Origin of the sequence: Fredinandcohnia onubensis (assembly GCF_002734215.1) — a bacterium.
GTDB lineage: Bacteria > Bacillota > Bacilli > Bacillales > Bacillaceae_L > Ferdinandcohnia > Ferdinandcohnia onubensis.
In genome coordinates, this window is the sequence record NZ_NSEB01000007.1 from 198,057 (window position 1) to 313,399 (window position 115,343).

The following is a 115,343-nucleotide window of genomic DNA, read 5'->3' on the forward strand; positions in this document are numbered from 1 at the left end:
CGATTAACCCTTTTGCGGTATAGCATTTATTGTTTTACGATGTGGTCATATACCGATTAACTCACTTGCGGTATACCATTTATCGTTTTACGACTCCATGCTATACCGATTAACCCTTTTGCGGTATACCATTTATTGTTTTACGACTCGATGATATACCGATTACATCATTTAATTATTTGCTATACTTGTAATCTGTTTTTTAATAGATCGAAAAAATTCTCAGAACCCTTTATTGGTTCTGCTGTTTTCCCTACCAACTTGTGCAATTGCAAACGAATGAGCGTAGCTTGCGTACTAGCGTTCATATCTCCTTCGTATAATCCTTTACCGAGATGAACTGCCACAGGCATATCTGGATAATACTCATCAGATTTAACTTGGGCAACATTGGGTGCAGTCGGTGAATGCTCTATTTCCCTTGAAAACCCGCCATCCGGACGTTTAAGCTTTTCCATATTATCCACTGTGATTTGAATGATTTCCTCAAGTTCCTGAATCGGTATATCAAGATTAATATAGGATAATAGGTCAATAGGATTTCGAATGTAGCACATATCCTTTGCTATTTCAGTTCGTAAACAACGAAGAATACTTTGATACATCTTTTCAACTCTCGGCATAGGTAAACCAAACTTATGATAGAAGGTGTGTAGTTTAAATGTCCCTGAGATGCGCACATACATACTACCTTCTCCCCAAAGCCCTGTTTCTGGATCTTGTATGCTCTCTAAATAATTTGCAGCGACTTGAATCATTTTTTCCTGCCTGTCTTTATCCATTTGCCCGATATACATGCAAGATGACGCTAATAAATCACAGCCACGCCAACTATTCACTAAACTAATGCTTTTCCATTTATTTAGATATGCTTCTTCAGAATACACATAAATTGGTGCTTTATTGAGGTCTACTGGTGACGGATAGAGTGGCTCTCCACCCAATCGCTGTAGAGAATTTAATGAATAATTGATGGCTCTGCTTACCATTACTTCATCATGCTTCATATTAGGATCTTCATCCAAGAAATAACCTGTTTCTGGGTCTTGTTTATCTTGGAAAAAAGAAACAAATTTTGCCCGTACTTCTACGGGCATTTTAGTAAATAATTCATTTCTTGATAAGATGTTTAAAGATTGGGCAGTTGATTCGATATCAGGCGTAAAGGAGCTATCAGAAACAGAACTTTTTGCATAATAAAAACCGCCTGTGACCGGATCATATTGTCCTGCCAGCCACTCAAAGAATCCATCGAATAAAGAATCTAATTTGTTAAAGGATTTGGTATAATACATTTCTGTAGCTCTCCTTCTATATTTAGTTTAAATTGACTACTCCTTCATTGAGCCAAGCATAGCTCCCTTTGTGAAGTATTTTTGTAGGAATGGGTAAACCATTAATACAGGTATTGTAGCGACAACAATTACTGCCATTTTGATTGTAATGTCTGGCGGTGGAATATTTGTAAATTCAGAGCTATCGTAGCTAAGCCCACTCGCAAGAACTACAATTTGTCTTAGTAAAACTTGAATTGGCCATTTTGCCGCATCATTGATATAAAGGATTGCATGCATATAAGTGTTCCAGTATGCAACAGCATAGAACAAGGAAACGGTTGCAAGAGCTGGCTTTGAAATTGGCATTACGATTCTAAATAGTACTCCAAAATCGTTACAGCCATCAATTTTAGCTGATTCAATTAATCCTTCCGGTAATCCCATGATGAAGCTTCGTAAAATAATCATGTTAAATACGTTGATTGTGACCGGTACAATTAATGCTGCATAACTATCAAGTAAACCTGTTTCTTTTACAATTAAGAATGTTGGTATCATTCCACCACTAAATAGCATTGTGAATACGAATAAGAACAAGATTTGTCTTCTACCAACCAGATCCCTACGTGATAATCCGTAAGCTGTTAATAATGAAATGAACATACTCCATAACGTTCCGATGAGGGTAACCCCAATTGAAACGAACAATGCTTTAAAAATTGTATTAGTTGAGAATATATACTTATACGCATCTAAACTAAAAACAGTTGGAAATAAGACAAAACGTTTATCTGCTAACTCTGCACTTGTTGTAAATGACGCTGCAATTACATGTATAAAGGGCAGGACCATTGTTAGTGCTATTACAACAAGTAGTAAATAATTTCCCCATCGAAAGATACGACTTCCGAGCTGTTTTTCTCCAACCATGCTCTCACTCCTTTTGTCTTAATAGATACCTTCTTCTCCGAATTTCTTAGCCATTCTGTTTGCAAAGACAACTAGAATTAAACCAACTAGACCTTTAAATAAACCGACTGCTGTACTATAGCTGTATTGTCCTTGCAATAATCCAGTTGTATATACATACGTATCAAAAATTTCTGCAACGTTTCGGTTTGATGCATTTAATAATAGGTATACATGTTCAAAACCAAGCTCTAGAACGTCACCGATTTTTAGGATAAGAAGAACAATAATAACTGGGCGAATTGCAGGTAAAGTAATATGCCAAATTTGACGTAGTTTACTTGCACCATCCATTTTTGCTGCTTCATATAAACCAGGATCTACTCCAGAAATTGCAGCTAAGTAAATGATCGTTCCCCAACCTGCACTTTGCCACACAACTTGTATGATATAAACTGGTCTGAACCAATCAGAGTTCATTAAGAAGTTAACCTTATCCAAACCTAAACTCACTAATAATTCGTTTATTAGCCCGCCATCCATTGTTAAAAGCACAAAGCTAATTGAAACAATAATTACCCAACTCATAAAGTGTGGAATATAGATGAGTGACTGTATCGTTCTTTTAAAGAAAAGATTTTTGACCTCGTTTAACATTAATGCCAAAATAATCGGAATTGGAAACGCTATAAAAATATGCAATCCAAAAAGTACAAGTGTATTTCTAAAAATCATCCAGAAGTCTGAATCTGTAAAGAGGCGTGTAAAGTGTTCAAATCCGACCCAGTCACTACCAAGGATCCCTTGATATGGTTTGTAATCTTGGAATGAAATCACGAGACCTAACATTGGAACGTACTTGTAAATAAGTAAGTACAACAAACCTGGAAGAATCATCAAATATAATAATTTATTTTTGAATATGCGCCTTTTTAATTCGGCCTTAAAACTTCTTTGCAAATCGGTACTAGAAACTTGCTTTGTTTTGTTTAATGCTAGTTCCGTTTGACTGTTTTGTTCAACAACTGTTTCTGACTTCACCCTCATCTTCCTTTCATCTTATAATCGTAATCTTGAATGCATTTGCTTTTAAAGGCTTGTCATGCAAATACATTAGAGATATTCATGTTACCGTTTTTGGAACAAACCTTATACTTGTATTTTCTAAATCTTTCTTCATATCGTAAATAATCAAAGTTTCATATACTCTGTGGATAGTGAGAGTATATGAGACTTTGAAGACTTATCTTAGATAATGATTATACTGTCCACTTCTCTTTTTCGTTAAAAATGATTGTTTATTTGCCGTTAAATATGGGATGAGCCATTGTAAAACCGCAAGTGTAAACAGAACGACTGGAATACTCTCTGCTTCAATGCCATTAACAAAAGTTAAGAATATGATTATTCCAAAACCCCTACCTAAATTAATAATCGTCTCCCTTAATACAACTGCTTCTGTTCTAAAGTTTGACTTTAATGGGAGCTGGCCAATCATGTTATAGTAATAGGCTTCATATGAATTTCCTTGCAATGGCTTGAATATGGAATAGATGGACATGAACAAAATCACCGTTAAGGCAGATAAATCAGTTAGCAAGAATATAGTCGAAAGTGTGAAACCAGCCGCAGAAATAACCAAATACTTCACAGTTCCTTCAGCATGGGCAAACCTTGAAATTAAATAGCTTGATATAATTGATAATGTTAGGAAAACAATGTTTAAGTAAGCTACTGTCTGTTCCTTTAGAAAGATCTCATATAACAAAATGGACGGAATGAACGATAATATTCCATGAGGAAAGCCTAAAACAAACCATCCAAGTAGCGATTTCTTAAACCCTGGTTCCCTTTTTACGATTAATGGTAGGTACTTCATGTAATAGGATGTATGATGATTTTCTTCTTTTTTAAGCTTCAAGCTTCCTATTGCAGCAATTGCAAACATCACAAATGCAGCACCGAAGACAATCATATAACCTTGGAATCCTGAATAGAGACCAATGATAAATCCTGCAATTGCCGGTCCTGAAAGATTCGTTCCATTCATTACAATGGTGTTTATTCCTAGAACCCGTAGGCGATTTTCGTCCGTAGAAACCTCATGAACAATTGTAAAATATCCCAACCAATATAAAGCCTGCGAAATGCCTTTCATGATTGCAAATAGAATATAGAAGGTCACGATTTGTTCTTGAGCCAATAAAATAAAGAGATAAAAGAATGCGGTGATAAAAATACCTAATCGATACGCAAGTAGTTTTCCTTTTCTTTTGGCAAATTTACCAATTGAGAATGTTGTAAGTGCCTGGGCAAGAATTGCTACTAAATTGAAAACTGCATTAATTAATAAACTATTGGTTAATCTCCATAAATAAATATTGAGAAAGATTAATGACATCGAATTTCCGAATTGGTATATGGCATGATTCACCAGGGAAATAACCGCTTGCTGATTTAATCTCCTCGCTTTTTCAATGCGGAACATATGTTACACTTCCCTAAAATACAGATTAATAGAATAGTAGGTAGTATCCGTTTACCCATTTATTCAGTTAGATGATGTAATAAAATAAAAGGCTGTATGGACAGCCTTTTATTTTAGCATTAAGAGTTCGATGAATTATTTAGACTTTTTATAAGACTCGTTAAATTCTTTAATTACATCGTTCCCGCCAGATTTCTTCCAATCTTCAATTGCTTTCTCAAAGCCTGCTTTATCAAGATCTCCTAAGATGTACTGATAAGTTGCATCTGTCATTTTTTGAGCAAGGAGTTCTCCTTTTTCCGCAAAAGTAGCAGAGTCAAGTGCATTTGTTGGATTATGAATTAAGTATTTCTCATTATCGATGATTAATTCTTCCGCTTTTTCCTTAGCTGGTAATGTGAATACCCCTTCATATCTTCCGTTAGTCTTAGGCTCACCAATTTCAATTGCTTGGTAAGGTTTTACTTCACGGTTTGTTAAATCTTGGTCCTCAGATGCTAAAGCTCTACCATCTTGTACTTCGTAGTGTTCACCTTCAACACCCCAGAAAATTAAGTTAGCAATTTCAGGAGTAGCTAATTTATCAAAGAAACCTAGAATTCCTTTTAATTCTTCTTCTGATTCAACAGCAGATTTAGGGAATAATACAACGTTACCGTAACCAGGGATTGCCCATACTCCAAATTCTCCATTTGGACCCTTAATGTTATTATGAACATCGTACTCAATGTCAGGATTTAGGGCTACTGCATCCTTGTGAAGACTTACAACGTCAGCCATTGAACCAATATACATTCCTGCAGTACCATTTTTAAAGAATGCTTGTTGATCTTCTTTACTTGTTACAGGGAAGTCTTGGTTAATATACCCATTGTCACGAAGGTCTTTAAAGAAGTCCATTGTTTGAACATATTCATCAAACATAAATTCTGGAAGAAGTTCTCCGTCCTTTTCGCCCCAATCATTTGGTGTCCCAAACCAAGATGAAACCGTTTTAAATGCTCCATATACTAAATCACTACGGTCAGTTAATCCAAATGTATCATCTTTTCCATTGCCATCTGGATCGTTTTCAGTAAATGCTTTAGCCATTTCATAAATATCCTCAGTTGTTTCAGGAGTTCCTAGACCTAAATTCTTAGCCCAGTCGCTTCTATAAATTAAACCTTGGCGAGATAATGGTCTTCCTTGATAGATTGAATAAATTTTTCCATCAACAGCTGTGTTAGCTAAAATTTGTTCATTTAGTTTACTTAAGTTTGGAAACTCGTCTAAGTATGGACCGATCTCCCAGAACTGACCATCCCGAATTGCTTCTTTAAATTGGACGAATGTAGTCTGATTTTTTAAGAATACTGCTTCTGGTAACGTTTCTGTTGCAAACGCTGTATTCAGTTTTTCCTCATAGCTAGTATCAGGAGTCCACTGAATGGTTAGATCCACGCCTGTTTTTTCCTCTAATAACTTTTCAACCTTATCAGATGGAACCTCAGGTGTGTGAAGGTTAGCCATAAGTGTAAAGCTAACTTTCTCTTTTGATTCTTTTGGCTTGTCAGAGTCTTTTGCATCTGAAGCGCTTTCATTTGAACAAGCAGCTAATCCGCCAACTCCTAACATCAATGCAAGGGACAAGCCTAAAAACTTCTTCTTACTTTGCTTCAAAGTAATACCCCCTATATATTTTTTTGGTACACCTTAAATTTATCTCCATGTTCGTATGATGTGAATAATCAATTTCTCACATATCCTTATAATATCAAGGTTTGCAAACACTTACATTGGTGATTATTAGAAAATGATTATCACATTTACAAAAGTTTCGAAACTTTCACAAAGTAGATAAAAAAAAGTGAAGGCATAATTTCAGCCTTCACCTTACTATTTTTGAAACTACTTATTTAACATTCTGGTAAGCTTCATTAAACTCTTTAATTACATTTTCCCCACCAGATTTTTTCCAATCTTCAATCGCTTTTTCAAATCCAGCCTCATCAAGATCACCGAGAATATATTGATATGTTGCATCAATCATTTTTTGATTCAGAAGTTCTCCTCTTTCTGCAAAAGTAGGTGAATCAAGTGGAATTGTTGGGTCATGAATTAAATAATTTTCATTATCTACAATTAGTTTTTCAGCCTTTTGTTTTGCAGGCAGAGTATGGACTCCTTCATATCTTCCATTTGTCTTTGGTTCACCAATTTCAAGTGATTGATATGGTTTTACTTCCCTTGTTGTTAATTCAGTATCCTCTGAGTTAAGTGCTCCACCATCCTGAACAGTATAGTGTTCTCCCTCAATTCCCCAGAATATCATGTTTGAGATTTCAGGTGTAACTAATTTATCAAAGAAACCAAGGATATCTTTTAATTCTTCTTCACTTTTAACTGCTGATTTCGGGAATAATACAACGTTTCCATAACCTGGGATTGCCCAGATACCGTATTCACCATTAGGACCTACAATTTTATTATGGACATCAAATTCAACATCTGGATTAAGTTGTTTTGCATCTTTATCAATACTAATTACGTCTGACATTGATCCAATGTACATACCAGCAGTTCCGTTTTTAAAGAATGCTTGCTGATCTTCTTTACTTGTTACCGGGAAGTCTTGATTAATATAACCGTTATCACGTAGCTTTTTCATGAAATCCATTGTTTGTTTATACTCATCAAACATAAACTCTGGAAGAAGTTGTCCATCCTTTTCACCCCAGTTGTTTGGAGTTCCAAACCAAGATGCTACAGTTTTAAATGCACCATATGATAAGTCAGCACGGTCAGTGATTCCAAATGTGTCATCTTTACCATTTCCGTCTGGATCATCTTCCGTAAATGCTCTTGCCATTTCATAAATATCATCTATTGTTTCTGGGGTTCCTAAGCCTAATTTTTCTGCCCAATCTTTTCTATAAATCAAACCTTGGCGAGATAATGATCTACCTTGGTATAACGAATAGATTTTTCCATCAACAGCAGTGTTCTCTAGAATTTGTTCATTTAACTTACTTAGGTTTGGAAACTCGTCTAAATATGGGCCAATTTCCCAAAACTGTCCATCACGGATTGCTTCCTTAAATTGAATGAATGTTGTTTGATTCTTTAGGAAAACAGCCTCTGGCAGAGTTTCAGTCGCAAATGCTGTATTTAACTTTTCTTCATAACTCGTATCTGGAGTCCATTGGATAGTCAAATCAACATCTGTCTTTTCCTCTAGGAGCTTTTCGATCCTATCAGATGGAACTTCTGGGGTGTAAAGGTTTGCCATAATCGTGAAACTAGTTTTACCATCTTTATTTGTGTTGTTAGAAGCACCAGAGCTTGAACATGCAGCCAGTCCACCTGCACCTAGCATTAATACTAAAGACAAACCTAAAAGTTTCTTTTTACTATTTTTCAAAACTATTTACCTCCTAACAGGAATGTTTATTACTCTCTCAATCTATTTGATTTAAAGGGTTCCGTAAATAATCACTATCTTAGTTACTCTTATTTTATAAGGCTCTATAAGCATCTACGAGATTGGATAGTAAGAAATTGATTACCTATTTATAGGAAAAAATATTATTCTAGTCAACATATTTTAACTCTTAAATTAATAAAAGTAGCCGCGAACAGCGACTACTTTCTCATTTAGTTAGATAAAGTTATTTTTCCATTTCTTTAAATGCTTCATCCGCTAATTTTGCAATTGTCATGTCATCCATTGGGGGATTATGAAGTCCCGCTCTTACATCTCGATAATAGCGTTGTAACGGATTAGATTTTTGAAGGCTCTTGGCTCCAACAATCCGCATTGCTTTATCTACAACGGAAATAGCGCTATTTGTAGCAATATATTTCGCAAGCCCGAGCTCTGGACCAAGCTGACTTCGATCAGCAGTCCTGTCCCATTTGTCAGCAATTGCATAAAGAATATGGCGGGCCTTTAAAAGCTCTGCTTCCATTTCTCCCACATTCCGTCTTACATTTGGAATCGTTTTAATCGGTCCATTTAGGCTGTTAGGTGAATATTCATTTGCAAATTTCACAGCATAATTTCTTGCGGCAATTGCAATTCCCATGTAGCATGCCGGTATATGAAGCAGCCAACCATTTGGAATTGCTTTTTGCTCAGGTGTTACCATTTCAACTAAATCATCTTCATCCAACTCAACATTTGTAAGGACAAGATCGTGACTCCCTGTACCTCTCATCGAAATTGTGTTCCAGGTTTCTTCGATTGCAACTCCAGACTTAGACCTTTCAACTAAAAACTCCCCAATTTGGTCCGTCCCTTCTATTGAGGCAATTACACCAAAATAATCGAGGACTGGTGACATTGTTGTAAAAGATTTTCTTCCTGACAGGACCCACTTATCCCCTTCTTTTCTAGCTGTTGTTTGAGGTTTACCTCCCCTCGTTGGGCTTCCTGTTTGAGGTTCAGTTGCCGCTCGATTATAAAGAGCACCTTGTAAAACCTCTTTTGCATAAAATGATCGCTTTTCTTCCGTCCAACGCTTTTTATCAAACAAATCCATAGTTGCGCCTAAATGCCATCCGATTGATAAAGCGGTTGAGCCATCTCCTACAGCAAGTCGTTCTTGAAGTAATACGAAGTCATATAAGGAAAGCCCTTCTTTCCCACCGTATTCCTTTGGAACGGAAAGGCTAGTATACCCTGTATTTCTTAGTTCCTCTATATTTAATAGAGGAAACTCACCTGTTTCATCATACTCTTCCGCTCTTTCGTTAAATTTATCAGCTAATTTACTTGCCAGCATATATATGCGTTCTTGTTTCTCTGTTTTAATAAATGAAATGGGCATTTTCACCTCTCCTTTTTCAAGCACCCTTAAGTTATTTACTTTTTATTATACTATTCCTATTGGAATAAATAAAAAAGGATGCCTTAATATGAGGATGTGATACTAAATGAGATAATGATTATTTCGGATTTAATAAAAAAACTAGATAAAACAGGACTTGTTTTACCTAGCTTTTATTATCGTTTTAGTCATTATCATTCTTATCGTCATCATCTTCGTGCTTTTTATGACGATGCATTGGAATATATCCGTGTTCTTTGATCTTCTGGTAATGTTCGTCTAACCAGTTCAGTTTTTTATCTGCTTTTTCTTTTGTAAGGACACCATAATCAACATATTTATTTATAATCTCTTTTTTTGTTTCAAGAAGATCAAGATACAGCTTATCAAGCTCTTGCTTTTGCTGATCCGTTAGTTCCACCTTTGGATTTTGGTCAACGTTCCTCATTTCAGCAGATGCTTGGATTTCACCTACTAACAAAAAGCTTAGAAATAAAGCTAAACCAGAAAAAATTATTCTTTTCATTATGATACTCCCTTTCTGCTTATGTACAAAACTCGTTAATAGTATCCATTATTATCCACTTTTCATACTAAATATTTTATGCATATCAAAAGGCAGCCAAATGGCTGCCTTATTTTAAGAAGCTTTTTGTTTTTCCTTAATTGACTGTGCTTTTGTTTTTTTCGCCTTTGTTCCAATGAGTACAACCGCAATTACGATTAGCGCTTCAAACGCATACCTGAACCATGGATTATCAAAGAAGTCTTGTAGAAAGGGCTCTCCTACAATCATTTTTGCTGCTGTATAGGAAAGGATGGCTGCACCGAATGTAACGATGATGGGGAAACGGTCAATTAATTTAATGAACAACGTACTTCCCCATACCATGATTGGGACCGATATGATTAGCCCAGTTATGACCAGAACAAAGCTACCATGAGCTGCACCCGCTACTCCTAGAACATTATCGAGTCCCATTAAAGCATCTGCTACAATAATCGTTCTTACTGCTGCTGCAAAAGATCCCTTGGCCTCTATATTATGTTCATCTTGATCATCAACTAGAAGCTTATACGCAATCCAAATGAGTAGAATTCCACCTACTAGATGTAACCCTGGTAACTCAAGGAGCCAAACAACAACTAATGTAGCTGCAGCACGAATGATGATTGCCCCAACAGTTCCCCAAATGATTGCTTTTTTTTGCTGTTCCTTTGGTAAATTTCTTGCGGCTAAACCGATAACAATCGCATTATCGCCTGCTAAGACGAGATCAATTACTATAATCGAAAGTAGAGCTGAAAAAAACTCTGCTGAAAAGAATTCCATAAGTAATTCACCTCGGGATTAGGTTTCCCTAATCTTTCATGAAATTGTTCTTTAAATAATGGTATCAGGACTGGAAAAATATATTATAATCATTACAACGATTCATCTTAACCACATATAGTATTAGTAGGATATATATTTTTCCTTGAGGAAATGGGGAGTATGAAATGAAGAAGTTGATTCCTTTTGGTTACTTCGCTTCAATTGTTTTGATTTTATCTGGAATTCTTTACTTTTTTGCTGCTAACTGGCCAGAATTTTCACGGTATGAAAAACTTTCACTTTCGGTTGCTGCAATGCTTTTGTTTTATTTGTTATCTGTTATTTCCACAAAGCTTCTTTCACAACAAGTATTTTTAGGGAAATGGATGTTAGTGGCAGGTGCAATCACCTTTGGTTTATCTATTGCATTAATCGGTCAAATTTATAATTCTCATGCAGACAGTTATGTCCTATTTCTTGTTTGGCTAATACCAGTTTTACTGCTTGCAATAAGCACAAATTATGCTCCTTTTTCCATTATGAGCTTTATCCTTTTTCATCTCGCATATTGGTTCTATATGAATCCCTCATCGTACTTCATTGTTCGCACAGACTTTCAAGAGTGGCTCATATATCTTGTAATTGCTGTACTTAATCTTATCCTCTTTATCCTTACCTTTACTCCGGTATTGGATAATAAGGCAATTCGCTATATGTCCTATACTATGACCCATATTATGTTAATCGGAATGAGTATTTTCGAACTGTATGAACCATATAGTGGCTGGACGAATGTCTTATATATTTTGTTTGCTGCCATTTGTTATTTTTATCTGGCAACGAAGAAAATTGATAAGTATCTTTCCATTATTCTATTCACAATGGTTAGTATTTACGTTTGTACAAAGATTATTGAAATCCCGTTTTTATTCGGAGATTCAATAGGATATCTTGGCTTGCAAATAGTTGGTTCAATTGCCTCGATCGCTCTAATTATCGGCGGAATCTTATTGGCTAGGCATTTATCTTCTAAGCATTCAGAAGCTCCAATAGGTCAAGCGATTAAAGGTACATTAATCGTGATTGTTACGCTCATTGGTTCTTTCATGTTTTCGATAAGCTTTGGAGGAGTTCTCTTCCTGTTATTCTCTAGCTTCTATGCTACAGTTGTTTTGAGCTTATTATTTATTACTACAGGTTTATTTGTGAAAAAGCTTGGGCCATATGTCCGAAACACGCTACTGTTTATCGGATTTTTCTCAGGTCTACTGGAAGCATTTTTCCTATCTACACCCATTACAATTTTCTTTTTAATCGTATCTATTGTCGTAACTGTGGTCATGAAAGATGGAATCATAAGATTCTTGAGTTACACAACAACCATTGGTTGTTTAGCGAACCTAATTTTAGATGAATTAGAAATGTGGGTTCATTTAGAATCCGTATTCATAGGTTTTGCACTAGTCAATGCCATCATTTATTATTTTGTTCGACAGCAAGTTGCATTAAAACGAATAAGTCTGTTTTACGCTTTACTTTTTTTCTACGTTCTTACCTTTTTAGATAATTTGCTTTGGCAGGAAATTACCTATAGCTTATTGTTTTTTATCATAACAACAATACTTGTTCTTTACTTCTCTCGAATAGTCGATTTATTTCTATTTAAAATGACGTTATTGTTCTGGATTGCTCTATTTGTTTCAACTTATTATGACCTTGTTTGGTCACTTGTACACAAATCACTATCACTGCTTTTGATCGGCCTAATTTTCTTCGTAATCACTCAATTCTTTGAACGAAGGACTGGAAAAAATGAATTAAAGAAAGAAAAGGTTTTTACGAAAAAGCAGTGGAGTCTTATTGGACTCATTCTTCTTTTGCAGTTGGCAATTGTGGGATACCAAATTGGGACTAGTGAATCATTATTAATTAACGGGAAAGAAATTACACTTGAGTTAGCACCTGTTGATCCACGTTCGATGCTTCAGGGTGACTATGTGATCTTGCGTTATGAAATTGCAGAAGTCAATGAATTAAAAAAAGTACAATCAGGAAATAAAGTGTATATTCTTGCGAAACAAGACCAACACGGTATCTATCAACGGGAGGAAATACTCACTTCTATTGATCCTCGTCACTATAAACTTGCTCAAGATGAGGTTCTTATTGCCGGTAAGTACAATGGTTACAATGGTATCATCATTGGTATAGAAAGTTATTTTGTTAAGGAAGGTACAGGATTAGACTTACAGCGTCATGCAAAGTACGCTAAAGTTAAAGTTTCGAAAAACGGAAATGCATTACTACATTCGATTGAGTAGGAGGCCACCTGGCCTCCTTTTTTCATGCAAAATTACGATACTATACAACTTATCATGATATAATTTATACGTATTATAAAGTGAAGGGGAGAATCGAGAAATGTTACAAAACCTATATGAATCTTTAGACAAAAAATATACTGAAATGGTTGATATTCGACGTTATTTACACCAACACCCAGAAGTTTCATTTAAAGAATATAAAACCGCTGAATACATCTCGAATTTTTATAAAAATTTGGGAATTGAAGTGCGTACAAATGTAGGCGGCAATGGTGTTGTAGCGAAAATCCATGGAAACAATCCAGGTCCAACTGTAGCTTTACGCGCTGATTTCGATGCCCTTCCAATTCAGGATGAAAAGGATGTACCTTATAAATCAACTGTCCCTGGTGTCATGCATGCTTGTGGACATGATGGACATACCGCTACATTGCTAGTTTTAGCAAAAACACTTCATGAAATGAAGGAACAACTCGCAGGAACAGTGGTCCTCATCCACCAGCATGCAGAAGAATTTGCTCCAGGTGGTGCTATTTCTATGATTGAAGATGGATGTCTTGAAGGTGTAGATGTCGTATTCGGTACTCATTTATGGGCAACAACACCAACTGGTTCGATTGAATACCGCGTTGGACCTATCATGGCTGCTGCAGATCGTTTTGAAGTTAAAATTCAAGGCTCAGGTGGCCACGGAGCACATCCGCATACAACGAAGGATGCCGTTGTTATTGGGTCTCAGTTAGTTATGAACTTACAACAAATTGTGAGCAGACGCGTTGATCCAGTCGAATCTGCAGTTGTGTCAATTGGTTCGTTCGTTGCAGAAAATCCGTTTAACGTAATTGCAGACTCCGTAAAACTTGGAGGAACAGTAAGAACATTTAGTGAAGATGTCAGAGACCAAATCGAGCATGAGATTGAGCGAATTGTAAAAGGAACATGTATTGCAGCTGATTCCACTTACTCCTATGCCTATCATCGCGGTTATCCTGCTGTTGTCAATCATAAAGAACAAACGGATTTCCTTGTTGAAGCTGCTGAAAATGTACCGGGAGTGACAAATGTTACGGAAGCTGCACCTCAAATGGGTGGCGAGGATTTTGCTTATTATTTACAGCATGTACCTGGAACTTTCTTCTTTACAGGTGCGAAGCCTGCTGATGTAACAGAAGCCTATCCACATCATCATCCAAAATTCGATATTGATGAAAAAGCAATGCTAATAGCTGCCAAAACATTAGGAACAGCAACAATAAATTATCTATCAGTTGAAAAATCAAAAGAAGCAACAGTATAAAAATAAAACGCAAGAATAAAAACGCAAGAATGTTTCACGGCATTCTTGCGTTTTTATTATTGTAGTATTCGAATACGATAACAATTTTTTGCTACTTCACCTAAGTGATCGAGTAAATTGTAATTAGCATATGCCCCAACAACAGCTCCAACACCTGGAAGTAATTGAAGCATTTTTACGAAATCAATATAGTCACGGTATTCTTGTTGGAAGACACGCCAATCCATTTCCACTAGGCTCTCTTTCTCTACTTCCCAATCCTCGATAATTCTAAATGTTTTTTTCTTATGTTCCTCACTAGAAAAAGCCAACTGGAACACATACAACAAGAAAAGACGTTCCTCATAATTTTTCGTATCAAACCCATGTATCGCTGCTACTTCAAATAAAAACTTCATCTTTATTGAAAGAAGCAAAGGAAAGTCGGCCAAGGCTAAAAATAATCCTCCCGCCCCTGTTCCAGCCCCTTCTGCAGCTGCAGTTCGTCTATAGATTGTTAATTTTTCTTCTATTAGCTTTTCTTTTACCTGTAATGTCATTTCATCTGGATAGTTTCCCTTTGTTGTGTATTCTGAACCTACTAATGTAGCTTGAACCATCTTCTTGATGCTTTCGGTAACGACCGTGTGTGCCTTTTCAGGAATCATTTCGTTCACTTTTGTTTGAGCTTTTTTTGAAACACGTTGGAGCATATTAGATTTTTTAATCAGCTTTTTTCGCCATTGAAATAATTCCTCTTCCACTTTTAACAGATATAAATCATCCATGCGCCTCTACCCCTCTTTTCATTTAATACTTACTACGATTTAAAATAGGGATAGGTTTCAAATGATTAACTATACATCCGGTCAAGCTTTTGTACCTTCCCCTTTGTATAAACAAATACAAAAAGATAGACGAACACTAGACCTACAACCAATAATAAGAATGTTGTCGAGATTTGAACTGTTAGTAAAAGGATTACTGTAAATAAAACACATTGAACAACTAGTAACTGGAATAGAAACTGCAAATAAGAGGCTAACTTCGATTCTTCACTTACCGGATATAATCGAACCCATATTTTCAAGCTATGGTGTCTCCATAACGTGATAAGCTGGTAGCCTGTTAAATACAAGAACAATATCATCACAAACGCTTTACCATATTGAAATGGGACGAAATAAATAATCAATCCGCCAATGATGGTTAGCCTCGTATACATTCCTAAGTAGTCGCTTGTCCTCAAAAAGGTACGCGTATATAAATAGCGGAATGTATTTTTCTTAGAGTATACAATTAGACCGGTAACCCAGTTAAACCATGGCCGTTTTTTCACCCGCTCCTTTAGTTTAGGAACATCTGTGAATAAATTAGCAATTCGATAAAAAGTAAGCATTCTCTTTGACTCTAACTCGATTAATGTATTCCATTTTAGGCCTTTTCCTTCAACTGCCTTTTGAAAATAAAGAAGCAGCCCGAGCATGAGTATTACGACACAACCGATAAAAATGATTGATGCACCAGAAAATAATAAATACATTAGCACGATATTTAAAATAAGCCTGATTACGGTGTCAGTATAATAAGTTGAATTTTCCTGATCATGCTGAGTTAACCATGTCAATAGCAGGTTCCATGCTTTACTTAAAAGAACAATTACAAAAATAGCTGCTAATGACGAAAAGGTTTTATCTGTAACAGCAAGATATAAAGGTGCTACAATTGCAAACACATTTAACAATAAGTAAATTTGAGAAAAAAAGCTATACCAAAATGCCTTTTGAAAATAAGCGGTTAACTTCGTTTCTATAGGCAATAAGAAAACAAGGTCAGGCTCTTTCACTAAGGTTTGAACTCGACTTCTTGTCAATATAACTCCTAAAACAAGTGCAATTAGTATCGCGTAAGGAAATTCCTTAGGAACATCCTGCAACCAATAATTATAGTAGTATGCTCCTCCCCCACCTAAAAAGAGGAGAGCGATTAGCAAATGGTCATTTAACATATACCGCATATAACGGCTTATTTCCTTAAAATGTTGGACCTGGCGCTTTTTCCATAGTTCTTTGATATCAATCATTTTCTTCTTCCTTTGTCAGGCTGATATAAATATCATCGAGTGATGCATTCTCCATTTTAAATTGTCTGCGGAGATCTTCTAAGGCTCCCGAAGCCTTTACCTTTCCGTTATGTAAAATAATAAAGGAATCGCAATACTTTTCGGCAGTCGCTAAAATATGCGTGGACATTAAGATGCCCGCTCCTTGATTTTTCTTTTTATTCATTAGTTCTAACAAGGATTGAATACCAAGTGGATCCAAACCTACAAAAGGTTCATCAATGATATAAACGTCCGGCTCAACTAAAAAGGCACACATAATCATGACTTTTTGCTTCATTCCTTTTGAAAAATGAGCTGGGAAAAACTTTACCTTTTTTTCCATTCGAAATTCTCTTAATAAAGGTTCAAGCCTAGCTTCAAACACTTTCTTTTCAAGTCCATAGGCCATTGCTGTTAACTCAAGATGTTCATAGAGTGTTAACTCATCATAAAGGATCGGTGTTTCTGGAATAAAACTAAACTTGGATCGATAGGCTTCCATGTCCTCTTGAATCGTTTTCCCTTGAATATGGATAGACCCTTTTTTAGGTTCCATTAGGCCAATAATATGTTTAATTGTCGTGCTTTTCCCCGCACCGTTTAATCCGATTAATCCTACAATTTCGTTTTGATTAACTTTGAAGGAAACATCCTTAAGTACAGGATTTTGAGTGTAACCACCGGTTAGATTTTTTATCTCTAGTAGTGCCATGTAAAGCTCCCTTCTTACCATACAAAGTTTTTGCATATTTTTTGATGTCTAGCTCCATGCGCCCTCGGCTCGAGGTCTTAAGCCAATAACTGCGCGCCTTACGCTTTTCCTTTTATCATATCAAAAATTGCCTTTTTTACATAGTTAAAAAGTTTGAATAGAACATTTAAAAACGGCCATACTAATTTTTGAAGAGGGCAAGAAAAAAGCCTTTGATGTTAATCATCTACCTGGAATGAGGTGTTTGTTAAAGACAATATCCTTGTTTTAGACGACAGCTTTTTATACCTGTTATAAGGGGATGGTTACTTTGGGAAATGTGAGAGAAAAGTAAGTTCGAAACAAATTACCACTAACAAAATAAACATTATTTTGTAAATGAGGTGTTTGTTAAAGGCTACCTAGTCGCTTTATAAGTTGTATTAACTTATAAACTTTAGACAAGGGGATGGTCCGCTTGAACTACGGAATTGACTCACTCCATTAGATAAAGACTTTCATTCCTAAAAAAAATGAGGTGTTTATCAAAGATACCGTTAACCTATAACAAAAGCCTTCTTCAAAAACAGGATGCATCCTTTGCGATCGCATCCTGTTTTCTTTTTTAAAAAATTTATTACAACATGAAAATTTTAACATCGAATGAACATGTGATAAAATACTAGTTATTAACTGAATTTTGAAAGGAATGGACGTAAATGAGTGATTGTATTTTTTGTAAAATCATCAATGGAGAAATTCCAAGTGCAAAAGTTTTTGAAAATGAACACGTGTATGCCTTCCTAGACATCAGCCAAGTATCAAAAGGACATACTCTTGTTATCCCAAAAGTACATAAAGAAAACGTATTTGAATTAACGCCAGAAATTGCCCAAAATATCTTTGAAGTTGTACCATCGATTGCAAATGCTATAAAAAAAGAATTCAATCCAATCGGTATGAACCTTTTGCAAAATAACGGTGAGCAAGCTGGACAATCTGTATTCCACTTCCACTTACACCTCATTCCTCGTTATGGAAAAGGCGATGGATTTGGCATCGTATGGAAGTCACATGAAAGTCAATACTCTGCCGATGATTTACAAAATATTGCCTCAAGCATTTCAAAATCAATCGAACAGAATTAACCCTAAAAAGGCAAGACTTACGGTCTTGTCTTTCTTTATGCCTTGAAAGCGCTATTTCGTGTTTTTTCTAAAAATTTCACTTTTTTTTTCATAAAAACATGATAAGATAACTTTATTCAACTAAAGCGACAAAATAGGAGGATTCAATCATGCAACGAGCTTACAATTTTAATGCCGGTCCCTCTGCTCTCCCAATTGAAGTTTTAAATCGAGCCCAAGCCGAACTTAATAATTTCAAAGGAACTGGCATGTCTGTAATGGAATTAAGTCATCGAAGTAAAGAATATGACCAAGTACATCAACAAGCTATTTCTGATTTACGTAGTCTCATGGGTATTCCAGATGACTACCAGGTATTATTTTTACAGGGTGGCGCTAGTTTACAATTCTCAATGATTCCTATGAACTTTCTAACTCCAGGTAAAAAAGGTGACTACATATTAACTGGTTCTTGGTCTCAAAAAGCACTTGATGAGGCAAATAAACTTGGAGAAACCAATATAGTCGCATCCAGTAAAGAAGACAAATACAACTACATCCCTGAAATAGGTGAGAACGCTCATTCAGAAAACTCTGCATATGTTCATATCACATCAAACAACACCATTTATGGGACACAATGGGAACAGTACCCAACCTACACCAGTGTGCCATTAATTGCAGATATGTCCAGTGATATTTTATGTAGAGAAATTAGTGTAGAACAATTTGGGATGATCTATGCTGGTGCTCAAAAAAATCTCGGTCCATCTGGGGTAACCGTTGCTATCATTAAAGATTCCTTATTAAAAGAAGGCAATAGTGATCTACCTACCATGCTGGATTACAAAACACATGTAAAATCTAATTCACTTTATAATACACCACCTACTTTTTCGATTTACATGCTTTCACTTGTGCTTGAATGGGTCAAGGAGCAAGGTGGCGTACCTGCGATTGAAGCGAAGAATAATGAAAAAGCAGCTCTTTTATATCATACAATTGATGAATCAGATGGTTTCTATAAAGCACATGCTAAAAAAGGCAGCCGCTCCACGATGAATGTGTCATACACACTTCCAAGCGAAGAGCTTACGAAAAAGTTTTTAGCACAAGCAAAGGAAAAGGGATTCGTAGGGTTAAATGGACATCGCTCGATTGGTGGTTGCCGTGCTTCTATATACAATGCGGTACCTTATGAGTCGGTTGAAGCCCTTGCCTCATTTATGAAGGCTTTTAAATTAGATAATTAATAAATCAAATACGCCTCGGCGTATTTGCGCCCAGATTTTAGGCCCACAGGAAGTAGGTCATAAAGACGTTGCCACAGGAAGTGGCGTATTTAGTCTTTGATCTTACTGCGCGAAAAACTATATTTGAAAATCTGTGGCATCCGCCGGAGGCATAACTTTATTCATGCGGTTATCGAATTTGCTCATGCATATATATATTTATTCTTAACCTCTAGAGGTATGGGATGTTTGCTGAATAAAGTTATTCAAAATGGTCTAATAGTCTGATATACTAATAGATAAGATTCTTGCAATAGGCAATGAGTGCACTATTGGAGAATCCAAAAATATAGCTTAGAAAAGCTGAGGAGAGATGAGAAATGAATACAAAAGTTTTAGTGTTTTTAGCATTATTAGTTGGAATGGGTGCTGTACTGCACACAGTTATGCCGGGAATTTACCTAGGAATGAAGCCTGACTTACTGTTAATCTTCATGTTTTTAGGAATTATGTTATTCCCTGAAAAGAAATACGTGTTGCTTGTGGCAATTGTCGGCGGTGTGATTTCAGCATTAACAACAACCTTCCCAGGTGGTCAAATTGCGAACCCTGTCGATAAATTAATATCAGCATTCGTATTCTATGGCATGTTTACTGTTGCAAGAAAGCAGACACAATCACTAGTAATGGTATGTGCTATTACTGCAGTAGGAATTTTAGTTTCTGGATTTGTTTTCTTAAACACTGCACTTATTATTGCTGGTCTACCTGGAACATTCATCGGACTGTACATTGGTGTAGTCATCCCAGCAACTGTAATGGGTACAATTGCAATGGCGATTATTTATCCAGTTGCACAACAAATCATTAGACGTACAAACTTTACAGTTAGTGCATAATCATGTATTTCTGGTGTCCGACTATTTGGCGGGCACCCTTTTTCTGTCCATTTTTTGTGAATTAGTTAAAATCGATAGAACTGAATGAAGACTGATAGAATGAAAATAAAATTGATAGAAATGAAATAACGTCGATAGAATCAAGTGATCCACTATTTCTACTCTTCATCTCCAACAAAAATCTATGAAATTAAGTGATATCTAGTCATTTTTCATCATATAGTAGAAGTAAAAAGTGGGACAAGGAGTGGAATTCTATGTTAACAGTACCTTGGTTTGTATATGTAGCGTTATTTGGAGTTCTTTTTAGTGCATATATGGTGATTAGGACATCTAGAGAGGAAAAGCAGATTGAAGACTCCTATATTGAGCAAGAAGGTAATGTATATATCGAACGTATGAATAGCGAAAAAGAGAAACGTTCTAAGCAAATGAATAAACCAGAGGCCATGTAAAAAGCGGCACATAAAAAGGACCGTTCAGTCAACGGTCCTTTCTCATTATTCTGCTGCTGGAGCTTTGAATAAGTCTTTAAAATCGTCATCCTTCACTTTCACATCTGCATTATCAATTGCTTTGTCTAAAGCAGTTTGAAGAGCAGTTTGGTCTGCTTGAAGTAAAGCTTTACGAATTTCATCCTTTTTCTCTTGATCCATCTTATCGAAACCTTCAGTTGTTCCGGTTACTTTAATGATGTGATAGCCAAATTGGGATTCAACAATATCACTTGTTTCGCCTTCTTTAAGGGTAAAGGCAACTTCTTCAAATTCAGGAACCATACGTCCTTTTCCAAACCAACCAAGATCCCCGCCATTTTGAGCAGAACCATCTTCAGAGTATTCCTTTGCTACATCTTCGAATTTTTCACCACTGTCAAGCTTAGCCTTCGCTTCTTCAATTTTCTTTTTAGCTTCTGCTTTTTGCTCTTCTGTTGCATCCTGTGGAACTTGAGCTAAGATATGGCTGGCTTTAACCACTTCGCCTTCTTTCACTTCAACTTCTTCCAATGCCGCTTTTTCTTTTAACATGTCAGACTTAAGAAGTTCACGAACGAATTCCTCACCATTTTGCTCAACAATTGCATCAAACTGAGCACCTAGAGCAGCTTGCATTTCTTCATATTTTGCATCTATTTCTTTATCTGTTACTTCATATTTCTCTGATAGTACTTTAGTATAAACTAAATCTTTAAGGATCACTGCGCCGGCTTGATCCTTCATGGCATTATATAATTCGTCTTTTGTTACATTTCCAGCTTTTGTTTCTACAAGTACTGCTGAATCGTCGGCATTATTACATGCACTTAGACCAAGAATACCTACAGCAGCCGTTAAAGCAATTATTGATTTTTTCATTACACACACTCCTACTATGTACATTTTTTATATACGGTTTGTCCAAGGGTACAAAAATTACTATAACATACTTTTAAAAAAGAAAGAAAACATTTTCGCAAGATTATTCAAAAATCTGGGACATTCGCACAGTCATATAGGCTTTATGCGAATAGGATATAGTGAACTGAATAACAAGGCTTTAGCCTTTCAAGTTCAAAAATTCAGTTGATTGTGAAAAAGAATTCCTAAAGGCGAGACACTTGCCCATTCGTTCACAAATGATTTCGCATAAAATACCGTACTAAGATATTGGAGGTGTTACTATGGGTCACGGATACGCTGGTGGATTCGCGCTAATCGTCGTGTTATTCATCCTTCTAATCATCGTTGGTGCTGCTTGGTTCTAAAAAAACCATACTCAAAAAGAAAAAGGATGGCCGGAAAATCGGTCATCCTTTTTCCATTTACGTAAACAGGACCTCTACATAGGAGGAAATAAGTAAAATGGTAATTAAAATATTAATTGTTCGATAAACTTTTGGCTGGCGGTCATCAGGAATTTCTTTTTGCTCACATAGCCGGTAAGTCATTTGATTAATGTAAAACAAAATAAAAGCAGCAAATGGAATATAAAATAAGAGCACCCCTCATCCCCCCATCTAAAATCAAATATGCCGTGGCATTTTTTCCCCTAGATTTTGTTCAATCATGAAAATCTAAGACTCCCAGAAGGCTCAACTTTATTCATTTCTTCAAAATCCCAAATGAATAAGTTTATTTATGAATTAAAATATCATAGCCATCCTCTACTTCTTCAACAGTACAAGATCTTGGTGCCTTAATAAACTGACCTAAATAGATAAAATCAGGAACACATAATCCAAAATTGATCGCTGCAATAATGGAAAAATAATGTATATAGACCGGAAATGCAACACACGCACCAAGCATAAGAGTAGTAATCAATAAAAATGGTGTACTCATTACAAAAATGATAAACGGTTTAGAAAGTGCATCTTTTGAACGAGTAGAAACAATTGGAATGATTCCGTACATCCATTTAAATGTTACTTTTAGTTTTTTACCAGTTACCCAATACGGTAAAACATGCAAGGCTGCATGTAATGGATAAATCAACAATAAAGCTAATAAAAAATAAATTGATCCATCTTCATTTAGTTTAATTGAAGAATACATAAGATTCATTGGCAAATAAAAAAGAATAAATGCAATGAACATTGATATCAAGGATACCAACACAATTCGATGGAATCCATAATCCTTTGAAAGATTAATGGTTTTCCAACAAGTCATACCTAATCACCATCCGCAATCATAAGAAGTAAATAATTGGAAGTTGTATCCAAATCGAAGTAAAAAAAATTTCTAAATTAGTTACTCTAAACTTACTAAACTACTTTACTTTGTTTCTAACAAAAATGCAATAGGTATCCAAAAGAACGATAAAATACATGTTTTTTCGACTTTTTTCGCGGTTTTTGGGCATATTATTTAAAAACAATTTCATTCAAAAAATAACTTGAGGTGTTAACTATGGAGTCAATTGAAGAACGTTTGGAGCGACTTGAATATTATCAGTCACTCATCTTACCGTTGTTAGGGGATAAGTTACCACCGTTTCAACAATTAATAATGGAAGCAAAATTAACAAAAAAAGACGTTGAAGATTTATTGGACCTTTGTGAAGAGATGAGCATTAAATATAAAAAACAAAAAGCGGAGGGATTTATATGTTTCACGCCGCTTTTAACTCAATTCGTTGGGATGCTTCATCCCCACTTAGATCCAAAAACAACAATAGACGTATTAGCTAAAGAAAGAAAATATACCCCTTTAATGTACGAGTTTAAAGGGATAATAAATAAAATAAACTAAATCGAGATTACAACTCTATTTTTTCCTCTACTCGTTTGTAAAGCTTTCCATCTACTTCAATAAAATCATCTTCAATGTTTCGGAATGATTTCTCGAAGATTTCCATATAATCGTCTCCATATATGTTACGGACAATGCTCATAACTTCAACGATTTCTGGGAACTTTCCGTAAAGCTTCTTAAGTGGAATTGCTCCTTCCAAAACTCCATTTTTACTAGGATTATAGCTTTCCACAATTTTTAAAAAGATTTCTTCCCCTTTGGGTGTCAACTCGATATACGTGTTACGCTTATCATTTTCCTTTTTTGAAAATTGTAAAAGTCCACGTTCCTCTAACTTTTTAGAAAAGTTAAATGCAGTTGAAACATGCATAACTCCAAACTTAGCAATCTCTGAAATTGAAGCACCTTTCAAATGATACGCTATCCAAATAATATGATGTTCATTAATATTTAAATCATAAGGCTTGATCCATTGTTGCCAATCCTTTTCAATAGATTTCCATAATGCCTTACTTAGCTGTGCGATTCTCTGACTAAAAAGGAGCGCTTCTTTGATGGAGGCCATTTTTTCTTCATGTTTCATAGATTCACCCACTTTTCTATTTTCTCTTATTACTATTATGCCAATAAAATAAAAATTAATAAAGATGTAAATTTACGAAATTTTTAAATTAGGTTAAAAAATTTTGATTCTATGGGGTTGTAACCGCTTTTTCTAATTTTTCTAAAGCGCTTTCTATTTCGGAAAGCTCTTTTTGAATATTTTTTTGATTACCTTCAATTTCCTGTTTCCAATGATTTAGTGAATACTTAATATCACTGGAAACCTCTGCTATTGTATTCACCGCCTGTTTCGTTGACATAGAAACCTGTTCTGTTAAGGATTTTCCATCGGAAACAACCTGTGACAGGGAATTAGAGATTTGCTTTTGATTATTTTTTAATGCCCTTCTAAATTCCTTGCCTGAAGTAGGTGAACTTAAAAGGACGGACACACCACCGATCACACTTCCAATTAATACTCCATATAATAGAGACTTTGTTGATGTCATCTTGATCACTCCAAATCAGAACTAGTATTTACAGAATTCTACAAAAACTGAAGAAATCCTTTTTCATTTTCATATTTTTTACAAAATTACAGTTGCTGTAATAAGTCCTTTTGTTGGATATACCAACGGTCAACAATACTATTGCGGACCAGTACAAAAACGATTTGTTTTCGTTCCTTCCCTTGATTTTCCCAGTATATTTCGACTTCAACTGGGATTTCCATACTTAATAGTCCTTTTAAATCGCTTAGCGGTAAATAAGACATGTTTGTTATTGAAAAAACAGTAATTTGATTTAAGGTTTTGTAAAGCTTCCTATTTTTTGAATTCGGTATAACGGTTTGTTTGATTATTTTTTGATCTGATTGGTTAATACCCGCTACAAATATTTCAATTAGGTGATACGGGTCCGCATTATCAATGTAATCGTCTAACCTTCCTCCCGCCTTTAACAACATGAGTTTATGTGCAAAATCCGGTTCTTTTGAACTATGGGTGGTACTCCCTAAGAAATGCACACAAAAATGGCCAGGAAAGCCGTTTTTTAATGCACCTGCACCATGTGGCATACCGTGCATAGAGGCGGCAATCATTTGATCTCCATATTTCACGATAATCGCCCTTCGCTTCCAGCTCCATTTCCCACTATAAATTTTCTTCATGATTTTAGTGTCCTCAATTGTAAGTGGTTGAACATCGGCATGTCTGCTTCCAGCCCTTCTTTGCACACGAAATTGAAGACCCGTTTCAACGTCAATAATTGTAAAGAAGGATTTTCTAGGAAGAATCTCATTAACGATTTCCCAAGGAACCATTTCAACTTTAAAGCTTAATGGGCTATCTTTCTCATCATATTCATTTGTAACCGCAATGGCTGTATCATGAAAGCTAAATAAAAAAAGAAAAAATAGAAGTATTGCTTTTGTCATTCTTCAGGACCTCTTTTTTTTACATAGCTTTCCATAAATGATGAATTTCTATTTATAAAAAAACTCGACTCATTAAAAATGTGAGTCGAGTTTTTTTGATTATTTATTTATGAAAAGTTGGTTTATAGAAACTTCGATTATCCAATGCAAAAACACGGTCTGAGAATTCGCCTGGTTTTACACGTTCTAATGCACGATCCAACATATTCATCTTTGCATCGAGGTTATCTATATAATGGAGAATTTCCGCTTCCTTAATCATCGGTGGCTTAGGGCTTCCCCATTCTGCTTTTCCATGGTGGCTTAAGATAATATGCTGCAATACCGTAACTTCTTCACCTTCAACACCAAGCTCTTTTGCCGCTTGTCCGATTTCATTTACCATAATTGAAATATGGCCTAATAAATTTCCTTCTACTGTATAAGTTGTTGAAATAGGGCCTGAAAGCTCGGTAACTTTGCCTAAATCATGCAAAATGATCCCTGCGTACAATAAGTCTGTATCAAGTGATGGATATAGATGAGCGATTGCTTTTGCTAAGTCAAGCATTGAGACAACATGATAGGCTAAGCCAGACACGAATTCATGGTGGTTTTTGGTTGCTGCTGGATATTCATAAAACGCAGCTTGATGCTTTTTCAGTAAATGTCTCGTAATTCTCTGGATATTCGAGTTGTTCATTTCAAAAATATATTGTGTGATCTTTGAAGCCATCTCATCCTGCGGTACGGGTGCAACTTCAAGAAAATCGGAAATAGTCACCCCATCTAAATCAGTTATAGGTCGGATATTTCTGATTTTCAACTGATTTCGTCCTCGGTAGCTATTAATTTCACCAGCAAGTCTTACGATTTGTTGAGCAGCATAGTTTGCCTCATCTTCAGGTGTTGCATCCCAAAGTTTCGCCTCAATTTCTCCACTTTTATCCTGAAAAACTAAAGTTAAGAATGGTTTTCCATTACTTGCAATGCCTTTAGTTGATGATTTAATAAATAAATATACGTCAACCTGTTGTCCCACCTCATAATGTACAATGCCCTTCACCATATTTTCTCCCCCTGCTTATCTATTTACTCTCACTTCTATTAAAATGAGGACTATGAAAATAACAAATTTCTTACAAAAATTATAGCATACTTTTATGGTTTTCTATGATACCCTCGTTACCTAGTATAATAGGTTTGACTTCACCAAATCCTTCCAAAACATGTTGATGACAAGTAAATAGGAGGACTTGATTTTCTCTTGATAGCTCTTTAATTAACGAGATGGCATTTGATAAACGGCCTGAATCAAAATTAACAAAGCTATCATCAATAATAAATGGAAATGATTGACTGGGATGCATCGTATTAGCAAGCGAAAATCTGAGCGCAATGTACAATTGCTCTGAAGTGGCCTGGCTAAGTTCATTCGGCTTATAGCGTACACCCTTATCATTCTCGACAATAAAACCATCTACTTCATTGTCAAGGTAAATTCTTTTGTATTTCCTATCTGTGAGAATAGAAAAATAATGCTCAGCCCTTTTCATTACCTTAGGTAAGCGGAGCGTTCGATAGTGGTCAACAGTTTTAGCTAGTATATCTTTTGCAACTGCTAGTGTTGCCCAGTTTTTTGCGTAGTTTTTTACTAACGAATTACTTGCCTCATAAGAATAAAGTAAATCTGCATAGGTTCCACCTTCTTCTAGTTCTTGTATTCGGTGGTTTATTGCTGACAGTTGACCTTGCCTTTCTTTTTCAATTGCCTGAAGTCGAGTGATTTCAGCTGACATCTCCTCAATTAGAACTTCATAATTTGTTTCTATATTACAAATCTTAACTAATTCTCCAAAGCGTTCGAGTTGCGCTAAAAGGAGATTCATTCGTTCTTTAAGTTCTCGTGCGGTTTCGTTTGCTTGTCCCTTTGCCCGAAACTCTTCTTCATTCGAAATTTTCGCGATATCCCAAAGAACTTGAATTTCCTTTTGAAGATGTTCGATTTCCATAGTAAGCTTTACAATCTGTTCTTCTGAATCCTTTATTTTCGCATCAATCTGTAAAAGCTGTTCATATTTCTTTTTTTCTTCTTGTAATAGGACCGCCATCTGGTCAACTTTGATGGAACTTTGGTCTTCTATGTTTATCTGTTTTGCAACTGTATAAACTTTAGATTGGAAGTTAGAAATCTCATTTTGAAGCTCTACTTTTGCTTTAGTAAGCTTTTGTTTATTTAATACTTTCTCCTTGATGGCTTCAAGAATTTGAAAAGCATCCAATAATCGTTCATTTGAAATTTGCATTGGAAGTCCATATGTTTTCTTGATGTTTGTAGCTTTTTCCTCCAAGGCGAACCCAGATTTCTCCCATTCCTCAAAGTCTTTAAATACCTTATCTAATGCACGTTCGTTTTGAAGATGTGATGCTTTTTCAATTTCAATCTGCTGCCTTGCATGCGTATCACGAATAAGAATTGCTGTTAGCTCTTCGTGATCTGAATAGTTGCTATGTGTTAGTTGCTCTTTAATAGCCTCCAGTTTTTTCAGTAGTCTTTCTCTATCTTCCTGGAATTCATGAATGAATGAGGAAGACATTTGGGAGGTTACTGTTTTCCCAACTGGCCACATGAGAACACCTAGGACAGTTAATATCCCACCAATTATCCATTCTTTTGTAACATAGAAATAAATCGAGATGATTAATAATATAAATCCAATTCCATAAAACAATCGAGTATACTTGTGTTTGTTTTCGGATTCCTTTGATGTCATTCTTTGTATTTTTTGATCGATTCTTTTTACCTCTTCCTCAATCAACAGCTTTTCACTTTCTAGGTTATCCCTCGAAGTATATTGCCTTTTCTTTTTTTCATAACGTTTTCGTTGATCCTCTGGGAGAACCTGTTGCTTTAAGTCACTTAACTTTTGTTCGCTATGCTCTAGCGCTTCTTTTACTTGCGTAAAGTTATTATCTAAGAAATGCTTCTTTTGCCTATGTCGTACAGTTTCAGAAACAATTTCAGAAAACATATCTTTTGCAGTAATTCCTAGATTTAATTTCAAAACATCTGTCTCTGTTAATGAAAAATTAATTCGATCTATTAGTTGATTTAATTCATCTTCTATCTCTTGAAGTTCTTTAGAAACGAGCTTGAATCTGTTTTCTTTTTCAGTAAATAGGCTTTTATTTTCAACCAATTCCAAAATCCGTTGTTCGTTTTCAATGTATTGTTTGGCAAATCGGATTTTATTTTTTTCCTTGTTCCATTCTAGAATTTGGCCATTTATGGCAGTTAATTGTGCCTGATACGGTTTTATCTGCGCATGCAGTTGTTCTAAGCGTTTCAGCCCATCCTCGGGGTAAGGCTCAAACGCTGGTAAACTTTGCAATCGATTTTGTAAGGTTTGGTATTCTTCTACGATTGGTTGAATTGATTGTAGTTTCTCTGATTCTTGAATTTTTTGCTTTATAGAATTTTTCTGGGAATCATAGGATACAAGTTCCTTTTCGATCTGTTGTTGTTCGTTCAGCAGAGATTCATATTCACTATTTTTTTCCTGCCACCTCGTAACTTTTGCATGTTCCTCCTTTATTCGGATAAGTTCCATATTAAGTGGTGGATTCTTTCCTTTTGGTTTATATAAACCGTCCATTTCCTTCACTAATTTATTTTGTAGTTCAAGTAAGGCGTCTGTTCCAACTGTCCCCGCAGAAAATAAAAATCTTCCTACATCCTCACTCTTTAAATTATGTACACCTTGTAGTCCATGAATATTAAAGGAATAAATATTTTGAAAAAGATTTTTATCCATTCCTTGGAAGAGCTCTGAAATAAATTCTTCTCCTTTGACAGTTCCATCTGGCATAAATACAGATACGTCTCCTGCAGCCTTTCCTGGCAATCTTTCAATCATAATTGCTCCATATTCGTCGGTTTGGAGAATGAGCTTTCCACCGTATTTGGTACCTGTTTTAGGGATATAACGTTGCTCATTTTGTTGTTTCGTAGGAAATCCAAATATAGCGCTATGTATAAACGACATAAGCGTTGATTTTCCGGCTTCATTTTGACCAAAAAAGACCTGAACATTTGGGGAAAAGTTTCCAAGTTCCAAGTTATCCAGTTTTCCATATCCATAGACCTGAACACCAATGATTTTCATACCGTCACCTCCTATTGGAAAAATAGAGTTCTCGTAAAATTAAGTTCTCCGCATCGTGAAGTATTTCCTGTAGTTCTTCACTTGTAAAAGTATCAATATGCCTTCGAAAACTTTGATTGTTCCGTAAAGGGAGTAGTGCTTGATCAAAGTCTTGATAGGTTTCCATGTTTTCCAATAAATCACCAATAAAATGAGAATCCTGTTTTAATTTTTGACGATTGATTTCTATTTGGAAGTTTTGTTTAAGTCCTACCACATAAACAAAATTCTTTTCTTCTATATCATCGTTTAGAAGAGATAAGAGATCTGCTTTTATAGCATTTTCTTGAAGTTGTGCATGCAGTGGTCCGGTTCCTATATATTCAATCGTTACAAATAAGCCTTGGGTTTCTTTACGGAGGGAATCAAGATGGGAAAGTGATCTGTCAACAAGTTGGTCAAAACTAGTAAGCTCAGAAATATCGATAGTCGTATTTTCCCAAATTAAATCCGATGTTGGAAAAAATGTATATTCTGTTTTAGCTTTTGAAAGCTTTACAAGATAACCACCCTTTTCACCTGTTTCCTTTTTATGTCTACCTTGAATATTGCCAGGATAAATAATAGGAGGGTCTTCAGCTAAAATCTCCCTTGTATGAATATGTCCAAGAGCCCAGTAGTCAAATCCTTTTTGCTGGAGATCTGATAGCAAAAACGGCGCATAACGGCTATGGGAACTCTCCCCTTCTTTACTTCCATGTAAGATGCCTATATGATACGTGGCACCGTCTTTCTTTTCATAGAATTTAGTTTTGTTTTCGAGCACAGCTTTTTGTGCATAGCTAAACCCATAAATATTCGCAACGGTTTCTCCATCTTTTATATAAGGAATGACCTCGACATTTTCATTTTGTAACACATGGACATTGCTTGGCCATTCAAAATGTGGCCAATTTCCACCAAGATGGTCATGGTTCCCATGGACGATAAAAGCTTCTATGTTATGATCTTGAAGTCGTTCCATTTCCTTACGAAATCGTGATTGTGCACGAAGGCTTCGGTCTTCTCCATCGAATAAATCACCGGCGATGATGATAAAATCAACCTTTTGCTCAACCGCAATATTAATTAATCTAGCTAAGGAGGTAAAAGTACTATCTTGTACACGTTTAAAAACTTTCGTTGGCAGATTGGTTAACCCTGAAAACGGGCTGTCCAAATGTAAATCCGCAATATGTAAAAAAGTAAGTGCATCCATTAAATAGCTCCTTTAGACTCATTTACCTATATTCTATCACCTACTTGATGCGAATGCACGTTCTTATTTATATGAATTTATCAGGTAATTAATAGGTTTTAAAACAAATTAAAAACCGAGGGGAATAACCCTCGGTTTAATTCTGGTAGCTTATTTATCATTCTTTGTAAGTTGTAATGCTTTTTTGATGTCTTTGAAGGAGGAAGATTTACCGTACATAAGAACTCCTCCGCGGTAGACTCTAGCTCCAAATATCGCTAATAAAGTAATTGTTAAAACAAGTAGCCCAATTGATAAGGCAATTTCCCAGGTTGGAAGTGTTAGCATGCCAACTCGAAGGAACATAATCATTGGTGCGAAAAATGGAATATAAGAAGTAATTGTAATCACGGATGATTCTGGTTTTGTTAGCCCAAACATTGCAATCATAAATGCAGCTACGATTAACAAGGTCATCGGTGTGATCATTTGTTGAACATCTTCAATTCGACTTACTAGAGAGCCTAAGAAGGCTGCAAGTGTTGCATATAAGAAGTAGCCCAAAATGAAGAAAACACCAGCATAAACAAAGGTTGATACTGGTAAATCGCCAAAACCAAACACTTCAAAAAATCCGCCTTCCATTCCACTCATGCTTTGCTTCAAAGAGCCATATCCAACTAATAAAATCACAGCAAATTGAGTTAGACTCAATAGTGCAATTCCAAGAATCTTACCGAACATTTGCTTAATCGGAGAAACACTTGAAATCAAAATTTCCATAACACGAGATGATTTTTCAGTAGCAACCTCCATCGCTATCATATTTGCATACATGATGACTGCAAAATAGATAACAAATAAAAGGACATAAACTAAACCACGTGCTTGATTAAGTTCTTCTTCCGATTTTGCATTTTCTTCAAGGGCCACTTTATCAAATTGGGCCGGTGCATACAATTGATTAATTTGATCTGGAGTTAATCCCGCTTTTGTGGTTGCAATTGTCACCTTCAACTGTTGAAGAGCCTGTTCAAGTTGCCCAGTGATTTCTGAATCAGTTATCGATTTTGCTTTATAAACTCCCTCTGGTAGACCCTCAGAAGTTTCAGTTAGGATAAGATAACCGGTTAATTCTTCGGCTGTAACCCGTCCTTGCGCATTCTCTTCTGACCCTTCCATTTTTTCAATGACGATATCACTAGACATTGCTGTTAAAGTCTGTTCATAGGCTTGATAAAGATCCTCTGACTCGCTTAGAACCGCTACATGGTTTGTTTCATCTTCATCAAATTTTTCGATGATGGTATGAATATTTGCCAGACCAAAGATAATGAGTGCAGTTATCAATGTCGTAATAATAAATGATTTTGTTTTTAATTTACTCACATATGTGTGAAAAAGGATAATCCAAAACTTATTCATAAGAAGCACCTACCTTTTCGATAAAAATATCATTCAAGGAAGGTTCCTCTAATACAAACTTTCGAACAAAGCCTTTTCCCGCTATAGAATCTAGTATTTTTTGTGAAATTTGTTCACTTTCAACCTGTAAATGGAGGCCCTCCGCAGTTTCCTTCGCTCTTGTTACACCTGCTAATGTTTTTAAATGACTAATATCAAAATCGGCATGCACAATTACATTTTTCTTTCCAAAAGAACGCTTAATTTCTTTTAGAGAACCATGTACAACTGGTTTACCATGATGCATAATGCATAAATGCTCACATAATTCCTCAACATGTTCCATCCGGTGACTTGAAAATACAATTGAGGTTCCTTCATTTTTCAAATCCACAACGGCTTCTTTTAGAAGCTCTACATTCACAGGGTCAAGGCCGCTGAATGGTTCATCAAGAATTAGTAGCTTCGGCTTATGAATAACAGATGCAATAAACTGTATTTTTTGCTGGTTCCCTTTTGATAATTCCTCAACTTTTTTCGTTGCATATTCGGGAACCTTAAATCGCTCTAACCAGTAATCAATTTGTTTTAAAATATCCTGTTTTTGCATACCACGTAGTCTCGCTAGGTACACAAGTTGCTCACGCACCTTCATTTTTGGGTAAAGTCCTCTTTCTTCTGGTAAGTACCCAATCATGTGGCTAGTATCATAATTAATCTTTTTTCCATCCCAACTAATTCGGCCATCACTGGCATCTAATAATCCGAGAATCATCCTGAATGTTGTTGTTTTTCCTGCCCCATTGGCGCCTAAAAAACCAAACATTTCACGCTCAGGAATTTCGATTGATAGGTTATCTACTGCTGTAAAGCTACCGAATCGTTTTGTCACATTTTCTAGCTGTAATGCCATTTCGACTCCTCCTTCTCCTGTTGTTTTTTACGAATGAGTTAGGAAAAAGTTTCAAAAATGATCATAACACATTTATTTATTGTTTTTATTGCGCTGAAACTTGCAATCAATTACACTTTAAATATCTGAATTTTAACTTTATTTATGGGGGACTCTGACATGAACTATGTGTTAACAGTATTTGATAAAACGGGAGAAAAGTTACTAGAAGAAACCTTCGAAGCTTCTACTGAAAAAGAGGCAAAGGAGACTGGCGAAAGAATTCTGAAGGAAAAAAACTTTTTAGAATCGACACATCGCTGCACAAGCTCCGCAGGAAAATTAGTGTTATTTCATCGTTAAGCAAGTACCAATTCTGGGTACTTGTTTTTATTTATTAAAAAAATCCCGTTGTGTTTCAACGGGATTTTCTTCATTATTCACCTTTAAAAATTGGCTTTCTTTTTTCTAAAAAGGCTTGAATGCCTTCACGGTGATCCTTTGTGTTTCTCATTGCATACTGTCCGTGTTTTTCTAATTCCAATATTTTTTCAAGCTCTGGTAAGTGCATTTGATTGTAGATAGACTTCGTTTGAATCATGGCAAGTACAGGTTTCTTTTTCCACTTTTTCACCTTATGGATGACCGCTGTTTGCAGTTCTTCCTCTGCAACCTCATCAATTAATCCAATATGTAGAGCTTCTCCTGGTGATAATGGCTTGCCTTCCCAAATTAAATGTTTTGCTCTTGCTTCGCCAAGTCTTTTTTCAAGGAAGAAATGTGCACCGCCATCAGGAATGAGGCCGATCCCGATAAAGTTCATAGCTAATCTTGATTGTCGATCGGCGATGATGTAATCAGCACCTAACGCAAAGCTTAATCCAAGCCCCGCAGCTGGTCCATTGATTGCACTGATTACTAGTTTTGGTAACAAGTAGAGCGTTTTCATTATTTCTGAAATAAGTTCCATCACAGGTGCAAAAGCACTTTCGTCAGTGGAACTTAACATTGTTTTAATATCTCCTCCAGCCGAAAAGCTGCGTCCACTACCAGACAATACAAGGATATCCACTTCATCGTTGGCAGCTACTTCTTTTAAACTATGTAAAATTTGGTTAAGCATTTCAATATCCATTGAATTCAGTGCTTCTGGGCGATTAAGAGTAAGGTAGGCTACTCGCTCATCCATATGAAGAAACACTTTTTCTACTTGTTCGATTGCCATTATAAAGCCCCCTTAGTGGTGTTTCTACTATTATATAATTATATTACTTTAAAAGAAACCGTTTTCAACAAATTAATAAGGTCATCCAAAGTTTGCTGGATGACCCTTTTGTGTGTTAGTTGTCTCCGATTTTATGCAGGCGCGAACCTCTTTACAACGTTTGCGAGTTCGACATCTCCTAGTTTTATCTAGGTGCGAACCTCTTTACTTTGTTTGCGAGTTCAATTTCTCCTAGTTTTATCCAGGCGCTGACCTCTTTACTGTGTTCGCGAGTTCGGCATCTCCTAGTTTTATCCACTCTTGAGCCTCTTTACCACGTTTGCGAGTTCGCCAACTCCTAGTTTTATCCAGGTGCGAACCTCTTTACTGTGTTCGCGAGTTCGCTATCTCCTAGTTTTATCCAATTTCGAGCCTCTTTATCACGTTTGCGGGTTCGACACCTCCTAATTTTATCCAGGCGGGAACCTCTTTACTGTGTTCGTGAGTTCACCATCTCCTAGTTTTATCCAATTTCGAGCCTCTTTGCCACGTTTGTGAGTTCGTCATCTCCTGGTTTTATCCAATTTCGAGCCTCTTTAGCACTTTTGCGGGTTCGGCATCTCCTATTTTTATCCACTCTTGAGCCTCTTTACCACGTTTGCGAGTTCGCCAACTCCTAATTTTATCCAGGTGCGAACCTCTTTACTGTGTTCGCGAGTTCTCTATCTCCTAGTTTTATCCAATTTCGAGCCTCTTTGCCACGTTTGCGAGTTCGGCATCTCCTAGTTTTATCCAACTTCGAGCCTCTTTACCACTTTTGCGAGTTCGGCATCTCCTAGTTTTATCCACTCTTGAGCCTCTTTACCACGTTTGCGAGTTCGCCAACTCCTAGTTTTATCCAGGTGCGAACCACTTTACTGTGTTCGCGGGTTCGCTATCCCCTAGTTTTATCCAGAGGCACCTCTTTACACTATTTGCTGTCGAGTTCCCCTACATGTTTACTTAACTTGTGATAGATGGTCTTTCAGTTGGTCTCGCAGGGCTCTTTTCAGGAACTTGCCTACTGATGTTTTCGGGATTTCGTCCATGAAGATGATGTCATCTGGCAACCACCATTTCGCAAACTGTGGCTTTAGAAACTCAAATAGCTCTTCCTTTGTGGTTTGGTCCTTTGCAGCATCTTTTAACACTACACATGCAACTGGCCGTTCTTGCCATCTTTCATGCGGTACTGCAATAACCGCTGCTTCAAACACTGCCTCATGGGCCATAAGTGCATTCTCAATATCAACAGAGGATATCCATTCTCCACCACTCTTGATTAAATCCTTTGTTCGATCAACAATCTTCACAATTCCTTCTTCATCTACTGTGACTACATCTCCGGTATGCAACCACCCATCTCGGAACGCTTCATTTGTTCGCTCATCCCTATAATACTCATCAGCAATCCAATTTCCTCTTAACAATAGCTCTCCCATTTCTTTTCCGTCATTGGCAACTTCTCCATTTGCCCCTACTACCTTCATTTCAACTAGGGGGACGATAGACCCTTGTTTTGAACGAATTTCTAATTTTTCTTCATCTGAAAGATCATTTTGATAGCTTTTTAGACGAGATAACACAACAAGTGGCGTTGTTTCTGTCATCCCATAAGCATGGATAAACGGGATTTTGTATTTTGATTCAAACGCTTGGATGAGTCCCTTTGGAGCAGCAGAACCACCACATAAAATACGAGTTAAACTGCTTGTATCGTAATTGCCTTGCTCTAGTTCATTAAGAAGCCCAAGCCAGATTGTTGGTACACCCGCAGTTATTGTTACCTTCACGGAATCTATTAATTCAGCTAATACCTTTGGAGTAAAATAGGGTCCTGGCATAACGAGAGTGGTTCCAAACCACACCGCCGCAAAAGGTAGTCCCCAGGCATTTACGTGGAACATCGGAACAACTGGCATCGCAATATCACTTTCCGTTAATCCTGAACTATCAGCTAGACCGAGTGCCATACTATGTAAGACAAGTCCTCGGTTTGAATAGATAACCCCTTTCGGATTGCCTGTTGTTGCAGATGTATAGCACATCCCTACCGGATCATTTTCATCAAGGTCTTTCTTAAATTGGAATGTAGGATTACCTTCATTTACAATTTTTTCATAATGATAAAGTAGTTCTAAGTTTGATTCAGGCAATTCATCCTTATCAGTCATAATGATGAACGCTTCAACTGTTTTTAATTGATCCTTAACCTTTTCTAATAACGGTAGTAGATCTTCATCAAAAAGCAGTACCTTATCTTCAGCATGATTGATGATGTAGACTATATGCGCGGGTGAAAGGCGGATATTGATGGTATGAAGAACTGCACCAATACCAGGTATCGCAAAATAAGCTTCTAGATGACGATGATGATTCCATGCAAGTGTTCCAATACGGTCACCTTTACTGACCCCGATATTGTCAAGGGCACTTGATAATCTCCTTGTTCGTTCACCTATCTCTTTATAAGTATGAGTTACAATACCAGCTGAAGTTCTCGAAACAACGGTTTTCTTTGGAAAATACCTCTCTGCACGCTCGAGCATTGATGATACTAGCAATGGTACATTCATCATAATCCATTCCCCCACTTCAAACTAATTTAAAAAATCAAGTTACTCTTGTAAACTTATAGCCCCATATTTTTTGCGATTATCGATTTCATAATTTCATTTGTCCCTGCATAAATCGCTGATACTGGTGTGTCACGATACCGTCTCGCAATCTCGTATTCCTCCATATATCCGTATCCACCGTGTAGGTGCATACATTCAGCTGCGACTTTTTTTGCCAAATCGGTTAACCACCACTTTGCCATGGAAACCTTTGTCACCACATCCTTTCCTGCGATATGTTTCTCAATCAAATCATCTAAAAAGGTTCTGCCTATTTCAACTTCAGTTGCCATCTCTGCAAGTCTAAATTGAATATGTTGGAATTTACTAATCGACCTCCCAAAAGCCTCGCGCTCTTTAACATATTTCAATGTTAGCTTTAGCATTGTCTCAGCTGCAATTTGAGCGGATATTGCAACAATTAGTCGTTCTTGCTGGAGCTGCTGCATTAAGTAATAAAAGCCCTTCCCCTCGATTCCAATAAGATTTTCAGCAGGAACAATTGCATCTTCAAAAATCAGTTCTGCCGTATCTTGTGCGTGGAGTCCAACCTTATCGAGTTTCCTTCCCCGAGTAAATCCAGGGGTATCTTTTTCAATTGCTAACAAACTAATTCCTTTATGTTTTTCTTTCGGATCTGTTTTACAAACAACAACGACTAGATCCGCATGAATGCCGTTTGTTATAAATGTTTTCTGACCGTTTACAATGTATTGATCGCCCTTCTTTACAGCAGTCGTTTTAATTCCTGCCAAATCCGAACCAGCACCTGGCTCTGTCATCGCTATTGCTGTAATCATTTCACCTGATATACATGTTGGCAGCCATTTTTGTTTTTGTTCCTCTGTGCCATATTCATTTAAATAAGGGACCACGATATCACTATGAAGACCTATTCCTATCATGCTTGCGCCAACTCGTTCAAGCTCTTCGTTAATGACGACAGTATAGCCAAAATCAGCATTAAGGCCTCCATATTCTTCATCAACCCATGGACATAAAAAGCCATTCTCTCCCATTTTTGTCCAAAAAGAACGAGGGATTATCCCGTTTTTTTCCCAATCTTTATAAAAGGGATATGCTTCCTTTTCAAGAAACCTTTGAAAGGCATCTCGAAATATATGATGCTCTTCTTGTAAATAACGTGCGGTCATTATTATCCCTCCTAGTAATAAGGGTTTGTTTTTATCAATGTATGTTCCATGATGGGTAAATATAATGTGGTATTTTTGTGGAAGTCTAGTCTAATAGAAACAAGTTAGAAAGCGTTTACATTTTAATGAAAAGGAGTCTGTTAACTTTATGAGTTCCAGTACTTGAATAATTCCTCATTTTACAGAAAAATCCTCCTTTTTGAAAAAAAAGACCTAATCCCCACATATTAAGTTTTAAGTATAAAAAAAGACCTAATCCCCACATATTAAGTTTTAAGTATAAAAAAATACCTATAGATAAAACACAATTTTTCAAGTGTCCTATCTATTGGTACCATATTAAAAGTTAATATTTATTTTATATATTCCTATAAAGAATTAGTAATAGAGTTTTGACTAGCACCTGCCGAATTTGAAATATGGCGGATTAACCCCTCTACAAGAGAGGGTACCTCTTCAAAAGCACTCTTCATATGAAGGCGTTCCGTTCGCTTGTGGGCATCTTTGCCGAATGGGCCGATATTCAATACGGGTGCCTGGAGTTGTTTCATTTCCTCAAATGGGATGCTGTAGTTCCCACCCCAAACCGGTGTATTGGAGATGAAAGAAGTCCAGCCTTCACCTTCTTCCTTGTAGTTCACGTAACTAAGATCGCTTATGCCATTGAAATAGTGAACTTGCTTTACTGGTAATGCAAACTTCTCCATGCTATGTGACTTGACATAGTCTACACATTCAATGATAAAATCACAATCAGACGAATTTACAGCAGGATAATATGGAGGTGCATATAGTAAAACCATCGCCGGTGAAAGCTCTTGACACTCAATCATAAGTGAATCAACAATTTGGAAGGATTTATCACGATCACTCCACTCGTTATTCCCGAGAATCTCGGTCTTAACTGATTCAACAAAGTCTTGGCCAAGTTTCCGAATAGCGTATTCTAGTAGTTCCTCATAGCGGTAAACACGAATTTCTCCTACAGGCTTCACACCCTGAGTTGAACAGATTTTTTGATAATCTTCGTTACAAGACTTTGCAGCATCTCTTGCAATTCCTTCAAAAATATCCATAATTTCTGCTGCATTTCGTTTCATTAAAAATACGTTGTACAACGCGACTGCACGGAATGGCGTCTGGGTTGAGTACTCCATTTTCAAATCCTTTTGCTGCAGCGTCACAGGTAGTGGAGTCTTCTCCCCCATCACCGTTTCCTGAAGTTTGGCGTTCCACTCCATTTCCTTTGTCATGAACGAAGCAATATAGTTTGCCGTAATACCACTAAGTGGTTCACCTACATGGGTTTCACGTCCGTATAAAAACACAGACGGCATAATTTTACCGATAGATCCTGAGTAAATATAATAATTAGGGTCACCTGGTTGCTGACTAAATACCGGCTCACCGTTTAAGAAAAGCTTATAATTGAGGTCATGTTGTTCACGCATTTCTACTAACTTCGACACAGCTGCTCGCATTCCCGAAGAATTAACCTCTTCATCTGGGACAGTTAATAGAACAAGATTAATTGGCCATTTTTCTGTAGTAGCCTTTTCAATTACCCCCATATGCATGACAAGTCCCATTTTCATATCCATCGTGCCTCGTCCAAATAAATACTCACCAGAAAGAAGATCCTTTTGTACATCCTCAGGCAAACTGTCGATTCGGCTATGAAGTAATTGTGTTAATTCCTCTGGACGAAAGGCAAATTCCTCTATATCACCGTATTCCTCCGTAAAAACTGTATCAAAATGGCTAATAAGTACAATTGTTTCCTCTGCTTCAGGGTGTTTGTATAAAGCGGTTACAAATTTTCTGCCAAGATCGGCATCATGAAGACCAAGATGAGATGGATTCTCTTGAAAATACGGCAGACTTTTCAGTTTTTCTGAAACTTTAGCGGGGAAATTCCTTTCTCCCGCTGTGAGTGTCCTACTATCCCAACTAACGACCTCGCATAATAATTGGCGAAGCCCTTCTTTTGATGCCCATTGATATTCTGTCATTTCCTTTTAACCCCTTTTTAATTATTGTATTTGCATTTGTATTTGTATACAATAAACATGTAAAAAAATGACTTTTTGTTTTAAAAATGTGCAAGAAGCTCCAGTATGTTTCTTTTTAACTAGAGCGTCTTGGCCGTGTGATGTTATTCTTCTTTAGCAGTAAGACCAAGTCGATTGGATATATTTTTTATATGATTAGCCATACATGTTGCTGCTTCTTCTGGGTCTTTTCTTTCTAGAGCGGTTATAATTTGAAAATGTTCTTCAATGGCCTCAGTCGCACTCATTCGTATTGTATTTGTTAAAATTATATACCTCTGCATTTGAATGCGAAGAGAATTAATAAATTCCTTTAATTTATGATTATTTGTGAACTCGGCGAGATAGCTGTGAAATTGGGTATCCAAATTTATAAATTGGCTAAAATTCTTTTCGACGATACTTTCCCGCTGTTGAACACATATCTCTTTTAAAAATTCTAACTGCTCAGCATCAATCGTTATGCAGGCAAGTTTAGCTGCTAAAGGTTCCAGCGATGCTCTCAAAATCTGATAGTCTTGTGCTTCTTCTATTGAAATTGCTCGAACTCTAGTCTGTTTGTTTAATCCCATCTCAACCAGACCTTCATATACTAGCCTTTTTAGAGCTGTACGAATAGGAGTCCGGCTTATCCCCAGTTTTTCTCCTAAATGTTCTTCTGTTAAATATTCCAAAGGTTTTATTTCATTATTGATAATGGCATTTTTAATCACATCATATGCTTGATCAGATAATGAACCAGCAGATTTCAGTTTTTGCATCATAATCCCCTTTTTCATTTAAAACGTTCCTTTTACCATACTTCATCTTATTAATATTTCTCTACTGTTCTGTTTTTCATAATGCTATCCAGAAATAGCTCTAATCTGTCTAAAGCTTCTTGTAGCATTTCCATAGAGGCTGCATAAGAAATTCTGATAAATCCCTCACCAAACTTGGTAAATCCATTACCCGGAACAACAGCAACTTTTGCTTCTTGTAATAGCTTTAACGAAAAATTTTCTGAAGTCATATTTGTGCTTTTTATTGAAGGAAAAACATAAAAAGCACCTTCTGGTTTTATAACATCAAGTCCCATCTTCATTAAACGGTCACAAACATAATCTCTTCTTTTCCTGTATTCTACAGCCATTTCGTTTGCGTCATTTATTCCATTTGTGAGTGCTTCAATTGCTGCATACTGGCTAATTGTGCTTGCACAAACTGAATTATAAAGATGAATTTTTAGCATTTCTTCAGATAAATAAGCTGGTGCAAAGGTAAAACCAATTCTCCACCCTGTCATCGAATGAGACTTTGCAAGACCATTAATGACAATTGTCTTTTCTCTCATTCCAGGGATAGCAGCGATAGAATAATGCTTTTTGTCGAAAGTCAGCTCACTGTAAATTTCATCTGAAACTATGAAAATATCCTTTTCCATTAGAAGACTAGCAATTTCATTCAAATTTTGTTCATCTAACACGCTTCCTAATGGATTAGATGGAGAGCAAAGAACCAAACAGCGTGTTTTTTCCGTAAGTTTGCTTTTAATCAATTCAGCATTAAGCTTAAATTGATCCTGCGTCACATCAATATATACTGGAACAGCGCCGCATAATTTGATGAGCGGTTCGTAACCTGGATAAATAGGAACTGGAAGAAGGACTTCGTCTCCCTCTCTCAAAATAGTACGAAAGGCTGTATCAATTGCCTCAGTCGCCCCGTTCGTTACAATGATTTCCGTTTCTGCATCGTATTGTAGGCCGTATTTATGATTCACAAAGTTACTTGCAGCTTGTCTAAGGTCGATTAACCCTGCGTTATGAGTATATGCTGTTAAATTCTGTCTTATTGCTGAAATCCCTGCTTCTTTTATATGCTCAGGAGTGCTAAAATCAGGCTGTCCAAGAGTTAGGTTAATAGAATTAGGATAGTCGGCAACCATATTAGAAAATTTTCTTATACTGGGAACCTGAATATCCGTAACCCTTTTATTCAATAAAATATCCATCGTTATCCCCCTTTTTACTGTTACACGTGAATAGCAATAATCCTTAAGTAGGTAGGAGTTGCACTCACTTCATGTTGACCCTTTTCAAAATCTCCAGTCAGATTTCACTAGCCTCAATTACCTTCATGAAATTTTCCTTCGTTTTCCCTACCTTTCAGGGTAAACTACCGCGATGATTTCCATTTCTTCATCATTCGGATTTTCCATTCCATGACCATGGCCAGCTTCCATCATGCACGCATCGCCTGCTTTAACAGCAATGCGTTCTTGGTTATTCCTTATGAAAAAGCCCTTCCCTTTCGTCACATAGTATACCTCGGCCTCACCATGATGTTCATGGAACCCAATTATTGTTTGTGGTTTCAAAACAACCTTGGCAAAAAGAGAAACATTACCCATCGTTTCATCTGAACCAAAGATTTCATATAACTCAATGGTGCCTTCTCCTCCACGTGGATTTTCAATAATCTTTTTTTTCTCTGTTTTTCTAATCAATTGATTCACCTTCTATCTGAACAGTGCTGGCATAAATGTTGAAATAGCTGGAACGAATATAATCAACAATACAAAAATAATTAAAATTCCAATTACATGCAATACATATGGGAATGTATGCTCAATTCCCATTTTACGGTCAGTGATACTACATCCGGCAATTAAGGACAGACCAACTGGCGGTGTCACATTTGCTAACGCAAAGTTCATGCACAATACCATTCCGAAGTGAATTGGGTCGATGCCATACTGCATCGCAATCGGCATAAAAATCGGACTCAACAATATAATTAATGAGGTTACTTCAGTAAGCGTACCTAAAATGAACAGAATTAATGAAACAACCAATAAGAATTGAAGTGGAGTATGGGCATACTGCAAGAAGAATTCTGAAATCATTGCAGGGATTTGATTTGTTGTTAACACATATGTAAATGCATTCGCAACGGAAATAATAATTAATATTGTTGCTGATGTCGAAGCTGAACTGACCATGATTTGCTTAAACTTTTTATACGTTAATTCTTTATAAAACAAGGACAAAATAAAGCCATATACTACCGCAACAACGGCTGCTTCGGTTGCTGTGACAAGTCCACTAAATATCCCAGCAAGAATAAATACCGGAGTCATTAGCGGGAAGAACGCTTCCTTACAAATGTTTAAAAACTCTTTTCCACTAATTTTTTCTTGGTGGATGACCCCGAAGTTTTTACGTTTAGACATAAAGGCAACGTAAATACATAAAAGAATAACAAGTATAATACCAGGTAAAAATCCGGCAAGAAATAAATCCCCAATGGAAATATTAGCTGTTATGCCAAGGATAACCATTGTTATACTTGGAGGAATAATTAATCCTAAGACACCAGAAGGACCAACGATACTTGCAATAAAGCCTCTGCTGTAGTTTTGTTCTTTCATACGAGGCACAATAACAGATCCTACCGCATATGTTGTCGCAACAGTTGAACCTGACACGGCACCAAATAAGGCACTAGTAACAACTGCCGTCATACCAAGTCCCCCTGGCAACTTACCAACTAGAGCATTTGCTAATCCCATCAAACGTTTCGTTAAACCACCTTTACCCATGATGTTTCCTGCTAGGATAAATAATGGGAGGGCAAGATAGGAGAAGTTGTTAACACCAGCAAACATTCGCTGCACCATCATTTCTAATGACACATCGGTTAATACCAGCATACCAATCGTTACAATACCCATCGTAAACGCAATTGGCATACCTAGAAAAAGGAAGAAAAAGAAAAGTGCTAAAATCGTAATGATCATCATAATTCAACAATTCCTCCTTTTTTAGAAGAATCAAACATATTAAGTATGATGAAATAGATGGAAAAGATCGAACTAATCGGTATCATGATATAAAATAGGCCCATAGGTATCGTCAATGTGGAAGATGTCGAGCCCCATGCTAATATAGAAAGTCGGAATCCATAGACCATCAATACACCGAAAAAGAGGATCATAGTGGAGTGAATAAATATACCAACCTTCTTGCTAATAATTTTTGGCATCATATCAACTAAGAAGTCGACAGATAAATGTATCTTTTCATACATGGCTAAGCTACATCCTAAAAATGTTAGCCAAATAACCATCAGTCTTGCCAATTCTTCTGTTCCAGGTAATGAAATTCCAACATATCTTGAGATAACCTGGATAAAAACAATAGCTGTTAAGCCCGTAATCATAATCATACAAAGCGTAGACAACAACTTAACAAGTATATTGGTTAATTTAGTAATCATAGAATGGCTCCTTTAGTTAATACTTTTTCCTATGGAAAATAATTCTCCCTGTTCAGATCTTTATGACCCAAACAGAGAGAAGGTTAATCCTTAATATCCAGAAGCTGCTCTGTAAATGTCCATTAACTCAGTACCAAATACTTCTTTTTCCCATTTGTCATAGACTGGTAGCATCGCTTCACGGAATGCTTTCTTATCAACATTATCATTGACCTTCATTCCACGTTCTTTGAGTGTGTCAATGTATTCTTGTTCTTTAGAATCATTTACAGTTCGAACTTCCTTAGAAATTCTATCTGCTTCTGCTAGAATAATTTCTTGATCTTCTGCTGAGATTTTTTCCCAAACATCAGTATCAACAACCATCATTACTGTATTGTAGAAGTGACCAGAAAGTGATAGATATTCTTGAACTTCGTCAAACTTAGCAGCTACGATATTAGAAAGTGGGTTTTCTTGTGCATCAACTGTACCTTGCTGCAATGCACCATATAGTTCGCTGAATGCCATAACAGTCGGAAGTGCCCCAACTTCTTCAAAAGTGTCTACACGAAGTTCTGTTTCAGCCACACGAATTGACATACCTTTCATGTCTTCTGGATTAACAATTGGCTTCTGGTTATTTGTGATGTGTCTAAAGCCCCACTCAAGATAACCAATTTTTGTCATACCTTCTTCTTTCATCACATTTCCTAGGTATTCTCCAAATTCACCATCATATGCAGCACGCGCATGTTCAGCATCTGCCCACATGTATGGTAAATCCTCAATCGCCATTGTCTTATTTAGGTTTTGCATAGAACCAATCATGATTGCACCTGATCCCATGGTTCCTAATTTTATTTGCTCTAACATTTCTACTTCGGAACCTAACTGGCTGTTCGGGAAAACTTTAAACGCGACTCGTCCCTCTGTTTGTTCCTCGACATTCTCAGCCATTTCTTTAATTAATTCAGCAGCAGGAGTACCTTCAGACAATGCATGTCCAAGTTGTATTGTCGTAGGTTCAGCACCACCACCTTCACCATTCGATTTTTCAGCATTACTGCTACAGCCAACAAGAATAAAAGCAAATAATACCGATAAGCATAAAAATGATATAATTTTGTTCACTAATTTGACCTCCTTCTAATATTTTTTATATTTCATAGTTTTCCAACACATCAATTTGCCTTTACATTGTTTAGATACCAATTAGACAATATTTCATTGCCATTACTGAATGTAACTGCTTTCATTCCGTGATGGTCAACTATAGAAAACAACAAGGATTACATTTTTTCTTATTATTCAAAATATTTTTAATGGAAAATTTTATAAAAAAAAAACAATGTGCCAAGGAACAAACATGTGAAGCAAGTATTTATACAAAGTCTACTAAATTACCAATATCAATATACGGTACACTGTATACAGTATACCGTATACACTAAGTGTTAAACTTAGTTATAAATATACGTTATATAAAAAATGACGTCAATACAATTATATAAACAATTAAAATATTCTATATTCTCCTAATATTCGCCCCAGTCCCCTAATTGGCAACACGTTATCTTTATAAAAAAAAAGAATTCCCGTTTACATTAAGCTAAAACTTTGCTAATTTTTTCAATTGCCCAATCTAATTCCTCTTTACTAATTACTAATGGAGGAGCAAAACGAATAACTGTTTCATGAGTTTCTTTACATAAAATGCCTTCTTCTTTTAATGCTTCGCAATATAAGCGTGCAGGCTCTGTAAGTTCTACACCGATAAACAAACCGCGACCGCGAACCTCTTTAATGATTGGGTTATTAATTTCATTTAACTTCCCCATGAAATACTTACCAAGTTCAAGAGAACGATCTGCTAGTCTTTCGTCAATTAGTACATTCATAGAAGCAACTGATACAGCACATGCCATTGGGTTTCCACCGAATGTTGAACCGTGTGATCCAGGATTAAATACGCCAAGTATGTCTTTGCTAGCAACTACACAAGAAATCGGGAATACCCCGCCACCTAGTGCTTTTCCTAAGATAAACATATCAGGATTGACATCTTCCCAGTCACATGCAAACATTTTACCCGAGCGAGCTAATCCGGCTTGAATTTCGTCGGCAATAAAGAGAACATTGTTTTCTTTACATAATTCTGATGCATTCTTTAAGAATCCTTCAGGTGGAATCACAATTCCAGCTTCACCTTGGATAGGCTCAACTAGGAAAGCTGCTGTATTTTTCGTAATAGCATTTTTCAAAGCCTCTATGTCACCAAAAGGGATTAGTTTAATACCTGGTAGCATTGGACCAAATCCTCGTTGGTATTCTGCTTCAGAGGAAAGTGACACAGCCGTCATAGTTCGACCATGAAAATTACCCACACACGCAATAATCTCAGCCTGATTTTCAGCTACACCTTTTACATCATATGCCCAGCGACGTGCAGCTTTAATCGCCGTTTCAACAGCTTCAGCCCCTGTATTCATAGGTAGAGCCATTTCTTTCTTTGTTAAATTACAAATCATTTCATACCATGGGCCAAGCTGGTCATTATGAAATGCACGAGAGGTTAATGTCACACGATCAGCCTGATCTTTTAACGCCTGAATGATTTTTGGGTGGCGGTGCCCCTGATTAACTGCAGAATAAGCACTTAACATATCCATATATTTATTGCCTTCAGGATCTTCCACCCAAACTCCTTCAGCTTTTGAAATTACAACCGGAAGAGGGATATAATTGTGTGCACCAAATTTTTCAGATTGCTCTATTAATGTTTGTGATTTTATTGTTTGAGTCATCATAATATTCTCTCCCTACGAGATCTTGAGTTTAATAGAAAGTATTTGGTTAAGTACGATTTCTTAGTACATTTCAGAGGTTGTTTTTGCTTGCATATGCAACTGAATGTAGTCAGGGCCTCCTGCTTTTGAGTCTGTTCCTGACATGTTGAATCCACCAAAAGGCTGGTAGCCAACAATTGCACCCGTACAACCACGGTTAAAGTAAAGGTTACCTACATGGAAATCTTCACGTGCTTTTTGGATGTTGACACGGTTGTTTGTAATCACCGCACCTGTTAAGCCGTATTCCGTGTCATTCGCAATTTCAATGGCATGATCGAAATCCTTTGCTTTTGTGAAGCCGACTACTGGTCCAAAGATTTCTTCCTTCATGATACGTGCATCTGGGGTAAGGTCAGCGAATACCGTCGGCTTAATGAAGAATCCTTTGGAGCTGTCTCCTTCTCCACCTGTCATTAGCTTTCCTTCTTTTTTGCCAATTTCAATATAGCTCATGATTTTATCAAATGCATTTTGGTCAATCACTGTTGCCATGTAATTACGATAATCTGCTGGATCCCCTTGTGTTAATTCATTTGTTAACTCAATAACGCGGCTTAGCACTTCGTCATATACATCTTCGACAATAACTGCACGGGAACATGCTGAACATTTTTGTCCAGAGAAACCAAACGCTGAAGACACAATAGATTGAGCTGCTAATTCAAGATCGGCCTCTTTATCTATAACGATTGTGTCTTTACCGCCCATTTCAGCGATTACACGTTTAATCCAGATTTGGCCGTCATTCAATTTAGATGCGCGTTCATTGATACGTAGTCCAACGTCACGAGAACCTGTGAATGAAATGAAACGAGTATCTTTATGATCAACTAAATAATCCCCAACTTCAGAACCGTTTCCTGGAACAAAATTAAGAACACCTGCAGGAAGACCTGCTTCTTCCATCACTTCAACAAATTTCGCTGCCACAATAGGAGTTGTTGATGCTGGTTTTAATAGAACAGTATTGCCAGCAACAATTGCAGCTACAGTTGTTCCAGCCATGATGGCAAGCGGGAAGTTCCAAGGTGAAATGATAACACCAACACCTAATGGAATATAGTCATAACGATTAAATTCATTAGGACGGCTGTTTACTTTAACACCATCTTTGATTCTTAGCATTTCCCTACCGTAAAATTCAAGAAAGTCAATAGCTTCAGCTGTATCAGCATCTGCTTCTCTCCATGGCTTTCCTGCTTCTTTCGTAAGTAAAGCAGAAAACTCATGTTTACGGCGGCGAATGATTGCAGCAGCTTTAAATAATACGTCCGCACGCGTTTCCGCTGATACCTTTTTCCATATTTTAAAAGCTTCTACAGCCGCTTGCATAGCCTTTTCAGCTAACTCACGGTTTGCTTTTGATACGCGTCCAACGACTTCTTCTTTATTAGCTGGATTAATTGATATAATTTTATCGTCAGTAGAAATTCGCTCTCCCCCGATTAATAAATCATAATCTTGGCCTAAGTAACTTTCTACTGTTTGTAATCCCTTTTTGTATGCGTCTTGATTAGCCATGATTGAAAAATCTGTAAATGCTTCATGTTTATATGGTTGTACCATCTTTTCATCCCCCATTTGTTTTTTTGGTCAATATACACTAATGCAAGAAGTGTGCCAACTTCACAAACGCCAATAAGACAACGTTATTAAAATTTTTAGAGCAAATTTTTTTTGCTACGCTAATTTTTTTTGCTCCTAACAGCTAATTTTTTTTGCGTATTTACTTCGATTTACACAGATATTATAGCTGAGTTGATCTCGCAAACTTGACATGGAAAACAGCAATAAAACTCAGTGAATCCAAAACTCAATAAAAAAATACCATTGAGAAGAGGTTTACACGTTACCCGAGGATCCATTTCAATTTGAACGAAAAAAAAGAGGCATAGTTTCCTATACCCCTTTTGCTACTCCAAACAAATCGTTTAAAATATCGATTTTTTTGTTCGTGTATTCAATAAAATGATCATTGTAGGATTTCGGATCCTTCGGGTTTGCAAACTGAGTAATCTTCCCAGTCACAGGATCAATAAATTTGCTGGCTGCTCCACAGCCTAGGCCAATGATTGTTTGCATTTCTTCCATAATCATAATATTGTAGATACTCTCCTGCCCTGGTAGTGAATAGCCAACATTCTCTAAGTTTCCAAGTATGTTCTTCATTCGATATAAATAATATGGGACATACCCGTGTTCTTTTGTCCAAGTTGAAGCATTATTCATCATCTCTGTAATTTCTTCACGGCCGGCAACCTTATATTTTTTCTTATTTCGTGTCATTTCAGATGCACGCTTAAAGGATAAAGTATGAACGGTTAACGACTCAGGCATAAGCTTTTCTGTTTCTGAAAGGGTATAATTGAACTCTTCTACCCCTTCACCCGGAAGGCCAATGATTAAGTCCATGTTAATATTGTTCATCCCCATATTTCGTGCAAGATGAAATTTTTCAACGGTTTCTTCAACCGTGTGATGACGGCCAATCGCTTTTAGTGTTTCCTGTATATAGGACTGCGGATTAATACTGATACGGTCAATATTCCACTTTTTTAGGACGTCAAGTTTTTCCGGAGTAATCGTGTCCGGCCTTCCCGCTTCAACTGTAATTTCACGAATGTTTTTCACATCTGGGAAGGACTGGTACATTTCTTCATACAGCATGTCCATCTCTTCTGCCGTGATACTTGTTGGAGTTCCGCCACCATAATATACAGTTGTAATGTTAATATGATTTTCCTTTAACCAACGCCCCATCTCACGCATCTCATAATGAAGTCCACCAAGGAAGGAATTGACTGATCCTTGTCTTCCATTGATAGCATAGGCAGGGAATGTACAATAGGCACATTTTGTTGGGCAGAAAGGAATCCCAATATAAATACTTACTTCGTTTTGTAGTTGATATAAATCAGGAACCATTGTGAGTTGACGGTCGACAATTTGCCTCATTAGTTTAAGTTTTTCATCGGTAATTAAGTAATCTTCTTTTAACTTTTTGTGTGCTACCTCATGAGGTTTTCCCTCTCGAATCTTTTTGTGTAACAGTTTTGTTGGGCGTACACCAGTAAGCATTCCCCATGGCTGAGTAATCCCTGTAAAGTCTTGCATGACCATTACATACACATGTGAGACTGCATTTTTTATCTTTTTAAATAGTTCTTTGTTATTCTCAAATGGAGGAAATTCCTTACGATAGCTTCCCTTAAATTCGTTGCCGGATTTGATGTCAATCAGTATGGCATGTGTTGTTATGACAGGACTATTATATTCATATTGGAAGTCTACTAATAGCTCAGGATTTTCTAGCTCTGTGATTGAGAGTTCACTTTCTTCATAAAAAAGATTCGAGATGAGCTGTAAAGGTCGCATAAACCGGTCATCCTCGAGCCCTTTAAATAAAATTCGCATAATTTGTATCACCTTTTCATTTTATCAAATACGTCTTGGCGTATTTGCGCCCGATTTTTTGGCCCACAGGAAGTGGGTCATAAAGACGTTGCCACAGGACGTGGCGTATTTTAGTCTTTAATCTTACTGCTCGAAAAATTTCCATTGAAAAATCGTGGCATCCGCCGGAGGCTCTTAATTTTATTCTGCAGAAGACGTTGACTTATGCTGAATAAAATTAAGTTAACTTACTCAAGTTTACAGAATGAAGGTTTTTTAATCAATATGAGAATTTTGGGTAGTTCTATGTATCTGTATTTCTCCCCATTAAAAATACCCCCACAAACCGTGGAGGCAAGCCCAACTTTATTTTTCAATCTTAATTTGTTTTAAAAAGTCAATTCTTTGCTGCTTACGGAAATGCTCTTTAATCATATAGGAGACGCCATTCATATTATTGGACCGAGTCACCCAGTCAGCAGCAAATTTCACTTCCTTCGGTGCATTCCACATTGCAACCCCTAAGCCAGCAGATTCAATGATTTCAATATCATCTAGTGAATCACCAATAACAACTGTTTCATGCAAAGGAATATCTAAGTGATTAGCTAAAGTTTTTAATCCATTAAGTTTAGAAACACCAAAAGGAGTAATTTCTAGCTTATGCGGTTCTGTTAGATCCACTTGAATGTCATTGAAATGCTCATTCACTGTTTCTCTAATTGTTTTCAGTTCATTTTCACTTTGTGCATAGACCTCAATTTTAGGTGGTGCAACAGGATTGTCTGTTAAATAATCCCCAAGCGAATCGACGAACTGCATTGGATAAAAGAGTGGATCACCAGAACCAAACATTGCTTTTGCAATTAAATTGCCAGGGAATCTCACGCGATTGCCAATTGAAAACTTTTCATGTTGGAGGCGAATGCTACACTTAAAGTTTTCTAATACCTGGACAATATTAAATGTTTTCTCCTCTGAAATACGTTTTACATAAATAGGTTCATCCAGGTTATCACTTATGAATCCTCCATTATGCGTAATTAGCAATGAGTTCAGCTTTAGTGCTTTTGCGATTTTTTTCGTCGATGGGAAGTGACGTCTTGTTATGAGAGTCACATAAACTTCCTTTGCTCGGACAAAATCGATGGCTTCCTTAGTTCCACTTTGAAGCCGACCGTTTGGACGTAGTAATGTGCCATCCACATTTATTGCTAGTAACCTATACATATAGCAGGTCCTCCTTCTCAGTTGGGCGTCCCCTATACATATGGTTATGAAAAAATGAAACTGATTAGAACAAAAGACTATTATAGAAAAATAGCCGACAATTTGTGTTACTTAAAGTTTCATATATATGAGCAAAAAAAAGAACCCTCACCAAATTCGCGTGGGTTCCTAAAAAGTCTTATTGTTGGTCCATACTTCCGTATAGTTCTTCAAGTGGTTTAAGCATGATTTGATTTAATTCGCCGATGACAACGCTCATTCGCTGCTCAGCTTCCATAAGTTTTGCAATTGTATCATGTTGTTGAACAAGTGCAACTTGTCTTTGAGCCTGTTCTACTTCTTCTTGTGAAATATCTTCACCCATCATTTGTTTTTGTTGAAGGGATAATTGAATGTTCCGGAAGCTTTCAAATAATTTCTTTGCACCTTCGTCATTATTCACTTGATCATATAATTGCTTTAGTTGTTTAAACTCATCACTCTCACGAATCGCCTTCTCAACACCATAAGCAACATCATATAAATTTACACCCATTTTACCTACCTCCTTTATCCAGATTTATTACGAGCAAAATGGTTCTTTTCCACTATAACAAACATTTCCATATAATTCACCCTCATCTAGAAATTAGGGAGATTATTTTAAGATATTCTATACAGGGCGTTTTGCTTATGTTTATTGTAGAAACTGTGCAATAACCCCTTGAAAAATTCCGATGATTCCACCTAGTAGCGCTCCTAAATAGGTAATCATTTTGAATTCCCGTTTAGAAATACCTAATACCATTTCCTCTAAGCGCTCTACAGAAAATGTCCCAACCTGATCCTTTACAATTTCCTCAATCTTAAGGCTCTTCATCAATTTCTCAATACGATTGGCCACAAATTCGCCGGCCATCTCAATTCCTTTAGGAACTATCTGCTCAAGGATTCTGTCTTTGTAAGGTAGTAATACCACATTTGCGGGTGTTTCAAGATACTTCTTAACAGGGAAGATGTTGAGAGTTTGTTCCTTTAAGAATGAAAGAATTTTTTCCGAACCTACCTGCTCGACAACTCTGTTAACCTCCCAGGCTTTCACCTTATTCCATTCTTTTTCAATTAAAGATTGTAAAAGCTCCTTTGTTCCCGGGTTTGATAGAAATTTAACAATTTCAGGTTGAATCTTATCTATTAAGCTTGTGTTTCCTAAAAACATTTGCACCATATTTCCAAGCATTCCACGGGTCGCTAGAAACTCGTCGATCATTCTTTTTAGACGATGTTTCCCTTCCTCACTTTCGAAATACTCGATACCTTTTTCGGTTATATATTCCGCAACGGCTGGAAACCTCTTTTCAATAGTTGAAAGTAGCTCCTCTGGAATGACATCTCCTATTTCCTTTTGGCCCATTTCATATATAAGACTTTTAAATTTGGTTTCAATAAAGTTGGTTAGTTGCTCCTCTGCACGTTCATCAAGATTATGTATCCCAACTTGTCCAGCAATCTCGACAAAATTTTTCTCAGTATCCAGCAGTTTAGAAACCTCTTCCTTCGCCCAGCCTTCGATGTTTGCGACAAAGCTTTCATCCTGTAATTTTTTCTTTAGGCTTTCAGGTGTTAAAAGATGCTCTACCACGGTTCTTCCCATCTGCCTTGCTAGCTCTTCCCTCCGTTTCGGGATTAATCCAGGAGTAAATGGAAGGCGTTTTCCGCCAATATAGATGGCTTTATATGGCCGAAATAACATCTTGATGGCCAATGAATTCGTAACTCCTCCAATAATGGCTCCAATCACCATCATTAATACAATCATTAAAAAAACGTTCATACAGATCACCCTTTGTTAATACAAGTTAATTTTTTTTCACAGTTTTTATTGTCTTTTCATACGATACGATATCAGGCATTTGCCCATATATTTAAGCAAAATTGTTTTTCTGGATTGAATCATCACCTTATTAATTATAGTGTTTAAACGTCAAGTTACGCAAATGGGGTTATCATGATGACGGAAAAAATTCTTATCGAGGTGATTCCTGTTTCTGACGAGCAGGATTCCTTTTTACAAATAAAAATGAGTGACATCATTATTAAGAAGTTTGGCTTACAAAAGGAACAGACAATTGAATTATACTGTAACAGGAATAGTCTTATGGTAAAAATCGTATCTATTAATGAGAGCGAGCCTGTCATTCAATGTCCAACTTTCATATTAAAGGAATTACAGCTTCCTTCTGAGAATTTTTCAATAACTCTATTCAAGAAAGCAAATAACCAACTAGAAATGGGTCCAGTTATCGGTCTATTAACGGAAGCAACTGAAAAAGACAACCAGGTATTATTTGGTTCAATCGGAGAGTTTTGCGAGGAACTGTCACTCTACGCAAGCGAAATCGGAGTACTTTTCTATGTATTCTCTTTAAATACATTTTATGACCAAAAAGGGTACATCTTTATCGATGGCATATGGAAAAAATCGGCTGTTCCATACCCTCATGTGGTTCACAATCGGATTCACTCACGCAAGCGAGAGCAACACTCGAGTTTTATCGATTTTACAAATGAGCTGCAAATGAACAATATCCCATATTTTAATGATCATTTTCTAAATAAATGGGAAGTGCACGAAATGCTATATGAAAATGAGCATCTCCATTCTTATTTACCGGATACCATGCTTTTAACAAATAAAGATGTTCTCTTTGAAATGATTGAAAAATATCAATGTGTTTTTGTAAAACCGGTCCATGGGAGCCAGGGGAGAAATATTTTTCGGATTCAAAAAACGGATGAAGAAACGTATTTTTTAGATTATACAACGTTCTCAGGTGACATTGAGACGGTCCATCAAAGCTTCCCATCCCTCTTTCAATCCTTACTCTCAAGGCTAAAACAGCATACTTTCATCGTTCAACAATGTATTCCGCTTCTTTCTTATAAAGAAAAGCCATTGGATTTTCGCGTGCTCTGTCAAAAACAATCTAGTGAAAAATGGCAGCTAACCTCGATTGTTGCCCGTGTATCTTCAAAGGATGAATTTGTTTCCAATCTGGCAAGAGGTGGAGAAATTCAAAAGGTTCATAACGTTCTTCTAGAAAACTTTGAGATGAAAGAGATTCCGCATATTAAGAGATTAATAAAGGACTTAGCACTTGAAGTTGCTGAAATTATTGATGGAACAACGGACGGAATATTTGCCGAATTAGGGATTGACCTAGCTCTCGATGAAACTGGAAAGCCAACCATTATAGAGGTTAATACGAAGCCATCTAAAAATCAGGAACAGGATAAATTATCGACCAAAATTCGCCCAAGCGCAAAAGCGCTACTGCAGCATTGTGTCTTCCTTTCCAACCTAACATGATCAATCAAAAATAGTATAAAAGAAAGGGGAGAATCTTGTGATTTCACTGGGATTTGTTACGCTTTATCCGAACCAGGAAAAAGGTTATGCAACGGAACTTGCTAAACGTGCACCTGATTTAGGGATTCAACTTTTCCGATTCACACCAACCTCCATTGAACCAGCCTCTGAAATGATCCAAGGAGAAAAATACAATGAGATTTCACATACCTGGGAAAAAAGCTTATTTGAAATTCCAACATATTTATATGACCGCTGTTTTTACTCAGAAGATGAAGTCTCTAAGAAAAGTCAGCCGATTATGAACTGGTTAAAAAAGAGGCCGGGCAACCTATTTCTAGGGCAAGGGCTTCCAAGTAAGTGGGAGATTTATAAAATTTTAAGTCAAGATGAGAAATTATCACCTTATATCCCTTCTACTGAACAAGCACTCTCCTCACCTACTATCCTTCGAACCCTAATGAAAAAACATCAACTCATTCTAAAACCAGAAAAAGGTTCGATGGGAAAAGGCATTATTGGTCTCTTTCTTCACCAGGATTATGTTGAGGCGATCTCTAAAGATGCTAATCAACTAAAAAAGCAGCAGTTTACAACAAGAAGGGATTTAAAAAAGTGGCTTGATATGATCATTTCGAACCAGCCCTATTTATCTCAAACCTATTTACCTCTCCATGATGCAGACAACCGCCCTTTCGATATTCGAATTCTACTGCAAAAAAATGGGCATGGGGCATGGATTGAGCAAGGTCGTGGAATCCGCCTTGGATTGCCTGAACATCTCATTTCAAATTTAGGTGGCGGTGGTGAAACTCATTCCTTTGAGAGTTGGACAGAAAAAATGTCTTTCAATCAAAGGCAATTACTTTCGGATAATATTCATACAATTATTAATAGGTTACCAGCAGTTCTTGAAAAACATTTTGATCCATTATTCGAACTTGGAGTTGATTTAGGTCTTACAAAGGACGGTGCCATCTGGATTTTAGATACAAATTCAAAACCGGGTAGAAAGGTAGTTATAGAAACGAGTCCGGAACAAGAAGAAACCCTTTATACAACATTATTACAATATTGCAAACATCTACATTCTACTTAGAAAAGCACAAGGCGCCCGCTAATCGGCGACAAGCATAAGACGAGCGCTGACAGAAGGTGTCTTTTACCTTCAGAAGCGATTGGCTTATGACCTCGAGCCGATGGCGCCTGAAGCTAGACACTTTTAAAAAGGAGCTGTAAAAAATGCGAACACCGCTACCACTAAAAATTACGGAACAAGTAAATGGAACCGTGAGTATTCCTAAAACATTCAAACTAAAAACACCCATCAAGCGTATCTTTTTTGGAACGTCCTCTTGTGAATGTAAAGTCGTTCAAACTGACCAACAAGAAATTAAAATGTCCCAGGATATTTTTACAAACTTAAAAATCCCTTATACAAGTACAACACAAGTGATCATCCATGAGGATCATCTCTATATTGGACCTTTGGTCGGGATTTTCACAGCTGGTTTTAGTGAGTCGATGATTCGCCCAATTGGGGAACGAACACTGTTTTTTGCGAAGCTTTTGGCCCAAGAAAAAGCTGTTGGAGCATACGTTTTTATTTTTGGTGCGAAACATATTGATTGGGATAAGGGTACCATTCATGGACTATTTCATAGCCATAATGGCTGGGAAACGATTGAAATCCCGTTTCCTAATGTTGTCTATGACCGTCTTCCAAACCGTCGTACCGAAAAACATAAAACATTAAGTGAAATTAAACAGCGTTTACATCATGAATACTTAATTCCATGGTTTAATCCTGGATTTTTTGATAAATGGGAAATTCATCAGTTATTAGAGGGTGACCACCGCGTTGCTACGTATTTACCGGAAACCCATAAAAGCCCGACCTTTTCGCTTATTGAACGAATGCTTTCGAAGTATCAACATGTATACATTAAACCAGCAAACGGAAGCCTTGGTTTAGGAATCTATCAAATTCTGTTTGATCGGGAAACAGATGAATATTATTGTCGATTTCGTGATGCGGACGGAAAAAATCGTCTCCAACGTTTTTCTTCCATTGAGGCATTTGTCAACACTCATTTCCGTAATAGACGATTGGAGCATTATATTGTCCAACAAGGTATTCATTTAATTCGAAGTGATCATAAAACGATTGATTTTCGTATTCATACGAATAAAGATGAAAAAGGAAAATGGCAGGTTAGCGTGATGGCTGGAAAAATTGCAGGTCGTGGAAGTGTTACAACGCATTTAAATAATGGTGGTGTGGTCCGAACACTTACTGAAATTTTTCCTGATGTTGAAGAATGCAAAAAAGTCACTGATTCACTAAGCCAGGCAGCCCTTATATTAAGTGAAGTTATTGATTCTCGACAAGCAGGGCATATCGGGGAACTTGGTTTTGATTTAGGTATCGATAAAAATGGAAGTGTATGGCTTTTCGAAGCGAATTCAAAGCCAGGTCGCTCGATTTTTTCTCATCCAAAGCTAAGGAAATACGATAAACTCTCAAGTAGACTACCACTACAATACGCCGTTTACTTAACAGAAACGACGATTAAAGCCCCTGAGGAAGTGTTCAAATGAGCACTATTTACTATCACATTGAAAAACAGGATTGGTATCAATGTGAGGAGGAAAATGGACTTTTAATTGGAAAGGAAAATACAATCATTTCTTATGTCGGGAGCAGGCAGGAGCATTCGCTCCCTTTTTCTGTTACTAAAAGTGGAAAGCGTGTTGGGCCATTAATTGGGATTCTCACCGGCTCTTCAAAAGACAATAGCTTCATTGGAAATCTCAAAGATTTAAAAAGGATTCTTTCGTCCTTACAGGCCGAAGGTGCCTTAGGAATCGTTATGACACCAAATTCCTTTCAGGAACATTCAGTTGAATGCTTTACCTTTTACGAGCCCATACAAAAATGGATCAAAATCAGGACACCCCTTCCAGACGTTGTATATAATCGTGTTCCTTATCGTCGCATGGAAAAATCGAAGCATTTCATTGATACAGTTTCTTTTTTTAGAACAAACGGGATTCCCTTTTTTAACCCGTCCTTTTTTTCAAAATGGACTGTTTATCAAATTTTACGTAAAAATAAATTTGTATCATCCTTTCTTCCGGACACCACACTTCTCAAACAAAAAAGCGACCTTGAACAAATGATAACAAAACATCAGGATCTCTATATTAAAAGTTCAACTGGTCATAAAGGCATTGGCCTTTACCGGATAAAAAAATGGAAGAATCTTTTTATTGTAGAAACACCAAATGAAAAACAAAGCTATTCATCCCTTACCTCATTTTGGGAGAAAAATGAACAATCTTTTATACAAGAGGATTTTCTATTGCAAAAGGCCATTCAGGCTGACACATATAAAGGCAAGCGGTATGACCTACGTCTATTATGTCATTATGACGAAAGTGGGTATATCATAAGCGGTATTGGAGTCCGAGTTGCAGGCGAGAACGAGGTAACCACACATGTTCCAAATGGTGGGTCAATTATTCCCTATGAATCGGTAAGTAGCCGGTTTAATGAAGCCATTTTACATCAACTTGTTTTTGAGATTGGAAAAGAGCTTGTGGAGCAAACCGACGAATTTATCGGAGAATTCTCAATTGACCTTGGACGTTCTGTGGATAACGAAATTTATTTATACGAAATCAATTCAAAACCGATGGTATTTGATGAGACTTATATTCGAGAGAAAGGACTTGAAAATTTAACCAAACTCCTTATAATGAAAGGGACAAAAGTGTAAGCGCCTTAAACTGCTTATATGAATCGTTCAAATACTAACTAAGGAGAGCTTATTGATGATCTCACATTTTCAATGGAAACCTCTATATAATAGCAGTAAAATTCCTGGTTGGAGCTTTTCCTTCTATTATCAAGGAACGAAATATAATGGAAACTATAATAAGGATGGAAGCATCGATTGGCATGGCAATCATCCTGATTTAAAAGTTATAAATGATATAACCAAACAAATTCATGAATTAATGCTTTTTCATGTTTACGATAATTAACAGGATATTCTATTCGCCTCCTTCACAAACTAAGGCTACAATTGCGTGTTCAAAAAGGAGGATGAAAAGGACCACGTCGACAAAAACGCCACGTCCTGTGGCATTGTCTACACTAGCACGTCCTGTGCGTCGAAAGTTCGAGGCGGTGCAGTTTTGAGTAGCGGAACGTATGTATTTAATACGTGAACAACGGAAAAACAAGCCAACGAGCTTCCACAGGATGTGGTGACTTCGACGTTCGACACAGGACGTGTCGGTAGTTAGTCGAAGTTCCTACTGCGATGTGTCATTTTCACCTGACTTTTTGAACATCTGCTATAAAGGAGGTTTTTTTATGGCTAAAAAAGGTAAAGAGCGCGAAGACCTTCAATATGAAGGTAAAGATGAGGTATTCATGGATGTCGATCGCTTCATTAACGAAGGGATGGCTGGTGGAAGTGTCTATCGCTTTCATGGTCAAACAAATATAGAAGAAGCACGCGACTTTGTTGAGGAAGAACCACCAACAGAAATTGAATAGCAGTTAGCCACACCTTCTCCTTCTGTTATAATAGAAGGAGATTTTTTATGTTGCGATATAAGGAGTATTTAAAATGATTGAAAATCTAAAGAATCACTATAAGGATGCGTTTGTAACGTCTGAATCGCCATATCATACAGAGAAATATATGTGGTTTCTAACAGATTCTGGCCCTTTGTTTGGGATAAAAAAGGAGCAACTTTCGTCAAAAGAGGCTTCCCTTCTATCTTCCCTTTTTACACCATACGGCACTCATGAAAATGATATGACGGATACTCAGGCATTCTGGTATAACCTTTTGTTTTTGCAACAAGGAAACCTCCTCCCAGGTCAACTGTCTTTTACACAATGCCGGTTTATTCAATTTCATGCCGACCAACCGATTACCGACAAACTTGAATTCCAGGAAGCCATTCAAGCACTTTTACCACGGGATACGATCTTTTTATGGGAAAATGACTCGAATGGAGTTCTAATTGAAACAAGAAACGAGGAAATGATTGAGGATGTTATTTATGATGAAATTACCGTTACATTAACCAGTGATTTCTATACGGATATGAATTTATTCATCGGACAAACCCATCCCCTTTCTGACAATCTCGGCTCACTTTTTCAAAACGAAAGAGAATGGTTTCGTAAAGGGATGCATTTTTTACATAAACAGAAAGTCTATCGCCTTCACGATATTTTGCCTTTTTTACTGTTAGAAGGATTGGATAGAAGTTTTCGAAACCAACTTAAGAATATAATACCCGAGGAACTTCAAGGTGACCATGAATTACTTGAAACAATCAAGGTTTTCTTTGAAAGTGATTTAAACGTATCCAATGCAGCTAAACGTTTATATATGCATCGGAATAGCTTACAGTATCGTATTGAGAAATTCATCGAAAAGTCGGGAGTCGATATAAAACATTTTCATGGCGCTGTTACGACTTATTTAGCCATTCTAGAATTAGAGCACTATTCAGATTTGTAGACATGCACGAAAACCCTTTCAAAGTTTTGTGCAATTTACACATTTACGATTTTGACCTCTCTAAAGTAAACTTTAATTATCGAAAACGGTTACACTAGGAGGAGAAACAATGGCTGAATTAGTATTAGACCATATTTACAAAGTATATGACAATAAAGTAACAGCAGTAGAAGATTTTAACCTTCATATTCAAGATAAAGAATTCATCGTATTCGTAGGTCCATCTGGTTGTGGTAAATCTACAACACTACGTATGATTGCAGGACTAGAAGAAATTTCCCAAGGTGATTTCTTTATTGATGATAAACGTGTGAATGATGTTGCTCCTAAAGATCGTGACATCGCGATGGTATTCCAAAACTATGCATTATATCCACATATGAGTGTATATGATAACATGGCTTTCGGATTAAAGCTTCGTAAATTCCCTAAAGACGAAATTGATCGTCGTGTGAAAGATGCCGCAAAAATTCTTGGCCTAGAAGAATACTTGACTCGTAAGCCAAAAGCTTTATCAGGTGGTCAACGTCAGCGTGTTGCATTAGGACGTGCGATTGTTCGTGACGCAAAGGTATTCTTAATGGACGAACCATTATCAAACCTTGATGCAAAGCTTCGTGTACAGATGCGTGCTGAAATTTCTAAACTTCACCAACGTCTGCAAACAACTACTATTTACGTAACGCATGACCAAACTGAAGCGATGACAATGGCTACTCGTCTTGTCGTTATGAAAGATGGTATAATTCAACAAGTTGGAGCACCAAAAGATGTTTATGATAACCCTGAAAACGTATTCGTTGCTGGTTTCATTGGATCCCCTGCGATGAACTTCTTCCCAGGTACTTTAAAGGATGGTACATTTACAATCGGTAATGTAAATATTGCTGTTCCAGAGGGTAAAATGAAAGTTCTTCGTGAGCAAGGCTATGTAAATAAAGATATCATTCTTGGAGTTCGTCCTGAGGACATCCATGATGAGCCTGTATTCATTGAGTCTTCTCAAGGTTCTAAAATCAATGCGCTTATTGAAGTATCTGAACTAACAGGTGCTGAAACAATGCTTTATTCACAGCTTGATAATACTGACTTCGTTGCACGTGTAGATTCTCGTACACAAGCAAAACCAGGCGAAACAATCGAACTTGCATTTGACATGAACAAATGCCACTTCTTCGATGCTGAAACTGAAAAAAGAATTCGATAATTATGAAATAGGTAAGTCGCCCACTTGGGCGACTTTTTTTACTTTGATCTCGATTTTCTATTCTTTAATAAGGAGCGTTTCTTGATTATGACAGTTCGGACAATAAAATAGATGAGCACATTCATTGTTTTGAAAGGTTGTTTGGATGCCGTCTATTTTTTTCATGTCATCAATTGGCATATATGCACTATAATCATCAAAATAATCGATAATACGTCCTGAATCGTCTAAGGAATTCCCACATTGTGCACATGAGAAGCTAGCATTGTTAAAGCCATTACATAATGGACAAATTGGCATGGTCTTCTCTCCTATATTCTTAATTACTTACCGATAGTTTTTGATGAAACAATACTGTTATGCTTTCTTTTTCACAGGAATTAATTGGTAGATAAATTTTCGAATATAATCTTCTCTTCGTCACATAATACTTAGTACAAACACAGCAACAACAACTCACCAAGCAACACCGAAACAACCTTTAAACAGTTTTTACTCGGGTTAGCCTAGAGGCTAAGGAAACCCTTATATCTGGTGCAATTCCGGAGTAACCCACCAAATAAAAATCAGTTTAAGGAGATGAAGGAAAAATGGCAAACAACAATAGCAACAACAGTAACCAATTATTAGTACCAGGTGCAGAACAAGCTATCGACCAAATGAAGTATGAAATTGCTCAAGAATTTGGTGTTAACTTAGGTGCTGACACTACATCTCGCGCAAACGGATCAGTTGGTGGAGAAATTACAAAACGTTTAGTATCATTCGCTCAACAATCTATGAGTGGTCGTCAAGGTTAATAAAAAATTAAATATTTTGGCTTAAGAGGCACCCTTTAAGGGTGTCTCTTGTTTTTAAGAGGATAAAAATGACGCATCGAATTTCTGCGTTGACTTGCTTCTCCGTTCCTCACGTATTAACTGCATACGCTCCGGTACTCAAAGCTGCGTTGCCTTGAACTTTCGAGGCACAGGAAGTGCTAGTGTCGACAATGCCACAGGACGTGGCGTTTTTGTCGACGCGGTCCTTTCCCTTATAATATTACCTACATCTAATGTTCCAACTTTTGACTTGATTTATTAGATATTGTTGTTGGGATACTAAGCTAGAAGATATTATTTTTAGGAGGAATTTGCATTGAAGGATAAAGTACAAAACAATACTGATGAATTAGCTGCAAGACATTATCAACCAGAAGATTATGGTAAGAATGATCAATTATCACAAGGTTTAGCTACAACTCATGAACAGGTGAGTGATTCTTATATGGAAGGCGAGATTACAGCCCCTTTCAACAGCACGAATGAAAAAAAGGCTGAATCATCTAATGAAGGCTACCAGGATTACTATTCATAAGACTAGAAATTCCTATTAGGAGAGATCCGCATTGAGTGAAGTAAATCAAATTATTCGGGATATAACAACAAAGGCAAAAGATACGTTGACAACTACATCCCAAATGGTAAAAGAAAAAATAAACACTGTTTTGAATCGGCCAATGTCAACGATAGATGAACTTGCTGGGTATATTTCGACCCACCCAGACACGAGTTTCGATGTCAAAGAATTTCTTGGATTCCAATATCATTTTTATCATCTAAAGATTGCAGATACTACCTTTTATCTAGAGACAAAAGGCGATCATGGTGACTACATTCTGGACCTTACCGTGACATCACCCGAAGGAACACTTTTTGAATATCACTCGTTTGAGAAGAAATATGGTGTTGATGACAAAGTCCCCATACCCCAGACCGTGGCTAGCATTATCCAATAAAGTACAAAGGGGGCGGTCCTACAGGTTTCCACTTTCATGAAAACCAAGAGAACCGTCCCCTGAATATTTTAATCTTCGATATCTAATATAGGTTGGTTTACTTCCACGAAAACCTTTCTAATGCGGCGGTTTTCAACCTCGGTTACTTTTATTGTGAGATGCATGTAGTCAAACGTATCTCCGACAACTGGAATTTTTTCAAATGATTCAAAAATCCAACCACCTACTGAATAGTGTGAGCTCTCAGGCTCTTTAATCCCAATGATATCAGCAAAATCATCAAGTGGCATATCTGCGTTTATTTCATAAGTATTTTCATCTATTTGTGTAATATATTTAATCTTTTCATCATGTTCATCCCAAATTTCTCCCACAATTTCCTCTAGAATGTCCTCTAGAGTGATCAAACCTGAAGTTCCACCAAATTCATCCACAACAATTGCTAGATGCGTTTTACTTTTTTGAAGTTCAGGGAGTAGAGTTGAGATTTTCATTGATTCAACTACAAAGAATGGTTTACGAATAATTGAACGGACATTTATGTTCTTTTGTTGAACGAGAAGGCTTAAGAATTCACGTTCTGATAAAATCCCAATTATATTATCAATGTTGTCCTCATAAACCGGTACACGTGAAAAGCGTTCCTCTAAAAACATATCTCGAATATTTTCAATCGAATCATTGACCTCAACCGCAACCATGTCAATGCGTGGTGTTAAAATTTCTCCCACTAAAATATCATTAAAGTCGAGTGATCGATGTACTAATTCTTTCTCTTTATTGTCAATAACTCCTTCTTCCTCACTTAAATCAACCATTACTTTGATTTCTTCTTCTGTAAAAGACGGAGTATCATTACTACTTTTGATGAGCTTAGCTGCCAGTGCTTTTAATAGTCCAAATAGATATGTAATTGGTGTCAAAATCTTCATTAATGTAAATAAAATACCGGAGACTCTTAATGAGAAGCTTTCCGCATTTTCTTTTGCAAATGATTTTGGAAGAACCTCCCCAAATATTAAAATAAGTAATGTCATCACAAAGGTACTGATAATAAGTCCCGTATTCCCACCAAAAAGATCTGTTGCTACTTTTGAGGCTATTGATGCAGCAGCAATATTTACGATATTATTTCCAACTAATATTGTTGAAAGGGCGTTATCAAAGTTCTCCGTAATAAAAAACGCTTTCTTACTTCCACGTCGCTTTTCATCCACATAATTCTTCAGTCTTATTCGGTTGACACTTGAATAAGCTGTTTCACTTGCTGAGAAAAACGCTGATAACATGATAAGAATGAGTAACAAAATAATGGTACTCAGTGGCAAATCGTCCACGTAATTTTCACACTCCTAATTGTAATTACCTTTGTATTTGTTTAAGATAAAACAAGGATACTTGTTAAATGATAATACAAATTCTTCCGGTATTTTTATAATAGCAAACATTCTTTTATATGGGAATCATTATCTATGACTTGTGATTCAAATCACACCATATTGTTTTTAGTATTGATATAGTACTTATAAAGAAAATTAGCGGCGGGTGATTAGTATGGACTTCAAACTTAATACAGTATATGAAGAGATTGGTGGCGCAGAAGCCATTCATAATTTAGTCAATGCATTTTATCCAAAGGTATATGCAGATCCAGATTTAGCTCCTTTATTCGAAGGGGATATTGAGGAGATAAAACGAAAGCAATATATGTTCTTAACTCAGTTTCTAGGTGGACCCACATTATATAGTAATGAATTCGGACCTCCAGCCATGCGACATCGTCATATGCCTTTTGAAGTTACACCAACTCGTGCAAAAGCTTGGCTACGTTGCATGAAAGAGGCATTTGAAGAAACAGAACTTACTGGTGAGGTAGCTGAGGCCTTCTATGCTAGACTTCAACAAGTAGCAGGAATTATGGTAAATACTCCAGACTAAATAGAAAAGTGTAAGGCGCGCAGCTTTCGGCGAAAAGCATTAGACAAGCCCAACCTTCCGAAGCGATTGGTTTATACCAGAGAGACGATTGCGCCAGAACTAGACAAAAAAATCCACGATAATCGTGGATTTTTTTATGATTCGATCAATATTGCACCGATAAAGAATACTAAAACAAGTGCTGCAGCAATATTAAATGTAATTGATAATTCTTCCACATTGACTCCCCCATTATCTTTGGATGATTTTATAGTATCATCTAATGTGGAAAAATCAGGCTTACTTTATGGCGGATTTTTGTCAAAGGAATGAACATTTTCTGACTCCTTTTCTTAGCCTGCGATCGAATTTTTACCTTGCTGCAGTTGATACATTTGGTAGTACTTCCCTCTGCTTTGCATCAGTTCGTCATGGTTTCCTTGCTCGACGATTTGTCCTCGGTCAAGAACGAGTATTTGATCCGCATTTTTTATCGTCGACAATCGATGAGCAATAATGAAGGTTGTTCGTCCCTTCTTTAATACCTCTAACGCATCTTGGATAATTGCCTCTGTTTCTGTATCAATACTGGCCGTTGCTTCATCAAGAATGAGAATTGCAGGATCGAACGCAAGTGCTCGCGCGAAGGAAATAAGCTGCCTTTGTCCTGATGACAATGTACTTCCTTTCTCAATCACCGGCTCATCATATCCTTTAGGCAAGCTTTTCAGCAGTTGGTCTGCCCCAACATCCTTCAATGCCTTTTCAACCTTTTCTCTTGATATTGAAGAATCATCTAGACTCACATTTGTTGCAATCGTTCCAGTAAAGAGATAAGGATCCTGCAACACAATTCCCATGTGCTTACGCAGTTGCTGTTTCGGAAAATCATTTATATTTTTCCCGTCAATCAATATTTGTCCTTCCTTTATATCATAAAAGCGGAACAGTAAATTCATGATCGAGCTCTTTCCAGAACCCGTATGACCTACAAGTGCTACAGTCTCTCCTTGCTTTGCTTCAAAGGAAATATCTTTTAAAACATATTCCCCTTCTTTGTAACCAAAGTTAACATGATTAAACTCAACATTTCCATTGTAGCGAGGTATCTTCTCCTCATTCACATCGACACCTTCTAAGTCAAGAAGCGTAAAGACTCGTTCACCTGCTACCAATGATTGTTCTAAAATCGCCAATTGGTTAACCATTCCGGTAATTGGCTGAAAGAGTCGGTTCAAATAATCAACAAAAGCATATAAGACACCTAAAGAAATAACGCTGTTTGCAGACAAGGACGCTCCTCCAAAATACCAGATTAATGCTACGAATGAGATATTTCGGAGAACCCCAACAAGGTTGAAAGATGTTAAAGCGTTTAAACTTAATAGCTTATTTTGATAAGAAAAATGTTTCTCATTAAGTTCTTCAAATTCCTTACGGGATTCTTCCTGCCTCTTAAAGGCCTGGATAATGCTCATCCCTTGAATAGACTCGTTGATCATTCCATTGATTTCACTTAACAGTGAGCGAATCTTATGATTGTACTTTGAAGCATATTTTCGGTAGACCTTAATCCAAATAACTAAGATTGGAACAAGGATTAAGCAGATTAGAGCAAGCTTTACCTCTAATAAAAATAACGCGATAAATATCCCAGTGGTGTAAATAATACTTGAGAAAAAGTTAGCTAAAACTGTTACATACAGTTCTCGGATTGCCTCCGTATCATTCGTGATTCTTGAAACCACTTTACCAGCTGGCAAATTATCAAAATACTGTATCGGTAACCGCTGAATTTGCGCAAATACATCCTGCCGCATCTTTTGAATAATACGGTTTGAGGATGTCTGCAATAAATAGCGTTGCCCGAAGTGAAAAATGGATGCAACTACTAAGAGACCAAAATAGGCCACAATTAATTTAATGAGCTTTGGTATCTCAGGTCGATAAAAGGCGAGCAACTCATCAACGGATAATTTTGATGCAGGGTATACGAGTGTTTCACCATTTCTTTTAATTTCAAGATTCCCATTTTTTACTGTTCGTTCCCCATCAAATTCGATTGCCCTATCTACAAAATAATAAGAACGGCCAACCTGTAAAATACGTGATTCGTCACCCTTATCCTCACCCTCTGAAAAATTATCAGAACGTTTATACCAAGTGTTGTTGTATTCTACAGCATCCATACTTTCGGTCGTTACATACCATTTATTCTCGATTCCTAAAATATGGTCATCAATCATGGTCTTTGCAATGAATGGACCCGTTAATTCAGCTGCTACTGCGAGCGACAGCATTAATAGCGCTGAAATAATCATTTTCTTATAAAGGAGTGCATAAGATACGAGACGTTTTCCTACGTTCATGCTGTCACCCCACTTCCTGTTAGTTCTTCTACCTGTTGTCGGTCAAATTGTTCTTTGTACCAACCGTTCACGGCTAATAGCTGTGAGTGTGTTCCCTCTTCAATGATCCGACCATCCTCTAACACAACAATCCAATCCGCGTGCTCTACGGCTGATAATCGGTGAGTCGTAATAATAGTTGTTTTTCCTGCACGCTCTTTTCGAATATTCTCGATGATTTTTGTTTCTGTTTTCGCATCAACTGCTGATAATGAATCATCTAAAATAAGAATTTCTGGATTAATGAGTAGGGCACGTGCTATTGAAATTCTTTGCTTTTGCCCACCTGATAACGCAACCCCTTTTTCACCTACAAGAGTCTGTAAACCGTCGGGTAGCATTGTTAAATCTTTGCTAAAGGCTGCAAGTTCGATTGCCTTTTCAAGCTCATCATTTGTTGCATCCTTATTGCCAAATAGGATATTCTCACGAACTGATCGTGAAAATAAAATATGGTCCTGTGGTACATAACCAATCCAACCGTGAAGTTTCTCCATTGGAATGCGGTCAATTGGTGTTCCGGATATCATAAGTTCTCCCTCGCCAACAGGATACTCACGAAGCAATTGCTTTACAAGTGTTGTCTTCCCGCTTCCTGTTTTACCTACAACCCCTAATGTCCCTCCCTTATTTATAGTTAGAGTAACATCTTCAAGGTTTTTCACTGTGGATGTAGGGTATTGAAAAGTCACTTGATGAAAATCGATCTGTTCAGGCAACTCGATTTCTATTGTTTTTTTGTGATTGGCAACATCTGGCTGATAGGCTAGTGTTTCATTCACACGGTCGAGTGATGCATTTCCACGCTGCATGATGTTGATGAGTTCACCGATTGCTAACATCGGCCAAATCATCATTCCAAGATATACGTTGAAAGAAACAAGTTCCCCAAGGGTAATTACATTGTGAAACACGAGATTGGCCCCATATCCAAGGCCAATTAAATAACTCAATCCCACTAATATCTTCATTGTTGGATCAAACAAGGCATCAATTTTCGCTACCTTAATATTTTTTTGAAAAACATCCTCGGTCAGTTTACTAAATCGTTGTTCATCCTCTTTTTCTTGAACATAGGCACGAATTACACGAATTCCAGCAATCGATTCGAGTACTTGGTCATTCAAGGCTCCAAACGAGTCCTGAGCTTCCATAAACCGTTGATGAATTTTCTTTCCGTAAATATTCATAATGATCGCCATAATCGGAAGTGGAATCAGTGCAGCAAATGTTAGCTTCCAGCTTATTAAAAATCCCATCGTAAGAAGGATTGTCAGCATAAAAATACTGGAATCGACTAAAGTTAAAATCCCAAACCCAGCTGTTTGAGAAACAGATTTTAAGTCATTTGTCGCACGAGCCATCAAGTCACCTGTTCGATTTTTCTCATAAAAACTAGGCTTCATGATTAGCAAATGCCTCATAAATCGCCCTCTCAAGATTCTTTCGACGAGATAGGCACCGCCAAATAATTGATACATCCAAATATAGGTGATTCCATAAATAACAAGAGCTAAAGCTACTAAAAATAATAGATATTGGACTATTTTTTCGGAGGTTAGTGTTCCGATATGAATTTCATCAATTGCAACGCCTATAATTTTTGGAGGTATGATTTCTAAAATACCTACAATTGTTAGCAATATAATTGCAACAGTGTATCTTTTCCAATATTGTTTGAAAAACCATCTTAATTTTCCTAAAACTGAAAACATAGGTGTCCTCTCCCTTCACGTTCCACTGTGCTAGCCGCTTTCTGGATCTCCGACATATTTAATTGCAATAATCACATTCATTTCAACTTCCTCCCTTAATATTTTTATAGTAAACAACCTTGTGGTTGTTGTACCCAAAAAGGCGCAAAAAGGGCATACCGGCGCAAGCGCGATATGCCCTAAAAAGCACATAAAAACACACGTCCGCATAGCGTGACCTGTGTATCCTTTGTGTAAAACTTAATTTTGATAATCGTGGATTATCGAACTATATTTACAATAGGAAGGGTCACGAATTGTATAAAGTTAATTAGATAAATCTTTAGCTTTTTCATTTCGTTACCCTCCCTTCCATTTTATAGTAGTCTTAATACTTTGTTAGATTACCACCGTGGACATGTTATTGTCAATCACTAGTTTTTCGACAAGTTTCTCAATTTAAAATTATCCCAAATATCGATGATAAAGGCTTTTAGCTTCTGATACATCCTTTGTTCCATGAATGAGAACACGTCCATCTTTGAAAATGACCATTCGGTTTTGCCCATTTTGAAATGATAGTAAGTATGGGTTTCTTTCGACTTTGCCTCCTTGGGCGGATAAAAGTTCGGCAAGAGAATGTAAATCTCTTTCGATTTTTTCACTAGGTCGTATTTGAACAGAATCCCTTCCACATAAAACAGCTGATTTTGTTTGATTTTCATAGGATAAAAAAGGATAGGTTGGATTTGTTCCACAGGAAAGACAGTTTTCCTTTTTCACACGATCAACCTTAATTGCGGTATGTTGATTTTTCCATAAATCAAATGAAACTAATTTACTCCGTAACGCATCGTAATCTTCAACCAATATTTTGAGAGCTTCGGTTACCTGATAGGCTACCACCATCTGTACAGCTGGACTTATGATCCCCACCGTATCACATGTTAGTCCTCCCATCGGTACAGTTTCTAAGAGGCAATGTAGACAAGGTGTTTGACCAGGTAGGATTGCATAACTAATTCCATAGCTCCCTACGCATGCCCCGTAGATCCAAGGAATCTTATATTTTTGTGAAGCATCATTTAAGAGCATTCTTATGTCAAAATTGTCGGTAGCATCGATTATTAAATCAACATGATCAATGAGATTTTCAATCTCTTGAATAGAAACATCCATGACATGAGCCCGAATATCGACCTCTGAATTTATTTTTTCTAAGCGTTGTTTTGCTGCAACTGCTTTTGGTAAACGATCGGCTGCATCTTCTTCACTATATAATTGCTGTCTTTGTAAATTTGTCCACTCCACATAGTCCCGGTCCACGATTGTTAACTTTCCAATTCCTGCACGAACCAGTCCCTCAGCGCTGCCCGTACCAAGTGCACCAGCACCTACAATTAATACATGCTTACTTCTAATCTTCTTTTGTCCTTCCAATCCAATTGGAGTAAATAACTCTTGACGAGAATAGCGTTCAGTCACCCACCATCATTCCTTCCTTCAAACTCCTGTAAATCCCAAAATATATTTTTATCTTTAGCTTGAAATTATCGTAACACATCTAGTTCCTTTCCATGAAGTAACGGGACTTCTATATTAAAAATAATGGACTGGAGAGATAATAGCCAAGACTTAACATAATCACGAAATAAAGAATAAAAATCAAATCATACTTAGAAAGAGTCAGTTCATAGTAAAAGGTACGATTTTTTTGGTTCGAAAAGCGCTTTGCCTCCATTGCAACTGCAATCCGATGTGCACGCCTAATACTTTGTGATAATAGCGGAATCGAATATGCTTTTAGTTTAAAAAAGATAGAGCGAATCCCTTGTTGGTGTTCAATCCCACGAACGCGCAATGCATTTTGAATCGTTTGGAACTCCTCTATCATAATGGGAATCAATCGTAATCCAGCCATAAAGCTATATGCATATTTAGGTGGCAACTTTAGTTGTTGCATCAACGAATAAAAAAGAAAAACAGGCCGTGTAGTTAAAGCGAACGTTAAGCCCAAGCCCGCAAAAATAATTCCTCTAAAACCAACAACTAGTCCTTTATAAATGCTTTCCTCTGATATTGTAATGAGTCCCCACTTAAAAAGTACCGTCTCGCCTTTACCAAATAGAATCATAGATGATGAGGTTGAAAGAAAAATAAGCAAAAATGGCAAAGTAAATAGAATGATTCGTTTAAATGAATGTCCTGTGAATCCAAAAAATAAGATAAATACGACCAATGAGGTATGAATAAGTAGATGAAGAGTATCGATAAATAATACTGCAATACATAAACTGACTAGTACTAACAGCTTTATACTTGGATTTATTCGATGTAGCCATGTATCTTTACTTAAAATGTCCATGAGTAAATTCCTTTCCCTGATTACACTTGCACGAGGCTAAGATTTACTTTTGCCTGATTTAACAATTGATCTTTTATTAATCTTCCATACTCAATGGTCCAACTTCTAGTCGCAAAATACTCTTCAATTTTTTCATCATGAGTAACCATAATGATCGTCTTGTTCTTTTGTCTATAATTTTCTAGTAAAGTAAGAAGTGCAAACGTATTTTTCGAGTCAAGTCCAAATGTAGGCTCATCTAGTAAAAGTATTTGCTGACCTCTTACAATCGAGGCTGCTACACTTAATCTTCTTTTTTGCCCCATAGATAACTGGTAAGGATGCTTGTTTTGATGCTCTATGAGGTGAAAGATTCGAAGTAGTTCCTCAACGGTCTCAGATATTTCTCGTTCATTTCGTTTATCAATTCTTAACGAATACGCAATTTCTTCATAAACAGAGTTTGTTACAAATTGAAGCTCAGGGTTTTGAAATACAAAGGTCATGAGTTGATCGAGCTTTTTTGAAGTTGTAACTACTTCTCCAAATAATGAATAGTGACCTTTCGTTTGAATGAATTGCATTAGGGAGTGAAGCAAGGTACTCTTCCCAGCACCATTTCTCCCCTTGACCACAATCCACTCTCCCTCATGAACTTGAACATCGTTAACATATACTTTTTCCTTTTTTTGTCTATATCCCTTAAATTCCTCAAGTCGAATAGATGGGTGATTAAAACCTTCTGTATTTACATATTCCATCCGCTTAAAGTCTTGAACAAAGTGATCCCAGACCCCTGGATACCAAATACCTTGCTCTTTGATGAGCGTTTTATAGCTAGAAAAAATTTCAGCTTTTGAACCATCAGCAATGATTTCTCCAGATTCATTGAAAAGGATAATTCGATCAACAATTGGAAGGACGTGGTCCAGTTTGTGCTCTACGATGACTACTGTTTTATCCTCCACAACATTACTTATTACCTCCCAAATTTCCTTTGTCCCAATTGGATCAAGCATGGATGAAGGCTCATCTAAGAATAATACATCCGGCTCTAATGCCAATACAGATGCTATGGCTAAACGTTGTTTCATGCCTCCAGACAAAGTTTGGATGTTTGAGTGGATATCTTCTAAATCTAATCCAACTTGCTCTAAAAGACTTTTTATCCTTTCGTCCATTTGATCCCTAGGAATTTGTAGATTTTCTAAGACAAATGCAAGTTCTTCATCAACATAAGGCATGCAAAACTGTGAATCCGGATCCTGAAAAACATAGCCCCATTCTTCGGGAATCTGTAACTTATTTACCTTCATTGGTAATTCTATTGAGTTTGGAATAATCCCGCTTAATACTTGAAGGATTGTCGATTTCCCACATCCTGAAGGTCCGAGAATTAATATCTTCTCGCCTTTTTTAATATGGCAAGATAAGTCCTTAAAAAGCAAGGACTTATCTCCAGGAAATGTTAAACGAAGGTTCTCTACAAAGGCAATTGATTCCATATTCGACCCCTTTTATTTTTGATCTAGTGCATCAAAATCACTGCTGGATAGTGGGCGTACAAGTTTTGTTACTCCTGTCATCTCCAACGCACTTACTAGATAGTAAGCAAATACACCGGCAAACAAGATGGAACCTACGAATCTAGCAACTAAGAATAAAATGAGATTCCAGGCAGCTAAGTCACCTATTTCTCCATATGCAAAATCCATTATTATTGACCCTAGACAAGAAGCTATAGCTGCCAAGACGACCACAGCAAGATTATATTTTTTATATCGAAAAAGCATAAACACTGCTTCAGCAAACAGCCCCTGTACAACACCGTACAGCAGAACGGTTAGGCCCCATGGAGACCCTAAAATAAATTCACCTGAGGCAGCTGCAATTTCTGCCAGTAAGGCAACACCAGGTTTACGAATCACAAGGTACGCAACAGTCGCTGCTATAAACCACATTCCATAGATTAACTGATCGGCATGTAGCCCAATTGGCTTTACAACATAATATAAAGAACCCCAAACAATATAAACAATTCCGAATGCAATGGCGATTACGATCGTAACCAAAATATCAGTTAGTTTTAATCCTCTGCTCATTGATACCTCTCCTCTTCTCCTTCGTTCATACAGACAGTTTTGGTTGAACAGGCCAGTTCTCTAATTTGTACGCCATTTCCCAAAAGGAGTACTCATATTGACTACTAATTATAAAATGTTCCTTCATGCGGTCTCGATCCTCTTGCGTAGCTTTTTTTGCTAATTCATTTACTCTATCAATCTGTTCTTCAACAAGTTCTTTAAACCAATCCCCGCCATACGCCGCAATCCACTCCTGGTAAATCGGTTCTTCCGGTTTGCAATCTTTAAGTCTTTCACCAATTTCATAATATAACCAATAACAAGGTAATAAAGCAGCAATTATATCACCCAAATGACCAGAATAAGCGGCTCTATACAAGTGAGATGTATATGCATATGCTATCGGCGCGGGTTTAAAGTTTTTTCTTTCTTCCTCCGTAATCTCAAGTCTCTCCGAAAAACTTTTATGCAGCGCTAGTTCAGCCTCGTAAGTTCCTTGAGCATGAATAGCAAGCCGGTTTGTCGTATGTAAGTCCTCTGCCTTTGCTGCGCCTAAAGACTGTACTTTTGCAAAATGAGTTAAGTAATAGGCATCCTGCATAACATAGTAGCGGAAACATTTAATTAGTAAGGTACCGTCTCCAATTCCTTTGACAAATGGATGATCAAAGCTTGCCTCCCAAATATGGTTTACCTCTTGACGTATTTCTTCTGAAAATAACATGTTCATTTCTCCTCCCTTTACTGTTATTTGCAAAATAAAAAACCACCTTCTTTAACAACGTAAAGAAAGTGGTTTGGATTTAGACATATAAAAATAAAGAGACCCGTCTACCCACTTCCCTACGCTGGTATCAACCAGATCAGGTTCTAAGGGTCTCAAGGTTATGATTAATCAATCCTCAATCTCAGCCTTACCGTAAACGATTTAAAGGTATAAACCCATCGATACATTTACTTTTTTAAAGGCACCCCTAGTGGAATTACAATTATTTATGCAATTTTACTTAGTTCCAATAATAACATGTTGGAAATAATTATCAAGGCTTTTTTAAGGTTCACCAGTTACTCTACATAAACTGCTGTTCCATATGCAATAATTTCAGATGCATTTTGCATAACAGCTGAGGTTTGTAGTCGCATCCCAATTACCGCATTTGCTCCTTTTGCGTTTGCATCTTCCACCATTCGACCAATTGCTTTTTGGCGAGCTTCTTCCAGCATTTCAGTATAGTCGGAGATTTCTCCCCCAACGATTGTTTTTAATCCTGCCATTATGTCTTTTCCAATATGCTTCGACTGAACCGTCCCCCCTTTTACAAATCCTTTTAGTTCTTTTACTTCTTTACCAGGTACAAAATCAGTAGTCACGATAATCATTTTCGTCATCCTCCTTTTTCTCACGTTTTCGTTCCCATACTAATAGGGCAAATAATAGAATAATGGCAACCATGTAAAAGGCATAGAATGTTAGTGCCTTTGAAATATCAATGAACAAAAATACAATTCCTACGATTTGTCCAACAATGGCTATCATCAATACAATATATTTTGCAATATCCCTCATCATTCCCTACCTGCTTTACGTCGATAAATTTTTCTAGCAAAAATGAGATAAAAAATAAGTGGTAGTGGCGTTTGGATTAATCCCCATATCCCCCAAAACCAATAATTATGGCCCCTCTTTCTTGCATCTAAAAATAGCCACAAACCTTGAATAAGTACGATAATCACAATTACTAATAAAAGCAGGGTATTATTCGTATTCATGGACAATCACCCGTTTTCGATAACGAAAGAAGCTATATACTGGCAAGCTAATAGTTGCAATGCCTTGAATGATGATAAATACTAGCGGTAGCTGGAAGAATGCGGATATTAGACATGTCATCAAGAATAAAGCAACCAATATAAATGCGGTTAAATCTCTTCTAAAATTCTTCTTTTGTTTTTTTTGTGTGGTTGCTACCATTTGTTCAAATACTTGCAGGTCCGGAGTGAAAACCGAGTAATGATGATCTATTTTAGTAAGAGCTTCATTAATATCTTGAATCGTTTCTATATCCTCTTCATGTTGTTGTTTGTTGTTTAGTAGGACTAGCTTGTTTTTCTTCATGAGGTCTCAGCTCCTTTCTTACTGTATGAATTCCATTATGTATTCTTGATTTAACAGTACCAATGGCGATATGAAGCATATCAGCGATTTCTTCATACGAATACCCATAATAATGTTTGAGAACAATTGGAATCCGTATTTCATCAGAAAGCCTTCCTAGTGCATTAAGAACATCGTTCCAATCCTCAGATTGGTTCTCGAATTGCCACTTCATTTTGCGTAATGCTTGCTCCTGTTGCTGATAATTTTGTTCGCGTTTCTTTTTACGGATATCGTCTATGTATAAGTTCGTCGCAATTGTTATGAGCCATGAGGAGAATTTTGCTTTACCGTTATACATTTTGATTTTTTCCATACTTTTCATCATTGCCTCTTGTGCGATATCTTCAGCAATATCAGGTTTCATTGTAACTTTTATTAAATACTTAACTAAAAAAGGATAATGCTCTTTAAAAAGCATTGCAAACGCGAGTGAGTCACCACGCTTTGCACTGCGAATTAGTTCCTTTTCATCCATGCATTGAATTCTCCCCCGAGAAGATTTGGTTATTTTTATATTTCGCTAATAGTACGTATGAAGTCATAAAAAAGTTCACTTTCAGTTTTAAAAAGTTTTAATATGTTCATTTTCTACAGTTTAACCCATCCTATCGAAAATTACATTCACTCATTTTACCTCAATAATGGAGTTTTTCTCTGATCTTGTCAGAATCCTGCTATCATTCGGACTCGAGCTTGGCGTTTCTCCTCCGGACTTGTCAGAATCACACCCTCATTCGGACTATACCTTGGAGATTTCCTTTGGCCTTGTCACAATCACACCTTCATTCGGACTCGAGCTTGGAGTTTCTCCTTTGGACTTGTCACAATCACACCCTCATTTGGACTATACCTTGGAGTTTCTCCTCTGGCTTTGTCAGAATCACACCCTCATTCAGACTCATGATTGGAGATTTCCTTTGGACTTGTCAGAATCACACCCTCATTCGGACTCATGCTTGAAGTTTCTCCTCTGGCTATGTCGGAATCACTCCCTCATTCGGACTCTACCTTGGTGTTTCTCCTCTGGCCTTGTCACCATCACACCCTCATTCGGACTCTACCTTGGCGCTTCTCCTCCGCCCTTGTTCGAATCACACCCTCATTCGGACTCAGTCCTGCTGTTTTTTACTATCCTAGACGCAATAGCACTTTGAACAAAATTCAGCAAAAAGAAAAGCAGCTCTTTTAAGTAGGCTGCTTTTCAATTCATATTATTCTTTTTCTGTTGACTCTGCTTTTCTCGTTTGGACTAATTCATCCGTTAACTGGTCGATGCTGTTTTTCACATTACCTTTACCAGATAGGTTTTCGATAATTTCTTTTACATCAATACCTGACGATGCTTTTAACGATTCTTGAAGAGTTGACATCAAGTTAGTAGCATAACCGGTTACCTTATTGGCTCCGCTATTCTCCCCATTACTACCAGTATCCACAACTGTAATTTTGTCGATATTTGATAATGGTGCTGCCACTTCTTTCGCATATTGAGGAAGCATTTTAATAACCATATCGAGGATAGCCGCTTTCCCATATTGCTCGAATGCTTCTGCAATTTTTTGTTTTGCTTCCGCTTCTGCAAGACCTTTCAAACGGATAATATCGGCTTCAGATTCCCCTTGTGCACGCTGTGCTTCTGCTTTGGCAAGACCATCAATACGGATTTTTTCTGCTTCCGCTTTTGCCATTGCTTCAATTCGATATTTATTTGCATCTGCTTCAGCTAACTGCTTCGCTTTCTCAGCTTCTGCCGCTTGAACAACTGAGTAACGGTCAGCATCTGCTTTCTTCTTAACCTCTGAATCGTATTGCTTTTCACGACGTAAGATCTCTTTTTCTTCGAGTTCAATTTGCTTCTGTCTTTCAATGATTTGGATTTGCATTTGCTGTTCAGTTACCTCTTGTTTCGCTCTCGCTTCTTCTAGGTGGTATGCCTGGTCAGCACGTGCTTTTGCAATATCCTGCTCTCTACGGAATTCTGCAGTTTTTAACTGATTGATTTTTTCTGCTTCCGCAACCTCTGTAGCTCGCTCTAGCTCAGACTTCTGCGCTTCTTTCTCGGCTTCTGCACGTTTAATACGTGTTTCTTTTTCAGCCTCAGCTGTTGCAATATCTGCATCACGCTTTACTTGAGCAATTCTTGGCTTACCTAATGAATCAAGGTATCCATTTTTATCTCGAACATCCTTGATTGTGAACGATACAATCATTAGACCCATTTTTGCTAAATCCTGTGATGCGACACGCTGTACCTCTTGTGAGAACTTATCACGATTTTTATAGATTTCTTCAACGGTCATTGAACCGAGGATTGAACGAAGATGACCTTCTAATACTTCTCTCGCTTCATTTTCTCTATCTTCTTTTCGTTTACCTAAAAATTGTTCTGCTGCTGTTGCAATTTCAGAAATGGAGCCTCCGATTTTAATAATTGCTGTACCATCCGCCATTACCGGCACACCTTGCTCTGTGTAAACTTCAGGTGTTTGAACATCTAGTTTACTAGATAAGAGACTTAGTGGCTCAGCCTGTTGGAAGACTGGAAGTACGAATGTACCACCACCGCGGACAATTTTAATGCGATTTCCTGATTCGTCTACATGAACATTTTTCCCACCTAAATAGCTACCCGTTACGATAAGAGCTTCATCGGGACCCGCCGTTCTGTACTTTGTAACAAATACCCCAATAAGTGCAAGAAGCAAAAATGCGACTACCCCAATTACAATCCATATTCCTGTTGTCATTGTTGATTTCCCCCTTTAATCATCTTATTTTCGTAAGGTAAGACGTAAGCTACGCCTTCCTTTACATCTATAATAAGAACCTTTTCATCATATGGAATTGGTTCATTATTAAAGCTCTTTGCAGATTTAGCGATTGTTCCACCGATTCCTTCAATGACAACCTCACCGAAGCCATCGATCGGGATTGAAGTAATGATTTTTCCAATTCTCCCCTTCAAATCCTCCTCCCTGTATACCATCGATTCCTCAGCAGAAGACAACGGGATTAATACAAAAACATTTAATAGTGTGACTAAAATAAGTGCTAATACGAGTGAAATAACAAAAATTAATAAACTATGAAAGGAAAGCGTTTTTTCAAAAATGTATCCAGATGCGCTTAAAAAGGTGAGAAATGAGAAAATAAGTGTTGGGCTTAAAAAACTATCTGGAAAGATTCCCTCTAAAAAATCGCCAAATAGGATAAAAAGAAGGGTACCAATTCCACTAATGAGTAAGCCCACCAAATAGATCGTTTCAATGTCATATCCGAATAATTCCAATAGCTTCACCTCCAAATCCAAGTAATTGTTTTGAAATTTTCTTTACATTCTCATTTACGGTAAATACTTGAAAAAGGTTTCATTTTTTTGAAATTTTTTCAAAAAAAAAGAAAGATCCCATTATCTGGGACCTTCCTCTTAGTTATCGTCATTCTTATTATTCTTTTTTTCTTCCTTTTTACGTTTTTTCTCTTCTTCTTTCCTCTTTTTCTGTTCCTCTTTCCAGCTATCTTTATCTTTTTTCTTATCTTCCGCTTTCCACTCATTCTCCTTTTTCTTAACAGGAGCCTGATAGGTAGGGAGATTGAATGAAGTAGGTGGAACATTACTTAATGACTGTTGCATCATTTCTTTAAAAATTGTTGCAGCCGTTGAACTCGTAGTTGTCAAATAATGTTTTTCATCTGTCTTGTCATATCCAAGCCAGACTGCACCGACAAGTTCAGGCGTATATCCGACCATCCAAATATCCTTTGCCCCATTGATACCATCAATAGCTACTTGAGTTGAGCCAGTCTTACCAGCTACTTCTCTTCCCTCTATTTTCGCATCTCTGCCTGACCCGTTTTCAACAGCACCCTTCAGCAAGAATGTCATTCTTTTTGCAACCTCAGGTGTTGTAATTTGTTCAGGCTCTTCATTCCACTCGGCAATGACCTCACCGTTTGTATCAATAATTTTTGAAATTGCATGTGCCTTCGTCTTTTTTCCTTCGTTTGGAAAGGTTGTATAAGCTTCAGCCATGTGAATAGGGGCAACCCCCTTATCAAGACCTCCAAGAGCAAGACTCAAGTTATGGTCATTTTCCGTGATTGGAAGACCGAATTCATTTACAGCATCAATCCCGCTTTTAAGTCCAATTTCATTTAAGAGCCAAACTGCTGGAACATTATCGGAATTCCTCACTGCATCATATATAGTGACACTGCCTTTAAACCTTCCACTAACATTGGATGGTTGGTAGCCATTGAAGCTCATTGGTTTATCAGGTAGGACATCATAAATGCTGTAGCCACGTTCCAATGCTGGCGTGTATACAGAAAGTGGTTTGATTGTTGAACCCGGCTGCCTTTTTAATTGAGTCGCATGATTGAAACCACGAAATACATGCTCACCACGTCCTCCAACTAAGGCGTTTATTCCACCAGTCTTTGGGTCTACTAAAATAGCACCACTTTGTAGCAATTGGTCTTCTGGACTCGCAGGAAAAAGGCTGTCATTTTTGTATACATTTTCTACAGATTCCTGCATGTGAGGATCAAGTTCTGTATAAATTTCCAAGCCTCCAGACATCACCTCATTTTGGGTGAGTCCATATTTTTCAATTGCTTCTTCAATAATATAATCGACGTAATATGGATATTTCCCTTCATATGGATCAAGTTGGCGCCCTTTGAACACGATTTCTTGGGCCTTGGCTTCCTTCACTTGGTTAGAAGTTAAATATCCCTGTTCCTCCATCGCTGCTAATACAAGATCCCTCCGGCTAAGCGATTTTCCCTCGTTAATTAATGGGTTCATCGTAGAAGGTGCTTTAATAATCCCGGCAAGAATGGCTCCTTCACTAACTGTTAGTTCATTAACCTCTTTACCAAAATAGGTTCTTGAAGCATTTTTTATGCCCCATGCCCCTTCACCAAAATAGATTTGATTCAGATACATTTCAATAATTTTTTCCTTTGAAAATGTACGCTCTATTTTTTGAGCAAGGAAGAATTCATCAATTTTTCGTTTCAGGGTTTGCTCATGAGTTAAAAAGACGTTCTTTGTTAATTGCTGGGTAATCGTACTTCCGCCCTCGACAATGTCACCCGCTTTTAAATTTCGGAAAAGCGCACGAAAAATACCGATATAATCCACCCCTGGATGTTTGTAAAATCGGCGGTCTTCAATAGCAACTAAAGCATTGATAACATGTGGCGGGATTTTTTCATAGCTTACACCTTCGATTTTAGGTCCAGGTACCTTACTGGCGATTTCTCCATTTTTATCATAGATAATAGTTGGTTCCGGCAATGGATTGTTCAAAGCACTAACATCCCGAGAATTGATATACATGTTGAGCCCAATAGCAATAAATAAAATAAAAACCAGCCCAATTAACAGGATGATTTTTACTTTTCCTACTTCGGACAATGTCTTCATGAAGTTTTTTCCCATTATTCGAATGCCCTCCAAATGTGCTAGTAAAAATAATATCGCAAAAATAGCGCTACATATATTTATTCGAACAAGAAAAATTTTTATGTTCATAGGAAAGAAATTTTTTTAAAAAAATTTGATTAGTGGAGGGTTATTTGTCGAATTAGCTTTTTAAAAATTCTTTAATTTGATTGGTGAGTTCGGTTCTATCGTAGGAGCGGTATAGGTTACTTGCAAGTCGTATTGGGTCACCGAAGAAAAAACGCTCGTATAGGGTTTGTCGTGACCCGAATGCACTAATACTAAGATCCCATGCGAGTCTAAATAGTTTTACTCGATCATACGCATTAGCGTTTGCAGCTTGTAAATATTGGTCAAGATCAGCCCTCTTATCAGAAGCAAAGTCTCTTTCAGTTGGAATTGAAACTAAGCCACTCGCACCTAATAGTTGCAAAATCTCAGTAAAACGCGGGTATAAACGAGGGTATAAATTAATCGCACTGTATAGAGGGTTGATAGCAGGTGACATTGTACCCCATTTATCAATTTTCGCTTGAAGTTCAGATGTTAATAATAATGCTTTTAAAGACTCTAGCCCAACTATAATTTCACTGATTTTCTCTTGTACATGCTGATATTCACCAATGTTAATGGTGTCCACCAAAGCTTGGGCTACTCCGAGCAGACATTCCGTTTTTACAACCTGTCTAGAAATAACTTGATGTAGGACTAGTGGAAAGAAGCTTGATTCTGTATACATTTTATTGGCACAATCAATACTTTCATTCATAAAGACCCGTTCCCAAGGAACAAGAACATTATTGAAAACAAGGATCGTATCCACTTCTTCAAATCGCGAGCTAAGAGGATGATCAAAAGTTGATTCTTTATATGCAAATGATTCTCTGCAGAGAAAGGTTAATCCTTTTGTGTTACTTGGAATTGAAAAGGCAAAAGTATACTCTTTATTAAATAGATTCCCACCTGATGGAAAGACGATTAACTCATCTGTAATACCACCCTGTGTAGCTAGCAATCTTGCACCATGAATAATAATGCCATCTGTACTTTTTTCAATAACCTTGGCCGCTGTGATATTATCGTCGTCATCCATATGGAAAAGAGAACGGTTTGTTTGTGGATTTATAAAGGTGTGGGTAAATGAATAATCATTTTCACTTGCTTCCTCATAAAACCTACGGAGATTTTTCACAAACTCCGGATTATTAGAAGAAAATAAATCAGCAGCAGCATTAACAGCCATTAAGCACGTATTCATGTAATCAGGGGATCGCCCCATCATTCCAAGTGTACTTTTTGCCCAAGCTTGTATCATAAGGCGTCTTTTTTCTAAATCTTCTTTTGTTTTTGGCTCTAAATAGGAAGTTCCTATTTGATTACCAGTTTTAGAAGACGTAAAAGTCATGATGTTTTGAATTGATGAATTACATTGAAGGTCATAGAGATTCGCTTGACTCTGAATGACTCCACGGAAAGCAGGATGCTCTGAAATATTTCCCTTCACCTTCTCCCCGTCAATCCATATATCGGAATGCAGTTTATTAATTCTATTAATATATTCTTCACCGGAAATTATCCCAATTTCTAACACCTCCACAGGCTACTAACCTAAAATATGCTCCGCTTTAACATCACGTGAGACCATTTTTCATTAACAACCTGTGGAAAAATTTTAACTTTCGACAAAGTTGAACACCTAGTTGAAAACTTTAATGTTGGCAGGGACAAATTGTTGTTATCTAACAAATTCCAAGATGTCTGTATACATCCTAGAGTGATAGTACATCCCAAATTTAAGTCCACGTTCAATGATTCTTTTTTGATCTCCTTCATAGCCCTGAGCTACTACTTCATATATTTCGTTAGCATGTTGCACATCAAGTACCTCATGATCCGTAAAATGAACGAGTGACTTATTTTCGCTCCCATAGATGTTTTTCGCAAATTGGCCCACTAATGGCGAAACACGGGCAACGATTTCTTCAATTACACCAAGTGCGGCAAGCCCTTCTAAATAGTGATAGTGAAGGCAAAGATCCGTTAATGCACGGTTGTATGCAAGAACGGGAATGCATGGTTCGCTTTCGTTCATTTCTTCTTCCGATACACCAATACCTTTTAAAAACTGTTTGTAAGTCTCGCTATGAACATATTTTTCGTTCATTTTCCCATGCTCTTCAAATAAGTTTTCCACAAGTGGCATTCTCATTCGAAAGTCTGACATATTCGTTAAAATCGCTGACAAAAAACGTGGAAAGTAAAGAACGACGTGATAAATTTGAAGTGCAATTTCCTTTTGTTGTTCATCTGAAAATTCCCCTTTAGCCAAAGCCACAAATAATGGATGTTGTTCAATTTTCTCAACTTGAAACATACTATCTGTCACATTCTTTAACTCTACAAATTTCTCCATTCTTACATCCTCCTAAATAAGTGTTATTTCATGAAAATTCATCGAAAGGTTTGCAGGAATATCCCCGTACGCAAATGTTGTTGATGAAAGTTGTATATTAAACGGGTTACTTCGATACTGCTCTGCCTCTTTGGAAGATACTCCAAAAAACAAATAGGTGTATCGGTACTTATAGGTCTTTTGAATATAGGAGATACATTCCTTTCGATAGCTCACTGGTTTATCCCTAGCTGCAAAAAATGCCATATAGCCATGACGAAATTCCTCACCTTTATTAGGTAATAGTGGGCAACCGACTGTCCGACAAATCATATTTACTAGTTTAAACATGAAAGGAAGATTCCTAGAAAGTCGGAGCTTTCTAGCATCTGTTTGATTTACAAGCTTACAGATTGCCAAGTCGTCCTTCTTATCTCTAACAACTAAAAACACACCATTTTCTTTTAAAAATATCCTCTTATCACAAAGTGCAAAGTCTTGAAGCCTAGCTAAGCTCTTGTAAATCTGCCATGCCTCTTCCCCTTCGATTTCGATTACATCAACATGATTTTTCCGATATTTTAAGAACATTGGTACACCAATATGAAACGTTCTTCCAATTTCAATTCCACCAGGAAGGAGCCCATTCCCTTTTGTCATGGATGCTTTGTTTGAATTTGTATCAAGAACGGTGGAATACATCCATTTGACTGTACCTTCATTTTGATAAAGTGATACTAATTGTTGTGTCAAGCGATAGAATGCAAAGGTCCGATGGAAGTCAGGATGAATCCTTAAGTCATTTAAGTAATACACATGTTTACATGATCCCTCAATTACCCGCTTTTGCTGACTGACTGCAACACAGCCAATTAATTCACTTCCTTTAAACAATCCAAAATGCCTTGTCCTTCCAAATTCCTCTGACAGTTCAAAAAAATTCGGAGACCGATCAACATAAAAGAGATCGCTACCTGTACTTGTTTCATTAGATAACTGAAGCAGTTGTGATCCATGTGATTCATCAAGTTCCTTAAATGAATAGGTCATACAAATTGACCCACTGTTATTTTTTGATATAACATCGAACGTTCTAACCCTTCACAGCGTGTTGACAGCTCCTCATCCCAAATAAACCGATCTATAAAAAAATCCGGTAAGTTACTCGTACTAAGCATATTTCGGAACATCAATACAGCTTTTTCTGATTTTGATTGAATCATACTGTTACAAATCGCTGCTTTTCCTTTTTCATCTGCCCAATCAAATACATTTGACAAATAAAAAGCATCAATCGAATTTTCCTTCTCTAATAGCTCTTGGATACTCATTGGATAAATGAACAGTTTATCAATATTTCTTTTTACTTCTTCATAACCTTCTGGAGTTAAATAGAATGGAACCCCCTCGACCTGGTCATACAAATAAGTAGAAAATAAGATTTGGCTTAAAAAGTAATTATTGTGAATCGGCTTATTTTTCACTTCCTTCTCAAATTGACTTAAAAAGTAATTCCCAAAATCATTTTCACTGGCATTCTTAAACATAAAGCTAGGAAAAAATTGGAGGTGTGTCGTTTTGCTTAACAAGATTTTTACAGCTGTTCTCCATTGGGCAGTTGTTAAATATTCTTCATAAAATTTCTGTTGCTCAGCAAGACTTTTAGCAGAAAACAACTGATTCCAAACAGTCTCGTCATATACATTCCGGCATATGTTTTCCCCTAAAAATCTATAAAAACGCTCATTTACACCGCAATGATTAATTCCCTTTACTATTTCACTACGATGCATCTTCCAAAATTGTCTCGCAAAATCAGGCAACTTTTCAGCTACCTCTTCATACATTTCAATCCGATTTTCACTATCCATTTCCCCGATAAAAGCAAGAAAATCATTTAGAGAAAACTGCTGAATCGCTGCCTTTTTCAACTCAATCAAAGCACATTGCGCGGGATTTACATCAACACAGAGAACTTGGTTTATCGTGTCAGTCAGAATGGAAAATGCCGTACATCCTCCCGAACCAACTACGAGCACTTTCTTTGGCCCTACTACTCTTGAAATCTCTCTTTCTACCAAACTGTCCTCTCTTATCTGTGAAAAATAAATGTCAGACATTGCTCACACCCCCTCCTTCGAATAAATCCAAGACTTCTTTTTTTCCTTCTTTCCAATTCAGCATTCTTTTTCTTCCACTTTCCAGCTGACGATTGAATGTATCTCGTGCACTTGGATCATCAGGTATTGTGGAGTATAGGACGACATTTATTCCTTGTGAAAGGTCCACTTTTCTTGAACTAAGCCAATTCTCTATTTCTGGATAAGTTGATTTATATTGATAGAGTGGATCCTTTGATTTTGAAGTTAGTCGTTCAAGATCTAGCCCATCTATATGTGTAAGCTTTTTTGAGAAAACCTGAACCTTCTCCTTTACTTCCTCAGGAACCACTGTTACTTGGTATTTTGGGTAAGCGCAATCATCAAACAACGCTTTAAAGTGCAGCAAAACCTCTGGATTCTCAATTTCTGCAAGTAGGTGTATTTTTCTACCTACATTCTTTTCCATCAACTCTTGAATATAAGACATGAAAAGGTCTAAAAAACAACTCATTCGCGAAAACAAAGGACCAAAGTATACGAACTTCTCGTCTCCTAGGTCAAAGGTTTGAACGAGTTGGAAGGCAAAAAGCTTTTGATTTCGTCTTACGCATATTACCTGGTCGTATATCTCAAATCTTGAAAAAAGGTACGCCTCCCTCACCTTGCTTACTCGCCTTGAAAACGAAAGCATTTCTTCTTTGTGTTTTACAAGTAATTGATTTGTCTCAATAATCTCTAATGATTGAGTCACTCATTCCACCAACCAATTCCTATAGTGTAAAATTACACCATTCATTCTTTAGTGTAATTTTACACTATAGCAGATAAATTTCAAGTATATTTCCTTAATTTTCAATAGATAATAAAAGAGCCTAATTAATACATAGATACCTGATGTACAGTTGTATTTCGTGTTTTCAGGAAACACACTTTGTAAACTTAATATTACATTTATGTAAACTTTGTAAAATTTTTATTGTAATTTCGACAAATTTAGATAAAAATATTCTTTGTGTGTTTTTATATTTCATTATTGGAGGAACAACATTATGTTCGCAAATAAGAAAAAAGACGTTTTTTTCGAAGCACTTACATCTATCTCTGCAAATTTGAAAGAAGCAGCAGATTATTTCGTACAGTTTAAAATTAAAAATGTAAGTGACTTGAAAGAGTTTTCGAGTGAAATGAAGAACTATGAAAGAAAAGGCGATGATGTTATTCATGGCTTAATCACTCAACTTAATAAATCCTTTATTACCCCCATTGAGCGAGAAGATATTCTACAATTGGCGATGAAAATGGATGATGTACTAGACGGGATGGAGCAATGCGCAGCACGCTTTGAGATGTATTCATTGACCGATACCGACGAATACATGACTACATATGCTGACCTAATCCATAAAAGTACTGTTGAAATCTTCCATGCCATCGAACTTCTTTCAAATAAAAAACTGTTAGATATGCGTACACATGCGATTAAAATCAATGATTACGAATCACAATGTGACGAAATCCTAAGGGTTTCAATCAAACAGCTTTTCCAAACTGAAAAAGATCCAATAAAGATTATCCAACTTAAGGAAATTTATGAGATTCTTGAAGGCATTTCAGACTACTGTGAGGATGTTGCGGATACGCTTGAAACCATCATTATGAGAAATGCGTAAGGGAGAATCTTATTAATGGATACGTTACTATTATTAACGGTATTAATTGTTTTTTTTGCATTAGCATTTGACTTCATTAACGGTTTTCATGATACGGCAAATGCAATAGCGACAAGTGTTTCAACAAAGGCACTTAAGCCGAGAGTTGCTATTGTCCTTGCAGCCTCCATGAACTTTATTGGTGCTATTACATTTACGGGTGTTGCCAAAACAATCACCAAAGATATTGTTGATCCTTTTGCGATAGAAAATGGATCAGTTGTTATCTTAGCAGCCCTACTTTCGGCAATTGCATGGAACTTGATAACATGGTACTACGGGATCCCCAGTAGTTCCTCTCATGCTTTAATCGGGTCCATTGCGGGAGCAGCCATTTCTGCTGCAGGCTTTGGGATTTTAAATTACAGTGGTTTTATAAAAATCTTAGAAGCACTCATTCTTTCTCCTTTTATTGCATTAGCAGTTGGATTTCTTATGATGAGCCTGTTTAAAGTCATTTTTAAAAACACAAATCTATATAAGACAAACAAAGGTTTTAGGACCTTTCAAATTTTCACAGCTGCCCTTCAATCTTTTACCCATGGAACAAATGACGCTCAAAAAGCGATGGGTATTATCACGATGGCATTGATTGCTGGTGGATTTACAACCTCTACCGATATACCGCTATGGGTGAGAATTTCCGCAGCAACTGCAATGGGGATCGGTACATCAATAGGTGGCTGGAAAATCATTAAAACCGTCGGCGGTAAAATTATGAAAATCCGTCCAATAAATGGCGCGGCGGCTGACCTATCTTCTGCTCTAATCATTTTTGGAGCGACTTATATTCATTTGCCGGTTAGTACAACACATGTTATTTCATCCGCAATCATGGGTGTAGGTTCCGCTCAACGTGTAAAAGGCGTAAAATGGGGTGTTGCCCGTAAAATCGTCCTCACTTGGGTGATTACACTTCCAATCTCAGCATTGTTAGCAGCACTCATTTATCAAATCATTAACCTATTTTTCTAAAAGGTGGCAAAAGCTGCCTTTTTTTATTGTTATGATAAATATTTTAGTTTATAATATATTTAAGTTAACTTAAATATTTATAAATATTAACTTTAAAGGATGATTAAACATGGATACGAAAGCCTATATGAAAGAAACCTTTAATCTACTCGATGAAGTTAATTCCCTATTAATTCAGGAATTCGAATCGATTTTTCACTATGACATTACTACAAAACAATCAGTCGTTTTACATCATGTCTATCAAGCCAAAATAATTACAGTAAATGAATTAGCACAACTTATGAATATCTCAGCAAGTGCTGTCAGTCAATTACTCAACAAATTAGAAAGTGAACTATATATTAAAAGAGAAATAAACCCGAAGAATAGGCGTGAAATTCTCATATCACTTGGTTCAAAAGGGATCGAATTATATGAGGAAAGTGATAAAATTGACCAAAGAATAATGGAAAAATATTACTCAAAACTTACTGCAGAAGAAATGATACAATTCCAAACTATTGTGCGAAAACTTCATACGATTATTACTACTTCAAATAATGAGTAGGAATGAAGGAGGGATTTTTATGGTGCACTCACTCAAGAAGAACGGATCAATTTATATTTTTATTATCTTGGCACTATTGATCATTAGCTCAAATTATACAGTGATGGTCATTCAGCCATTTGAGCCTGTCACAGATACATTGATTCTCGCATCCTTGTTTGATTTAACAATCGTGTTACCTCTTTTCTTCTATTTATTTGTGGTTCGAAATCGTTTTTCTATGATTACTCTTCTTCCTGTTGTGATCGGCGGCTTTTGGTTTGCATACTTCATTGTTCCCCATCATGATATCGCTATTTTTAATTACTTGAAATACGGAATATTTCTAATCGAAGGCCTCTTTATTGCAATTGAATTATTTCTTGCCGTCTTGTTAATCCGTAAAATTCCAACTCTCATCCAGAACTACAAACAACAAAAAGAAAACTCTTTTTATTATCCTGCAACGATACGTGGAGCCTTAAATCAAACATTTGGAAAGAAAAAACTTCTTGATATCCTTGTGTTCGACTTCACCATTTTCTATTATGCATTCTTCGTCTGGAAGAGAAAGTGGGAAAGTAAAGCAGACAATCATGTTTTTACCATTCATACAAAATCAGGTTATTTTGGATTGTTTATCATGTTGGTACATGCGATGATCATTGAGGTAATCGGGGTTCACTTTTTAATTGCCCACTTCTGGAGTCCAATTGCAGCATGGATTTTCACAATTTTTGATTTATATGCGTTGCTTTGGATTATCGCAGACTACCAAGCAGTGCGTCTTTCACCAATTGTAATCAATGATGGTAAGCTTTTTGCACAGGTTGGAATAAGACGTGAAATAGAAGTTGATGTTGACAATATCAAAACAATTCAAGCTACAATTACTGATAAAAAAGCAAGATCAAAGGAGAAAGATAGTTTTTTAATCACTCTTCCTGATTTCTTTGAAGAAGATCCACAATTTGAAATTGGATTAATCACACCAGTTGTTGCTTATCTGCCGTTCGGAAAGAAAAAAAAGATCACCAAACTTTATGTAACAGTAGATGAAAAAGAAGCTTTTTTACAGGAATTAAATAGCTTTGTTAAAGAAAATCATTCTGAAATCGAACATTAATCAAATAAGTGTATTTTGCTCGGCAATTTGCCGAGTTTTTTCATTTTAAGCGAGAATTGAAGGCTAGTCTATTCTACTAACTTTTTAATATACATATAGTAAGGCTGGCCTTAAGGATGTGAAATTTTTGAAATCGTTTATTCATGGAAAAAAGACATTTTATCGAGGTTTAATTTTTATTGTTGTGTATCTTAATACTTTGTTAACTTTTGCTATTATATATATTTTTTTAGATTTACTAGACCTAGGTGCAGTACATGACCATTATGCATCAGATTCGCACCAAGAACAGTCACTAGATATTGTGACTCGGTCGCTATATTTTAGTGCGATTACTCTCTTATCGGTTGGGTATGGGGATGTAACTCCATTTGGTATCTCAAGGGCTGTAGCTATTATTGAAGCGTTAATCGGTTATTTGTTACCTGTGGTCATCGTGATTCAGTTTCTCCCTCCTTTTCGAAATACAGAAGGTGATAATTATCCGTATGATTAGAAATGAGCTAGTCCATCAATGGGCTAGCTCCTCATTTTAAAAAGGTTGTTCATCTTGCGCCATTTCAACAAGATGGCCGGCTCTTTCCACTTTAGTCTTTAAGTATTTTTGGTTAAACTCTGACACATCTCCCCAAATTGGCATCCGTTCTGAAACATTCATTCCTGAATTTTTAAGGGCATCGATTTTTTTGGGGTTATTTGTTATTAAGGAAACAGGTTTTGTCCGTAACGCCTTCAAGACACGAATCGCATCGTCGTAATTTCTAGCATCATCCTTAAATCCTAGTTGGATATTTGCTTCAACTGTATCTAAGCCATTCTCTTGAAGGATATAGGCCATCGCTTTACTAAATAAGCCTATTCCTCGACCCTCATGATTCGCTAAATAAAATAAAGCACCTGCCCCATGCTCGACAATGATTCTCATCGATTGTTTTAGTTGATATCCGCAATCACAACGTTTGCTTCCAAAAATATCACCCGTATGACAAATACTATGCATCCGAATTAATGCCTCGTCTGCATTTTCAAAATCTCCATATACTAAAACACTTGATTGCTGTTTTTCAGCAAGATTTGTAGAGGAAAGCTTTTCAATGATTCGATTTGCATCCAACGTTACCTCATCACAAAGTAGCCAGCAATACCACTGAAAAATGACGGTCTCTCCATCTAAATTTACTGGGAGTTTAATGGGTCCAACTAAGTAAATTGCTTTATCTCCTCTTTCAATGAGTTTAATTTTTTCTTGTAAAATGGAAATAATTTCTTTAGAAATCACGAATAATCCCCCTTGCTCAATTGGTTACAAGTAGTTTTTGATTAATATCATTTATTTATCCACCCTAACTTTTGAATGCTTTGGTCTTGCTTTTTAAAGATAAAAAATGATATAGTTACCTAGGTAACTAATTATAGAGAAATATGCATTGAGGTGTTTTTATGCAAACTGGCCATACTCTATTTCACGCAGTTCATCAGCTATCACGTCAGCTTACAAAACATGTGAATGAAACGTTAGAACCTTTCGGACTATTTAGCGCACAATGGTCCGTTTTATTTGTTTTAAAAACAAAAGGAACGTCAACACAATCTGAGCTATGTGACTATTTAACTGTTGAAGCCCCGCCAATGACTCGTAATATACAAAAGCTAGTTAAACTCGGGTATGTCAAACAGGTTCAAGGATCTGACAAGCGTACCAAGCAAATTGAATTGACCGAAAAAGCATTAGCTGAATATCCAAAATGGGAACAAGCTATGATTGAAATGAATGAAAAGCTCGTAGATAATTTCCCAAAAGAATTTCAGGAACAGCTTTATCAACTTTTAAACAATTGGTTCCACCAGATTACGAATTAACACCAGGAGGTAAAATATGGGGAAACAAAAACTTTGGACGAAGGATTTTATTAATCTTTCGGTTAGTAACTTTTTTGTCTTTTTGACTTTTTATTATTTATTAGTTTCATTACCGGTTTACACATTGAGTGATTTGGGTGGGAATGAATTAGAAGCAGGGCTCATGGTTACCGTATTTTTATTCTCTGCAATCATCGTCCGTCCATTTGCAGGACAATGGCTAAATACTATAGGTAGAAAGAAGGTCCTTGCCCTTTCATTACTTATATTTATGATTTCATCGTTAATCTATTTTTTCACTCCGTCCATCTACTCTGTTTTATTATTACGTTTATTCCATGGAATTGGATTCGGAATGGCAACAACTGCTGCGGGCGGAATTGTTGCAGATATTATCCCAGATACTCGAAAAGGCGAGGGCATGGGATATTTTATTATGTCAAACAACTTAGCGATGGTTATCGGTCCATTCTTAGGGTTAACCCTCTTAAATAAATCAGGGATGAATAGCGTGTTTATTGTTGGAGCTATTTGTTCGATCCTTGCGTTAGTTACAGGTTATTTTGTAAAGGTTCCTGAAAGAGTACCAGAAAAAGGATCCCAAGAAAAAACATTGAAAACTAAATTGTCTTTAGGAGATCTCTTTGAGGTACCTGCTATAAAAATTTCAATTGTCGGTGGATTATTAGGGATTGTATACTCTTCTCTCTTGTCCTTCGTTTCCGTGTATGCAAAAGAAATTGGGTTATTCGAGGTTTCAAGTTTCTTTTTCGTTGTATATGCAGTTGTACTTCTAGTGTCTAGACCTTTCACCGGAAGATGGTTTGATCAATACGGAGCAAATAAGATCGTCTATCCATCAATTGTGGTGTTTGCAATCGGAATGCTGTTCCTCGGAATTTCATCAACGTCCTTTATGTTCCTATTCGCAGCTGCCTTAATTGGTTTAGGCTGGGGAACATTATTCCCAAGCTTCCAAACTATTGCTATTCAAGCTGCTGCCCCTACACGTAGAGGAACTGCAACCGCAACATTCTTATCCATTTATGACACCGGAATCGGCTTAGGTTCATCAATAGTCGGCCTTCTTAGTGCACAAATCGGCCTTGGAACGTTTTATTTCTTTAGTGCTTTTTATGTGTTGTTTGGGATAGCACTCTATTATTTTCTTCATGATCGGAAAGAGAAATATGCTTTACGAACAGAGCAAACTTATAATCAAACATCAGGATCACTCTAAATCAATTTAGGATAGAAATGATTTCTTTTTTCTATCCTTTTTGTTTATAAAGCGATTATACTATTCAAAATAAGCAGATGATTAGATTGGTATGATGTAAATGGTTATAATTATGATTGAATACTATTATACATAAGGAGTGATTGAACAATGTTTGATGTTGTTATTGTAGGCGCTGGCCCTGCAGGCGCAAGTGCAGCTTTATTTACAGCTAAGGCTGGTAAGAAAACATTACTTTTGGATAGCGATAAAGGTATGACCAAGCGTGCTTGGGTTGAAAACCATTATGGCGTTATGGAAATTGAAGGCCCTGAACTAGTTGAAATTGGCCAAAAACAAGCTGCGAAATTTGGTGCTGAGGTTGTTCAACAGGCAGTTACTTCTGTTGAAAAAACTGAAAACGGTTTTAAGGTTGTAACTGATAACGGTGATTACGAAGGAAAATACGTGGTTTTTGCAACTGGAGCGTTAACGGACTTAGCTGCTGCTGCTGGAGTTGCTACCAAAGAAGGCACTGAGCCTCGTATTAAAACAGTTCTTGATGTTGATGCATCTGGTAAAACAAATGTTGAGGGTATCTGGGCTGCTGGAACGTGTGCAGGTGTAAGTGTTCATACGATTATTACAGCTGGTGACGGTGCAAAAGTTGCAATTAATATCATTAGTGAAATTAATGGTGAGCGTTATGTTGACCATGACGTGTTGAAAAAATAAAATATCTTAAAAAAGCCAGGTGAACAAATTTTCACCTGGTTTTCAAATGATGATTTTAATGCCAAGATAAGCTGATATTGTACATATTATGGTCGATGCCAATATGTAGAAATATGCTTGCTTTGATTGTCTAGTAACGAATAATTGAATAGCTTCATAACCAAATGTAGAAAATGTCGTAAATGCCCCACAAAAGCCGACTCCAAATATTAACCAACGCCATTCTGGTATCGTATGGGTTAGTTTAAGGCCAGTTAGAATACCTAATAGAAATGATCCAGAGATGTTTATGAACAAGGTTGGATATGGAAATAAGGATCCGCTCTTTTTTCCAATCCATATTCCCGCAAGGTATCTACATGCAGCACCAGCTGCTCCTCCAATTCCAACGAGTACTATCATGATTTTTCACCTATTTTTCTTAGATTCGCCAATCGATAGCCAACAAATGATAACAAAATTCCGAAAAAAAGACTCGTCGCTACATATAAGATGGCTAGGGTCATTTTCCCTTCATCCATTAATTGAACAACTTCTACTGAAAAAGTGGAGAATGTTGTGAACGATCCGATAAAGCCTGTACCGAATAACAGTGATATCTTTGGATTAACTTTTTTCTGGTTAGTAATAAAGGGTAATAACCATCCTAAGCATAGACATCCAATTAAGTTAACAGATAGAGTTCCAATCGGAAAACCAGTAGTTGTAGGCACCAACCCTCCAAGCAGATAACGAGAACAAGCCCCAAGAAATCCACCAACCATTACAAAAAGTATTTCCATCCTATCACGGCCCTTGTTTTGATAAAATTATTATATCATTTTATTAGGAGGTGGGGTGAGACCTGGAATGGCTGTCTCGGTACATCACTTTCCTTTTTTCAGGAAGTTTCCCTCCTCTAGCTCCTTTTAAGAATATCAAATAACCTTATTTAGCTTGAAAAACAAGGTAAATTAATTTTGAAACTATTTTTATGTACAACCGTAATATATAAAAGGATAAAATCAGAAAGAGGAATGCAAATGGAATCTAAACAAATACTTGAAAATGAATTAAAAAAGATAGAAGCATGGGAAAAAGACCAAAGTGGTTTATGGTTTTGGGAACGAATTGGTCGACTTCCATTTAAACTCCTTGATAAGCTTACACCAAAATTCATCCATGAGAAAATTGGTATTCTTCTTGATGAAATTGGAAGCTACTTACAAAACGGTGGTAAATATCTCATCCAGGAAAAAGCCATTTTTAATCTAATTGAAAAAAAAGCAAATACGCCCATTGAAAGGATTGCAGATATCGAACAAATCCCGCTTCGTACCATGATTGAAGCCAGTCAAGAGCATTCCGAAAAATGGGCAAAAGTGGCCACTTTGCAAGGAGCGACGACCGGTGTTGGTGGAATATTTACACTTGCCATTGATATCCCTGCCTTACTTGGAATGTCATTAAAAACACTTCAAGAAATCGCAATAATCCATGGGTTTGATCCAAAAGAAAAAAATGAGCGAATATTTATCATTAAATGTTTACAGTTCTCTTCTGCAGATGTGGTCGGAAAGCAGGCAATTCTAAAGGAACTTTCCTCCTTTTATCAAGGCAGAAATTCTTCGGATGAAATGATGTCACAGCTTCAAGGTTGGCGTGAGGTTGTGTACACCTATCGCGACTCATTTGGATGGAAGAAACTTTTTCAAATGATACCAATTGCAGGGATTCTTTTTGGAGCTGTCTCCAATCGCTCGATGATTCAAGATCTCACGGAGACTGGAAATATGTTATATCGTAAGAGAAGAATTTTGGAAAGATTACAAGATGAAGCTCCAGCATCCTAAAAGCCCCTTTTTAGGGGTTTTTTAGGGATTTAAGACTAACTTAGATCTAGGCGGTCACATTTTTCATATTAATCGAATAAGATATGTAAGAGACTAACACAAAGGAGTTTTCAACTTATGAAATGGAAAAATTACGGATTATGGGTCTCTCTTGCATCGATATTATATATGATATTTAAGGACTTAGGTGTGCAAATTGATTTAACAGCCTGGGAAACATACGTAACTGCAATATTAGGGCTATTAGGGGCACTAGGGATTATTTCAAATCCAGATAAGGGTAAAGGTTTCTTTGACAAAATACCTGATACTTCTTTTGAGGCAATTGCACAAGTTACGGAACAATTACAAAACCAAAATCACCCCCCTACAGGTCTGGAAGGAAATACACCACAAAACCACACTCAGAGTCCAGGTAATGTCCAGCAGAACCAAAGCTATACTTCACAACAAACAATGAGCAACACACCACAACAGCAACCACAGAATCAAATGGATCCCGTTCAAAATGAATATCAAGGTTACCAAAACCAAACAAATAATGCTCAACAATTCCAACAGCACCAAGAATATCAAAATCAAGGTAATGTAAATAATGCGACTTACACGCAAGAAGTCGAACCAGCACAGGTTCAATCTGAACTTAATATAGACACTAATCAGTATGCCGAAGTATCTAATCAAGAGCAGACACCAAGTAATTTTGACAGAAGCTCTATTCACGGAATGCCAGCACCGCCAAACGAGCATATGTAGTAAGTTTTTCCAAGCACCTGGTCAGCAGGTGCTTTTTCATTGAAATAATATGAATAATTAACTGGGAAATATAAGAAAATAGATATATAGCGAACTGAAGTGTGGTGGATAAAACGATGTGAAAGCTGTAGAACGTATATTTTGGAGTATTGCATTACCAGGGTTCGGACAATTATTAAATAAACAATATGTAAAGGGTCTAACCTTTATTTTCTTAGAGTTCTTAGTCAATACCCTTGCAAATTTCAATGAAGTCATCATGCTTAGCTTTTTAGGTGAAACACAACAAGCACTTGCATCCACTAATTATGGATGGCTCATGTTTTATCCCTGTTTGTATTTCTTTGCCATGTGGGATGCATTTAAAGAAGCTGGTGGTGGAAAAGCTCCCTATTCCTTTTTACCATTTGCATTTTGTGCTTATTTTGTTACGGTCGGTTTAATGGTCGCGCCTAAAGCTATTTTTTGGGGGATTACGTTTGGTCCTGTATTTTTCCCAATGATCTGTGTAATTCCTGGGCTAATAGTTGGCTTTCTCATAAGAAAAATCATCCTAACCTTTGGTAAAGAGGACGCTCTCGTGTAATACATATAACAAAAGGTTGCTGAATAACAGCAACCTTTATCATTTATTTCACCTTTTTATACAACTTTTGTTTTTTACTGATTTCCTCGTAATAATCGTCTTTGTCCGTATAATAAATGGTTTCCTTATCACCTAGTCCCAGTATGCCAAACATGCCTAAGCTCTCATAGAATAAATGATGAACCCGCTTCTGTAATTCTTTATTAAAATAGATGAGGACATTTCTGCACAAAATGACATGGAACTCATTAAATGATTGGTCTGTTACTAAATTGTGCTGTGCAAATACGACATTGTTGGATAGATGCGAATGGAATTTTACTCCGCTATCTGTAACTGTATAGTAGTCTGAAAAAGCATTATTTCCACCTGCTTGCAAATAGTTCTTCGTATACTTTTTCATATTCTCTATTGGGTATCTACCTGATTTTGCAATTTTTAATACATCAGCATTAATATCTGTCGCATAAATTTTAGTCTTCTCATAGAGTCCCTCTTCAAGAAGAAGAATTGCCATAGAGTATACCTCTTCACCTGTAGAACATCCTGCATGCCAGATACGGATTGATGGATACGTTCGCAATAATGGTACAACCTTTTCCCTAAATTCTAAAAAGAATAAAGGATCTCTAAACATCTCTGTTACATTAATCGAAAAATCGGCTATCAATCTGCGCAAACATCTAGGATCATGAAGAATCTTCTCAAGTAGCCCTGTTATACTAGAAAGCTTTTCTGCCTCTAGTCGATGCTGAACTCTTCTTCTTATGGAATTGTAAGCATAGCTTCGAAAGTCATACCCACACCACTTATAAAGACCCTGTAGCAGTAATTCAATTTCAATCTTTTCAAGATCTGAGCTTTCCTTCGTTTCAAGATTTACTTCACCAAATTGAGTATTCATCGTTTAAGGAGTCCCTTCCTATTGATATAACCAAACCTTCATTAAAGAAATTAGTTGGTCAGGATTTATTGGTTTCACAATATAATCAGATGCTCCTACCTCCATACATTTCTCACGATCTTCTTTCATTGCTTTTGCCGTCAGCGCAATAATAGGTAAGGAAGAAAATTGTGTATTCTCTCTTATTTTTCTAATCGCCTCATATCCATCCATCTCAGGCATCATAATATCCATTAATACGAGGTCAGTATCTGGTTGTTGCTGCAATAATTCAATTCCTTCAATCCCATTTTCAGCAAAAGTTACATTCATACCGTACATTTCAAGAATACTTGAAATCGCATATACATTTCGTACATCATCATCAACAAGAAGGATTTTTCTACCGAATAGACCCGTTTGGTCCTTTACTGAGCTAGTTGAAGGTATCTCTGTTGTTTTATTCATTAATTCGTTGTTACAATCTAATAATAATGAAATCTCTTCCTTCAACCTTTGCGGAGACTGCTCATCCTTAATAATAATTCGATGAACATATTTGTTCAGGAAAGTTTCCTCTTTTGATGATAGATCACGCCCTGTATAGACTAAAACCTTCACATCTTCATGATTATGCGAATTCTTTATTTTCTCCAGTAAATCAAAACCGTTTGTGTCTCTTAATCCCAGGTCTAAAATAATAAAATCAAACCAATTTACCTTTAATTCTTCAATCGCTTCATAGCCTGAAGATACTGCTTTGATAATAATATCCATATTACCTATAAACTCCATTAGGGTATTTCGTTGTAGCAGATCATCATCAATGATTAAGAGCCGTTTAATATGGCTATTTTCATCAACACTCGGAGTTTCTTTAAATACTACAGAAGTTTCAATACTACTCGTCTGAATTGATATAGGCCTTTCGGTAGATACCGCAACTTCATTTATAGCATTTTGATCTTCAATTTCATGTTGAAATTCACCAACGGTAAATGTAAAGGTACTTCCTTTTCCTTCTTCACTCTGGAGGACTATTTTGCCACCAAGCAATGCGGCAATTTCTCTACTGATCGACAATCCTAGGCCAGTTCCACCATATTTTCGGCTCGTAGTACCATCTGCTTGCTGGAATGCTTCAAAAATAAGTTGCTGCTTTTCAGTTGGAATTCCAATCCCGCTATCGATAACTGAAAAAGAAAAAGCAGGCTTGCTATTGTTTTTCAGGTAAGAGGAAATTTCTAGTTTAATCTCCCCTTCTCGGGTGAATTTAAAAGCATTTGATAATAGATTTCGCAGTACCTGTTGAATTTTTTGTTCATCATTATAAATGAAAGTTGGAAGACCCTTTTCCACATTGATTGAAAATTGTAGACCTTTTTCATTTGCAACAGGTCTAAAGCTTCTTTCAACGTAATCAGCTAAATCCTCGATTGTTATTTTGGTAGGATTTACTTCCATTTTTCCGGATTCGATTTTTGCTAAATCTAAAATATCGTTAATTAGTGCTAATAAATCATTTCCAGCTGAGTAGATTGTCTTTGAATATTCTACTTGTTTTGTAGATAGATTTCCTTCAGTATTGTCCGATAAAAGCTTAGATAAAATAAGTAAGCTATTTAATGGTGTTCTTAGTTCATGGGACATATTTGCTAGAAACTCAGATTTATATTTTGAACTCAATGCGAGTTGTTTTGCTTTTTCCTCTAGTTCCGCTCTTGCTGCCTCTACCTCTTTATTCGTTTGTTCAAATCTCTTATTTTGATCAGCTAGACTTTTCGCTTTTTCTTCAAGATCAGCGTTTGTTTGTTCCAGCTCTTCTTGTTGAGCTTGAAGTTTTTCCTCTGATTGACGAAGTGCTTGTGTCTGTTCCTCAAGCTCTTCATTGGTTGCTCTAAGTTCCTCTTGCTGCGCTTGAAGTTCTTCCGACTGGGCTTGAACCTCTTCCATTAAGGTTTGAGATTCCTCTAATAATTTTGCTAGCCTGATTCTTCCCATTACACTTTCAATGATTATTCCTAGACCATTCATTAGTTCTTCCAGGAAATCTTGTTGGGTCTTACTATAAGATTTGAAAGTTGCAATTTCGATAACTGCCTTTACATCCCCCTCAAAAACAATCGGTAATACGTATATATTTAAAGGAGATGCTTCTCCTAACCCTGAACTTATCCGTACATAGTCTGAAGGCACATCTGTTAAAATAATTGGTGATTTTTCAAGGACAGCTTGTCCAATCAGCCCTTCACCCAAACGAATTGTATTCGAGAAACTCTTTCGTTCCTTAAAAGCATAGGAGGCGAGCAGTTTAAAATGCGCTTCCTCATCATCAGCGTTTACTATATCCTTGATATAAAATACAGCATGGCTAGAGTCGACTAAAGGAACTGTCTTAGACAGAAAAGTTTGTGCCAATGTTTCTAAGTCGTTTATTCCCGTTAGGCTCGTAGTAATTTCCGCAATATTAGAATTCAACCAAGTCAATTCTTGTTCTCTATTTATTTGCTGTTGTAAGGAATCTGTCATTATATTAAATGAGCTTGCGACATCACCTATTTCATCACGTGAAACTACCTCAACCTTTGTATTTAAATCAGCACTACCGTTAGCAACCTGTTTCATTACAGTTGAGACCTTATTTAACCTATTTGACAGTGTCCAGATACTTTTCGAAAGAAGACCCATGATTAAAATGACGCTAATAATGATAATAATTGCACTGATTATCAGTTCTTTCTTAAACTCTGAAACACTATCATGCAATGATGATTCCATGCTTACTTCAAAAGATTTTGTTATGTCAGAAAGAACGGTAAAGAATTCTTCATGAAGTTCAGCTGAACTCTCATCAATCACAGCAAGAGCTTCATCTTTGCTACCTGCGTTGACAAGGTCGATTAACTCATTTTGATACAGATTGAAATCACTATTTATACCTTTAAGTTCCTTTATTAAATGTTTTTGTTCTGCAGTATACGCCTTTTCTTCAATTAAAGTAATATTTTGTACAATGGATTGATTTTCTTCCTGTAACTTTACCAGTTCTTGTTGGATCATGTTATCATCATTAAATAAAACGAGGTTTCGCAGTCGGATCCCTTCATCCTTGATATCCCGATGAATTTTTTCTGCTAGTATAGTTAATTCATAGTTTGATTGTATTGTAGTACTCATTTTATTAAGACTAGAGATCTGAGTCCAGCCAATACCTATGAGAACAATAAGTAAGATTGGTAATGTACTAAGCCCTAATAATAATTTTGTTCTTAATTTCATGAATCGGTTCCTTTCATGTCACATTTATTTACTGACCGTTGAATCACTGAAATCAAAACATGTTTGATATACTAATGCAATTGCTTGAACTCGATCAGTAACATTCATTTTTTGGAAAATTCTTGTAATATGATTTTTCACGGTATGTTCACTAATAAATAATTTTTCCGAGATTTCCTTATTGGTTAATCCTGTTAACAGGAGCTCAAACACATCTAATTCTCTAGATGAAAGGCCAAAGACTTCCTTTGTTATCTGGATTGTGCCTGTAATTTCTTTATGAATTGTCTCTGGTTCATTGAATGGTTCTGTAGAGATTTTCTTTTGATCGGATAGTGAAGTTATCCTCTTTTCGGAAATAAAGTTAATCTCACTATGGCCTAGGAGAAATGCCTCGAATTTTTCCTTTATTAATGGAGGGCTTAATAAGTATCCTTGAATTTCTTCACATTTTAGCTGCCTTAAAACTGACAGTTGCTTCTCTGTCTCTACTCCTTCTGCAATTACGGACATATTTAAATTATGTGCTAATGAAATGATGGCTTCTGTTAATACAGTTTCGTTAGGGGAGCCGTTAGAAATTTCTTGAATAAAAGTCTTATCTATTTTCAGCGCATGAATTGGGAAACGTCTCAAATAGCTTAAGGACGAGTAGCCAGTCCCGAAATCATCGATACTTACCTGTACGCCCATATCCTTTAATTGATGAAGAGTCTTAGAAATCACTGCCTCATTTCCCAATATAACCGATTCAGTAATCTCTATTTCTAGTAAACTAGGACTTACTTTGTATTCAGATAAAATTCGTTGGATTTTATCAACTAAATCTTTTTGAAGAAAATGTTGTGCTGAAAAATTAACTGCAATTCTAATTGGAGAAAAATCATTCTTCTTCCATTCGTTCAATTGGTTACAAACAGTTGCAAGTACCCATTCACCAATCTCAATAATCTGCCCAGTTTCTTCAGCTAATGGAATAAATTCACTTGGTGACAATGTTCCCCATTTTGGATGTTCCCACCGTAATAAAGCTTCTGCACTTTTAATCTTACCGTTAGCAATTTCCATACGTGGTTGATAAACGATCGAAAGTTCCTGTCTTTCAATTGCCTTTCGTAAATCATTCTGCATAATAAACGTTCGATAAGATTGAAGGTTCATTCCGGAGTGATACACTTTAAAATTGTTTTTGCCTTGCTCTTTCGCGCGAAACAATGCTGTACCCGCGTTTTTCACAAGAGTTAACGGATCTTCTCCATCATAAGGAAATATACTCAATCCAACGCTTGCTGTAAAAAACAATTCATAGTGATCAATGTAAAGTGGCTCATTAAAGGCAAAATTAATTCTTGTAGCTATATCTAATGTTTCCTCACGATCTGTATTCGGTAAAATGATGGAGAACTCATCACCACCAACTCTAGCAACAAAGTCACCTTCCCTTATTGTTGCTTTCAATCGTTTTGCAATTTCTTTAAGCACCCGATCACCTGTATTAAAATCAAGAGAATCGTTTACATATTTGAAGTAGTCAATATCTAAAACAACAACTCCGATTGCTTGGTTCCTTTTTTTAGATTCGTTCACGCAAGTAGTTAGTTCCTCCGAAAAACTTCTTCGATTCGGCAAACCAGTCAAGTAATCATGTAATGCAATATGTTCAATTTCTTTATTCTTTTGTGCAAGTAATTCTGATTGCTTCATTAGCTGTTTTTTTATTGTATAGATTTCAACGAAGCCATCAACTTTTGCTTTTAATACAATTGGGTCAACCGGCTTTAAGATATAATCAATTGCCCCAACCGAATATCCTCTAAAAATATGATCCGAATCCATGTTATTAGCAGTTATAAATAAAAGTGGAATATTTTTTGTTTTCTCACGAGCTTTGATTATTTTCGCAGTTTCAATTCCATCAATTCCTGGCATTTGAACATCTAATAAAATGACAGCGAATTCGTATTTCAAAAGACACTTTAAAGCTTCTTCTCCAGAATTAGCTTTAATTAGGTTATAATCATCTCTTTCAATAATAGCCTCCAAGGCTAATAGATTCTCTGGGCGGTCATCCACTAAGAGAATATTTATTTTTTCAACAACTGCCATTACTCCACCCCTGTTATTTTCCATATACTCTGTTATAGGATATCATACCTATATCTTTGGGTGGAGTTTATTTTAAGTGTTAAATGGACTAGTTTTTTCCATATGTAAAAAAGAGAGAGCACCCCTAATTATTCATTTGGGGTTGCTCTTAGTAAATAACTAATTTTTTCTTCTTTCACAAAATCACAATTTGGGACAAATGGGTTATTACGCAATTGTAGAGAGAAATGATTTAAAAACTTTACGAGCGCATCTCTTTGAGTCTCATCCATACTGAACTTAAGACCATATTGGAAGATTCCCTTCACTTCTTCTTTCCACACAACATGACCATTTAAGGTAATAATCTCCCCCATAATCTTAGTTTTGAATTGATAGGTGATATCCGGGCGTACAGGTAACTGAATAGTCGATAAAAATCTTAACCCACCTGGCCCAATGTCTTCAATTAGGATCTCCGTATTCCCTAACTCAACCTGATTTCCAAGTATAGTAGTTAAAGTCATTTGGGAACTTAGTGGAAATAAAAGATTAATCCTGTAATATCGCCTTCTATTTGGGAATTTTGCAGTATCGCTATTAAAAGTTGGCTTCAAAATCATTTTTCTTAATAAATTTTGAAAAGTCTCTTCTGGTACTGGTTTGCTGAAGATATACCCTTGAATTTCTTGACATTCCTGTTGTCTTAAGAATGATAGCTGTTCAATTGTTTCCACACCTTCTGCTACAACATTCATGTCTAAACCTTTCGCCATAAAAATAAGAGATTTAATAATGGTTTCAACATTATTTGTCTTTGCAATGTGTTTCGTAAAAGACTGATCTATCTTAATTGTATCAATAGGGTAATCCTTTAAATAAGTGATAGAGGAATAGCCTGTTCCAAAGTCATCTAGGGCAATTTTAAACCCAATGCCCTTCATATATTGCAAAGCTAGCTTAACCGCTTCCTCATGCTTAATCATGGTAGTTTCCGTAATTTCAAACTCAATTAATGAAGGGTCTGTATTGTTTTTTTCCAGAATAGTACCCAACCTTACTTTCCAATCACTTTTTAAGAAACGTTGCGCTGATATATTCACAGAAATAGGGACTATTTCAAGATTTTGCTGTTTCCAATTGGTAATATTTTGACACACTTGCTCTAATACCCAATCACCAATTTCATTAATATAACCCGTTTCTTCTGCAAGTGGGATAAATTCAAGTGGTGATACTAGCCCCCAAACGGGATGTTCCCATCGCACTAAAGCTTCAGCACTAACAATTTTGCCTGTACCTGAATTAACCCTTGGTTGAAAATAAACAACTAATTGATTGTTTTCAATTGATTTTCTTAAATCCCTCTCAAGGTAAAACTGTTTGAAAGAGTTAATACTTAATGAAGAGGAATAAATTTGATATGTATTTTTACCACTTGCCTTTGCCCTATACAAAGCTGCATCCGCATTTTTTATTAATTCCTCAATCGTTTTTCCGTTCTCGGGAAATGTACTAATTCCAACACTTGTTGTTATGAGTAATTCGAAATCTTCAATATTAAATGGTACGTCTAGACAGTCAATGATTAACTTAGCGGCCTTAATTGGGTAATCTGATTCTTCATAATCCCATAAAATAATGCCAAATTCATCGCCACCTAATCGTGCAAATAACGTGTTTTTGTTCAGCAACATATTTACTCTTTGACTAAACTCAAAAAGCAATTTATCTCCAATTTGGTGTCCCAGTGATTCATTGATGTTTCGAAACCGGTCTAAATCTATATATAGAATTGAAAAATGCTTGTTAATCTGGTTTGAAGCTTCCATTAGTTCTTTTATTTTATTTTCAAAAAGCATCCGATTTGGTAGTTTTGTTAAATAATCGTGAAAAGCTAGATATTGTATTTTCTTTTCATATTCTTTTTGTTCAGTAATGTTTGAAACGATCCCATCAAGCCGTGTTACATGACCGTTCTGATCCAAAACAGGTAGTACCTGTTCTTGAACCCACACAATTTCTCCATTTCGATGAATGATCCGGTATTGATGAAAGAGATTTTCTCCTTTTAATTTTTTCTGTTGGTTATGATGATATTCAGTATAATCGTCTGGATGGATTAGTGAATCCCAGGAAATCCGATTCCCTAAATCAGAAGGAGAATATCCTGTAATTGCCTCAATTCCTTTTGAGACCAAATTGTATTCACCTTTTTTTACGTCTAGTGACCAAATACCTACCTCCAAATTATCAAAGATATGTTGTATTTGATTTTCACTTTCTTTAAGCTTTAGTTCTGCAGTTTTTCGTTTAGTAATATCTTGAACAGTTCCTAAAAAACGAACAGGTTTCTTATTTTCGTCCAAGATTACATCTGCCTGGTTATATACATAAACAACTGTCCCATCTTTACGAAGGATTCTAAATTCAAAACTTAGATTTCTCTTTTCTTCTATAGCAGATAAAATAGTTTTATTAAACTTCCCTTGATCTTCTGGATGAGCTAGTTCTGAAATACTATCAAAGGTCGGAACAAATCCTTCAATATTATCAATTCCAAATAGTACATACATCTGATTTGACCAATAGGCTTCATCTTCAATAATGTCGTAATCATAGCTGCCGATGGCACCTACTTTTTGTGCTAATTCAAGGCTTCCTTTGATTTTAACTAATTCTTTTTCATGTTGAACATAAGTTGTTATATCTTTTGCTACAGCATAAATAATGGTCGTGTTCCCATCACTATTTTTAATTGGTACTAGATTGACATCAATATAAATTTTTTCACCATTTGCATGTGTTATAGCTGTCTGATAATTTTGTACCTTCCCCTGTAAAGCACGTTGATAAGACTTATTTCTTTTGTATTTGTCACTATTGTGTAAATATTGTTTTAACTTACGAGATAATTCCTTTTCATGGTAACCAAATGTTTTAAGTACTGAAGGGTTATAATGTAATAAATTCACATTTGCATCAAATGCTAGAACAGCATGTGGATGATTATCAATTAATTCTCTTAATAGATAAGTATCATGTTCCATCATTGTATTCATTTTTTCAGATAGATCTATGGTTTCATTTGAAAACCTAGTTAATTGTTTGAAAAAAGATAGTCCTGCCATTTTTATCCCCCTTTAGGCTTATCCTTCTATAACGAAAATGTATTTCCCCCAAGTGATTTGGATTTATATAGATTCTCATCAGCCTTTTTAAACAATTCTTCTGTATCTGTTCCATGATGTGGGTAAAAGGAAATACCGATGCTAGTTGTTATATTCAGCACGTGTTCTTTTATTTCCATAGGCTGGCTTACTACATTCAAAATCCGATTCGAAATATCTATTACTTGCTGCTTGTCTATTATTTCTGGAATAACAACCGTAAATTCATCCCCACCTACTCGTGAAAGTGTATCCGTGTCGCGAATCACTCTACGTATTCGATTGGAGAATTCTTTAATAACTTCATCCCCGATATCATGACCATGATTATCATTTATTTGTTTGAAATTGTCACAATCTAATACCATTAAAGCTGTCCATTTCCCTCTACGATCAGTTGTAAACATGGACTGTTGGAGCCTTTCTATAAATATTCGTCTATTTGGCAGACCCGTCAAATGGTCATAAAAGGCAAGTTTCTCTAACTTTTTTACTTTTCTCTTGTATTCAGTGATGTCCCACGAAATCACTACTATTTTTTCAAGTTGTCCTTCTGAGCTTAAAACGGGTATTAAGTCTGAATGTAACCATATAAAATGACCATCCTGGTGTTTACGCCTTACTTCAATTTCCACATTTTCCTTTGTTTCAATCAGGTTTAGATATACGTCGTTCATTTTTTCTCTGTCATCGGGATGTACGGTCTCAAGGAATGATTTACTAATCATCTTTTGTTTAGGGTATCCTAAAATATCCTCAATTGAAGGAGAAACATAAGTAATATTACCTTCTGGTGTAAGTACTTTGATGATATCAACAGAATTCTCCGCGATGATTCGAAAGGTTTCTTCACTTTCTCTTCTTGCTTGTTCGGCCCTTTTATATTGTTGAAGTTCTTTAAGTCTCAATGTTTTATCTGTTACATCGCGTACAATTGCAACAAGATATACAATTTCTCCATCAATGATTGGAGTTAGTACCGTTTCATTAATCATAATTTGGCCATCTAGAAGTGTAGTCTCGTCTTCAAATGTCACTACTGTTTTAGAGATTACTGCCTTTTCATAAAACGTTCTCAAATATTGAGCTTTTTCTTTTGGCAAATATTCATCCATCGTCTTACCAAAGAGAGTTTCATCGGTAGTAAGAATAGATAATCCTGCCTGGTTAGCAAACAAATATGTATATTGAGATTGATCAACCTGAAGAATATATAGGATATCTTTTAAACTATTAAATGCCGTAGCTACGAGATTAATTAATTCACCAATACTTTTTTGCTCAAACATTTTGATAAAATTCATATTCGTTTCTCCATAATTCCTAAATGATAATTAATTCATGATTGATTTTTTATTATTTTCATCTTTAAATCTATTTTGCCGGAAATTGTCAAAATAATGTATCACCATCTATTCTTATTCATATAGGAACCCATTCTTATTTCTAATTAGGAAGGTATTCCTATCTTCCTTATAGGAACATCAAAAGAGGTAGAAAAAAAATACTACTGATTACCATTCAGTAGTAGGTGTGATATTTATGTTAGTTTACCGAAACACTGTGGAAGGAACATCAAAGATATGCCAAAGAAAGAGGATAAATATGAGCGAGGCAACCCAGGCACGAATTGGCCGCACATAATGTAATCGAAGAATGGAGAACATCACGAGGTTAAATAATACTGACCACCCCAAGCTCCAATCATGATTATATTTTATAAGTCCAACGAATAAATCCACAGCTTCATTCACAGCATAAATGCCGCCCCATATTAAGATATAGAACAATTGCTTTATCCAAGTGCTTTCTTCTGGGTATTTTCCTAAAAAGATGAGTATGGTTGCTGGATATTTTATAGCCATTATTGAAAAAACGATATGTGTGTTGGTCAGTCCAATTCCTTCATCAACACCTTGAGGGGTATATGTCCACATAGCAAACTTGTCAGATAACAAGTATAAATAAAGAAAATCCCCCAATAGTAAAAAGAGGTAGGTTGGATAGTATTTTTTATAATTTCTCCAATCTCCCCAAATAAATAATGCTGCTAGCCAAATTAACCCATAGATTGCATTCACAAAAAGGCACCTCAGTAACTCTAACTGTAAAAATTTTGAAGTTACCTTCTATTGTTTCCTAATAATAGTTTATATAGACAAAAAAACACGCTGCCAAATAGACAGCGCGTTTCCCTATCTTATTGATTTCCTGCTTTTTCAAGAGCACCTGGTGTCTTGTAGACTGCAAGCTTTTCAACTAATTTATTGCTTTCTTTATTTAATCCTTTAATGTTTACTTTAATGCCATTTTGATGATATTTAAACACGACTTTATCAATTGCGCCTACTGCAGAGTCGTCCCAAAGGTGGGCGTTTGATAGTTCTAAATCAATTTCCTTCACATCTTCTTTGTAATCAAAGCTATTAACAAAGTCAGTAACTGAAGCGAAGAATAGCTGTCCTGAAACATGGTACACTTTCTTTTGCGAGTTCTTTGCTGAAAGACTTGTAACTTTTACTTTTGAAATCTTAGAAGCAAAGAAAATTGCACTCAGAATGATTCCAATTAAAACACCTTTTGATAGGTCGTGTGTCTGTAAAACTGTGATCACTGTTACAACCATGACAATTGTATCCGTAATTGGAACCTTATGGAGAGTGCGTAATGCAGACCAGTCAAACGTTCCAATCGAAACCATGAACATCACCCCAACAAGGGCTGCCATTGGAATCTGAACTAAGAAATCTTTAAGTACTAAGATTAAGACCATTAAAAATACTCCGGCTACAAACGCAGAAAGTCTTCCACGACCACCTGATTTGACGTTAATGACAGATTGTCCGATCATCGCACAACCAGCCATACCCCCAAAGAAACCAGAGACAATATTTGCTATCCCTTGCCCACGTGCTTCTTTATTTTTATCACTATCTGTATCTGTCATATCATCAACAATCGAAGCTGTTAATAATGACTCAACTAATCCAACAATTGCGATCGATAAAGAATAAGGGAATATAATTTTTAATGTTTCAAAATTCAACGGTATATCAGGGAGTAAAAAAATGGGTAATGTTGATGGAAGTTCCCCCATATCTCCAATTGTCCGAACTCCACTATTGGTTAATACTGCGATTACTGTCATAACAATGATAGCTACTAATGGTGATGGAACAGCCTTTGTAAAACGCGGAAAGATATAAATAATGGCTAAGGCTCCTGCTACCATTGCGTACATTTGCCATGATTCACCTGCAAAATGCGGTAATTGAGCCGCAAATATAAGGATCGCAAGTGAGTTCACGAAACCCGTCATGACTGAACGAGGGACAAATTTCATTAGTCTCCCAAGTTTTAATACACCCATGATAATTTGGATAATTCCCGTTAAAATCGTTGCAGCAAGTAAGTATTGGAGGCCATAATCTGCAACCAATGTTACCATTAACAATGCAGTTGCACCTGTTGCTGCAGAAATCATTCCAGGTCTTCCTCCAACAAATGCAATTGTGACTGCAATACAGAATGAGGCGTATAACCCTATCATTGGGTCAACTCCTGCAATTAGTGAAAAGGCAATTGCCTCAGGAATTAGCGCAAGTGCAACAACAATCCCTGCCATGATATCTCCTCGCACATTGCCAAACCATTCAGTTTTATATGTTAATAAATTCAAATCAGCACCTCTTTCTATTTTGATTAATGTTTTACTCAGGCAATTGCCTTCATGTTTTTTGACTTTCAACTCTCATGAAAGTCGGGTCCGTCGTGAACAAATCAAAGTATAGCGGATTATCGCTAACATGTGAAACCGACGTGTAAACGCAAACATTTTATCTAACCTTCATTATTCTACTGTTTTCTTCTATTTTCACTACGGCTTAATAAAAATCTTAATCCTACATGGTATATTTTAGTGCAGTACTCAAATAAAAAGACAGTCAGTTCTTTTTTAATAAAGCACTGACTGCCTTTACTCAATATTATTTTACAATTAGGACTGGACAATTTGCACGCTTTGCAACTTTATGACTAACACTTCCAAGTACAAACTCCTGTAGAACATTTAGTCCTCTACTACCAATGATGACGAGGTCAAACTGATTTTTATTCGCATAATTTACAATAGTAGGTCCTGGTTCGCCATGAAGAAATGTTATGTCATAAGAAACACCTGATTTCCTCATTATTTGTTCAATTTCTTTTAATCGAAGTCTTCGTTTATCACCAATATCCGGAGCATTCCAATTTTCTAATACATCGGATTTGACTTTATTGTGATCGACTACATATACGATTTCAATTTTTGTATTTAATTTTCCGTTTGTAAGCATTATTGCATGTTCAGCCGCCCGTTTGGAGTGCTCAGAACCATCTGCAGCTAATAGGATTCTATTGTACATAATTGACCTCCCTATTTAATGCGCTTCTCATTAAATTCTACAATCTACTCATTCTCCTTTTCCTACATTATATTTTTATTTACCACCTTGAATTTCCTGCCGTAAGTTATCTAGTAAGCACCAAAATCTCATTGAAAGTATCTAACGTTAGTTGGGGATCCGGATCTTCATGTTGTTTTTTTGGAACATTAAAATTTGTTAATACAAAATGATGCTTAGCCTCGATGTCATGTCTTGCCAAAATATGCTTACAGCATGCTAGATGGCAACCGTCAATCGCAATGATATCCCTTCCTGATTTTGCTGTTTTAACAAGTGGTTTTACATCTCCGCCTACACCTGCAATGCAAGACATTTCAGCAATATCTTCTCGATCCATTTTTATTGCAATTGTATTTGCAGTTTGTGCAGCGGACGAACAACCTGAACAAGAGTACACTAGAGGCAAATTATTTTTTTCCACTTTCTATCCCTCCCTTTATAATTGGAATCTATTTTAGTTTATTTACCATTTTATTTCAGTGAGGTACATCACCTTTTTCAGACTTTTTGAAGGATACCCATAATAAAAGAAGCTACCCATTGGCAGCTTCTTTCTATTTAGACATATTTCCTATGCACGGTTTTCCCATCATACGTAAATACAACAGATTTATTTTCTAGTACGGTTTCCATGTGGACGGGTCTGCCCCATAGTTGATAAATGTAAGGAAGTACTTTTTCAAGATATTTTAAATCAAGCTCTATGTCTTCGTACCAGTGCTTTAGGAAAAGTTCTCCGCTTTTCAGATAGTCACCATCGTTTACAGTGATATACGGGAACCCACCGTTGACACGCATGTTTACGAGTTGGTCACGAACCTGTGTCCATTGTTTATCAATGATTTTATAATCTCGACCTTGCTTTTGGAAGAGATACATGTCTTCACGTAGGACTAAATCCTTCGTTAAGTAATTTCGAATGAACGATATATCTGATTCAACTTCACGAACCTCAAAGATTTTTTCACGCCCAGATCCTGGCTGAACACCACGTTCCTTCATTTCCTTCGTTGGGTTATTGTAACGTTCCTCTATGTCCTCAAAGATTTTTAAACCTAAGTAATATGGATTAATGCTTGTTTTTGAAGGTTGCACAACACCAGCATTGAGCTTCGCAAACTCAATTGCTTCATCAGAAGTAAGATCCATTTCTCTGAGAATGCGCTGGTGCCAATACGAAGCCCAGCCTTCGTTCATGATTTTTGTTTCAAGCTGTGGCCAGAAATACAGCATTTCCTCACGCATCATTGTTAAAATATCGCGTTGCCAATCCTCTAGCTCCCTACTGTATTGTTCAATAAATAAAAGGATATCTTTTTCAGGCTGTGGTGGAAATTTCTTTTTCTTACGTGCAACTGGTTTATCATTTGCTGCCTTTTTATCTAAGCCCCATAAATCATCATATGGCGACGGCTTTCGCTTTATTTCTTCTTCTTCATCTTCAAGACTCCAAGTAAGCTTTGGCCTCATAAGTGATGGGTCAATATGCTCTTGAATCGCTAATACTGCATCTAAAAATGTTTCCACCTCAAGTTTTCCGTATATATGCTCATAATGTTTCACCCGTTCCGCTGTAGCTGCCATACTTTCAACCATATCTCGTTTTGTATTACTGAAACGGAAATTATTTTTGAAAAAATCACAATGTGCTAATACGTGAGCAACAATCAGTTTGTTTTGAATAAGGGAATTTGAATCAAGTAAAAACGCATAGCATGGATCAGAATTGATGACGAGTTCGTAAATTTTACTTAATCCTAAATCATATTGCAGCTTCATACGATAAAATTGTTTTCCAAAGCTCCAATGCGAAAATCGAGTAGGCATCCCATATGCGCCAAATGTATAAATAATATCAGCAGGACAAATTTCGTATCTCATCGGATAAAAATCTAGTCCAAAGCCTTCTGCAATTTCCGTGATTTCATCAATTGCATATTCGAGCGCCTGGCGTTCAGAATCTCTCACAGTTGATCTCCCCCTTTTCGTCCTTATCACAATTTATGAGTCATTGGTCAAAATGATGAAAGGGGATTTCGTTGTTACACGTTTTTAACGCAAAAGAGGCCACATTCGTTTAGGGAATGTGGCCAAATAGTGGTTCCTTATTTTACTTCTTCGATGCTTAATGATAAAAGAGACTCTGTTTGTGGATTAAACAGGATCATCACTTTTGCTGTAAATGTGCGATCTTTAGTTTGTACTCTCAACTCAAAAGTATCCTTTGACTGTGTATCGGTAAGATCTTCTCGTCCCTTATACTGATAATCACTAATTTTGCTGTCTGGATAATTTAATTTTGCCACATCAATTGCAATCTTACCCCATTTTTCATAATCCGTTGGTAGCGGTTGTTCCTGCTGTGGTGGTTTTTGTGGTGGCTTCTGTTGTGCGCTTACGATACCGCCGCTAGCTAAAAGAAACATACTACAAAAAATTGAAATAAATAACCTTTTCGTCACGTTCCATACCTCCTATGTAAAAATCAATTGTATTTTGCGCTATTCCTCAAGAAATTAGTCACTTTATTTTTTCCAATTGAACGAAAAAGACTCAGGCATTTATGTATTCATCTTTGTTTTGGATTCTTGTCCAAGATTTACAGCGAGAAAAAAATTGTTTTCTCCACACACTATAATCAACTCCTTAGAAGGAGGGAAAAGCAGTGAATACGGTTGACTATGACAAAGCGCTTTATTACACACATCGTTCCCAATGGGACAACCTACTTATATTAATGGTTCGAACAAAGGATGATTTCCTTTCAAAAAAGATTGAACACTTCTTACATGCCTATAATTTTGAAAAAGATTATTCCGTTATCGAGAGACAGTTATATTCTTTACTTCGCTATATAGACCATGCATCCACAGAAAGCATGGAAGAATTAGCTGCACATATGTAAGTGGGGTGAAAATCCCCACTTCATTTTTATCAAAAAAACAAGACCCGAGGGCCTTGTTTTTATTTTAATGTGTTATGAACTTGTTCCATTACATCTTTAGAAATGCCATTTAAAGCTTGTTGACTATCTTCAAGTGAGCTTCCTTTAACTCCAAAATAGAATTTTACTTTCGGCTCTGTACCTGATGGACGTAGGCAGAACCACGTACCGTCCTCTAAGAAGTATTTTAAGACATTTGATTTTGGAAGAGTTATTTCTTCTTTTTGACTTTCTTCAACGTTGGTTCTGAAACTTTCCTTATAGTCCTCAATAAGAGTTACCTTACGACCAGCGACAATTGTTGGCGGCTCACTACGGAAGCTTGCAAGAAGGTTGTTGATTTGCTCTGCTCCTTCTTTTCCTTTTAGTGTTAAGGATTCAAGGCCTTCACGATAATAACCATACTTCTCAAAAATCTCCATTAGGCCCTCATACATTGTCATGCCTTTGTTCTTGTAGAAAGCACACACTTCTACCGCTAATAAGGCAGCCTGAACCGCATCTTTATCACGAGCAAAATCTCCAATTAAGTAACCATAGCTTTCTTCGTAACCGAATTGGAATTTGTATTCTCCTGTTTGTTCGAATTCTTTAATTTTTTCACCGATAAATTTAAATCCAGTAAGTGTATCAATTGTATCAAGTCCAAATGATTTCGCGATTT

General features: G+C 36.6%; 109 protein-coding genes and 1 riboswitch (1 of these 110 only partly in view). Of the genes, 33 read left to right on the plus strand and 76 right to left on the minus strand.

The window, feature by feature from the left end; translation table 11 throughout:
* Positions 1–182: 182 nt before the first annotated feature.
* The 9 genes from CKK03_RS10025 to CKK03_RS10065 all read right to left on the minus strand — a co-directional run bounded on the left by CKK03_RS10025 (position 183) and on the right by CKK03_RS10065 (position 10,818).
* Positions 183–1,295 carry a prenyltransferase/squalene oxidase repeat-containing protein gene (locus CKK03_RS10025; RefSeq protein ID WP_099362447.1) on the minus strand — a complete coding sequence of 371 codons (1,113 nt, stop codon included), beginning with the start codon at positions 1,293–1,295 and terminating at the stop codon, positions 183–185.
* A 36-nt stretch (positions 1,296–1,331) separates the two neighbouring features.
* Positions 1,332–2,207, minus strand: a complete 876-nt coding sequence (locus tag CKK03_RS10030; protein WP_099353404.1) for a carbohydrate ABC transporter permease — start codon at positions 2,205–2,207, stop codon at positions 1,332–1,334.
* A gap of 18 nt (positions 2,208–2,225) precedes the next feature.
* Positions 2,226–3,146, minus strand: a complete 921-nt coding sequence (locus CKK03_RS10035) for an ABC transporter permease (protein WP_245864089.1) — start codon at positions 3,144–3,146, stop codon at positions 2,226–2,228.
* Between the two features lie 283 nt (positions 3,147–3,429).
* Positions 3,430–4,674 (minus strand): MFS transporter, encoded by a 1,245-nt coding sequence (locus tag CKK03_RS10040; RefSeq protein ID WP_099362448.1) that lies wholly within the window; start codon positions 4,672–4,674, stop codon positions 3,430–3,432.
* Positions 4,675–4,809: 135 nt separating this feature from the next.
* Complete coding sequence (locus CKK03_RS10045; RefSeq protein ID WP_099362614.1) at positions 4,810–6,291, minus strand: extracellular solute-binding protein; 1,482 nt, start codon at positions 6,289–6,291, stop codon at positions 4,810–4,812.
* A gap of 277 nt (positions 6,292–6,568) precedes the next feature.
* Positions 6,569–8,032, minus strand: coding sequence for an extracellular solute-binding protein (locus CKK03_RS10050; RefSeq protein WP_099362615.1), 1,464 nt, complete (start codon positions 8,030–8,032; stop codon positions 6,569–6,571).
* A 292-nt stretch (positions 8,033–8,324) separates the two neighbouring features.
* Entirely contained in the window at positions 8,325–9,485 is a 1,161-nt protein-coding gene (locus CKK03_RS10055) for an acyl-CoA dehydrogenase family protein (RefSeq protein WP_099362449.1), read from the minus strand.
* Positions 9,486–9,669: 184 nt separating this feature from the next.
* Positions 9,670–10,011 (minus strand): YckD family protein, encoded by a 342-nt coding sequence (locus CKK03_RS10060; protein ID WP_099362450.1) that lies wholly within the window; start codon positions 10,009–10,011, stop codon positions 9,670–9,672.
* A 114-nt stretch (positions 10,012–10,125) separates the two neighbouring features.
* Entirely contained in the window at positions 10,126–10,818 is a 693-nt protein-coding gene (locus CKK03_RS10065; RefSeq protein WP_099362451.1) for a TerC family protein, read from the minus strand.
* Positions 10,819–10,985: 167 nt separating this feature from the next.
* Here CKK03_RS10065 and CKK03_RS10070 point away from each other — a divergent pair, with 167 nt between their 5' ends.
* A complete protein-coding gene (locus CKK03_RS10070; protein ID WP_099362452.1) occupies positions 10,986–13,121 on the plus strand; it encodes a GDYXXLXY domain-containing protein in 2,136 nt (711 codons plus the stop codon).
* Positions 13,122–13,221: 100 nt separating this feature from the next.
* The gene (locus CKK03_RS10075) at positions 13,222–14,421 is read left to right on the plus strand and encodes a M20 family metallopeptidase (RefSeq protein WP_099362453.1); all 1,200 of its coding nucleotides are present in this window, start codon (positions 13,222–13,224) and stop codon (positions 14,419–14,421) included.
* Between the two features lie 56 nt (positions 14,422–14,477).
* Here the strand turns inward: CKK03_RS10075 and CKK03_RS10080 are convergent, their stop codons facing one another.
* The 3 genes from CKK03_RS10080 to CKK03_RS10090 form a co-directional block, all read right to left on the minus strand.
* Entirely contained in the window at positions 14,478–15,188 is a 711-nt protein-coding gene (locus tag CKK03_RS10080) for an EcsC family protein (RefSeq protein ID WP_099362454.1), read from the minus strand.
* A gap of 65 nt (positions 15,189–15,253) precedes the next feature.
* Positions 15,254–16,483 carry an ABC transporter permease gene (locus CKK03_RS10085; RefSeq protein WP_099362455.1) on the minus strand — a complete coding sequence of 410 codons (1,230 nt, stop codon included), beginning with the start codon at positions 16,481–16,483 and terminating at the stop codon, positions 15,254–15,256.
* Positions 16,476–17,216 (minus strand): ABC transporter ATP-binding protein, encoded by a 741-nt coding sequence (locus CKK03_RS10090; protein ID WP_099362456.1) that lies wholly within the window; start codon positions 17,214–17,216, stop codon positions 16,476–16,478. Before CKK03_RS10090 ends, CKK03_RS10085 begins: the two co-directional genes overlap by 8 nt.
* A gap of 698 nt (positions 17,217–17,914) precedes the next feature.
* Here CKK03_RS10090 and CKK03_RS10095 point away from each other — a divergent pair.
* The 4 genes from CKK03_RS10095 to CKK03_RS10110 all read left to right on the plus strand — a co-directional run bounded on the left by CKK03_RS10095 (position 17,915) and on the right by CKK03_RS10110 (position 20,908).
* Positions 17,915–18,343, plus strand: coding sequence for an HIT family protein (locus CKK03_RS10095; RefSeq protein WP_099362457.1), 429 nt, complete (start codon positions 17,915–17,917; stop codon positions 18,341–18,343).
* A 149-nt stretch (positions 18,344–18,492) separates the two neighbouring features.
* The gene (gene serC, locus CKK03_RS10100; RefSeq protein ID WP_099362458.1) at positions 18,493–19,575 is read left to right on the plus strand and encodes a 3-phosphoserine/phosphohydroxythreonine transaminase; all 1,083 of its coding nucleotides are present in this window, start codon (positions 18,493–18,495) and stop codon (positions 19,573–19,575) included.
* A 359-nt stretch (positions 19,576–19,934) separates the two neighbouring features.
* Positions 19,935–20,453, plus strand: a complete 519-nt coding sequence (locus tag CKK03_RS10105; protein WP_099362459.1) for a tryptophan transporter — start codon at positions 19,935–19,937, stop codon at positions 20,451–20,453.
* 257 nt (positions 20,454–20,710) lie between these two features.
* Complete coding sequence (locus CKK03_RS10110; RefSeq protein WP_099362460.1) at positions 20,711–20,908, plus strand: sporulation YhaL family protein; 198 nt, start codon at positions 20,711–20,713, stop codon at positions 20,906–20,908.
* A 45-nt stretch (positions 20,909–20,953) separates the two neighbouring features.
* Here CKK03_RS10110 and CKK03_RS10115 read toward each other — a convergent pair whose 3' ends face one another.
* On the minus strand, positions 20,954–21,808 hold the full coding sequence (locus tag CKK03_RS10115) for a peptidylprolyl isomerase (RefSeq protein ID WP_099362461.1): 855 nt from the start codon (positions 21,806–21,808) through the stop codon (positions 20,954–20,956).
* Between the two features lie 305 nt (positions 21,809–22,113).
* Here CKK03_RS10115 and CKK03_RS10120 point away from each other — a divergent pair, with 305 nt between their 5' ends.
* Positions 22,114–22,197, plus strand: coding sequence for a YjcZ family sporulation protein (locus CKK03_RS10120; protein WP_099362462.1), 84 nt, complete (start codon positions 22,114–22,116; stop codon positions 22,195–22,197).
* A 57-nt stretch (positions 22,198–22,254) separates the two neighbouring features.
* Here the strand turns inward: CKK03_RS10120 and CKK03_RS10125 are convergent, their stop codons facing one another.
* Together CKK03_RS10125 and CKK03_RS10130 are read right to left on the minus strand one after the other, a co-directional pair.
* Positions 22,255–22,434 carry a hypothetical protein gene (locus CKK03_RS10125; RefSeq protein WP_099362463.1) on the minus strand — a complete coding sequence of 60 codons (180 nt, stop codon included), beginning with the start codon at positions 22,432–22,434 and terminating at the stop codon, positions 22,255–22,257.
* A gap of 130 nt (positions 22,435–22,564) precedes the next feature.
* Positions 22,565–23,104: a DUF3267 domain-containing protein gene (locus CKK03_RS10130; protein WP_099362464.1), complete on the minus strand. Its 540-nt coding sequence runs from the start codon at positions 23,102–23,104 to the stop codon at positions 22,565–22,567.
* Positions 23,105–23,344: 240 nt separating this feature from the next.
* On the opposite strand from CKK03_RS10130, the gene CKK03_RS10135 reads away from it, so the two are divergent.
* Entirely contained in the window at positions 23,345–23,686 is a 342-nt protein-coding gene (locus CKK03_RS10135; RefSeq protein ID WP_099362465.1) for a DUF1878 family protein, read from the plus strand.
* 7 nt (positions 23,687–23,693) lie between these two features.
* Here the strand turns inward: CKK03_RS10135 and CKK03_RS10140 are convergent, their stop codons facing one another.
* From CKK03_RS10140 to CKK03_RS10175, 8 genes are all read right to left on the minus strand, one after another.
* Positions 23,694–24,272 carry an HTH-type transcriptional regulator Hpr gene (locus tag CKK03_RS10140; RefSeq protein ID WP_180271217.1) on the minus strand — a complete coding sequence of 193 codons (579 nt, stop codon included), beginning with the start codon at positions 24,270–24,272 and terminating at the stop codon, positions 23,694–23,696.
* A gap of 109 nt (positions 24,273–24,381) precedes the next feature.
* Positions 24,382–24,741 (minus strand): YtxH domain-containing protein, encoded by a 360-nt coding sequence (locus CKK03_RS10145; protein WP_099362466.1) that lies wholly within the window; start codon positions 24,739–24,741, stop codon positions 24,382–24,384.
* A gap of 86 nt (positions 24,742–24,827) precedes the next feature.
* Positions 24,828–25,670 (minus strand): hypothetical protein, encoded by an 843-nt coding sequence (locus CKK03_RS10150; RefSeq protein ID WP_099362467.1) that lies wholly within the window; start codon positions 25,668–25,670, stop codon positions 24,828–24,830.
* Positions 25,671–25,773: 103 nt separating this feature from the next.
* Positions 25,774–26,718, minus strand: a complete 945-nt coding sequence (gene yhaM, locus CKK03_RS10155; protein WP_099362468.1) for a 3'-5' exoribonuclease YhaM — start codon at positions 26,716–26,718, stop codon at positions 25,774–25,776.
* Between the two features lie 79 nt (positions 26,719–26,797).
* Positions 26,798–29,815 carry an ATP-binding protein gene (locus CKK03_RS10160; RefSeq protein ID WP_099362469.1) on the minus strand — a complete coding sequence of 1,006 codons (3,018 nt, stop codon included), beginning with the start codon at positions 29,813–29,815 and terminating at the stop codon, positions 26,798–26,800.
* Positions 29,816–29,819: 4 nt separating this feature from the next.
* Positions 29,820–31,052, minus strand: coding sequence for a metallophosphoesterase family protein (locus CKK03_RS10165; RefSeq protein ID WP_099362470.1), 1,233 nt, complete (start codon positions 31,050–31,052; stop codon positions 29,820–29,822).
* A 150-nt stretch (positions 31,053–31,202) separates the two neighbouring features.
* Positions 31,203–32,456, minus strand: coding sequence for an ABC transporter permease (locus CKK03_RS10170; protein ID WP_099362471.1), 1,254 nt, complete (start codon positions 32,454–32,456; stop codon positions 31,203–31,205).
* Positions 32,449–33,348, minus strand: coding sequence for an ABC transporter ATP-binding protein (locus tag CKK03_RS10175; RefSeq protein WP_099362472.1), 900 nt, complete (start codon positions 33,346–33,348; stop codon positions 32,449–32,451). Before CKK03_RS10175 ends, CKK03_RS10170 begins: the two co-directional genes overlap by 8 nt.
* Before the next feature lie 159 nt (positions 33,349–33,507).
* Between CKK03_RS10175 and CKK03_RS10180 the strand changes: the two genes are divergently transcribed.
* Complete coding sequence (locus tag CKK03_RS10180) at positions 33,508–33,690, plus strand: YhzD family protein (protein WP_099362473.1); 183 nt, start codon at positions 33,508–33,510, stop codon at positions 33,688–33,690.
* 73 nt (positions 33,691–33,763) lie between these two features.
* On the opposite strand, the gene CKK03_RS10185 is transcribed toward CKK03_RS10180, so the two are convergent.
* The 16 genes from CKK03_RS10185 to CKK03_RS10260 form a co-directional block, all read right to left on the minus strand.
* Entirely contained in the window at positions 33,764–34,552 is a 789-nt protein-coding gene (locus CKK03_RS10185; protein WP_099362474.1) for an enoyl-CoA hydratase, read from the minus strand.
* Positions 34,553–35,529: 977 nt separating this feature from the next.
* Entirely contained in the window at positions 35,530–37,149 is a 1,620-nt protein-coding gene (locus CKK03_RS10190; protein WP_099362475.1) for a long-chain fatty acid--CoA ligase, read from the minus strand.
* Between the two features lie 53 nt (positions 37,150–37,202).
* Positions 37,203–38,342, minus strand: a complete 1,140-nt coding sequence (locus CKK03_RS10195; RefSeq protein WP_099362476.1) for an acyl-CoA dehydrogenase family protein — start codon at positions 38,340–38,342, stop codon at positions 37,203–37,205.
* 368 nt (positions 38,343–38,710) lie between these two features.
* Entirely contained in the window at positions 38,711–40,354 is a 1,644-nt protein-coding gene (locus tag CKK03_RS10200) for a M20/M25/M40 family metallo-hydrolase (RefSeq protein ID WP_099362477.1), read from the minus strand.
* Between the two features lie 143 nt (positions 40,355–40,497).
* Positions 40,498–41,154 carry a GntR family transcriptional regulator gene (locus tag CKK03_RS10205; RefSeq protein WP_180271218.1) on the minus strand — a complete coding sequence of 219 codons (657 nt, stop codon included), beginning with the start codon at positions 41,152–41,154 and terminating at the stop codon, positions 40,498–40,500.
* Positions 41,155–41,204: 50 nt separating this feature from the next.
* Positions 41,205–42,386 (minus strand): aminotransferase A, encoded by a 1,182-nt coding sequence (locus CKK03_RS10210; protein ID WP_099362479.1) that lies wholly within the window; start codon positions 42,384–42,386, stop codon positions 41,205–41,207.
* Positions 42,387–42,533: 147 nt separating this feature from the next.
* Positions 42,534–42,881, minus strand: a complete 348-nt coding sequence (locus CKK03_RS10215) for a cupin domain-containing protein (protein WP_099362480.1) — start codon at positions 42,879–42,881, stop codon at positions 42,534–42,536.
* 12 nt (positions 42,882–42,893) lie between these two features.
* On the minus strand, positions 42,894–44,177 hold the full coding sequence (locus CKK03_RS10220; protein ID WP_218962803.1) for a TRAP transporter large permease: 1,284 nt from the start codon (positions 44,175–44,177) through the stop codon (positions 42,894–42,896).
* Positions 44,174–44,653, minus strand: coding sequence for a TRAP transporter small permease (locus tag CKK03_RS10225; RefSeq protein WP_099362481.1), 480 nt, complete (start codon positions 44,651–44,653; stop codon positions 44,174–44,176). Before CKK03_RS10225 ends, CKK03_RS10220 begins: the two co-directional genes overlap by 4 nt.
* 90 nt (positions 44,654–44,743) lie before the next feature.
* A complete protein-coding gene (locus tag CKK03_RS10230) occupies positions 44,744–45,766 on the minus strand; it encodes a DctP family TRAP transporter solute-binding subunit (RefSeq protein ID WP_245864084.1) in 1,023 nt (340 codons plus the stop codon).
* Between the two features lie 473 nt (positions 45,767–46,239).
* Positions 46,240–47,439, minus strand: coding sequence for an ornithine--oxo-acid transaminase (locus tag CKK03_RS10235; protein WP_099362618.1), 1,200 nt, complete (start codon positions 47,437–47,439; stop codon positions 46,240–46,242).
* Between the two features lie 63 nt (positions 47,440–47,502).
* Complete coding sequence (gene pruA / locus CKK03_RS10240; RefSeq protein WP_099362482.1) at positions 47,503–49,050, minus strand: L-glutamate gamma-semialdehyde dehydrogenase; 1,548 nt, start codon at positions 49,048–49,050, stop codon at positions 47,503–47,505.
* 333 nt (positions 49,051–49,383) lie between these two features.
* Positions 49,384–50,898: a coproporphyrinogen III oxidase gene (locus CKK03_RS10245; protein ID WP_099362483.1), complete on the minus strand. Its 1,515-nt coding sequence runs from the start codon at positions 50,896–50,898 to the stop codon at positions 49,384–49,386.
* Between the two features lie 345 nt (positions 50,899–51,243).
* Entirely contained in the window at positions 51,244–52,107 is an 864-nt protein-coding gene (locus CKK03_RS10250) for a Cof-type HAD-IIB family hydrolase (RefSeq protein WP_099362484.1), read from the minus strand.
* A gap of 178 nt (positions 52,108–52,285) precedes the next feature.
* Positions 52,286–52,642 carry a YlbF/YmcA family competence regulator gene (locus CKK03_RS10255; RefSeq protein ID WP_099362485.1) on the minus strand — a complete coding sequence of 119 codons (357 nt, stop codon included), beginning with the start codon at positions 52,640–52,642 and terminating at the stop codon, positions 52,286–52,288.
* A gap of 141 nt (positions 52,643–52,783) precedes the next feature.
* Entirely contained in the window at positions 52,784–53,920 is a 1,137-nt protein-coding gene (locus CKK03_RS10260) for a DUF445 domain-containing protein (RefSeq protein WP_099362486.1), read from the minus strand.
* A 177-nt stretch (positions 53,921–54,097) separates the two neighbouring features.
* On the opposite strand from CKK03_RS10260, the gene CKK03_RS10265 reads away from it, so the two are divergent.
* From CKK03_RS10265 to CKK03_RS10300, 8 genes are all read left to right on the plus strand, one after another.
* The gene (locus CKK03_RS10265) at positions 54,098–55,456 is read left to right on the plus strand and encodes a YheC/YheD family endospore coat-associated protein (RefSeq protein WP_180271219.1); all 1,359 of its coding nucleotides are present in this window, start codon (positions 54,098–54,100) and stop codon (positions 55,454–55,456) included.
* Between the two features lie 37 nt (positions 55,457–55,493).
* A complete protein-coding gene (locus CKK03_RS10270) occupies positions 55,494–56,555 on the plus strand; it encodes a YheC/YheD family endospore coat-associated protein (protein WP_099362488.1) in 1,062 nt (353 codons plus the stop codon).
* Positions 56,556–56,698: 143 nt separating this feature from the next.
* Positions 56,699–58,057, plus strand: a complete 1,359-nt coding sequence (locus CKK03_RS10275; RefSeq protein WP_099362489.1) for a YheC/YheD family endospore coat-associated protein — start codon at positions 56,699–56,701, stop codon at positions 58,055–58,057.
* Complete coding sequence (locus tag CKK03_RS10280) at positions 58,054–59,238, plus strand: YheC/YheD family endospore coat-associated protein (RefSeq protein WP_099362490.1); 1,185 nt, start codon at positions 58,054–58,056, stop codon at positions 59,236–59,238. The genes CKK03_RS10275 and CKK03_RS10280 overlap by 4 nt, the downstream gene beginning before the upstream one ends.
* 55 nt (positions 59,239–59,293) lie before the next feature.
* Positions 59,294–59,506, plus strand: coding sequence for a YheE family protein (locus CKK03_RS10285; protein WP_099362491.1), 213 nt, complete (start codon positions 59,294–59,296; stop codon positions 59,504–59,506).
* Positions 59,507–59,840: 334 nt separating this feature from the next.
* A complete protein-coding gene (locus CKK03_RS10290; RefSeq protein ID WP_099362492.1) occupies positions 59,841–60,026 on the plus strand; it encodes a hypothetical protein in 186 nt (61 codons plus the stop codon).
* Between the two features lie 73 nt (positions 60,027–60,099).
* The gene (locus CKK03_RS10295; RefSeq protein ID WP_099362493.1) at positions 60,100–61,008 is read left to right on the plus strand and encodes a PucR family transcriptional regulator; all 909 of its coding nucleotides are present in this window, start codon (positions 60,100–60,102) and stop codon (positions 61,006–61,008) included.
* A 109-nt stretch (positions 61,009–61,117) separates the two neighbouring features.
* Positions 61,118–62,215 carry an ABC transporter ATP-binding protein gene (locus CKK03_RS10300; protein ID WP_099362494.1) on the plus strand — a complete coding sequence of 366 codons (1,098 nt, stop codon included), beginning with the start codon at positions 61,118–61,120 and terminating at the stop codon, positions 62,213–62,215.
* Between the two features lie 57 nt (positions 62,216–62,272).
* Here the strand turns inward: CKK03_RS10300 and CKK03_RS10305 are convergent, their stop codons facing one another.
* Positions 62,273–62,515: a hypothetical protein gene (locus CKK03_RS10305; protein WP_099362495.1), complete on the minus strand. Its 243-nt coding sequence runs from the start codon at positions 62,513–62,515 to the stop codon at positions 62,273–62,275.
* Positions 62,516–62,805: 290 nt separating this feature from the next.
* Here CKK03_RS10305 and CKK03_RS10310 point away from each other — a divergent pair, with 290 nt between their 5' ends.
* The 3 genes from CKK03_RS10310 to CKK03_RS10320 all read left to right on the plus strand — a co-directional run bounded on the left by CKK03_RS10310 (position 62,806) and on the right by CKK03_RS10320 (position 63,992).
* The gene (locus CKK03_RS10310; protein WP_010283556.1) at positions 62,806–63,015 is read left to right on the plus strand and encodes an alpha/beta-type small acid-soluble spore protein; all 210 of its coding nucleotides are present in this window, start codon (positions 62,806–62,808) and stop codon (positions 63,013–63,015) included.
* Positions 63,016–63,352: 337 nt separating this feature from the next.
* Positions 63,353–63,571, plus strand: a complete 219-nt coding sequence (locus tag CKK03_RS10315) for a YozQ family protein (RefSeq protein WP_099362496.1) — start codon at positions 63,353–63,355, stop codon at positions 63,569–63,571.
* 31 nt (positions 63,572–63,602) lie between these two features.
* A complete protein-coding gene (locus CKK03_RS10320) occupies positions 63,603–63,992 on the plus strand; it encodes a hypothetical protein (RefSeq protein WP_099362497.1) in 390 nt (129 codons plus the stop codon).
* A gap of 68 nt (positions 63,993–64,060) precedes the next feature.
* Here CKK03_RS10320 and CKK03_RS10325 read toward each other — a convergent pair whose 3' ends face one another.
* The gene (locus CKK03_RS10325) at positions 64,061–65,329 is read right to left on the minus strand and encodes a hemolysin family protein (RefSeq protein ID WP_099362498.1); all 1,269 of its coding nucleotides are present in this window, start codon (positions 65,327–65,329) and stop codon (positions 64,061–64,063) included.
* Between the two features lie 217 nt (positions 65,330–65,546).
* Here CKK03_RS10325 and CKK03_RS10330 point away from each other — a divergent pair, with 217 nt between their 5' ends.
* A complete protein-coding gene (locus CKK03_RS10330; RefSeq protein WP_099353356.1) occupies positions 65,547–65,930 on the plus strand; it encodes a globin domain-containing protein in 384 nt (127 codons plus the stop codon).
* A gap of 332 nt (positions 65,931–66,262) precedes the next feature.
* Here the strand turns inward: CKK03_RS10330 and CKK03_RS10335 are convergent, their stop codons facing one another.
* The 20 genes from CKK03_RS10335 to CKK03_RS10430 all read right to left on the minus strand — a co-directional run bounded on the left by CKK03_RS10335 (position 66,263) and on the right by CKK03_RS10430 (position 87,294).
* Positions 66,263–68,278 carry an ABC transporter ATP-binding protein gene (locus tag CKK03_RS10335; RefSeq protein ID WP_099362499.1) on the minus strand — a complete coding sequence of 672 codons (2,016 nt, stop codon included), beginning with the start codon at positions 68,276–68,278 and terminating at the stop codon, positions 66,263–66,265.
* Positions 68,275–70,032: an ABC transporter ATP-binding protein gene (locus CKK03_RS10340; protein WP_099362500.1), complete on the minus strand. Its 1,758-nt coding sequence runs from the start codon at positions 70,030–70,032 to the stop codon at positions 68,275–68,277. The genes CKK03_RS10335 and CKK03_RS10340 overlap by 4 nt, the downstream gene beginning before the upstream one ends.
* Positions 70,033–70,476: 444 nt before the next feature.
* On the minus strand, positions 70,477–71,496 hold the full coding sequence (locus CKK03_RS10345) for a thiazole biosynthesis adenylyltransferase ThiF (RefSeq protein ID WP_099362501.1): 1,020 nt from the start codon (positions 71,494–71,496) through the stop codon (positions 70,477–70,479).
* 109 nt (positions 71,497–71,605) lie between these two features.
* Entirely contained in the window at positions 71,606–72,376 is a 771-nt protein-coding gene (locus tag CKK03_RS10350; RefSeq protein ID WP_099362502.1) for an energy-coupling factor transporter transmembrane component T family protein, read from the minus strand.
* A 20-nt stretch (positions 72,377–72,396) separates the two neighbouring features.
* A complete protein-coding gene (locus CKK03_RS10355; RefSeq protein WP_099362503.1) occupies positions 72,397–73,860 on the minus strand; it encodes an ABC transporter ATP-binding protein in 1,464 nt (487 codons plus the stop codon).
* A gap of 12 nt (positions 73,861–73,872) precedes the next feature.
* Entirely contained in the window at positions 73,873–74,457 is a 585-nt protein-coding gene (locus CKK03_RS10360) for an ECF transporter S component (RefSeq protein WP_099362504.1), read from the minus strand.
* Positions 74,458–74,482: 25 nt separating this feature from the next.
* Positions 74,483–75,163 carry a thiaminase II gene (gene tenA / locus CKK03_RS10365; protein WP_099362619.1) on the minus strand — a complete coding sequence of 227 codons (681 nt, stop codon included), beginning with the start codon at positions 75,161–75,163 and terminating at the stop codon, positions 74,483–74,485.
* Positions 75,164–75,262: 99 nt separating this feature from the next.
* Positions 75,263–75,425, minus strand: a riboswitch (TPP riboswitch).
* 79 nt (positions 75,426–75,504) lie between these two features.
* On the minus strand, positions 75,505–75,819 hold the full coding sequence (locus CKK03_RS10370; RefSeq protein ID WP_099362505.1) for a YbjQ family protein: 315 nt from the start codon (positions 75,817–75,819) through the stop codon (positions 75,505–75,507).
* Positions 75,800–76,009, minus strand: a complete 210-nt coding sequence (locus CKK03_RS10375; protein WP_245864086.1) for a hypothetical protein — start codon at positions 76,007–76,009, stop codon at positions 75,800–75,802. The genes CKK03_RS10370 and CKK03_RS10375 overlap by 20 nt, the downstream gene beginning before the upstream one ends.
* Positions 76,006–76,209, minus strand: coding sequence for a sigmaY antisigma factor component (locus tag CKK03_RS10380; RefSeq protein ID WP_099362507.1), 204 nt, complete (start codon positions 76,207–76,209; stop codon positions 76,006–76,008). Before CKK03_RS10380 ends, CKK03_RS10375 begins: the two co-directional genes overlap by 4 nt.
* Positions 76,196–76,555 carry a YxlC family protein gene (locus CKK03_RS10385; protein WP_099362508.1) on the minus strand — a complete coding sequence of 120 codons (360 nt, stop codon included), beginning with the start codon at positions 76,553–76,555 and terminating at the stop codon, positions 76,196–76,198. The genes CKK03_RS10380 and CKK03_RS10385 overlap by 14 nt, the downstream gene beginning before the upstream one ends.
* The gene (gene sigY / locus CKK03_RS10390; protein WP_099362509.1) at positions 76,509–77,072 is read right to left on the minus strand and encodes an RNA polymerase sigma factor SigY; all 564 of its coding nucleotides are present in this window, start codon (positions 77,070–77,072) and stop codon (positions 76,509–76,511) included. The genes CKK03_RS10385 and sigY overlap by 47 nt, the downstream gene beginning before the upstream one ends.
* A gap of 736 nt (positions 77,073–77,808) precedes the next feature.
* Positions 77,809–79,344: a flotillin lipid rafts scaffold protein FloT gene (gene floT / locus CKK03_RS10395; protein WP_099362510.1), complete on the minus strand. Its 1,536-nt coding sequence runs from the start codon at positions 79,342–79,344 to the stop codon at positions 77,809–77,811.
* Positions 79,341–79,886: an NfeD family membrane protein gene (locus CKK03_RS10400; RefSeq protein WP_099362511.1), complete on the minus strand. Its 546-nt coding sequence runs from the start codon at positions 79,884–79,886 to the stop codon at positions 79,341–79,343. Before CKK03_RS10400 ends, floT begins: the two co-directional genes overlap by 4 nt.
* Positions 79,887–80,024: 138 nt before the next feature.
* On the minus strand, positions 80,025–82,055 hold the full coding sequence (locus CKK03_RS10405) for a transglycosylase domain-containing protein (protein ID WP_425432856.1): 2,031 nt from the start codon (positions 82,053–82,055) through the stop codon (positions 80,025–80,027).
* Between the two features lie 136 nt (positions 82,056–82,191).
* Positions 82,192–83,640 (minus strand): 4-hydroxyphenylacetate 3-monooxygenase, oxygenase component, encoded by a 1,449-nt coding sequence (gene hpaB / locus CKK03_RS10410; protein ID WP_425432857.1) that lies wholly within the window; start codon positions 83,638–83,640, stop codon positions 82,192–82,194.
* A 144-nt stretch (positions 83,641–83,784) separates the two neighbouring features.
* Positions 83,785–84,462 carry an iron-containing redox enzyme family protein gene (locus tag CKK03_RS10415; protein ID WP_099362513.1) on the minus strand — a complete coding sequence of 226 codons (678 nt, stop codon included), beginning with the start codon at positions 84,460–84,462 and terminating at the stop codon, positions 83,785–83,787.
* A 12-nt stretch (positions 84,463–84,474) separates the two neighbouring features.
* The gene (locus tag CKK03_RS10420) at positions 84,475–85,491 is read right to left on the minus strand and encodes a hypothetical protein (RefSeq protein WP_099362514.1); all 1,017 of its coding nucleotides are present in this window, start codon (positions 85,489–85,491) and stop codon (positions 84,475–84,477) included.
* Complete coding sequence (locus CKK03_RS10425; protein WP_099362515.1) at positions 85,488–86,561, minus strand: DUF3419 family protein; 1,074 nt, start codon at positions 86,559–86,561, stop codon at positions 85,488–85,490. Before CKK03_RS10425 ends, CKK03_RS10420 begins: the two co-directional genes overlap by 4 nt.
* Complete coding sequence (locus tag CKK03_RS10430) at positions 86,554–87,294, minus strand: hypothetical protein (RefSeq protein WP_099362516.1); 741 nt, start codon at positions 87,292–87,294, stop codon at positions 86,554–86,556. Before CKK03_RS10430 ends, CKK03_RS10425 begins: the two co-directional genes overlap by 8 nt.
* Positions 87,295–87,592: 298 nt before the next feature.
* Between CKK03_RS10430 and CKK03_RS10435 the strand changes: the two genes are divergently transcribed.
* The 5 genes from CKK03_RS10435 (at position 87,593) to CKK03_RS10455 (ending at position 91,378) form a co-directional block, all read left to right on the plus strand.
* Positions 87,593–88,213 (plus strand): DUF47 domain-containing protein, encoded by a 621-nt coding sequence (locus tag CKK03_RS10435; RefSeq protein WP_099362517.1) that lies wholly within the window; start codon positions 87,593–87,595, stop codon positions 88,211–88,213.
* Positions 88,214–88,228: 15 nt separating this feature from the next.
* The gene (locus CKK03_RS10440) at positions 88,229–89,227 is read left to right on the plus strand and encodes an inorganic phosphate transporter (RefSeq protein ID WP_099362518.1); all 999 of its coding nucleotides are present in this window, start codon (positions 88,229–88,231) and stop codon (positions 89,225–89,227) included.
* Positions 89,228–89,336: 109 nt separating this feature from the next.
* Positions 89,337–89,777, plus strand: coding sequence for a MarR family winged helix-turn-helix transcriptional regulator (locus CKK03_RS10445; RefSeq protein WP_099362519.1), 441 nt, complete (start codon positions 89,337–89,339; stop codon positions 89,775–89,777).
* 19 nt (positions 89,778–89,796) lie between these two features.
* Positions 89,797–90,882 carry a hypothetical protein gene (locus tag CKK03_RS10450; protein ID WP_099362520.1) on the plus strand — a complete coding sequence of 362 codons (1,086 nt, stop codon included), beginning with the start codon at positions 89,797–89,799 and terminating at the stop codon, positions 90,880–90,882.
* A gap of 127 nt (positions 90,883–91,009) precedes the next feature.
* Positions 91,010–91,378, plus strand: a complete 369-nt coding sequence (locus tag CKK03_RS10455) for a potassium channel family protein (RefSeq protein WP_099362521.1) — start codon at positions 91,010–91,012, stop codon at positions 91,376–91,378.
* A 36-nt stretch (positions 91,379–91,414) separates the two neighbouring features.
* Here CKK03_RS10455 and CKK03_RS10460 read toward each other — a convergent pair whose 3' ends face one another.
* Complete coding sequence (locus CKK03_RS10460) at positions 91,415–92,161, minus strand: GTP cyclohydrolase II (RefSeq protein WP_099362522.1); 747 nt, start codon at positions 92,159–92,161, stop codon at positions 91,415–91,417.
* Between the two features lie 161 nt (positions 92,162–92,322).
* On the opposite strand from CKK03_RS10460, the gene CKK03_RS10465 reads away from it, so the two are divergent.
* The 3 genes from CKK03_RS10465 (at position 92,323) to CKK03_RS10475 (ending at position 94,696) form a co-directional block, all read left to right on the plus strand.
* Positions 92,323–92,742, plus strand: a complete 420-nt coding sequence (locus CKK03_RS10465) for a MarR family winged helix-turn-helix transcriptional regulator (protein WP_099362523.1) — start codon at positions 92,323–92,325, stop codon at positions 92,740–92,742.
* Between the two features lie 16 nt (positions 92,743–92,758).
* Positions 92,759–93,982 (plus strand): MFS transporter, encoded by a 1,224-nt coding sequence (locus CKK03_RS10470; RefSeq protein ID WP_099362524.1) that lies wholly within the window; start codon positions 92,759–92,761, stop codon positions 93,980–93,982.
* Positions 93,983–94,132: 150 nt separating this feature from the next.
* Positions 94,133–94,696: an FAD-dependent oxidoreductase gene (locus CKK03_RS10475; RefSeq protein ID WP_099362525.1), complete on the plus strand. Its 564-nt coding sequence runs from the start codon at positions 94,133–94,135 to the stop codon at positions 94,694–94,696.
* Between the two features lie 42 nt (positions 94,697–94,738).
* On the opposite strand, the gene crcB (CKK03_RS10480) is transcribed toward CKK03_RS10475, so the two are convergent.
* Together crcB (CKK03_RS10480) and crcB (CKK03_RS10485) are read right to left on the minus strand one after the other, a co-directional pair.
* Positions 94,739–95,098 (minus strand): fluoride efflux transporter CrcB, encoded by a 360-nt coding sequence (gene crcB, locus CKK03_RS10480; RefSeq protein WP_099362526.1) that lies wholly within the window; start codon positions 95,096–95,098, stop codon positions 94,739–94,741.
* Entirely contained in the window at positions 95,095–95,478 is a 384-nt protein-coding gene (gene crcB / locus CKK03_RS10485) for a fluoride efflux transporter CrcB (RefSeq protein ID WP_099362527.1), read from the minus strand. The genes crcB (CKK03_RS10480) and crcB (CKK03_RS10485) overlap by 4 nt, the downstream gene beginning before the upstream one ends.
* Positions 95,479–95,718: 240 nt before the next feature.
* On the opposite strand from crcB (CKK03_RS10485), the gene CKK03_RS10490 reads away from it, so the two are divergent.
* The 3 genes from CKK03_RS10490 (at position 95,719) to CKK03_RS10500 (ending at position 97,870) form a co-directional block, all read left to right on the plus strand.
* Entirely contained in the window at positions 95,719–96,528 is an 810-nt protein-coding gene (locus CKK03_RS10490) for an EcsC family protein (protein WP_099362528.1), read from the plus strand.
* A gap of 117 nt (positions 96,529–96,645) precedes the next feature.
* Positions 96,646–97,284 (plus strand): hypothetical protein, encoded by a 639-nt coding sequence (locus tag CKK03_RS23680; RefSeq protein WP_180271220.1) that lies wholly within the window; start codon positions 96,646–96,648, stop codon positions 97,282–97,284.
* Between the two features lie 118 nt (positions 97,285–97,402).
* Entirely contained in the window at positions 97,403–97,870 is a 468-nt protein-coding gene (locus tag CKK03_RS10500; RefSeq protein WP_099362529.1) for a hypothetical protein, read from the plus strand.
* Between the two features lie 43 nt (positions 97,871–97,913).
* On the opposite strand, the gene CKK03_RS10505 is transcribed toward CKK03_RS10500, so the two are convergent.
* From CKK03_RS10505 to CKK03_RS10555, 11 genes are all read right to left on the minus strand, one after another.
* A complete protein-coding gene (locus CKK03_RS10505; protein WP_099362530.1) occupies positions 97,914–98,774 on the minus strand; it encodes a CheR family methyltransferase in 861 nt (286 codons plus the stop codon).
* Positions 98,775–98,792: 18 nt separating this feature from the next.
* Positions 98,793–102,032, minus strand: coding sequence for a response regulator (locus tag CKK03_RS10510; protein WP_099362531.1), 3,240 nt, complete (start codon positions 102,030–102,032; stop codon positions 98,793–98,795).
* 24 nt (positions 102,033–102,056) lie between these two features.
* Positions 102,057–104,138 (minus strand): EAL domain-containing protein, encoded by a 2,082-nt coding sequence (locus tag CKK03_RS10515; RefSeq protein WP_180271221.1) that lies wholly within the window; start codon positions 104,136–104,138, stop codon positions 102,057–102,059.
* A 128-nt stretch (positions 104,139–104,266) separates the two neighbouring features.
* The gene (locus CKK03_RS10520) at positions 104,267–107,248 is read right to left on the minus strand and encodes an EAL domain-containing protein (protein WP_099362533.1); all 2,982 of its coding nucleotides are present in this window, start codon (positions 107,246–107,248) and stop codon (positions 104,267–104,269) included.
* A 26-nt stretch (positions 107,249–107,274) separates the two neighbouring features.
* The gene (locus CKK03_RS10525; protein ID WP_099362534.1) at positions 107,275–108,591 is read right to left on the minus strand and encodes a diguanylate cyclase domain-containing protein; all 1,317 of its coding nucleotides are present in this window, start codon (positions 108,589–108,591) and stop codon (positions 107,275–107,277) included.
* Positions 108,592–108,837: 246 nt separating this feature from the next.
* Positions 108,838–109,368: a CBO0543 family protein gene (locus CKK03_RS10530; RefSeq protein WP_099362535.1), complete on the minus strand. Its 531-nt coding sequence runs from the start codon at positions 109,366–109,368 to the stop codon at positions 108,838–108,840.
* Positions 109,369–109,487: 119 nt separating this feature from the next.
* Positions 109,488–110,966 carry a SulP family inorganic anion transporter gene (locus CKK03_RS10535; protein WP_099362536.1) on the minus strand — a complete coding sequence of 493 codons (1,479 nt, stop codon included), beginning with the start codon at positions 110,964–110,966 and terminating at the stop codon, positions 109,488–109,490.
* 307 nt (positions 110,967–111,273) lie between these two features.
* Positions 111,274–111,693: a universal stress protein gene (locus CKK03_RS10540; RefSeq protein ID WP_099362537.1), complete on the minus strand. Its 420-nt coding sequence runs from the start codon at positions 111,691–111,693 to the stop codon at positions 111,274–111,276.
* A 106-nt stretch (positions 111,694–111,799) separates the two neighbouring features.
* Positions 111,800–112,156: a putative zinc-binding protein gene (locus CKK03_RS10545; RefSeq protein ID WP_099362538.1), complete on the minus strand. Its 357-nt coding sequence runs from the start codon at positions 112,154–112,156 to the stop codon at positions 111,800–111,802.
* A gap of 137 nt (positions 112,157–112,293) precedes the next feature.
* Positions 112,294–113,703, minus strand: coding sequence for a SpoVR family protein (locus tag CKK03_RS10550; protein WP_099362539.1), 1,410 nt, complete (start codon positions 113,701–113,703; stop codon positions 112,294–112,296).
* Positions 113,704–113,840: 137 nt separating this feature from the next.
* Positions 113,841–114,197 (minus strand): DUF3889 domain-containing protein, encoded by a 357-nt coding sequence (locus tag CKK03_RS10555; protein ID WP_099362540.1) that lies wholly within the window; start codon positions 114,195–114,197, stop codon positions 113,841–113,843.
* 203 nt (positions 114,198–114,400) lie between these two features.
* Here CKK03_RS10555 and CKK03_RS10560 point away from each other — a divergent pair, with 203 nt between their 5' ends.
* On the plus strand, positions 114,401–114,640 hold the full coding sequence (locus tag CKK03_RS10560) for a YhdB family protein (RefSeq protein WP_099353313.1): 240 nt from the start codon (positions 114,401–114,403) through the stop codon (positions 114,638–114,640).
* Positions 114,641–114,699: 59 nt separating this feature from the next.
* Here CKK03_RS10560 and CKK03_RS10565 read toward each other — a convergent pair whose 3' ends face one another.
* Positions 114,700–115,343, minus strand: partial view of a phospho-sugar mutase gene (locus tag CKK03_RS10565; RefSeq protein ID WP_099362541.1) — the end only. Its footprint extends 1,087 nt past the window's final position; the window shows 644 of its 1,731 coding nt (coding positions 1,088–1,731); the start codon falls outside the window, past its right edge; the stop codon is at positions 114,700–114,702.

Bases quoted from the DNA above. Each gene is read 5' to 3' on its own strand.
- CKK03_RS10305 (WP_099362495.1), bottom strand. From the start codon at position 62,515: ATGCCAATTTGTCCATTATGTAATGGCTTTAACAATGCTAGCTTCTCA.
- CKK03_RS10435 (WP_099362517.1), top strand. From the start codon at position 87,593: ATGTTCGCAAATAAGAAAAAAGACGTTTTTTTCGAAGCACTTACATCT.
- CKK03_RS10490 (WP_099362528.1), top strand. From the start codon at position 95,719: ATGGAATCTAAACAAATACTTGAAAATGAATTAAAAAAGATAGAAGCA.
- CKK03_RS10475 (WP_099362525.1), top strand. From the start codon at position 94,133: ATGTTTGATGTTGTTATTGTAGGCGCTGGCCCTGCAGGCGCAAGTGCA.
- floT (WP_099362510.1), bottom strand. From the start codon at position 79,344: ATGACAACAGGAATATGGATTGTAATTGGGGTAGTCGCATTTTTGCTT.
- CKK03_RS10205 (WP_180271218.1), bottom strand. From the start codon at position 41,154: ATGCAAAAACTGAAATCTGCTGGTTCATTATCTGATCAAGCATATGAT.
- CKK03_RS10130 (WP_099362464.1), bottom strand. From the start codon at position 23,104: ATGACTTGTTGGAAAACCATTAATCTTTCAAAGGATTATGGATTCCAT.
- CKK03_RS10050 (WP_099362615.1), bottom strand. From the start codon at position 8,032: ATGCTAGGTGCAGGTGGACTGGCTGCATGTTCAAGCTCTGGTGCTTCT.
- CKK03_RS10385 (WP_099362508.1), bottom strand. From the start codon at position 76,555: ATGAAGAAAAACAAGCTAGTCCTACTAAACAACAAACAACAACATGAA.
- CKK03_RS10420 (WP_099362514.1), bottom strand. From the start codon at position 85,491: ATGACCTATTCATTTAAGGAACTTGATGAATCACATGGATCACAACTG.
- CKK03_RS10175 (WP_099362472.1), bottom strand. From the start codon at position 33,348: ATGGCATTACAGCTAGAAAATGTGACAAAACGATTCGGTAGCTTTACA.
- CKK03_RS10025 (WP_099362447.1), bottom strand. From the start codon at position 1,295: ATGTATTATACCAAATCCTTTAACAAATTAGATTCTTTATTCGATGGA.
- CKK03_RS10145 (WP_099362466.1), bottom strand. From the start codon at position 24,741: ATGACATCAACAAAGTCTCTATTATATGGAGTATTAATTGGAAGTGTG.
- CKK03_RS10105 (WP_099362459.1), top strand. From the start codon at position 19,935: ATGAATACAAAAGTTTTAGTGTTTTTAGCATTATTAGTTGGAATGGGT.
- CKK03_RS10165 (WP_099362470.1), bottom strand. From the start codon at position 31,052: ATGGATGCACTTACTTTTTTACATATTGCGGATTTACATTTGGACAGC.
- CKK03_RS10185 (WP_099362474.1), bottom strand. From the start codon at position 34,552: ATGGCAATCGAACAAGTAGAAAAAGTGTTTCTTCATATGGATGAGCGA.
- CKK03_RS23680 (WP_180271220.1), top strand. From the start codon at position 96,646: ATGAAATGGAAAAATTACGGATTATGGGTCTCTCTTGCATCGATATTA.
- CKK03_RS10135 (WP_099362465.1), top strand. From the start codon at position 23,345: ATGGAGTCAATTGAAGAACGTTTGGAGCGACTTGAATATTATCAGTCA.
- CKK03_RS10370 (WP_099362505.1), bottom strand. From the start codon at position 75,819: ATGATTATCGTGACTACTGATTTTGTACCTGGTAAAGAAGTAAAAGAA.
- CKK03_RS10355 (WP_099362503.1), bottom strand. From the start codon at position 73,860: ATGGAATCAATTGCCTTTGTAGAGAACCTTCGTTTAACATTTCCTGGA.
- CKK03_RS10030 (WP_099353404.1), bottom strand. From the start codon at position 2,207: ATGGTTGGAGAAAAACAGCTCGGAAGTCGTATCTTTCGATGGGGAAAT.
- CKK03_RS10525 (WP_099362534.1), bottom strand. From the start codon at position 108,591: ATGAATTTTATCAAAATGTTTGAGCAAAAAAGTATTGGTGAATTAATT.
- CKK03_RS10190 (WP_099362475.1), bottom strand. From the start codon at position 37,149: ATGATGAATGTACCATTGCTAGTATCATCAATGCTCGAGCGTGCAGAG.
- CKK03_RS10210 (WP_099362479.1), bottom strand. From the start codon at position 42,386: ATGGATATTTTATTGAATAAAAGGGTTACGGATATTCAGGTTCCCAGT.
- CKK03_RS10180 (WP_099362473.1), top strand. From the start codon at position 33,508: ATGAACTATGTGTTAACAGTATTTGATAAAACGGGAGAAAAGTTACTA.
- CKK03_RS10330 (WP_099353356.1), top strand. From the start codon at position 65,547: ATGGACTTCAAACTTAATACAGTATATGAAGAGATTGGTGGCGCAGAA.
- CKK03_RS10250 (WP_099362484.1), bottom strand. From the start codon at position 52,107: ATGTATAGGTTACTAGCAATAAATGTGGATGGCACATTACTACGTCCA.
- sigY (WP_099362509.1), bottom strand. From the start codon at position 77,072: ATGGATGAAAAGGAACTAATTCGCAGTGCAAAGCGTGGTGACTCACTC.
- CKK03_RS10505 (WP_099362530.1), bottom strand. From the start codon at position 98,774: ATGAATACTCAATTTGGTGAAGTAAATCTTGAAACGAAGGAAAGCTCA.
- CKK03_RS10060 (WP_099362450.1), bottom strand. From the start codon at position 10,011: ATGAAAAGAATAATTTTTTCTGGTTTAGCTTTATTTCTAAGCTTTTTG.
- CKK03_RS10110 (WP_099362460.1), top strand. From the start codon at position 20,711: ATGTTAACAGTACCTTGGTTTGTATATGTAGCGTTATTTGGAGTTCTT.
- CKK03_RS10510 (WP_099362531.1), bottom strand. From the start codon at position 102,032: ATGAAATTAAGAACAAAATTATTATTAGGGCTTAGTACATTACCAATC.
- CKK03_RS10220 (WP_218962803.1), bottom strand. From the start codon at position 44,177: ATGATGATCATTACGATTTTAGCACTTTTCTTTTTCTTCCTTTTTCTA.
- CKK03_RS10445 (WP_099362519.1), top strand. From the start codon at position 89,337: ATGGATACGAAAGCCTATATGAAAGAAACCTTTAATCTACTCGATGAA.
- CKK03_RS10280 (WP_099362490.1), top strand. From the start codon at position 58,054: ATGAGCACTATTTACTATCACATTGAAAAACAGGATTGGTATCAATGT.
- CKK03_RS10465 (WP_099362523.1), top strand. From the start codon at position 92,323: ATGCAAACTGGCCATACTCTATTTCACGCAGTTCATCAGCTATCACGT.
- CKK03_RS10260 (WP_099362486.1), bottom strand. From the start codon at position 53,920: ATGAACGTTTTTTTAATGATTGTATTAATGATGGTGATTGGAGCCATT.
- CKK03_RS10045 (WP_099362614.1), bottom strand. From the start codon at position 6,291: ATGTTAGGAGTTGGCGGATTAGCTGCTTGTTCAAATGAAAGCGCTTCA.
- CKK03_RS10310 (WP_010283556.1), top strand. From the start codon at position 62,806: ATGGCAAACAACAATAGCAACAACAGTAACCAATTATTAGTACCAGGT.
- serC (WP_099362458.1), top strand. From the start codon at position 18,493: ATGCAACGAGCTTACAATTTTAATGCCGGTCCCTCTGCTCTCCCAATT.
- CKK03_RS10085 (WP_099362455.1), bottom strand. From the start codon at position 16,483: ATGATTGATATCAAAGAACTATGGAAAAAGCGCCAGGTCCAACATTTT.
- CKK03_RS10335 (WP_099362499.1), bottom strand. From the start codon at position 68,278: ATGAACGTAGGAAAACGTCTCGTATCTTATGCACTCCTTTATAAGAAA.
- CKK03_RS10150 (WP_099362467.1), bottom strand. From the start codon at position 25,670: ATGACAAAAGCAATACTTCTATTTTTTCTTTTTTTATTTAGCTTTCAT.
- CKK03_RS10235 (WP_099362618.1), bottom strand. From the start codon at position 47,439: ATGACTCAAACAATAAAATCACAAACATTAATAGAGCAATCTGAAAAA.
- CKK03_RS10090 (WP_099362456.1), bottom strand. From the start codon at position 17,216: ATGGCACTACTAGAGATAAAAAATCTAACCGGTGGTTACACTCAAAAT.
- CKK03_RS10265 (WP_180271219.1), top strand. From the start codon at position 54,098: ATGACGGAAAAAATTCTTATCGAGGTGATTCCTGTTTCTGACGAGCAG.
- CKK03_RS10120 (WP_099362462.1), top strand. From the start codon at position 22,114: ATGGGTCACGGATACGCTGGTGGATTCGCGCTAATCGTCGTGTTATTC.
- CKK03_RS10070 (WP_099362452.1), top strand. From the start codon at position 10,986: ATGAAGAAGTTGATTCCTTTTGGTTACTTCGCTTCAATTGTTTTGATT.
- CKK03_RS10245 (WP_099362483.1), bottom strand. From the start codon at position 50,898: ATGCGAATTTTATTTAAAGGGCTCGAGGATGACCGGTTTATGCGACCT.
- CKK03_RS10295 (WP_099362493.1), top strand. From the start codon at position 60,100: ATGATTGAAAATCTAAAGAATCACTATAAGGATGCGTTTGTAACGTCT.
- CKK03_RS10160 (WP_099362469.1), bottom strand. From the start codon at position 29,815: ATGAAAATCATTGGTGTTCAGGTCTATGGATATGGAAAACTGGATAAC.
- CKK03_RS10415 (WP_099362513.1), bottom strand. From the start codon at position 84,462: ATGGAGAAATTTGTAGAGTTAAAGAATGTGACAGATAGTATGTTTCAA.
- CKK03_RS10470 (WP_099362524.1), top strand. From the start codon at position 92,759: ATGGGGAAACAAAAACTTTGGACGAAGGATTTTATTAATCTTTCGGTT.
- CKK03_RS10425 (WP_099362515.1), bottom strand. From the start codon at position 86,561: ATGTCTGACATTTATTTTTCACAGATAAGAGAGGACAGTTTGGTAGAA.
- CKK03_RS10140 (WP_180271217.1), bottom strand. From the start codon at position 24,272: ATGAAACATGAAGAAAAAATGGCCTCCATCAAAGAAGCGCTCCTTTTT.
- pruA (WP_099362482.1), bottom strand. From the start codon at position 49,050: ATGGTACAACCATATAAACATGAAGCATTTACAGATTTTTCAATCATG.
- CKK03_RS10255 (WP_099362485.1), bottom strand. From the start codon at position 52,642: ATGGGTGTAAATTTATATGATGTTGCTTATGGTGTTGAGAAGGCGATT.
- CKK03_RS10275 (WP_099362489.1), top strand. From the start codon at position 56,699: ATGCGAACACCGCTACCACTAAAAATTACGGAACAAGTAAATGGAACC.
- CKK03_RS10200 (WP_099362477.1), bottom strand. From the start codon at position 40,354: ATGACAGAATATCAATGGGCATCAAAAGAAGGGCTTCGCCAATTATTA.
- tenA (WP_099362619.1), bottom strand. From the start codon at position 75,163: ATGTTATTTTCAGAAGAAATACGTCAAGAGGTAAACCATATTTGGGAG.
- CKK03_RS10450 (WP_099362520.1), top strand. From the start codon at position 89,797: ATGGTGCACTCACTCAAGAAGAACGGATCAATTTATATTTTTATTATC.
- CKK03_RS10075 (WP_099362453.1), top strand. From the start codon at position 13,222: ATGTTACAAAACCTATATGAATCTTTAGACAAAAAATATACTGAAATG.
- CKK03_RS10520 (WP_099362533.1), bottom strand. From the start codon at position 107,248: ATGGCAGGACTATCTTTTTTCAAACAATTAACTAGGTTTTCAAATGAA.
- CKK03_RS10375 (WP_245864086.1), bottom strand. From the start codon at position 76,009: ATGATGAGGGATATTGCAAAATATATTGTATTGATGATAGCCATTGTT.
- yhaM (WP_099362468.1), bottom strand. From the start codon at position 26,718: ATGGTGAAGGGCATTGTACATTATGAGGTGGGACAACAGGTTGACGTA.
- CKK03_RS10115 (WP_099362461.1), bottom strand. From the start codon at position 21,808: ATGAAAAAATCAATAATTGCTTTAACGGCTGCTGTAGGTATTCTTGGT.
- crcB (WP_099362527.1), bottom strand. From the start codon at position 95,478: ATGGAAATACTTTTTGTAATGGTTGGTGGATTTCTTGGGGCTTGTTCT.
- CKK03_RS10095 (WP_099362457.1), top strand. From the start codon at position 17,915: ATGAGTGATTGTATTTTTTGTAAAATCATCAATGGAGAAATTCCAAGT.
- CKK03_RS10440 (WP_099362518.1), top strand. From the start codon at position 88,229: ATGGATACGTTACTATTATTAACGGTATTAATTGTTTTTTTTGCATTA.
- CKK03_RS10350 (WP_099362502.1), bottom strand. From the start codon at position 72,376: ATGGACATTTTAAGTAAAGATACATGGCTACATCGAATAAATCCAAGT.
- CKK03_RS10040 (WP_099362448.1), bottom strand. From the start codon at position 4,674: ATGTTCCGCATTGAAAAAGCGAGGAGATTAAATCAGCAAGCGGTTATT.
- CKK03_RS10055 (WP_099362449.1), bottom strand. From the start codon at position 9,485: ATGCCCATTTCATTTATTAAAACAGAGAAACAAGAACGCATATATATG.
- CKK03_RS10065 (WP_099362451.1), bottom strand. From the start codon at position 10,818: ATGGAATTCTTTTCAGCAGAGTTTTTTTCAGCTCTACTTTCGATTATA.
- CKK03_RS10515 (WP_180271221.1), bottom strand. From the start codon at position 104,138: ATGGCAGTTGTTGAAAAAATAAATATTCTCTTAGTGGATGACCGCCCA.
- CKK03_RS10170 (WP_099362471.1), bottom strand. From the start codon at position 32,456: ATGAATAAGTTTTGGATTATCCTTTTTCACACATATGTGAGTAAATTA.
- CKK03_RS10290 (WP_099362492.1), top strand. From the start codon at position 59,841: ATGGCTAAAAAAGGTAAAGAGCGCGAAGACCTTCAATATGAAGGTAAA.
- CKK03_RS10195 (WP_099362476.1), bottom strand. From the start codon at position 38,342: ATGACCGCACGTTATTTACAAGAAGAGCATCATATATTTCGAGATGCC.
- CKK03_RS10285 (WP_099362491.1), top strand. From the start codon at position 59,294: ATGATCTCACATTTTCAATGGAAACCTCTATATAATAGCAGTAAAATT.
- CKK03_RS10225 (WP_099362481.1), bottom strand. From the start codon at position 44,653: ATGATTACTAAATTAACCAATATACTTGTTAAGTTGTTGTCTACGCTT.
- CKK03_RS10360 (WP_099362504.1), bottom strand. From the start codon at position 74,457: ATGAGCAGAGGATTAAAACTAACTGATATTTTGGTTACGATCGTAATC.
- CKK03_RS10340 (WP_099362500.1), bottom strand. From the start codon at position 70,032: ATGTTTTCAGTTTTAGGAAAATTAAGATGGTTTTTCAAACAATATTGG.
- crcB (WP_099362526.1), bottom strand. From the start codon at position 95,098: ATGATAGTACTCGTTGGAATTGGAGGAGCAGCTGGTGCTGCATGTAGA.
- CKK03_RS10080 (WP_099362454.1), bottom strand. From the start codon at position 15,188: ATGGATGATTTATATCTGTTAAAAGTGGAAGAGGAATTATTTCAATGG.
- CKK03_RS10540 (WP_099362537.1), bottom strand. From the start codon at position 111,693: ATGTACAATAGAATCCTATTAGCTGCAGATGGTTCTGAGCACTCCAAA.
- CKK03_RS10380 (WP_099362507.1), bottom strand. From the start codon at position 76,209: ATGAATACGAATAATACCCTGCTTTTATTAGTAATTGTGATTATCGTA.
- CKK03_RS10300 (WP_099362494.1), top strand. From the start codon at position 61,118: ATGGCTGAATTAGTATTAGACCATATTTACAAAGTATATGACAATAAA.